Annotated in this window: 99 protein-coding genes and 4 pseudogenes (2 of these 103 only partly in view); 52 read left to right on the top strand and 51 right to left on the bottom strand. The window is 66.3% G+C overall.

What is annotated here, in order from left to right:
* The 6 genes and pseudogenes from ACPXYO_RS05745 to ACPXYO_RS05720 all read left to right on the top strand — a co-directional run.
* Positions 1-2,103, top strand: partial view of a pyruvate carboxylase gene (locus ACPXYO_RS05745; protein WP_423917544.1) — the 3' portion only. The gene continues 1,314 nt to the left of window position 1, outside the view; 2,103 of the gene's 3,417 nt are visible here — the last part of the coding sequence; the start codon falls outside the window, past its left edge; it ends in the stop codon at positions 2,101-2,103.
* Positions 2,104-2,132: 29 nt separating this feature from the next.
* Complete coding sequence (locus tag ACPXYO_RS05740) at positions 2,133-3,068, top strand: AMP-binding protein (protein ID WP_423917541.1); 936 nt, start codon at positions 2,133-2,135, stop codon at positions 3,066-3,068.
* 75 nt (positions 3,069-3,143) lie between these two features.
* Positions 3,144-3,626, top strand: coding sequence for a class I adenylate-forming enzyme family protein (locus tag ACPXYO_RS05735; protein ID WP_423917538.1), 483 nt, complete (start codon positions 3,144-3,146; stop codon positions 3,624-3,626).
* Between the two features lie 55 nt (positions 3,627-3,681).
* Positions 3,682-5,004 carry an aromatic ring-hydroxylating oxygenase subunit alpha gene (locus ACPXYO_RS05730; protein ID WP_423917535.1) on the top strand — a complete coding sequence of 441 codons (1,323 nt, stop codon included), beginning with the start codon at positions 3,682-3,684 and terminating at the stop codon, positions 5,002-5,004.
* A pseudogene (locus ACPXYO_RS05725) lies at positions 5,001-7,106 on the top strand (FAD-dependent oxidoreductase); the annotation flags it as partial. The gene ACPXYO_RS05730 and the pseudogene ACPXYO_RS05725, both read left to right, overlap by 4 nt.
* Complete coding sequence (locus tag ACPXYO_RS05720) at positions 7,092-7,235, top strand: glycine cleavage T C-terminal barrel domain-containing protein (RefSeq protein WP_423918699.1); 144 nt, start codon at positions 7,092-7,094, stop codon at positions 7,233-7,235. The pseudogene ACPXYO_RS05725 and the gene ACPXYO_RS05720, both read left to right, overlap by 15 nt.
* A gap of 164 nt (positions 7,236-7,399) precedes the next feature.
* On the opposite strand, the gene ACPXYO_RS05715 is transcribed toward ACPXYO_RS05720, so the two are convergent.
* On the bottom strand, positions 7,400-8,449 hold the full coding sequence (locus tag ACPXYO_RS05715; RefSeq protein ID WP_423917532.1) for a helix-turn-helix domain-containing protein: 1,050 nt from the start codon (positions 8,447-8,449) through the stop codon (positions 7,400-7,402).
* 289 nt (positions 8,450-8,738) lie between these two features.
* Between ACPXYO_RS05715 and ACPXYO_RS05710 the strand changes: the two genes are divergently transcribed.
* Positions 8,739-9,647, top strand: coding sequence for a LysR family transcriptional regulator (locus ACPXYO_RS05710; RefSeq protein ID WP_423917529.1), 909 nt, complete (start codon positions 8,739-8,741; stop codon positions 9,645-9,647).
* Positions 9,648-9,670: 23 nt separating this feature from the next.
* On the opposite strand, the gene ACPXYO_RS05705 is transcribed toward ACPXYO_RS05710, so the two are convergent.
* The 4 genes from ACPXYO_RS05705 to ACPXYO_RS05690 all read right to left on the bottom strand — a co-directional run bounded on the left by ACPXYO_RS05705 (position 9,671) and on the right by ACPXYO_RS05690 (position 13,273).
* Complete coding sequence (locus ACPXYO_RS05705) at positions 9,671-9,751, bottom strand: hypothetical protein (protein WP_423918697.1); 81 nt, start codon at positions 9,749-9,751, stop codon at positions 9,671-9,673.
* A gap of 8 nt (positions 9,752-9,759) precedes the next feature.
* A complete protein-coding gene (locus ACPXYO_RS05700) occupies positions 9,760-10,953 on the bottom strand; it encodes a M24 family metallopeptidase (protein WP_423917526.1) in 1,194 nt (397 codons plus the stop codon).
* A complete protein-coding gene (locus ACPXYO_RS05695; protein WP_423917524.1) occupies positions 10,950-11,861 on the bottom strand; it encodes a HalD/BesD family halogenase in 912 nt (303 codons plus the stop codon). Before ACPXYO_RS05695 ends, ACPXYO_RS05700 begins: the two co-directional genes overlap by 4 nt.
* A 203-nt stretch (positions 11,862-12,064) precedes the next feature.
* Positions 12,065-13,273 carry an acyl-CoA dehydrogenase family protein gene (locus ACPXYO_RS05690; RefSeq protein WP_423917521.1) on the bottom strand — a complete coding sequence of 403 codons (1,209 nt, stop codon included), beginning with the start codon at positions 13,271-13,273 and terminating at the stop codon, positions 12,065-12,067.
* A gap of 106 nt (positions 13,274-13,379) precedes the next feature.
* On the opposite strand from ACPXYO_RS05690, the gene ACPXYO_RS05685 reads away from it, so the two are divergent.
* The gene (locus ACPXYO_RS05685) at positions 13,380-14,684 is read left to right on the top strand and encodes an acetyl-CoA hydrolase/transferase family protein (protein ID WP_423917519.1); all 1,305 of its coding nucleotides are present in this window, start codon (positions 13,380-13,382) and stop codon (positions 14,682-14,684) included.
* Here ACPXYO_RS05685 and ACPXYO_RS05680 read toward each other — a convergent pair.
* Positions 14,681-15,568 (bottom strand): SDR family NAD(P)-dependent oxidoreductase, encoded by an 888-nt coding sequence (locus tag ACPXYO_RS05680; RefSeq protein WP_423917516.1) that lies wholly within the window; start codon positions 15,566-15,568, stop codon positions 14,681-14,683. The genes ACPXYO_RS05685 and ACPXYO_RS05680 overlap by 4 nt on opposite strands.
* A 176-nt stretch (positions 15,569-15,744) precedes the next feature.
* Here ACPXYO_RS05680 and ACPXYO_RS05675 point away from each other — a divergent pair, with 176 nt between their 5' ends.
* Positions 15,745-16,959, top strand: a complete 1,215-nt coding sequence (locus ACPXYO_RS05675; protein ID WP_423917513.1) for an amidohydrolase family protein — start codon at positions 15,745-15,747, stop codon at positions 16,957-16,959.
* 54 nt (positions 16,960-17,013) lie between these two features.
* Here ACPXYO_RS05675 and ACPXYO_RS05670 read toward each other — a convergent pair whose 3' ends face one another.
* From ACPXYO_RS05670 to ACPXYO_RS05655, 4 genes are all read right to left on the bottom strand, one after another.
* A complete protein-coding gene (locus tag ACPXYO_RS05670) occupies positions 17,014-18,189 on the bottom strand; it encodes a DUF1015 family protein (protein ID WP_423917510.1) in 1,176 nt (391 codons plus the stop codon).
* A 119-nt stretch (positions 18,190-18,308) separates the two neighbouring features.
* Positions 18,309-19,505, bottom strand: a complete 1,197-nt coding sequence (locus ACPXYO_RS05665; RefSeq protein ID WP_423917507.1) for a CaiB/BaiF CoA transferase family protein — start codon at positions 19,503-19,505, stop codon at positions 18,309-18,311.
* Positions 19,506-19,591: 86 nt separating this feature from the next.
* On the bottom strand, positions 19,592-20,812 hold the full coding sequence (locus tag ACPXYO_RS05660; protein ID WP_423917505.1) for an amidohydrolase family protein: 1,221 nt from the start codon (positions 20,810-20,812) through the stop codon (positions 19,592-19,594).
* Positions 20,813-20,858: 46 nt separating this feature from the next.
* Positions 20,859-22,433, bottom strand: coding sequence for a class I adenylate-forming enzyme family protein (locus ACPXYO_RS05655; protein WP_423917502.1), 1,575 nt, complete (start codon positions 22,431-22,433; stop codon positions 20,859-20,861).
* Positions 22,434-22,609: 176 nt separating this feature from the next.
* On the opposite strand from ACPXYO_RS05655, the gene ACPXYO_RS05650 reads away from it, so the two are divergent.
* The 8 genes from ACPXYO_RS05650 (at position 22,610) to ACPXYO_RS05615 (ending at position 32,788) form a co-directional block, all read left to right on the top strand.
* Positions 22,610-23,983, top strand: a complete 1,374-nt coding sequence (locus tag ACPXYO_RS05650; RefSeq protein ID WP_423917500.1) for a serine hydrolase domain-containing protein — start codon at positions 22,610-22,612, stop codon at positions 23,981-23,983.
* A gap of 84 nt (positions 23,984-24,067) precedes the next feature.
* On the top strand, positions 24,068-26,752 hold the full coding sequence (locus tag ACPXYO_RS05645) for a CaiB/BaiF CoA transferase family protein (protein ID WP_423917497.1): 2,685 nt from the start codon (positions 24,068-24,070) through the stop codon (positions 26,750-26,752).
* 151 nt (positions 26,753-26,903) lie between these two features.
* Complete coding sequence (locus ACPXYO_RS05640) at positions 26,904-27,494, top strand: disulfide bond formation protein DsbA (RefSeq protein WP_423917494.1); 591 nt, start codon at positions 26,904-26,906, stop codon at positions 27,492-27,494.
* A 446-nt stretch (positions 27,495-27,940) separates the two neighbouring features.
* Positions 27,941-28,702, top strand: coding sequence for an amidohydrolase family protein (locus ACPXYO_RS05635; RefSeq protein WP_423917491.1), 762 nt, complete (start codon positions 27,941-27,943; stop codon positions 28,700-28,702).
* A 62-nt stretch (positions 28,703-28,764) separates the two neighbouring features.
* Complete coding sequence (locus tag ACPXYO_RS05630) at positions 28,765-29,970, top strand: LLM class flavin-dependent oxidoreductase (protein WP_423917488.1); 1,206 nt, start codon at positions 28,765-28,767, stop codon at positions 29,968-29,970.
* A complete protein-coding gene (locus ACPXYO_RS05625) occupies positions 29,967-30,740 on the top strand; it encodes a hypothetical protein (protein ID WP_423917486.1) in 774 nt (257 codons plus the stop codon). Before ACPXYO_RS05630 ends, ACPXYO_RS05625 begins: the two co-directional genes overlap by 4 nt.
* An 11-nt stretch (positions 30,741-30,751) precedes the next feature.
* Positions 30,752-31,192, top strand: coding sequence for a VOC family protein (locus ACPXYO_RS05620; RefSeq protein ID WP_423917484.1), 441 nt, complete (start codon positions 30,752-30,754; stop codon positions 31,190-31,192).
* A gap of 45 nt (positions 31,193-31,237) precedes the next feature.
* Positions 31,238-32,788: a transposase gene (locus ACPXYO_RS05615; RefSeq protein ID WP_423917481.1), complete on the top strand. Its 1,551-nt coding sequence runs from the start codon at positions 31,238-31,240 to the stop codon at positions 32,786-32,788.
* Here the strand turns inward: ACPXYO_RS05615 and ACPXYO_RS05610 are convergent.
* The 4 genes from ACPXYO_RS05610 to ACPXYO_RS05595 form a co-directional block, all read right to left on the bottom strand.
* Complete coding sequence (locus ACPXYO_RS05610) at positions 32,781-33,773, bottom strand: hypothetical protein (protein WP_423917478.1); 993 nt, start codon at positions 33,771-33,773, stop codon at positions 32,781-32,783. The genes ACPXYO_RS05615 and ACPXYO_RS05610 overlap by 8 nt on opposite strands.
* A gap of 375 nt (positions 33,774-34,148) precedes the next feature.
* Positions 34,149-44,987, bottom strand: a complete 10,839-nt coding sequence (locus tag ACPXYO_RS05605) for a Calx-beta domain-containing protein (RefSeq protein ID WP_423917475.1) — start codon at positions 44,985-44,987, stop codon at positions 34,149-34,151.
* Between the two features lie 137 nt (positions 44,988-45,124).
* Positions 45,125-45,991 carry a hypothetical protein gene (locus tag ACPXYO_RS05600; protein ID WP_423917472.1) on the bottom strand — a complete coding sequence of 289 codons (867 nt, stop codon included), beginning with the start codon at positions 45,989-45,991 and terminating at the stop codon, positions 45,125-45,127.
* Positions 45,992-46,018: 27 nt separating this feature from the next.
* Positions 46,019-47,230 (bottom strand): sugar ABC transporter substrate-binding protein, encoded by a 1,212-nt coding sequence (locus ACPXYO_RS05595; protein ID WP_423917469.1) that lies wholly within the window; start codon positions 47,228-47,230, stop codon positions 46,019-46,021.
* Positions 47,231-47,309: 79 nt separating this feature from the next.
* Here ACPXYO_RS05595 and ACPXYO_RS05590 point away from each other — a divergent pair, with 79 nt between their 5' ends.
* Positions 47,310-47,918 carry a hypothetical protein gene (locus ACPXYO_RS05590; protein ID WP_423917467.1) on the top strand — a complete coding sequence of 203 codons (609 nt, stop codon included), beginning with the start codon at positions 47,310-47,312 and terminating at the stop codon, positions 47,916-47,918.
* Positions 47,919-48,189: 271 nt separating this feature from the next.
* Here ACPXYO_RS05590 and ACPXYO_RS05585 read toward each other — a convergent pair whose 3' ends face one another.
* The 9 genes from ACPXYO_RS05585 to ACPXYO_RS05545 are packed head-to-tail and all read right to left on the bottom strand — an operon-like array spanning position 48,190 to position 55,424.
* A complete protein-coding gene (locus tag ACPXYO_RS05585; protein WP_423917464.1) occupies positions 48,190-48,534 on the bottom strand; it encodes a hypothetical protein in 345 nt (114 codons plus the stop codon).
* Positions 48,531-49,352 (bottom strand): hypothetical protein, encoded by an 822-nt coding sequence (locus ACPXYO_RS05580; RefSeq protein WP_423917462.1) that lies wholly within the window; start codon positions 49,350-49,352, stop codon positions 48,531-48,533. Before ACPXYO_RS05580 ends, ACPXYO_RS05585 begins: the two co-directional genes overlap by 4 nt.
* Complete coding sequence (locus ACPXYO_RS05575; protein ID WP_423917459.1) at positions 49,349-50,245, bottom strand: type II secretion system F family protein; 897 nt, start codon at positions 50,243-50,245, stop codon at positions 49,349-49,351. The genes ACPXYO_RS05580 and ACPXYO_RS05575 overlap by 4 nt, the downstream gene beginning before the upstream one ends.
* Before the next feature lies 1 nt (position 50,246).
* Positions 50,247-51,524 carry a CpaF family protein gene (locus ACPXYO_RS05570; RefSeq protein WP_423917456.1) on the bottom strand — a complete coding sequence of 426 codons (1,278 nt, stop codon included), beginning with the start codon at positions 51,522-51,524 and terminating at the stop codon, positions 50,247-50,249.
* Between the two features lies 1 nt (position 51,525).
* On the bottom strand, positions 51,526-52,413 hold the full coding sequence (locus tag ACPXYO_RS05565) for a hypothetical protein (RefSeq protein WP_423917453.1): 888 nt from the start codon (positions 52,411-52,413) through the stop codon (positions 51,526-51,528).
* Positions 52,414-52,464: 51 nt separating this feature from the next.
* Positions 52,465-53,709, bottom strand: a complete 1,245-nt coding sequence (locus tag ACPXYO_RS05560) for an SAF domain-containing protein (RefSeq protein ID WP_423917450.1) — start codon at positions 53,707-53,709, stop codon at positions 52,465-52,467.
* A gap of 37 nt (positions 53,710-53,746) precedes the next feature.
* The gene (locus ACPXYO_RS05555) at positions 53,747-54,145 is read right to left on the bottom strand and encodes a hypothetical protein (RefSeq protein WP_423917448.1); all 399 of its coding nucleotides are present in this window, start codon (positions 54,143-54,145) and stop codon (positions 53,747-53,749) included.
* Between the two features lie 5 nt (positions 54,146-54,150).
* Positions 54,151-55,023 carry a hypothetical protein gene (locus ACPXYO_RS05550; RefSeq protein ID WP_423917445.1) on the bottom strand — a complete coding sequence of 291 codons (873 nt, stop codon included), beginning with the start codon at positions 55,021-55,023 and terminating at the stop codon, positions 54,151-54,153.
* Positions 55,020-55,424, bottom strand: a complete 405-nt coding sequence (locus ACPXYO_RS05545) for a hypothetical protein (RefSeq protein ID WP_423917443.1) — start codon at positions 55,422-55,424, stop codon at positions 55,020-55,022. Before ACPXYO_RS05545 ends, ACPXYO_RS05550 begins: the two co-directional genes overlap by 4 nt.
* A 256-nt stretch (positions 55,425-55,680) precedes the next feature.
* Between ACPXYO_RS05545 and ACPXYO_RS05540 the strand changes: the two genes are divergently transcribed.
* A complete protein-coding gene (locus tag ACPXYO_RS05540) occupies positions 55,681-56,163 on the top strand; it encodes a prepilin peptidase (protein ID WP_423917440.1) in 483 nt (160 codons plus the stop codon).
* A gap of 458 nt (positions 56,164-56,621) precedes the next feature.
* On the opposite strand, the gene ACPXYO_RS05535 is transcribed toward ACPXYO_RS05540, so the two are convergent.
* Entirely contained in the window at positions 56,622-57,557 is a 936-nt protein-coding gene (locus tag ACPXYO_RS05535; RefSeq protein WP_423917437.1) for a tyrosine-type recombinase/integrase, read from the bottom strand.
* 426 nt (positions 57,558-57,983) lie between these two features.
* Between ACPXYO_RS05535 and ACPXYO_RS05530 the strand changes: the two genes are divergently transcribed.
* From ACPXYO_RS05530 to ACPXYO_RS05485, 10 genes and pseudogenes are all read left to right on the top strand, one after another.
* Positions 57,984-59,021, top strand: coding sequence for a winged helix-turn-helix domain-containing protein (locus ACPXYO_RS05530; RefSeq protein WP_423917434.1), 1,038 nt, complete (start codon positions 57,984-57,986; stop codon positions 59,019-59,021).
* A gap of 89 nt (positions 59,022-59,110) precedes the next feature.
* On the top strand, positions 59,111-60,412 hold the full coding sequence (locus ACPXYO_RS05525; RefSeq protein ID WP_423917431.1) for a hypothetical protein: 1,302 nt from the start codon (positions 59,111-59,113) through the stop codon (positions 60,410-60,412).
* A 579-nt stretch (positions 60,413-60,991) separates the two neighbouring features.
* Positions 60,992-62,476, top strand: coding sequence for an IS21 family transposase (gene istA, locus ACPXYO_RS05520; RefSeq protein ID WP_423918612.1), 1,485 nt, complete (start codon positions 60,992-60,994; stop codon positions 62,474-62,476).
* Positions 62,473-63,237 (top strand): IS21-like element helper ATPase IstB, encoded by a 765-nt coding sequence (istB, locus tag ACPXYO_RS05515; RefSeq protein WP_423916039.1) that lies wholly within the window; start codon positions 62,473-62,475, stop codon positions 63,235-63,237. Before istA ends, istB begins: the two co-directional genes overlap by 4 nt.
* Before the next feature lie 444 nt (positions 63,238-63,681).
* Positions 63,682-64,494 (top strand): annotated as a pseudogene (locus ACPXYO_RS05510) (leucine-rich repeat domain-containing protein); the annotation flags it as partial.
* 58 nt (positions 64,495-64,552) lie between these two features.
* Positions 64,553-64,939: pseudogene (locus tag ACPXYO_RS05505) on the top strand (leucine-rich repeat domain-containing protein); the annotation flags it as partial.
* A gap of 64 nt (positions 64,940-65,003) precedes the next feature.
* Positions 65,004-70,781: an Ig-like domain-containing protein gene (locus ACPXYO_RS05500; protein ID WP_423917428.1), complete on the top strand. Its 5,778-nt coding sequence runs from the start codon at positions 65,004-65,006 to the stop codon at positions 70,779-70,781.
* Between the two features lie 170 nt (positions 70,782-70,951).
* On the top strand, positions 70,952-72,175 hold the full coding sequence (locus tag ACPXYO_RS05495) for an RDD family protein (RefSeq protein ID WP_423917426.1): 1,224 nt from the start codon (positions 70,952-70,954) through the stop codon (positions 72,173-72,175).
* Positions 72,175-72,447, top strand: coding sequence for a calcium-binding protein (locus ACPXYO_RS05490; RefSeq protein WP_423917423.1), 273 nt, complete (start codon positions 72,175-72,177; stop codon positions 72,445-72,447). The genes ACPXYO_RS05495 and ACPXYO_RS05490 overlap by 1 nt, the downstream gene beginning before the upstream one ends.
* Before the next feature lie 12 nt (positions 72,448-72,459).
* Positions 72,460-72,666: pseudogene (locus tag ACPXYO_RS05485) on the top strand (calcium-binding protein); the annotation flags it as partial.
* 137 nt (positions 72,667-72,803) lie between these two features.
* Here ACPXYO_RS05485 and ACPXYO_RS05480 read toward each other — a convergent pair.
* Complete coding sequence (locus tag ACPXYO_RS05480; protein ID WP_423917420.1) at positions 72,804-73,043, bottom strand: hypothetical protein; 240 nt, start codon at positions 73,041-73,043, stop codon at positions 72,804-72,806.
* A 64-nt stretch (positions 73,044-73,107) separates the two neighbouring features.
* On the opposite strand from ACPXYO_RS05480, the gene ACPXYO_RS05475 reads away from it, so the two are divergent.
* Entirely contained in the window at positions 73,108-73,401 is a 294-nt protein-coding gene (locus ACPXYO_RS05475) for a hypothetical protein (RefSeq protein ID WP_423917417.1), read from the top strand.
* A gap of 230 nt (positions 73,402-73,631) precedes the next feature.
* Here ACPXYO_RS05475 and ACPXYO_RS05470 read toward each other — a convergent pair whose 3' ends face one another.
* Positions 73,632-73,883, bottom strand: coding sequence for a tyrosine-type recombinase/integrase (locus ACPXYO_RS05470; RefSeq protein ID WP_423918694.1), 252 nt, complete (start codon positions 73,881-73,883; stop codon positions 73,632-73,634).
* 26 nt (positions 73,884-73,909) lie between these two features.
* Between ACPXYO_RS05470 and ACPXYO_RS05465 the strand changes: the two genes are divergently transcribed.
* Positions 73,910-74,056, top strand: coding sequence for a hypothetical protein (locus ACPXYO_RS05465; RefSeq protein ID WP_423917414.1), 147 nt, complete (start codon positions 73,910-73,912; stop codon positions 74,054-74,056).
* A gap of 76 nt (positions 74,057-74,132) precedes the next feature.
* Here ACPXYO_RS05465 and ACPXYO_RS05460 read toward each other — a convergent pair whose 3' ends face one another.
* Both ACPXYO_RS05460 and ACPXYO_RS05455 read right to left on the bottom strand, forming a co-directional pair.
* The gene (locus ACPXYO_RS05460; protein ID WP_423916777.1) at positions 74,133-75,194 is read right to left on the bottom strand and encodes an integrase core domain-containing protein; all 1,062 of its coding nucleotides are present in this window, start codon (positions 75,192-75,194) and stop codon (positions 74,133-74,135) included.
* Entirely contained in the window at positions 75,191-75,520 is a 330-nt protein-coding gene (locus ACPXYO_RS05455) for a helix-turn-helix domain-containing protein (protein ID WP_423916776.1), read from the bottom strand. Before ACPXYO_RS05455 ends, ACPXYO_RS05460 begins: the two co-directional genes overlap by 4 nt.
* A gap of 507 nt (positions 75,521-76,027) precedes the next feature.
* On the opposite strand from ACPXYO_RS05455, the gene ACPXYO_RS05450 reads away from it, so the two are divergent.
* Together ACPXYO_RS05450 and ACPXYO_RS05445 are read left to right on the top strand one after the other, a co-directional pair.
* Complete coding sequence (locus tag ACPXYO_RS05450) at positions 76,028-76,861, top strand: integrase core domain-containing protein (RefSeq protein WP_423917411.1); 834 nt, start codon at positions 76,028-76,030, stop codon at positions 76,859-76,861.
* A 126-nt stretch (positions 76,862-76,987) separates the two neighbouring features.
* Positions 76,988-77,830: an IS5 family transposase gene (locus ACPXYO_RS05445; protein ID WP_423917409.1), complete on the top strand. Its 843-nt coding sequence runs from the start codon at positions 76,988-76,990 to the stop codon at positions 77,828-77,830.
* Between the two features lie 328 nt (positions 77,831-78,158).
* Here the strand turns inward: ACPXYO_RS05445 and ACPXYO_RS05440 are convergent, their stop codons facing one another.
* Positions 78,159-78,461 carry a hypothetical protein gene (locus tag ACPXYO_RS05440; protein WP_423917406.1) on the bottom strand — a complete coding sequence of 101 codons (303 nt, stop codon included), beginning with the start codon at positions 78,459-78,461 and terminating at the stop codon, positions 78,159-78,161.
* 87 nt (positions 78,462-78,548) lie between these two features.
* Here ACPXYO_RS05440 and ACPXYO_RS05435 point away from each other — a divergent pair, with 87 nt between their 5' ends.
* Together ACPXYO_RS05435 and ACPXYO_RS05430 are read left to right on the top strand one after the other, a co-directional pair.
* Positions 78,549-78,944: a hypothetical protein gene (locus ACPXYO_RS05435; protein WP_423917404.1), complete on the top strand. Its 396-nt coding sequence runs from the start codon at positions 78,549-78,551 to the stop codon at positions 78,942-78,944.
* 214 nt (positions 78,945-79,158) lie between these two features.
* On the top strand, positions 79,159-80,136 hold the full coding sequence (locus ACPXYO_RS05430; RefSeq protein ID WP_423917401.1) for a nucleotidyltransferase domain-containing protein: 978 nt from the start codon (positions 79,159-79,161) through the stop codon (positions 80,134-80,136).
* Between the two features lie 24 nt (positions 80,137-80,160).
* On the opposite strand, the gene ACPXYO_RS05425 is transcribed toward ACPXYO_RS05430, so the two are convergent.
* The 3 genes from ACPXYO_RS05425 to ACPXYO_RS05415 all read right to left on the bottom strand — a co-directional run bounded on the left by ACPXYO_RS05425 (position 80,161) and on the right by ACPXYO_RS05415 (position 81,787).
* Positions 80,161-80,832 carry a tyrosine-type recombinase/integrase gene (locus ACPXYO_RS05425; RefSeq protein WP_423917398.1) on the bottom strand — a complete coding sequence of 224 codons (672 nt, stop codon included), beginning with the start codon at positions 80,830-80,832 and terminating at the stop codon, positions 80,161-80,163.
* A complete protein-coding gene (locus tag ACPXYO_RS05420; protein ID WP_423917395.1) occupies positions 80,802-81,095 on the bottom strand; it encodes a site-specific integrase in 294 nt (97 codons plus the stop codon). Before ACPXYO_RS05420 ends, ACPXYO_RS05425 begins: the two co-directional genes overlap by 31 nt.
* A 533-nt stretch (positions 81,096-81,628) precedes the next feature.
* A complete protein-coding gene (locus ACPXYO_RS05415; protein ID WP_423917392.1) occupies positions 81,629-81,787 on the bottom strand; it encodes a hypothetical protein in 159 nt (52 codons plus the stop codon).
* Between the two features lie 84 nt (positions 81,788-81,871).
* On the opposite strand from ACPXYO_RS05415, the gene ACPXYO_RS05410 reads away from it, so the two are divergent.
* Positions 81,872-82,123 carry a hypothetical protein gene (locus tag ACPXYO_RS05410; protein WP_423917390.1) on the top strand — a complete coding sequence of 84 codons (252 nt, stop codon included), beginning with the start codon at positions 81,872-81,874 and terminating at the stop codon, positions 82,121-82,123.
* Between the two features lie 150 nt (positions 82,124-82,273).
* On the opposite strand, the gene ACPXYO_RS05405 is transcribed toward ACPXYO_RS05410, so the two are convergent.
* Together ACPXYO_RS05405 and ACPXYO_RS05400 are read right to left on the bottom strand one after the other, a co-directional pair.
* Positions 82,274-83,242 (bottom strand): integrase, encoded by a 969-nt coding sequence (locus ACPXYO_RS05405; protein ID WP_423917387.1) that lies wholly within the window; start codon positions 83,240-83,242, stop codon positions 82,274-82,276.
* Positions 83,239-83,568, bottom strand: a complete 330-nt coding sequence (locus ACPXYO_RS05400; protein WP_423916776.1) for a helix-turn-helix domain-containing protein — start codon at positions 83,566-83,568, stop codon at positions 83,239-83,241. The genes ACPXYO_RS05405 and ACPXYO_RS05400 overlap by 4 nt, the downstream gene beginning before the upstream one ends.
* Positions 83,569-83,665: 97 nt before the next feature.
* On the opposite strand from ACPXYO_RS05400, the gene ACPXYO_RS05395 reads away from it, so the two are divergent.
* Positions 83,666-84,976 carry a transposase gene (locus ACPXYO_RS05395; RefSeq protein ID WP_423917385.1) on the top strand — a complete coding sequence of 437 codons (1,311 nt, stop codon included), beginning with the start codon at positions 83,666-83,668 and terminating at the stop codon, positions 84,974-84,976.
* Between the two features lie 190 nt (positions 84,977-85,166).
* Here the strand turns inward: ACPXYO_RS05395 and ACPXYO_RS05390 are convergent, their stop codons facing one another.
* The 4 genes from ACPXYO_RS05390 to ACPXYO_RS05375 form a co-directional block, all read right to left on the bottom strand.
* Positions 85,167-85,889, bottom strand: coding sequence for an enoyl-CoA hydratase/isomerase family protein (locus ACPXYO_RS05390; RefSeq protein ID WP_423917383.1), 723 nt, complete (start codon positions 85,887-85,889; stop codon positions 85,167-85,169).
* Positions 85,882-86,868: a CoA transferase gene (locus tag ACPXYO_RS05385; RefSeq protein ID WP_423917380.1), complete on the bottom strand. Its 987-nt coding sequence runs from the start codon at positions 86,866-86,868 to the stop codon at positions 85,882-85,884. Before ACPXYO_RS05385 ends, ACPXYO_RS05390 begins: the two co-directional genes overlap by 8 nt.
* Positions 86,869-86,969: 101 nt before the next feature.
* Positions 86,970-87,584, bottom strand: coding sequence for an enoyl-CoA hydratase/isomerase family protein (locus tag ACPXYO_RS05380; protein WP_423917377.1), 615 nt, complete (start codon positions 87,582-87,584; stop codon positions 86,970-86,972).
* A gap of 190 nt (positions 87,585-87,774) precedes the next feature.
* Positions 87,775-88,017, bottom strand: a complete 243-nt coding sequence (locus tag ACPXYO_RS05375) for a hypothetical protein (protein ID WP_423917374.1) — start codon at positions 88,015-88,017, stop codon at positions 87,775-87,777.
* A gap of 113 nt (positions 88,018-88,130) precedes the next feature.
* Between ACPXYO_RS05375 and ACPXYO_RS05370 the strand changes: the two genes are divergently transcribed.
* The gene (locus ACPXYO_RS05370) at positions 88,131-88,997 is read left to right on the top strand and encodes an NAD-dependent epimerase/dehydratase family protein (protein ID WP_423917371.1); all 867 of its coding nucleotides are present in this window, start codon (positions 88,131-88,133) and stop codon (positions 88,995-88,997) included.
* A 43-nt stretch (positions 88,998-89,040) separates the two neighbouring features.
* Here the strand turns inward: ACPXYO_RS05370 and ACPXYO_RS05365 are convergent, their stop codons facing one another.
* A complete protein-coding gene (locus ACPXYO_RS05365; protein WP_423917369.1) occupies positions 89,041-90,759 on the bottom strand; it encodes an N-acyl-D-amino-acid deacylase family protein in 1,719 nt (572 codons plus the stop codon).
* Positions 90,760-90,849: 90 nt separating this feature from the next.
* Positions 90,850-92,604 (bottom strand): uracil-xanthine permease family protein, encoded by a 1,755-nt coding sequence (locus ACPXYO_RS05360; RefSeq protein WP_423917366.1) that lies wholly within the window; start codon positions 92,602-92,604, stop codon positions 90,850-90,852.
* A gap of 198 nt (positions 92,605-92,802) precedes the next feature.
* Here ACPXYO_RS05360 and ACPXYO_RS05355 point away from each other — a divergent pair, with 198 nt between their 5' ends.
* The 4 genes from ACPXYO_RS05355 to ACPXYO_RS05340 all read left to right on the top strand — a co-directional run bounded on the left by ACPXYO_RS05355 (position 92,803) and on the right by ACPXYO_RS05340 (position 96,333).
* Positions 92,803-93,543: a dienelactone hydrolase family protein gene (locus ACPXYO_RS05355; protein WP_423917364.1), complete on the top strand. Its 741-nt coding sequence runs from the start codon at positions 92,803-92,805 to the stop codon at positions 93,541-93,543.
* 58 nt (positions 93,544-93,601) lie between these two features.
* Positions 93,602-94,453 carry an alpha/beta fold hydrolase gene (locus ACPXYO_RS05350; protein WP_423917361.1) on the top strand — a complete coding sequence of 284 codons (852 nt, stop codon included), beginning with the start codon at positions 93,602-93,604 and terminating at the stop codon, positions 94,451-94,453.
* A gap of 100 nt (positions 94,454-94,553) precedes the next feature.
* Complete coding sequence (locus ACPXYO_RS05345) at positions 94,554-95,525, top strand: alpha/beta hydrolase (RefSeq protein WP_423917358.1); 972 nt, start codon at positions 94,554-94,556, stop codon at positions 95,523-95,525.
* Positions 95,526-95,538: 13 nt separating this feature from the next.
* On the top strand, positions 95,539-96,333 hold the full coding sequence (locus ACPXYO_RS05340; RefSeq protein WP_423917355.1) for a VOC family protein: 795 nt from the start codon (positions 95,539-95,541) through the stop codon (positions 96,331-96,333).
* A 5-nt stretch (positions 96,334-96,338) separates the two neighbouring features.
* Here the strand turns inward: ACPXYO_RS05340 and ACPXYO_RS05335 are convergent, their stop codons facing one another.
* A complete protein-coding gene (locus ACPXYO_RS05335; RefSeq protein WP_423917352.1) occupies positions 96,339-98,744 on the bottom strand; it encodes a CaiB/BaiF CoA transferase family protein in 2,406 nt (801 codons plus the stop codon).
* A 79-nt stretch (positions 98,745-98,823) separates the two neighbouring features.
* Positions 98,824-99,033, bottom strand: a complete 210-nt coding sequence (locus ACPXYO_RS05330) for a dodecin family protein (RefSeq protein ID WP_420622820.1) — start codon at positions 99,031-99,033, stop codon at positions 98,824-98,826.
* A gap of 182 nt (positions 99,034-99,215) precedes the next feature.
* On the opposite strand from ACPXYO_RS05330, the gene ACPXYO_RS05325 reads away from it, so the two are divergent.
* The 3 genes from ACPXYO_RS05325 (at position 99,216) to ACPXYO_RS05315 (ending at position 102,173) form a co-directional block, all read left to right on the top strand.
* A complete protein-coding gene (locus tag ACPXYO_RS05325; RefSeq protein WP_423917349.1) occupies positions 99,216-99,980 on the top strand; it encodes a dodecin family protein in 765 nt (254 codons plus the stop codon).
* A gap of 126 nt (positions 99,981-100,106) precedes the next feature.
* The gene (locus ACPXYO_RS05320) at positions 100,107-100,949 is read left to right on the top strand and encodes a carboxymuconolactone decarboxylase family protein (RefSeq protein WP_423917346.1); all 843 of its coding nucleotides are present in this window, start codon (positions 100,107-100,109) and stop codon (positions 100,947-100,949) included.
* Positions 100,950-101,126: 177 nt separating this feature from the next.
* Positions 101,127-102,173 (top strand): LLM class flavin-dependent oxidoreductase, encoded by a 1,047-nt coding sequence (locus ACPXYO_RS05315; protein ID WP_423917344.1) that lies wholly within the window; start codon positions 101,127-101,129, stop codon positions 102,171-102,173.
* A gap of 94 nt (positions 102,174-102,267) precedes the next feature.
* Here ACPXYO_RS05315 and ACPXYO_RS05310 read toward each other — a convergent pair whose 3' ends face one another.
* The 5 genes from ACPXYO_RS05310 to ACPXYO_RS05290 all read right to left on the bottom strand — a co-directional run bounded on the left by ACPXYO_RS05310 (position 102,268) and on the right by ACPXYO_RS05290 (position 105,319).
* A complete protein-coding gene (locus ACPXYO_RS05310) occupies positions 102,268-103,050 on the bottom strand; it encodes an enoyl-CoA hydratase/isomerase family protein (protein WP_423917341.1) in 783 nt (260 codons plus the stop codon).
* A 126-nt stretch (positions 103,051-103,176) separates the two neighbouring features.
* Positions 103,177-103,413: a FitA-like ribbon-helix-helix domain-containing protein gene (locus tag ACPXYO_RS05305; RefSeq protein WP_423917338.1), complete on the bottom strand. Its 237-nt coding sequence runs from the start codon at positions 103,411-103,413 to the stop codon at positions 103,177-103,179.
* Positions 103,414-103,456: 43 nt separating this feature from the next.
* Positions 103,457-104,596 carry a hypothetical protein gene (locus ACPXYO_RS05300; protein WP_423917335.1) on the bottom strand — a complete coding sequence of 380 codons (1,140 nt, stop codon included), beginning with the start codon at positions 104,594-104,596 and terminating at the stop codon, positions 103,457-103,459.
* Between the two features lie 14 nt (positions 104,597-104,610).
* Positions 104,611-104,910: a hypothetical protein gene (locus ACPXYO_RS05295; protein ID WP_423917332.1), complete on the bottom strand. Its 300-nt coding sequence runs from the start codon at positions 104,908-104,910 to the stop codon at positions 104,611-104,613.
* 4 nt (positions 104,911-104,914) lie between these two features.
* Positions 104,915-105,319 carry a type II toxin-antitoxin system Phd/YefM family antitoxin gene (locus ACPXYO_RS05290; protein ID WP_423917329.1) on the bottom strand — a complete coding sequence of 135 codons (405 nt, stop codon included), beginning with the start codon at positions 105,317-105,319 and terminating at the stop codon, positions 104,915-104,917.
* Between the two features lie 159 nt (positions 105,320-105,478).
* Between ACPXYO_RS05290 and ACPXYO_RS05285 the strand changes: the two genes are divergently transcribed.
* Positions 105,479-106,498 (top strand): alpha/beta fold hydrolase, encoded by a 1,020-nt coding sequence (locus tag ACPXYO_RS05285; protein ID WP_423917327.1) that lies wholly within the window; start codon positions 105,479-105,481, stop codon positions 106,496-106,498.
* 42 nt (positions 106,499-106,540) lie between these two features.
* Here ACPXYO_RS05285 and ACPXYO_RS05280 read toward each other — a convergent pair whose 3' ends face one another.
* The 4 genes from ACPXYO_RS05280 to ACPXYO_RS05265 all read right to left on the bottom strand — a co-directional run bounded on the left by ACPXYO_RS05280 (position 106,541) and on the right by ACPXYO_RS05265 (position 111,587).
* Complete coding sequence (locus tag ACPXYO_RS05280; protein ID WP_423917324.1) at positions 106,541-108,097, bottom strand: MFS transporter; 1,557 nt, start codon at positions 108,095-108,097, stop codon at positions 106,541-106,543.
* Between the two features lie 46 nt (positions 108,098-108,143).
* Positions 108,144-108,968 (bottom strand): SDR family NAD(P)-dependent oxidoreductase, encoded by an 825-nt coding sequence (locus tag ACPXYO_RS05275; RefSeq protein ID WP_423917321.1) that lies wholly within the window; start codon positions 108,966-108,968, stop codon positions 108,144-108,146.
* Positions 108,969-109,030: 62 nt separating this feature from the next.
* Positions 109,031-110,122 (bottom strand): Zn-dependent alcohol dehydrogenase, encoded by a 1,092-nt coding sequence (locus tag ACPXYO_RS05270; protein WP_423917318.1) that lies wholly within the window; start codon positions 110,120-110,122, stop codon positions 109,031-109,033.
* Positions 110,123-110,216: 94 nt separating this feature from the next.
* Positions 110,217-111,587: an MFS transporter gene (locus ACPXYO_RS05265; RefSeq protein WP_423917315.1), complete on the bottom strand. Its 1,371-nt coding sequence runs from the start codon at positions 111,585-111,587 to the stop codon at positions 110,217-110,219.
* A gap of 64 nt (positions 111,588-111,651) precedes the next feature.
* Between ACPXYO_RS05265 and ACPXYO_RS05260 the strand changes: the two genes are divergently transcribed.
* The 6 genes from ACPXYO_RS05260 to ACPXYO_RS05235 form a co-directional block, all read left to right on the top strand.
* Positions 111,652-112,524: an XdhC family protein gene (locus ACPXYO_RS05260; RefSeq protein WP_423917312.1), complete on the top strand. Its 873-nt coding sequence runs from the start codon at positions 111,652-111,654 to the stop codon at positions 112,522-112,524.
* A gap of 46 nt (positions 112,525-112,570) precedes the next feature.
* Positions 112,571-112,852 carry a hypothetical protein gene (locus ACPXYO_RS05255; RefSeq protein ID WP_423917309.1) on the top strand — a complete coding sequence of 94 codons (282 nt, stop codon included), beginning with the start codon at positions 112,571-112,573 and terminating at the stop codon, positions 112,850-112,852.
* 26 nt (positions 112,853-112,878) lie between these two features.
* Complete coding sequence (locus ACPXYO_RS05250; protein ID WP_423917307.1) at positions 112,879-113,772, top strand: AAA family ATPase; 894 nt, start codon at positions 112,879-112,881, stop codon at positions 113,770-113,772.
* Positions 113,773-113,862: 90 nt separating this feature from the next.
* Complete coding sequence (locus ACPXYO_RS05245) at positions 113,863-114,981, top strand: vWA domain-containing protein (protein ID WP_423917304.1); 1,119 nt, start codon at positions 113,863-113,865, stop codon at positions 114,979-114,981.
* A gap of 5 nt (positions 114,982-114,986) precedes the next feature.
* Positions 114,987-115,283 (top strand): hypothetical protein, encoded by a 297-nt coding sequence (locus ACPXYO_RS05240; protein WP_423917302.1) that lies wholly within the window; start codon positions 114,987-114,989, stop codon positions 115,281-115,283.
* A 24-nt stretch (positions 115,284-115,307) separates the two neighbouring features.
* Positions 115,308-115,343, top strand: partial view of a hypothetical protein gene (locus ACPXYO_RS05235; RefSeq protein ID WP_423917299.1) — the start only. It continues 432 nt past the right edge of the window; only the first 36 of its 468 coding nucleotides appear in the window; it begins with the start codon at positions 115,308-115,310; its stop codon lies beyond the right edge, outside the window.

Below are 115,343 nucleotides of genomic sequence, written 5' to 3'. Positions count from 1 at the left end.
GGGCCAGTCACGACGACGTTTATCGATGATCGACCCGAGCTGACCGCAGCATCCGTCGGGGCCGACCGGGCCACCCGCTTGCTGCGGTACCTGGCCGATGTGACCGTTCACCAGCCGAACGGCCCTGCGCCGACCGACGTCGACCCGGCATCCAAGCTGCGGCCAGTGCAGGGCACGCCGCCCGTTGGATCGCGGCAGCGTCTCGCCGAGCTTGGACCGGCTGGCTTTGCCGCGGAGCTGCGTGCTGCGACTGCGGTTGCCGTCACCGACACCACGCTGCGCGATGCCCACCAGTCGATCCTTGCCACGCGACTGCGCACCATCGACCTCGTGGCCGGGGCACGCCAGATGGCTCACTTCATGCCGGAGCTGTTCAGCATGGAGTGCTGGGGCGGTGCCACCTTCGACGTGGCACTGCGGTTCCTGCACGAGGACCCCTGGGAGCGCCTGCGACGCATCCGGGCGGCAGTCCCCAACATCTGCACTCAGATGCTGTTGCGGGGACGCAACACGGTGGGCTATTCGCCGTATCCCGACACGGTTGCGCACGAGTTCGTGGCTGAGGCTGCCGAGTGCGGGATGGACATCTTCCGCGTCTTCGACGCGTTCAATTCCATCGACCAGATGCGACCGGCGATCGAAGCCGTGATCGCTGCTGGTGCTGTAGCCGAGGGCACGATCTGCTACTCCGGCAACCTCTCGAGCCCCGACGAAGGTCTGTACACGCTCGACTACTACCTGGGTGTCGCCTCGGGGCTCGATGACGCAGGGGTGCACATCCTGTGCATCAAGGACATGGCAGGGCTGCTGCGGCCTTCTGCTGCGGCGACGCTGGTCAGCGCGCTGCGTGAGCGCTTCGCCCAGCCCGTCCACCTGCACACCCACGACACAGCCGGCGGGCAGCTCGCGACCTACCTGGCAGCGGTACAGGCAGGGGTGGATGCCATTGACGCCGCCGCGCCGCCACTGTCGGGCATGACCTCGCAGCCGTCGATCGCCTCTGTGGTGGCGATGACCGACGACACCGAGCGGGAGACCGGCCTCGATCTTGACGCCATCGGCGACATGGAGCCCTACTGGGAGGCAGTGCGCCGCGTGTATGCGCCCTTCGAAGCCGGGCTGCCGTCGCCCACCGGAACCGTCTATCGCCACGAGATTCCAGGAGGCCAGCTGTCGAACCTGCGGGCGCAGGCTCGGGCACTCGGCATCGGGCATCGTTTCGAGGAGGTGGAACGGCTCTACGCGGCGTGCAATGAACTGCTCGGTCGCCCCATCAAGGTCACGCCGTCGTCCAAGGTCGTCGGCGACCTTGCTCTGCACCTCGTGGCCTCGGGCGTCACTCCCGACGAGCTGGCGGCTGATCCCGCTGGCGCCGACTTGCCCGACAGCGTCATCGGATTTCTGCACGGCGAACTCGGAACCCCGCCCGGCGGGTTCGCTGAGCCCTTCCGCTCTCGGGCGACCGAGGGCCGCGATTGGGCACCCAAGACCAAAGACCTCACCGACGACGACAAAGCGGGTTTGGCCACAGATCGGCGCGCCACGCTCAACCGGCTGCTCTTCCCCACACCATCGTCCGCACAAGCAGAGAACACCGAGCGCTATGGCGACCTGTCGGTGCTGCCATCACTGCTGTTCTGGTACGGGCTGGATCCTCACGCTTGGGACACTGCAGTGGTGCTCGGCCCCGGCGTGCGTCTGCTGCTTGGTCTGCGATCGATCAGCGAGCCCAACGACGAGGGCATCCGCATGGTCAGCTTCCGGGTCAACGGTCAGCCCCGCGACATCGACACGCTGGATCGCACCGTTGCAGCGGACCGTCCCACCCATGCCCGCGCCGACCCGAGCGTGCCCGGGCACGTTGCAGCACCCTTCCGGGGCTCAGTCAACGTCGCGGTGACCAAGGGCGATCAGGTTGCCGTTGGCGACACGATTGCGGTGATCGAGGCCATGAAGATGGAGTCGTCGATCTCAGCGCCGGTTGCTGGAACTGTCGTATCGATCGCAGCAGCGCCGGGCGCCCTGCTCGAGCCCGGCGATCTCATCGCCGAGATACGTCCGGCAGGGCGCTCGGGCAGCCCCGAGAGCGAACACGACGGATAGCTGGCATCGCCGCTAATTTCGACAGCACCATGCTGCAGCCGTTCACCGTTGCCGATTGCGTAGCAACGAACGCCCGGTCCTATCCGGACCGGTGCGCGATCGAAGTGCTCGACCCACGCCTGACCGGAGGCGTCGAGCCCGTCGAGACGTGGACGTACGGCCAGCTCTGGGCCCGAACCGAGGCCATCACCGATGCGCTGGGGCCAGTCGAGCTGGGGCCTCATGGGCAGATGGCTGGGCTCCTGCTTCCCAATGGCGCCGACTACGCCGCTGCGTATCTGGCATGCCAGCTCGTCGGCGCAGCTGCAGTCCCGGTCAACAGCCGACTTGCCGAACCCGAGATCCACTACGTGCTGGAGGACTCGGGCGCCTCGGTACTGATTGCCGACGAGCCGTTCATCGACATCGCGCGCCGGGTGACGGCCGATCTCGGAATCAGGCTGATCGACGCCGCCGCGATTCCCCCCTCGGCGCCAACGAGGTGGTCGCGGCCCATCGGGCCGTATGCCGACATCGATCCCAGCACGGGTCGGCTGGTGCCAAGCGTCACGCCGAGCGACACCACCACCGATGAGCGCACCGCCATGATCGCGTATACCTCAGGGACGACCGGTTTCCCGAAGGGGAGCATCAACACCAACACCGGATTCCTGATGCGCCTGATGCACTGGAGCTGGACGTTCGGGCTGACCGGCCGCGAAGTCGTGTCCACGCCAGGTCCGATGTTCCACCTCTCCTATGGTGGCCTGACGCTGGCGCAACTGGTGGCTGGCGGTCGGGTCCGGGTGATGACCGCGTTCGAGCCGCAAGCCGCTCTCGACGAGTACGCCCAGCACAGCACCTGGGCGTTCCTGGTGCCCTCCATGACCGCTGCGACGAGGTGTCCCTGCTCGACGAGGCGTTCGACATCTTCCCGAACGCCGAGATCACCGACGGCTATGGCTGGACCGAAGCCGGCTGGGTGACCTACGACATCAAGGATCGTGCCGCTCTCGTGCCCCATTGCGTGGGCGGCCCCGCGCCAGGCTCAATCGTCAAAGTTGTCGACCCTTCCCGTCGGCGTCGCCGGTGAAGTGGTCGCGATGTCGGTGGTGCCCTTCGAGGGCTATCTGGGTCGGCCCGAGGCCACCGAGGCGGCCCACACGCCTGACGGATTCGCCCGCTCGGGCGACATGGGCATCATGTCGGCCGACGGCCGGCTGGCGATCGTGGACCGCGTCAAGGACATGATCATCAGCGGCGGAGAGAACGTGTACTGCGCCGAGGTCGAGCGGGTTCTCGTCTCCCATCCGCAGGTCGCCGAGGCAGCCGTGGTCGGACTGCCGGACGAACAGTGGGGAGAGCGGGTCGCGGCAGCGGTGGTGCCACACGACGGCGAAGAGCCCGACCCGGCTGGCGTCATCGCCTTTGTGCGAGAACAGCTCGCCCACTACAAGTGCCCCCGGGAGGTGATGATCGTGTCCGAACTGCCTCGCAACGCCATGGGAAAGGTGCTCAAGCCGCGGCTGGCCGAGCAGTTCTAATGACGTCCGCGCACTGCTGTTCGGAGAGTTGGCGAGAACGGGCTAGAACTACGAAATGACGATTCCACTGGCACGGCCGAAGGCCGAATGGACACAATCGGCGTCTGAATTCTGGGCTCCGAATCGCAAGCCGGTCGAAGCCGCGTTCGCGATGCAGCCCGCGGTCTACGCCGACGAGGAGTTCTTTGCTGCTGAGCAGGAGCGGCTGTTCGGCCGGGCGTGGGTTGGGGTGGCCCTGGCTTGTGAGGTGGCGCGCCCAGGTCGGCTGCTGGTGCGTTCGGTCGGCGGACGCTCCGTTCTGCTGACCCGAACGGAAACGGGACTGCACGGCTTCTTGAACTCCTGCAGACACCGTGGCACCGAGCTCGCCGAGGCCGATTGTGACATCGCAAACACGATCCGCTGCCCCTATCACCGCTGGCACTACAGCGCGGACGGCCATCTCGTGTCCGCACCGATGTTCGACACGGTGCCGCGAGATGGCTTCGACTTGGCGGACTACGGACTGATTCGGGTGAGAGTGGATACCTGGGGTCCGCTCGTGTTCGCATGTCTCGACAACGACTCCCCGCCGTTGAGCGCGTGGCTCGGCGATCTGGGTGACCGCATGGCCGCCTACGACTTCGAGAAGTGGCGTCCCGCCGAGCTCGATGGAGCGATGTGCACCTTCGACGTGGCCACCAACTGGAAGCTCATTGTCGAGAACTTTGCCGAGTACTACCACCTGCCCTGGGTGCATCCCGAGCTGGCCAAGGTGTCGCGTGTCGCCGACCACTATCGCTACCAGGGGCCAGGCATGTACTGCGGGCAAACCACCACGCCAGTGTCGGGGGACGAGCGTGACGATTGGCTCAAACTGCCTGCAGCGGCCGGCCTCCACAACTCTGATGCCGCCAGTGGCAGATTCGTTGCGCTCTTTCCCAACGTCTTGCTGGCCGTGCTGCCGAGCCACATGTTCCTGATGACGCTGCAGCCGCTGGGCGCAGGCCGCACCCTTGAACACTGCACGTTTCTGTTCCCACCCGGTCCGATGACTGGGCCCGAGCCGCCGGCCGCGTTGCGCGAGTCGTTCGAGATCACGCGCCGCTTCTGGATCGAAGTGAACGACGAGGACATCGACATCTGCGAGCGGGCCCAGCGCGGCATCTCGTTGGGCGGTGCGCCTCCGGGACCACTGGCCCCTCGGTTCGAGGAACCGCTGAATCGCTTCCACAAGATGACGGCGGACCTGATGACGCTCCCCTGTGTGGCCGACTTGACGGTGCCTGCGGGCGACCGTCCCGGAAACGCCGACCACTTCGGCAGTGAGCCGAACCCCTTGCCGCCAGCCACAGAACTCGACGCAACGGCCTCATCGGTGCAAACTTCGTCGTCGTGACCGACCGGGTACAGGCCGTCGTGATCGGCGGCGGCGTCGTTGGCGCTTCGGTGCTCTTTCACCTGACTCGCGCCGGCTGGACCGACGTGGTGCTGCTCGAGCGTTCTGAGCTGACGGCGGGTTCCACGTGGCACGCCGCCGGCGGAATGCATCCGATCAATTCTGACCCGACTGTGGCGAAGCTGCAGAAGTACACGATCGAGCTGTACGGCGAAATCGAAGCACTCTCGGGCCAGGACTGCGGCATCCATGTGACCGGCGCGATCTCGCTGGCCGACACGCCTGAACGTCTCGACTGGCTTCGGATGACCGACGCACGCGGACGATATCTCGGCATTACCTCCGAGATGATCTCGGCGGACGAGGCCGCGGCGCTTATGCCCATCGTCGATCCGAGCCGATTCGTCGGAGCGATGTTCGATGCCGACCACGGCCATGTCGATCCGACGGGCGTGACCTACGCCTATGCCAGGGCGGCGATGGCGGCCGGGGCACAGGTCCGCCGCCATACATGGGCTCGCCGCATCGAGCGCACACCCGACGGGGCTTGGCGGATAGGGCTCTACGACACAGCCCGCGGCGACCGCGGCGACCGCGGCGGCGCATCAAACACCGCCGACTGCGACGACTGGATCGAAGCGTTGCATGTCGTAAACGCGGGTGGCCTGTGGGCTCGCGAGGTTGGGCGCATGGTGGGACTCGAGATGCCCGTGCTTGCCATGGAGCACACCTACGTGATCACCGAGCCCGTCTCCGAGATCGTCGCCCACAACGAGCGCACCGGCGAAGAGCTCATGGGCGCGATCGATTTTGGCGGTGAGATCTACACGCGCCAAGAGGGTCAGGGCCTGCTGGTCGGAACTTATGAACAGGCGGCTGTGGCTTGGCAGCGCCAGCAGACGCCGTGGGACTTCGACAAGCGCCTGCTGACGCCCGACCTCGATCGCATCGCCCCGTCGCTGGAAACCGCCTTCAAGCATTTTCCGGTGCTTGCCGATGTCGGCATCGCACGGGTCGTCAACGGGCCGTTCACCTTTGCGCCTGATGGGAATCCCCTCGTTGGTCCGATCAGGGGTCTGCCGGGCTTCTGGTCGGCTTGCGCGGTGATGGCTGGTCTCTCGCAGGGAGGCGGGGTTGGGCTCGCGCTCGCAACTGGATGACGTCCGGGGATCCCGGTTTCGACGTATGGGCCATGGACGTCGCCAGGTTCGGCGACTGGGCAACTCGCTCCTACACCGCCGCCAAGGTGCGCGAGAACTACCAACGACGCTTCAGCATCCGCTTCCCGAACGAATTCTTCGGTGAGGGTCGTCCGCTCGCGACCACCCCGATTTACGAGGACCAGCGCCAGGCCGGGGCAGTCTTCGGCGACGCCTTCGGCTTGGAGGTGCCGCTGTGGTTCGCGCCCAAGGTGGGGACCGTCGAGGACGTCACCTTCGGACGCTCCAACGCATGGCCCCATGTGAGAGCCGAAGTTCACGCCGTTCGCAACGACCTCGGGCTCATGGAGGTGTCGGGGTTCGCCAAGTTCCTCGTCGAAGGGCCCGGTGCGCGGGCGTGGCTCACGCACCTCACCGCGGGCAGGTTGCCGCGACCGGGTCGAATCGCTCTCGCACCGATGTGCAATGAGCAGGGGAATCTCACCGGCGACCTCACCATCGCCTGCCTGCCTCCAGCGATCGGGAGCACCGATGGACCTGCACAGACGGTGACAGCAGGCGTCAAGGGAACCCGTGTGGTACCGCACGCTTGGCACGCAACTGTGCGGCGTGGCCATCGCACGACCGAAATCGAGGACGCTGCTGGCCGAAGTCACTGACGCTGATGTTTCGCGCGAAGCCCTGGGCTTCGGCAGCTGGGCACGCGAGTACCGACCCACCTACGACCCCCTCGAGGCTGGTCTGGGCCGCTTCATCCGGTTCGCGAGATCCAACGACGATGGCACAGACTTCGTCGGCCGGTCAGCACTCATCGCCAAGTACGGACCTCAGGGACCTGGAGCTGGTGTCAACCCAGCGCCGCAGGGTTCGATGGCGCTGCGCACGTGGACCATCCCGGGCGTGAGGGGTCGCTCCGGCTTCGATGCCGTGGCCGATGAACCCATCTTCTGCAATGGCGACCCGGTCGGCTGGGTTACTTCAGGTGGCTATGCCCACTTCAGCGATGTATCGGTCGCCATGGGCTATGTGCCGGTCAAGTTTGTTGCTCAGGTTTCGGGGGTTTCGGTTTGAGTGTCGGGGGTTTGCTGGTGTGCGTCGAGGGGGCGGGCCCAGTCGAGGGTCTCGTGGGGCCTGACGCGGTTGTATTCGTCGATGTAGTCGGTGACGTGGTCGGCGAGGCCGATGCCGTCTGCGATGTCGTGCCGGCAGGGCCGTTCGTATTTGAGGGCTTCGAATCAGCGCTCGGTCACTCCGTTTGTGTGCGGCGACCGGTGCCGGGTTCTTACGTGCGCGAAGTGCGCTCTGGCGGCGAACCAGCGGGCGACGGCTGCTGATTTGGTGGCGGGGCCGTTGTCGGTCACGATCACGACGGGGGTGACCTCGCCGGTGTCGCCGTCGGTGCAGTCCTCGATGAGAGCGTGCCCGAGCAGCTCGCTTGCGCGGGTCTCGGCGGCATCGAACGCGGCGCACAGGTCCCCGGCGGTCCCGGTTGCGCCCACCGGGCACGCCAATACGAGCTTGGCGGCGTAGTCGGCCACGCCGCCGAGCTGGCGGGTGCCGGCGGCTTCGGTCTCGAACTCCGACAAATCGGCCTGCCATGCCCGGTTCGGTCTCGACGGGGCGTCCGCGAAGGCGGCTCTGCGGGCTCTGGCCAGCTGGCGCCGCTCGGCCTGGCAGCGGACCGGCCCCAACAGCCCCCGACGGGCCATCGCGCGTCGCACCGACGACTGGGACCCGAACTCCCAGCCCGCGTGGCGGCCCATGGCCCAGATCTTGCGATGACCCCACGCCGGCCACTCCGCGGCCAGCTTGGCGACCGCCGGCTCGATCCGGTCCACGACCGGCGCCGGCCACGGACCCTTCGGCGGGTCCCCGGCGCGGTGGGTGGCCAGCCGGTACTGACAGGTCCGTCGGGGCACGCCGATGAGAGCCGCGAACCTCGTGATGGGCATGCCCGCTTCGGCGCGGATCACATCGAGGTCCCCAACGGGGGGAGACAGTCCGCCCCCCTTCGCCACACGCGCAGCCCCCGCATGGGCCTCGCCCAGCGCTGCCTTGAGCTCCTCGTACTCCGCCTCAAGCTCGGCCTCGCGAGACGTCCGGCGCCTGCGGCCCGCAGTCAGGCCCTCACGCCCGGACTCCACCAGGATCCGTTTCCAGTTGTGCACCGACTGCTCGCTGACCCCGAACTTGCGGCCCGCCTCAGCCGCGGACTGCTCTCCGCGCAGCACACCCAGCACCACCTGGAGCTTCTGCTCCGGGGACCTTCTCGACGGTTTCGTCATCTGTTTCTCCTTGTCCAAGCATCAAACCCGAACCTGAGCAACAAACGATGACACGGGACATGGACCTATACTTCGTAGTTTCCTGTTTTCGGCAGAGGAATTGCGGCAATCTCATTCTTATGTTCACACTAATGGCGAGCCAGATATCGACACAGAACGCATGTGAACCGTGCTCCAGCACGAAAATCGCCGCTCGATACGACAAAATTCATGCGAAACAATTGTACGTTTTTGATAACGTCTATTATATCTACTCATATATCTCATCCAGGCTGGCGATCTTGTAGCTATGTCTTCACGTTTGGAAATGCACCACTACGAGACCATCGTGGCGGTTTCGGACACCGGATCAGTCACCGCGGCGGCTGGCCGACTCCATGTCAGCCAATCTGCCGTCAGCCATCGCTTGGCAGAGGCCGAACGGCGGCTCGGCGGACGCTTATTCGAACGCCGCCCGTCTCGTGGCATGCAACCGACTCCCGCTGCGCTCGCTCTGTGCCAAGCCGCCCATCGCGCGATGCCGGACTTGGGCCGCGCCGAACGGGATTTCATGCGCAGTGTCGGTGGGACGACCGCCACCGTTCGCATCGGAGTCGGCTCTTACGACTGCTACCACTGGCTGGCGCCATTCGCCGCGGCAGCGAGCGAGCGATTGGAAGGACTGCTGCTGGAACTCGTCGTCATTGGTGACGCGCCAGCACAGCGACTCGCTGACGGTACGGCTGACCTCGTACTTGCTCCTGGTCCCGCTCAGGGAACAAGTGAAACACTGCACGTGTTCACAGACGAACTCGTGCTCGTCACCCACCCGGGGCATCGCCTTGCGAGCCGTTCATGGATCGGACCCGAGGCGTTAGCCGAAGAGGACTACTTCACCTACAACCGTCAACCATCGCCGGGCTTCGAGTACGAACGCTTTCTTCGACCCTCTGGAGTTTCGCCTCGCACGATTACGGTGCTTGAGCAAACGGGTGCGATCGCCGAAATGATCGCAGCCGATTTTGGAGTATCGATTCTCAGCCGGTGGGCGATGTCGCCGTGGATGGACACAGGACGACTCACAGCCGTGCGTTGCGGCCGCTCCGGCCTCGAACTGGAGTGGTCGGCACTCATGCGTGCAGAGACCGACGACGACGCGCCGGAGCGTCAAGTCGCCAATGCCATCGTCGCGTGGCTCGGAGATCCAAAGAACAGCTGAGCCCGAGCGCGGCCAGTAGGCCGTCAGGAGAAATTGACGCACGTGTGGGCGCTCGTGCGCAACACAGACTCCTGGTCGAACCGCTGGCGATACTCCCGGGCGATCTCACCAGTCAGCTCAGCAGGGCCTCACAAACCGGCGACTTCGACAGCAACTCAGGACCTGTCGGGGTGATGAGCACCTGTTCCTCGAGCTTGACAGCCTCGTGCCAACCGACAGGGGCCACCAAGCTCTCGACGCACAGCACCATCCCGGCTTCGAGCACGCCGTCATAGCCATCGTTCCCGAAGAGCTCGCGGTTGAGCACCAGCGGGTACTCATTGCACAGACCCATGCCATGGGCAACGCACGCATTCGCCTCCGAGTGCAGCTCGCCGGGTGGCAGGTAGGCGCGCTCAGAGAGCTCTGCGAAGGTCACCCCTGGCTGCAGCAGCTCGGTATTGCGCTGCACCTGCTCGCATGCGGCGGCATACATGGTGCGCTGCTCGGGCGTGCGCTTGGCGTCGCCCGCGAGCCAAGTGCGTGACACGTCCACGGTGTATCCGGCCAGGCCCACGTGATCAGTGTCGAAAGCGACGAGGTCGCCTTCGCGGATCACCCGATCCGAGCACTCCTGGTACCACGGGTTCGTACGAGGCCCAGATGTGAGCAAACGGGTCTCGAACCACTCTCCGCCGCCAGCGATGGCGACTTGGTGCATGACCGACCAGAGCTCCTGCTCGGTGATGCCGGGCCGGCAGGCTGCTTCCATCGCCGCTATTGCCCGCTCGCACACCTCGACGGCCGAACGGATGGCTGCGATTTCCCCCGGGCACTTGACCGCACGGGCCAGACCAACGATCTCGCCGCCATCGGTCACCTCGACCCCACAGCGACCGAGGGCCCACAGGCCCAGCGGGTCCAGCCGATCCACAGCGAGCCTGGGCTGGGTGCCCCGCCGCCGGAACGGACTCGAACCGAGCAGTGAAGCGATTTCTGCGGCCCAGCGATCGGCGAATTCACCAGTACGCGGCCCGGTGATGAAGTGGTACCAACTCACCGCATTACGCACCTCACCCACGGCGGGATGCCCCTCGGAGAGGTGTTCGCACGTCTTGAACTCGAACAAAGTGACCGGACCCTCCGCGGGTACGAGTGCGTAACGGCAGGGATGGTGCAGCGAGTACACCGCCATGTTCGTCGTGCCGGTGGCGTACCTGACGTTGAGCGGGTCATAGAGCAGGAGCGCGTCGCAGTCCATGGCGACGAGGTGCTGCTGAAGCCTCGCGAGACGTTGTAGCTCGAGGCCCCCCTCGGGCTCGCTCACAAGATGAGCCCGTCGCCCGAACTGCGTGCAAACTCGGCTGCCAGCAAGTGCGCTTCAGTGACGCGGCCGTATACAGACCTGGTCCGATCTACCGGACCGATGACGCCAGGCCGGTTCGCATAGCTGAGTACTCCGACACAGCGCGTGGTCTGGCCCTCCACCTTGGTCACTCGGTGCAACGAGTACCGGCCCAAGAAGATCTGCAGGTCGCCGGCGCGCAGCCGGCGGCGGCGCACCACATCAGGTGCTTCGCCGCGCAGCACCCGGCCGAGTCCGTCGAAGTTCTCGTTGCCAGGACTGCGCAGCCCCGGGCAATACTCGAAGTCGCCACCGGAATCAGGTTCGGCCACCATGAGAGTGACGACAAACTCGTTGGTGTCGTAGTGCCAGTGGAGCTCGCCGCCCGGGGGCGTCACCGTGACAACAAGCCCCGCCAGCGGGTCGGCGTATTCGAACACCCGGACTTCGCCGACGCACGCCGCCACGAATTGCTTGACGCCTGGTGCGGCATACACGCGCGCCAGCACCACGTCGGGCGGGATCTGGTCGCGGGTGAGGTGACCGATCAGGCGTGACATCTGGATCTGGCGAGGATCGTCCGGCGCGAGACCCACTTCGAGATCGGAGCGCGCGTAGACGCTCGAGGTCTCATGACGCAGCGGTGCCTTCGGCATCAGTGAGGAGATTTCGCTGCGTGCTCGCCGTAACCCCTCGTCAGTCAAGAATCCCGGCAGCGTTGCGCACCCGTCGGTTGCCAGGGCCCGCCTCGTCGTGGCCACCATGTCCGCCCAACTCTCGTTGACTGAACCTCCGGCGTTCTGGGCGCTGCCAACCGGATATTGGCTGACGTTCACAATGTCCTCGAGGGCGTCGCCCTCGGGGTTCGCATACAGCAGAGCCGAACCCACTCTTACCCCCTCTCGAAATGTTGTGTTCGAGGTGGTCCCCGGGACAGCCCGAACGAGCTGTGGACCGAGTTGTGATCACCTTTGAAGACAGTTAACACCCGTGGGGTACATGAACTACACTCAGCGTTTACACGTTATCCGTGAGCAATATGCGTCGACCGGCGCAGCCTGTCGCCGGCCCGCTATCCGGCCAGCAGGTGTGCTCAGTCGAGCAGCGCCCTGCTGATCACGACATCTTGGATTTCGGTCGCACCGTCGACGTAGTGCGTCAGCCGCGAAGCTGCCAGGTGGCGGGGCAGCGGGTGATCCCGGCGTGCGCCGACGGCGCCCATCACCTGCATGCAGTCCGCCAGCCGTCGCTCTGCTGCGCGAGTCGCGAACTTCTTGGCATGCGCGGCCATCACGGCCGCCGGGCGGCCCTCCGCCACTGCGAACGCTGCCCGGTACGCCAGCAGGCGCGACGCTTCGAGGTCTGTGGCCACGTCGGCCAGCCGGAACCGCACCGCTTGCAGGTCGGCGATGCGACCGCCGAAGGCCTGACGTTGCCGCACGTATTCGATGGCCGTCGCCAATCCGGTGCGCATCATGCCGCAGCACATTGCCGCGACCAGGACGCGGGCGATGTCGATGCCCTCCATTGCCGCAACGAAGCCCTCGCCCACGGGCACCATCACATCGGCGTCGGACACTCGGCAATTCTCGAAGCTGATGCCGTTGGTCCCGAGGCCGTGTGCGCCGCTCAATTCGTACCCCTCGGAGCGTTCGACGCCGTCGGTACTGCCATCGATGAGAAAGGTCACAATGCCTCGATGGCCGGCTGCGGGATCGGTCTGCGCGTACACCGACAGCAGCTCCGCAGAGGTGCCGTTACTGACCCAAGCCTTCTCGCCGTCGAGAACCCATTCGTCGCCGTCACGGCGTGCCGAGGTGGTGATCTTGGCGGCGTCGCTGCCCACGCCGGGCTCGGTGAGCAGGAAAGCGCCAAGCCGTTCACCCGAAACGAGCGGCGGCAGCGCTCGGGCACGAAGCTCCGCAGGGGCTCGCCGGCTCACTGCCCCCGCCAGGTTGTTGTGACACACCAGCGAGAAGGCGATGGCAAAGTCCGCAGCGGCGATCTCCTCAAGCACGCGTGCCAGACCGATCTGGCTCATGCCGGACCCGCCGTCGGCCACGGGCACCAACAGCCCGCAGAGCTCTTCGCCGGCGGCACTCGCAAATGCCTCGGTCGCGAAGCGGCGATCTCGCTCCCACGACTCGGCCCGCGGCGCGACATAGTCGCGAGCCCACGACGCGGCACGTTCGATGACTGCTTGATCTCCCGAGCCCACCGCTGCGTCGGCGACATCTGGCGTGAGTTCGGATACCAGATCCGGTGCGGGCATGGCGTTGAGGTCGGTCGCTTGAGAGCTCATAACCGGGAATATTGCCATTGCGGGTCCCGTACAGTTCGCCCGGACGTGCAGGCGACCCGTCGGCACCTCCGGTAGCTGGACCCTCAACACGAGGAGCACCGCATCGATGAATCCCGACGGCCGCACACCTCATAACGGCAACCGTGCCGGAACCCAGGTGAGCCTCGACACCGCAGTCGAGCGCATCGGGCGCCGGGCACGCGTCTATGCAGCGCAGGGCTCAGCAACCCCATACGGCTTGCTGAGCGCGATTGACGCTGCACACGATCGCTTCGAGCAACTCGAGTTCGTGAGCGCATTCCTGCTCAGCAGGCCTGCACCGCTCGACCATCTCGGCAACCCATTCCGCTGGACCTCGCTGCAGCCCAGCGGCGCATTGCGCGATGCGCACGGCAGCCCGCACTTCGACGTCGTACCCGCCCGCTACTCAGACATCACCGGCCTCGTGGGCCCCAGCGGCGGGCTCGAAGCCGATGTCGTGGCGTGCCAGGCCAGCCCGCCCGATGCGCAGGGGCGCATGAGCCTCGGCACTGGCGTGGGTGGCCATGTCCAGCTGTTGCGATCGGCGCCGCTGGTGATCGCGCAGGTGAACCCGCAGATGCCCTACGTGCACGGGGAAGGCGAGTGCCGCCGGACCGATTTTGATGCGCTGGTCGAGATCGATGAGCCGTTGGCCGAGCTAGCGCCGGCCGTCGTCGATGGCACCGCCCGGGCCATCGCAACTCACGTCGGCCAGTACATCGGCGATGGGACCACGCTGCAGTTCGGGATCGGCTCGATTCCCGACGCCGTGCTGTCCAGCCTCGGAGACCGTCGCCACCTCGGACTCCACGGCGGCATGATCAACGACGCTTGCATCGACCTCATCACCAGCGGTGCGGTGGACAACCGCCACAAGGGGCCGTTGGGCGATGGCGTGAGCGTGGCCGCAGAAGTGATGGGCACACGCCGGCTCTACGACTGGGTCGACCGCAATCCGGCAGTGCAATTGGTGCGTGGCTCGCTGAGCCACGGCATCGAGGGCATCGCCCAGATACGCAACTTTGTGGCGCTGCAGTCCACCGTGCAGATGGCGCTCGACGGCTCGGCGAATTCCGAGGTCGTCGGCGGCCGCTATATCTCCGGACCCGGCGGCGCCCCCGACTTCGCGTTCGGCGCCTGCGTGGCAACCGGAGGCCGAGCCATCGTCGCGATGCCGTCGACGGCTGCGGGCGGGCGCATCTCGCGCATCGTTCCAACCCTCGAAGAGGGCGCCCCCACGACGCTGCCGGCGTATGTGGCGGACATCGTCGCAACCGAGTTCGGAGCGGTGGAACTGCGGGGCCGCACGCTCGCCGAGCGTGCTGAACTGCTCACCTCGATTGCACACCCCGATCACCGGGACGCGCTGAGCGACGAGCGGCGCGGCTAAAGGCGACGAACCGAAGCGGCCTTGCCGGTCGTGCCGTACGCCATGCCGGCCATGCGATGCAGATTGCGCGTGTTGTGCATCTTTCCGTGGATGCGTGGACCCGCAGCCAGCATGGCGCCGTCCACCACGAGCTGCTGACCGCTCACGAATCTGCTGTCGTCGCTGGCCAAGAAAAGCGCCGTCGATGCAATATCGCTGCCCTCGCCTCGCTCCGGCCATGGCTGCAGTTCCGCCATGACCTCGGTGGCTTGGGCCTCATTGCCGCTGTGCATCAGCGGGGTGAAGATCAGCCCCGGGCAAATTGCGTTCACCCGGATGCGGTGGGGCGCCAACTCCAGCGCCGTTGTCTGAGCCAGGCTGATGACGGCTGCTTTGGCTGCCGAATACGCCTGCGGGCCGGCCCCACCGGCAACGCCGGCAATCGATGCGGTGTTGATGATCGAGCCGCCGGTGCCCTGGGGGATCATGACCCTGGCGGCGTGCTTGGTGCCCAGCATCACGGAGCGCACCAGGATGGCGAACGTCTCGTCCCAGGCGTCGGTGTCCAGTTCGGTGATCGGGCCGAAGGCCCCGCCGATGCCGGCGTTGTTGAAGACCACGTCCAGCCGGCCGAAGGCCTCGACCGCCAGCTCGGTCATGGCAGCCACGTCGTCCTCTACCGATACGTCCGTGCGGGTGAAGCGAGCACGCTCGCCGTGGCCAGCCGCGGTCAGTTCCTCCACGAATGCGTGTCCTGCGTCGGCGTTGAGGTCGCCGATCACGACTGAGGCTCCTTCGGCCAGGAACCGCTCGACTGTGGATCGTCCCATGCCGCTCGCGCCGCCAGTGATCACCGCTGCCTTGCCAGCCAGACGACCTGTTGTATTTCCGTTGCCCTCGCTCATGTCATCGTCCTCTGCAGGGGTATTCGGTCAGGGTCAGATTGTCGCCCATGGCGCGTGTTCGTGCGCCGGTACCGCTCGGCAGACACTTCGGCGGGACGCTTCCGCTGACATCGGATGTACACCGTGCGAGAATGCTGGCGGAATCATTGGGGCGAATCGGACGCATCGGGGGAATCATGAGCACGACCATCCAGAGAGACCTGTCCGCTCACGGCGATCAGCGCCACATGCACGAGGTGCACAAGATCGCGCACGCTGGCGCTGTGGACGCCGACGGACACATTCTCGAGCCACCCGACCTGTGGGAGGAATACCTCGAGGAGCGCTACAAGGACCGGGCATTGCGCATCGAGATCGAGCCTGAGCGCGGTCTCGAAGTGCTCATGATCGACAACCAACTGAGCAAACTGGCGCGCCCTGGCATGGTCTCCACGCTGGGTGCAATGGGCGCAGCCGACTTGCCTGACATCATGTTCAACCCCGAGCGCACATATCTGGGCGAGATCCCATTCGGCGCCATGGATCCCCATCAACGGATCGAGTTGCTCGACGCTGAAGGCCTCGACATCGCGGTCCTCTTGCCGACGATGGGACTGCTATGGGAAGCCGAACTCACCGACCCTGAGCTCAGCCAGGCCTACACCCGCGCTTACAACCGATGGATCTGCGAATTCTGCCGAGATCATTCGGACCGGCTCGTTCCTATCGCGCACTTGTCGCTCACCGATCCCGTCGCTGCGGCGGCTGAGCTGCGGCGCGCTGTTGCCGACGGAGTGCGAGGAGCCTTCGTCGCACCGTTCACACACAGTTCGCGCCCGCTCGGTCATCCCGATCACGACCCGGTGTTCCAAGCAGCGCAGGATCTGGGCGTCCCGTTTGCGATTCACCCCACCTTCGAACCGCAATGGACCAAGGGCACTCGTATGGGCACCTGGGAACACGTGCGCGACCTGCGGCTCACAGCGTCTATGACCGCGTCGGACGGCGTGCGTCATCAATTCGTGTCGCTGTTCGACTACGGGGTCTTCGACCGATTCCCCGAACTCAAGGTGCTAGTGCTCGAATCGGGCGGCGGATGGCTCGGCTATTGCCTGGACCGCATCGACGCGGTCTTCGCCCACACCTACACCGGCACCCGGGTGCCGCTGGAACTGAAGCCGAGCGAGTACTTCATGCGTCAGGTGTGGATCTCCTGCGACCCCGACGAGCGCACGATTCCGGCACTCGCGAAGCGCTTCGGGCACGACCGGTTCATGTGGGCCAGCGACTTCCCCCACGCCGACCACACCCCGGAATATGTTCTCGACCTCGACGAACTCGTCGACATGTTCCCCGCCGACAGGCAGCGTGACTTCATCGGCGACAACGCTCGCCGGCTGTTCGAGCTGTAGCTGGGGCTATCGCCGTGACCGCCAGTGAGGGCGATCAGCATTGCGGAGGCGGCCTCAGCAGCGGACGAGCAGCACTCCGGAGCGGGCCTTCGGCAAGAAGTAGGTGGTCTTCGGTGGCATCACACCGCCGAAATCGGCCACCTCGAAGACCGCTCCGAGCGGTACCGGCGCCAGCAGGATCGTTACCGGCACTTGGGAACCGGCGACGGTCGTAGGGCGGTACGTCAGCCTGGGGTCGGAATCACTCGAGACGCCGAAGATCTCGCTGAGAACGAACTCGTGCACGAAAGCGGCGTCCAGCCGGGTCGCAGGGTTGCGGACCGGCGAAGCATCGTCGGATGGCCCGGTGTGACGACGGCGTGCGCGGAACCAATGGCCCGCCACGCCGACGCCGATCCACCCGGGCGCGGAGGGGCGCGCGGCGGCGACGTCGGACACCTCGGTTACCTCGCAGCGAGCCCTCATCAGATCCAGGACGCGCCGGGGCATCATGTCGAGTTCGCTCAGCTCGCGGTCGAAGCTGCCGAGGTGCAGCTCATCAGTGGGAGCGCACGCCACGAGCACGTGCGAGAAGCCGGCTTGCCTGGCGGCAGCGACACGGTGGTGCCCGTCCACGATGTACAGCGGGCCGTCGAGACCGACGCTGGCGCCCTCGCCGCCCGGGACGACAGCGGGCCACAGCGTGACCCGCGCATCGTCGGCGGTCTTGGTGTCGAGCAGCGGCTCCAGCGGAGTGGACGACCCAGCTGCAGCAAGGGTGGCCTCGATGACTGCGGCGACGACTGACAGCCGCGGCGCTGTGACAACGACGGGACTCGACATTCGGCCGACTTCGGTGAAGTGCACTGCCAAGCCGTGGACCCGGCCAGGCTGAGTGTCCTCGTGCGGGCGCAGCTCATGGGAGCCGAGGCGCACTCCCCCAAGCAACGCATGCTGAGTGTGGCCGTCTGCCTCGACGCACTGCACGTACAGGCTCGGTGCGCGGGTGGAGCCGAACGCGCCCAGCCCGATGAGTCGATCAAGTGCCTGGGTGCTGCGCGTGGCGTGCTGCAAGTGCTCGCTCGGGTGACCGAAGCTCTCCGGCGGCGATCCGGCGACATGGGCAAATGAATCGGGATTCTCAGCGAGGTGCTGCGCCTGCTCCGAAGGCGTGAGCGAGTCGTATGGCGCGGGTATCACCGTCGGCGCCCATTCGGGCGTCAGAACACGCGCGCTGACCGGCTCGATCATCCGCTCTCCTTCCCCGCCGCACCATCTCGTTCGCCCGTGTTGCGGAGCTCGGGACGCACAGCAACGCGGCGGATCGAAGTTATCTCACGGTCGGCAGTTGTTTCGACGCGCGGCGCCTGTCAGGGAATGACACCGGCCTGTTTCAACTGCTCGATTGCATCCCAGTCGTAGCCGTGCTGAAGCAGGATCAACTCGGTGTGCTGACCCAGCTCGGGCGATGGTCCGCTGGGATTCCAAGCAGTCGCGGAAAAGTCGACGGGCGTCGCGACCATCTCGGTCGTACCGCCATCAGGTGCTGGCACCTCGACCCAGCAACCGGCGGCCTGAGCCTGCGGGTCGGATCGAAACTCCAGAGTGGACTGCACCGGTGCCCACCACACATCGTTTGCATCGAAGATCTCACCCCAGGCGGCTCGCGTCCGTGTGGCCATGACCGCATCCATCTCCGCCGTGAGAGCTGCCGTGTTCTCAAAGCGGAGCACGATGTCGCCAAAGCGTGGATCGTCGCTCCACTCGGGCCGATCCATCGCGCGAACGACGTTGGGCCAGTGCCGATCGCCTTCGAGGCCCAGCATCCAGAGCCACTCGCCGTCGCCGCACCGGTAGCAGTTGATGAGCGGGTTGGGCGGATTATCGCGACCCCTGGCCACGGTCTCGGCGCCGGTCATCGCGGTGATGTTGTGATCCCAGCCCAGCATGTAGGCGCCCAGGCGCATCAGGGAGGACTCGACGAGCTGGCCCTTGCCGCTGCTGGTGCGGTGATAGAGCGCTGCGGCCACCCCGGCTGCCGCCGCCAGTCCTGTCATGTGGTCGCCCATGCCGCCACGCTGGTAAGGGAGGTCGGCACCTTCTGGGGTGAGTGAGCGGGCGATGCCAGCACGCGACCAGAACGTGCCGACGTCATACGTGTGGCGATCTCGTTCATCGCCCTGCAGCGATAGCCCCGTCACGCTCGCGTAGATCAGCTGCGGGTAACGCTCCGACAGCGGCGGGTAGTCGAGGCCCATCCGTTCGAGCCCGCCGGGCCGGATGTTCGACAAGAAGACGTCGGCGGTTGCCAGCAGTGAGTGCAGAGCGTCGAGGCCCTCCGGTTGTCGCAGGTCCAAAGCGATACTGCGCTTGCCCCGATTGTCCAGATCGAAGGGGGGGTTGCCGACACCTGGGTACAGCCATTCCAATGAACGGAACGGATCGCCGTCCGGTGTTTCAACCTTGATGACGTCGGCACCCCAATCGGCGAGTATCCCGCCGCAGGCTGGTCCGGCGACCCACACGCCCAGCTCGACGACACGGACACCTTCCATCGGCCCGGCCATCCGTCCTCCCCTAGCTCAACGAGCCAATCGCGATGCGCCAGCCAACCCGGTTATGCGGCCGGCGCAGCGGCAACGCGGCAGGGTACTCAACCCCACTGGCACAGTCGCAAAGCGGTCTGCGAGTCGATGCGCTCGGCCGGGCCGAGGGTGCGGCTGGTTGCGGCTTCGATCCACTCAGAGGGATCCGGGGGCACGGTTGGGGCATCGGAAGAAAGCGTGACCGTGATCCCGCGGCGCAGCAGGCTTGCCAGTGGCCACAACCAGCTCTGCTCGGTAGCCGAAAGCTGTTCGCGGTACTTCGCCGCGCGACGGGTCACGAAGCTGGGTTGCGTAACCACGGCGACGCCAAGCCGTGCGATGCGGTCGAGCTGCTCTGGCAGCGCAAGCGCACAGTGTTCGATGCGATCGGGCTCAATCCGATCTGGCTCAATCCGCTCAGATTCGGCGGACCGGGTCGTGTCGAGGATCGGCGGATGCGCTTCGAGGGCATCGAGAGATGCTTGCAACGTGTCGATGTCCATTGCGTGGATGGCGACGGGAAATCGGCAGGCGCGAGCAGTCGCGACCAGTTCAGCGATCGCGCTGTCGTCGTCGTGGGGCGGCATCACCTTCGCGTGACCGATACGCACCCCAACTTCATCGGTCACAGCCGACAGTCCCGGCACGGTCATGCCAAAGGTCAGGTCTTCGAGAGAGTCGAGCCGATCGGCACCCACCATCGCCGTGACGTCCACAGACGGCGCGCCCGCTGCCGCTTCAGCCAGCAGTTCCAACGCGGCGAGGTCGTTCGTGTGCGTCGCATCGGTGCATGCGCTGATGCCCGCGGTGGCCAGTTCGGTCAGTACATCTGTGACAGTTGCCACCGTCGCAGCGCGGTCTGGCCGCGGCACCGCCGCTAGCACATCGTGGCGCTCGACGAGCACATCGCCGGACGCGAGGCCGAGTGCCCGACCCGCGGCGGTGTTGACTACGGCCACATGACCGGTGATGTGATGAAGCACGGCGGGATAGCCGGCGGCGACTGAGTCCAGCTCGGCAACCGTGGGATGGCGCCGCTCATCGAGCAGCGCATCGTCGTAGCCCCAGACCCGCAGCCACGAGTGCGAGGCATCACCCGCCGACACGGCGCCGCCTTGGCGGCGCGCAGCCAACGCAGCGGCGCTGCGGCGCCGTACGGCTTGCCGCACTGTGGCCAGCAACTCTTCTATGGACGTAGCGGCACTCACGTCCACTGACCGGCGTGCTGCGGAGCACGCCAGCAGGTGCAAGTGATCGTCGCGATACCCCAGAGCCGAGGTGGTGCTCACGGACCGAGCGAGCCCGGCGCGTTCACGCCCAGCCTCAGATCGAGCCTCAGATTCCCAGCTCTGCGAGCATCGGTATGAGGTCGCGGCGCAGCAGCTTGCCGGTGGAGGTCCGCGGAAGCTCGTCCATCAGGTACACGAACTCGGGACGCTTGAACGGCGCCAGGCGCTCGCGCGCATGGGCCACGAGATCGTCGCCGGTCGTGCCGCTGCCGGGCCGCACGACCGCCGCGGCCGTGACGCGTTCGCCCCATTCCTCGCTGGGTAGACCCACCACCGCGGCTTCGAGCACCGAAGGATGGTCATATAGCACAGCCTCGACCTCATCAGGCAGCACGTTCTCGCCACCCCGGATGATCATGTCGCCTGTACGGCCGGCAAGGAACAGGTAGTCGTCGTCGTCGAGGTAGCCGAGGTCGCCCGTGTGCACCCAGCCCTCGTCGTCGATCGTCACGCGGGTCTTCTCGTCATTGCCCCAGTAGCCGTCCATCGCGCGGAACGTCTTCAGCTGCACCTCGCCGATCACGCCCGGTGCGACTGGCTCGCCGCTGTCGGCGTCGACGACGCGGACCTGTACGTCCTCCAGCACCTGCCCGACCGAGGACAGCCGGTGCAGCTTGCGCTCCTTCTCCTCGGCGGTTCCCTCGATGCGGTGATCGTCGGGATCGAGGACCGCCACCGTGGAGGTTGTCTCGGTCTGGCCGTATGCCCCCGCGAACAGAACGTTCGGCGGAAACAGATCGATGGCTCGCCGGATCACCGACGGCGGCATCGGCGCCGCGCCATAGGTGATCGCCTCGAGGCCGCCGAACGCCTCGTGAGCAAAATTGGGCGCCTCAAGCACCCGAGCGAGCATGGTGGGCACCAGGAAGGCGTGGGTCACCGAGTGCGCCTGCACGCAATCGATCCACGACGAAGCCTCGAATTGGGGCAACAGCACCACAACGCGCCCGCTGTACAGGGCGTTCAGCATCGAGGTCAGCCCCGCGATGTGGTAGAGCGGCGCGGCCACCGCCATGCGACCCATGTCCTCGCCCGTGGCGGCGTCGTTGGTGCCCATCACGTAGCCGGTGATGGCGCCGTTCGTGAGCTTCACGCCCTTGGGCATGGCCGTGGTGCCGCTGGTGTACAGCAACGCGCACAGCCCGTCGGAGTCGACATCTTCGGGAACGGGCAGCTCGAATGCCTCGTCTCGTGTGGATGCATAGGAATCGGGGTCGTCAAGCACGTAGACGTGCTCAAGGTCGGCGGGCTTGTTCTGCTCGATCAGATCGCTATAGCGAGATTCGGTGAACAGCACGCTGATGCCGCTGTCGCTCAGCAGGTGAGCCGTCTCCTCGGCGCCGGCGCGGAAGTTCATCGGCACGACGGTGGCTCCGACGAATGCGCCGCCGAAGATGGCCTCCACGCACTCCACGCTGTTGGTGGCGAAGATGCCGACACGGTCGCCGACACCGACGCCGAGCGTCGTCAACATTCCCGCGGTGCGTGACACGTTGTCGAGCAGATCCTGGTAGGTGACTTCGCGCGCAGTGCCGCCGCCGGCCACCGACGCTGAGCCGTCGCTCGACTCCGTCGAGGTGTCGATCAAGATGACCTGTTCGCCAGCAATGGTCGCTGGCATGAAGAGCAGCATTCCCAGATTCACAACAGCCCCCTGTGGCCCGCGCGGACAGAGATCACGGCAGATACTCGCAGGTGTCGTTGCGGCGCGCCAGAACGGGCGCGAGCAGCGACACAGTCGCCTACCGCTGGCGCCGATGACTCGCTCGCTCTCCGCTGGGTCCGTACGCTTCGCGCATGAAGCGACTCGCGTCCGCCCTGCTGGGTCTCGGCTTGCTTGCAGCCGCGTGCAGCAGCGCCGGTGACACCACACCGGACACGGCGAGCGACGCAACAGCGGTGGCGCCAGCCACCGAGGCAGCGGCTCCAACCACTACTGCCGCTCCGGCGACTGAGGCCGCGCCGGAGACCACCGCGGCGCCGGCACCCACTACGCAAGCCCCGGCACCGGCGGCAACGGCCGCATCGACGCCTGAAACCACCGAGGCCGCGGAGCCTGCAGCTGACCCCGTCAACCCGCTCAGTGCTGCCGTCCTGGAGTGGATGGACGAGACCGGCGCCCCCGGCGTTGTGCTCGCCGTCACCCGGGGAGGTGCTGAACCGCTCACGTTCGCCTGGGGTGTCAGCGATCTCGCCACTGACACGCCGATGACCCCCGATCACCACGTCCGCATCGGGTCAGTAACCAAGTCCGTCACCGCGGCGGTCGTCCTGCAGCTCGTCGCCGAGGGACTGGTCGAGCTCGACGCACCGGCCGCGCAGTACCTGGGCGAAGACTGGGCACCCGGATACGAGCACGCCGCGGCGGTCACCGTGCGGGACCTGCTCGGGCACACCTCAGGCTTCGTGGAGTTCGCCGTCAACACGAAGTTCTATCAACTTGCGGCGTTACGGCTGGATGTGCCGACAACGCCCGAAGAGATCCTGGAGTTCGCTGCGGCGTACGGACCAGTGGCCGATTTGGGCACGGAATACCGCTACAACACCACCGGCTACGTCGCTGCGGGCTTGCTCATCGAAGCCGTCACCGGCAACACGGCGGCCGATGAGATCCGGGACCGGGTGTTCGATCGGCTCGGCCTATCGCACACCTACCTGACACCCAGCGAGTTCCCGCCCGAGCCCACCGCGAATGGGTACGTCGGCGGCACGTTCGCCTACGTGCTGGGCCCGATCCTGGGACTGACCACTGCCAACCAGATCGAACACCAAGGCGCCATCTACGTCGACATCGGCACGATGCCCCAAGAACTCGCCCGATCCGCCGGGTGGACCGGCGGCGGCATCGAAGCGCGCATCGGCGACGTGGCGCTGCTGATCCGAGGCCTCTTCGCGGGCGACATCCTCGATGCGAGCCAAGTCGCGCTCATGACGACTGGGCATCCGGATCCCGCCAACAACTACGGCTTGGGCATCAGCACCGACGAAGTCATTGGGCTGACGGTCCACTCTCACGGCGGCGGCGTGCCGGGCTTTCGCACTATCGCTGCATACGTGCCCGCGTTCGACCTCGGCATCGCCATCAATGCCAACCTGCTCGGCATCGACGCCGACAATGACGTGGACGACCTGCTCGTCACGCTTGCCCCGATCCTGGCCACGATGGGCTGACGGGCCGCCGAGCTAGCGATTCTGGGTCATCGGTCATACTTGCCCCGTCGGGACTGGCCTTCGGGGCCGGACAAGGGGGCAGCCGTGAGCCAGTTGTTGGCCGGCATTCGAGTGCTGGAACTGGCGACGGGAATCTCGGGTCCGTACCTGGGCAAGCTCTTCGCCGACCACGGCGCCGACGTCATCAAGGTGGAGCCGCCCGGCGGCGACCCCGCTCGACGTCACGGCCCCTGGGGCGACGCTGAGTCGCTGCCGCGCGACGCAGACAGCCTGGAACGATCGCCGCTGTTCCTGCATCTCAGCACCAACAAGCGCAGCGTGGTGGCAGACCTGGGAAGCCCGTCACCCAGTGCGAACGACCTTGAGTTCGTCCGGGCGCTCGTCGCGGAGTCCGACATCGTGATCGAGTCCTTCGCGCCCGGCCACCTCAACACCCTCGGGCTGAGCTACGACACCATGTGCCGTCTGCGACCGGGCATCGTGCTGACTTCGATCACCCCGTTCGGCCAGACCGGCCCCTATGCGGAGGCCGGCTATCGAGGCAGCGACATCGTCACGTACGCGATGGGCGGCCCAATGTGGGGCACCGGCATCGACGAGCGCGAGCCGGTGAAACTGAGCGGCGACGTCACCTCGTACCAAGTCGGCAACCTGGCAGCGGTACCGACGCTGGCTGCTTTCCAGATCAGCCAGCGCAGCGGCCGGCCCGCTCATGTGGACGTGTCAGCGTTCGAGGCCCAAGCAGGCACGATCGACCGGCGCACGTCCTACCTCATCTACCAGGCGTACACCGGTACCGACGTGGCCCGCGAGCCCCGTCAGCCGCAGCGGGCGTCCCCGGTCGGCTTCTACCCCGTGTCGGACGGCTGGGCCCTCGTGTTCACGCTCCCCAACTGGACGCCCCGCATGGTGCAGACACTGGCTGCGGCCGGACTTGGGCTCGGTGATGGCGATGGCGAGGATTCGCTGGCCGATCGATTCGCGAATCCCGGGTGGGTCTTCGATCCTGACCTGCCCGACATGGTCGAGACCGCTTTGTACCCGTGGCTCTTCAGCCACACCAAGGCGAGCGTGGCTGCAGCGGCGCAGGTGCACAAGTGGGGAGTGACGCCGCTGAACGCTCCCGTCGACGTGCTCACAGACGAGCACTTTGCAGCCCGCAGTGTCTTCGTCCCGGTCGCACATCCCGTGGCCGGGACCGTGACCCAGCTGACCGCGCCATTCCGCTTGCACTCGGACTCGAATTCGTCGTCGGACGCACGGCCCGACGTGCCGACCCGGGCGCCGTTGCTCGGAGAGCACGACGCTGCGATACGTGCCCGCGTCGCTGAACGCCCCGCCAACGGTGCTCCAACAAGCTCGGACAACCCCGATGGACTGGCCCATTACGAACCACCCCGCCTCCCGCTGGACGGCATCCGGATCCTGGATCTCACGGTGGTGTGGGCGGGTCCTGGCTGCACGATGTACCTGTCGGATCTCGGCGCCGAGGTGATCCGGGTCGACAATCCGTTCGTCTTCCCGACAGCCACCAGGGGCCTGATGGCGCGCCCGCCTGCCGAAGTCGTGCGCGAACTGGGGCCGCTGTCGGGGTATCCGGACAATGACCCGGGACCGCGGCCGTGGAACCGGCAGAACATGTTCAGCTCCCACGGCCGGGGCAAGCTGAGCTGCACGCTGGATCCGCGCACTGAGCTGGGTCGCGAAACGCTGCTGCGGCTCGTGGACCACGTCGATGTGATCGTGGAGAACAACTCCCTCGGCGTGCTGGCGAAGCTGGGCCTGGACTGGGAGACGGTCCACGCGGCAAACCCACGGGTGATCATGCTGCGGATGCCGCCGATGGGACTCGATGGCCCGTCGGCCGATTGGCTGGGCTTCGGCGCCAATTTCGAGTCGATGTGCGGGCTGACCGGTCTGCGGGGCTACGCCGACGACGACCCCACGAGCCTGACGTCGGTCTTCCACATGGACCCCGCCAGCGCTGCGACGGCTGCTTTCGCTGTGCTCGGGCTACTGGGCAAGCGCGATGGTGCCGGTGCCATGGGCGCGGGCGACAGTGGCAGAACGGGTGTTGGCGAGCTGATCGAGTTCTCTCAATCGGAAAACGTAATGCAGCACATCGGCGAGTACTTCATCGACGCTGCAGCCAACGGAACCCGTCATCACCCGCTCGGCAACCGGTCCGTGGCACGTGCGCCTCAGGGTTGCTACCGCTGCGCTGTGGACCCCGCCCGCCCGGACCAGGACGACGAGTGGGCCGTCATCGCGTGCGAGAACGACGCCGACTGGCAGGCGCTCGCTGCCTTGCTGGATCGGGGCGCTGGCGAAGGAGTACCGGGTCTTGAGGCCGACGAGCGGTTCGCGACACTCGATGGCCGCATGGCGCACCACGATGAGATCGACGTTCGCATCAGCGCCTGGACCGAACAGCTCACCTCGGCCGAGGTTTTCCATCAGTGCCAGCAGGCTGAGGTGCCTGGGGGGCCGGTGCTGCGAGAGTCGCAATTGCGGGCCGATCCGCAGATGGCGGACCGCTGCTGGTTCCGCCAGAACGGCTCGGTCGAGCAGGGCTGGCACAGCTTTCCGGGGCGCCAGTGGGGCTGGGACGGCCCTGAGATGCCGTGGCGTCCGATCGGGATCCTGGGCGACGCCAACGAATACGTCTTCCGGCAGATCCTGGGCCTCGATGACGCCGAATGGCAGGCGCTGTGCGACGAGGGCCACATCACCCGGGACTACCTGCACCCCGACGGCACCCCGCTGTAACGGCCTTGCCTCTCGCCGCTTCGGTGACCCACAGAAATGTGCCGCACGCCACAGGTAGATTGCGCTGATGGCAACTGACACGGGCACGGACGCGGAGGCCACGGCCGCCGAAATCGAATTCTGGGTGGACCCCATCTGACCCTGGTGCTGGGTGACGGCCAGGTGGGTCGTTGATGAAGTCGCTTCCGAGCGCAACCTGAATGTCAAGTGGCAACCGATCAGCCTGCTGTTCAAGAACGAGCCGCCAACAGACAGCCCGTACTACGACGCAGTCGTGGGCACCCACGGGCATCTGCGGGTGATGGAGTCGATCCGCGCCGCGGAGGGCGACGATGCCGTGTTTGGCGTCTACTGGGACTTCGCGAGCCGCATCCACCACGACGACGACCGCGATTTCGACATTGCGAAGGCACTCGAAGAGCTGGGGATCGATCCCGAGCACGCCAAGGCAGCGACGGACGAGTCGTGGGACGCCGAGATCCGCTCGCGCATGGACGAGGGTTTGGCGCTTGTCGGCACTGATGTGGGCACGCCGATTATCGCCCTCGACCGCAGCGACGGCGAGCGCGTCGGGATCTTCGGCCCGGTGATCACACGGGCGCCCAAGGGCGAAGATGCTCTGAAGCTGTGGGACGGCATGATCGCCATGATGGATGTGGACGGCTTCTGGGAGCTGAAGAAGACCCGCACCGAGCGCCCTGAGTTCGGCGAGCGTCCGGTGACCGTCGCGCCGGTCGGCTGACCGGCCCCGAACAACGGCCTCTGGGGCGATGAGCGGCACCATCCTCGACGATCTCAAGATCATCGACACAGACAGCCACTGGTCCGAGCCCTATGACCTGTGGACGTCGCGCGCGCCTGCGAAGTACCGAGACCGGGTGCCGCGGATGACCACCAAGGACGGCAAGCGCCGCTGGTGGTTCGACGACTCGATCCCGATCGGCCTGCCCATCGCGTCGTCGGTTCTCGGCCCCGATGGCGAGAAGGTCACTGGCACGGTGTTCTTCGACTTCGACAACGAGATGGTGCATCGCGCCAGCTACGACGCCGAGGCGCGGGTCGAGATGCTGGACCAACTGGGCATCGAAGCGCAGATCATGTACCCGAACGTGGCCGGCTTCGGAAATCAGAACTTTCTGAAATCGCCCGACGACGCGCTGCGGATCATCTCAGTCGAGATCTACAACGATGCTCTCGCCGAGTTCCAGGAGGCCAGCGGCCAGCGGCCAGCGAGTGTTCGGCATGGCTCTGCTGCCGTGGTGGGATCTCGACGCCGCGGTGCGGGAGATAGAGCGCTGTCACTCAAACGGCCTGCGAGGCATCGTGACCTGCTCGAACCCCGAGGAGGCGGGCCTGCCCGACATGGCGATGCCGCATTGGGATCCCGTGTGGCAGGTGTGCTCGGACCTGCGGATGCCTGTGAACTTCCATATCGGCTCGTCCAAGGGCAACTTGGACTACTACGGCAAGGCGCCGTGGCCGTCGTTCGGCCCCGAACGCCGCTTGGCGGTGGGCTCGGCGAACCTGTTCATGGGCAACGCCCGGGTCGTAGGCAACATGATCTACTCCGGGGTACCCGAGCGCTTCCCGGAGCTGAAGTTCGTCTCGGTCGAAAGCGGCGTTGGCTGGCTGCCGTTTTTCTTGGAAGTGCTCGACCACCAGATGCACGAGACGGCGCCCAACGAGCTGGCCGAGCTGTCGATGCTGCCCTCGGACTACTTCCGGCGCCAGTTCTACGGCTGCTTCTGGTTCGAGCGGTCCACGGTGCGGCCAACGGTCGAGTACGTCGGCGCGCAGTCGCTGATGTTCGAGACCGACTTCCCACACCCCACGTGCCTGTATCCCCGTGACGACCACGATCTGGTCAAGGCGCTTGAGGGCATTCCCCTTGACGACGTCGAGCGGATCATGTCGCTCAACGCCGCCGAGCTCTACCGCATCGACATCTGACCCAGTCCAACGACTGGTTGCCGCCCCGACGGGGAATGACGCTGGTGGGCTAGAACTGCGCGATGAAGTTCGGGATCTTCTACGAGCTGTCGGTACCGCGGCCCTTCAGCCGAGCCAACGAGTGGTTGACGTACCACAACGCGCTCGAACAGTGCCGGCTGGCCGACGAGCTGGGCTTCGACCACGTCTGGGCGGTGGAGCACCACTTCCTTGAGGAATACTCCCACTGCCCCGCGCCCGAGGTGTTCCTGACCGCGGTCGCCGCGCAGACACATCGCATCCGGGTGGGTCACGGCGCAGTGGTATGCGTCCCTGAGATGAACAACCCGATCCGCGTTGCAGAACGCGCTGCGGCACTCGACATCATCTCGAATGGCCGCCTCGAGCTGGGCACGGCACGTTCGAGCACCTGGACCGAGCTGGGCGGTTTCTGCGCCGACCCGGACGACACCAAGAAGACGTGGGACGAGTTCGTCAGGGTGATCCCGAAGATGTGGACCGATGACGACTTCGGCTGGGAGGGCGCACGCTTCGAAATGCCGGCGCGCAACGTCATCCCCAAGCCGTTCCAGGAGCCTCACCCGCCGATGTGGGTGACCGTCACGACGCCCGGCACCGAACTGGATGCTGCCGAGCGAGGCTTGGGCTGTCTCGGCGTGAGCGCCGCACCGTACGCGGAACAGGAGCGACGAACCAAGGAGTACTACCGGCGGGTTGCCGACTGCGATCCCGTCGGCAGCTTCGTGAACGACCAGGTCCACACGCTCAACTTCCTGTACTGCCATGAGGACTACCGGCAAGCGGCTGCGCTGGGCCTCCCGATGGTGGGCGCATTCGCCATGTCCAACGCGCACCTGTACTTCACCCGCGAGGCCTATCCAACGCGGGCCTACCAGACGCTCGGCAACGCCGGGGCTGCGCTGCGCAACCGCGCCGCCCCGAACAACGCCGCTGCGGCCGACGACCCGAGCGCAGCCAAGGGCCTGCCCGAAGGCGTCGGCATCGGCGATCCCGACCACCTCGTACGGACCATCCGCAAGTGGGAGGACGTCGGCGTGACCGGCATCAACTTCCTGCTCAACGCCATGGAGATGATCCCCCAAGAGCAAGTGCTCGACAGCCTGCGACTGTTCGCGACCGAGGTCATCCCGCAGTTCCAAACCCCGGCCGAACGGGCACAGCCAGTGTTGACGCCGACCACCCTTCCCGTCGTCGGCAAATCGAATGCGGCCACCTCGTCAACGACCTCCACCGGGGCGAGCCGATGATCTCGGGAACTGCGTCGGTCGACGAGTTGGCTGCAGACGCAGCGGAAATCGAGTCGTTCGGCAGCGAACCCATCACGCTGAGCGGTGTCACCGGTCTCTCGCTGGTCGCCGAGTTGCGGCGCGGCGCCCGCGAGGAAGTCCTGCCGCCAGCACTGCACCCCATCGTGCCGCCCGTAATGTCACTGCTCGCCTGGGATGTGGGCGACTCACCATGGGGGGCGTTCAGTGCCGTATCCGTTCGGGTCGTGTGCCGCAGCGGTGCCCGCGCCCGAACGTTCTGTATCGGTGCAGCAGCTACCACGAACGACGCCGTCGCAGGCTTGCGGTCTCAACTCGGATTCCCCGCACAGCGCGCCGAAGTGGCGTTGCGGCGCCACTACGACGGAGTCGACCTGACGGTGGCCTCGAGCGGCGGAGCGGGTGACGGCGCGGCACGTCGAAACGGCGCTGAGCCGATGCTCGCGGTGAGCGCCCTCGATCCCGATCCGCTGTCGGTTGGCGACCTTCAGCACGTCGGTTCGATGAACTTGGCGCACACCCCGCTGGGGCTACGGCTCGTCCAGGTCGAGACACATCACGTGCCGTCCCGCGTCGAGCGACTCGCCGCCCGTATCGATGCATTCGATGCCGAGGCATGGGGTCAGCGGCTGCTCGATCCGTACTGGGTCGTGAGCTGTTCGGTGTCGCTTGAGGACATCGAGATTCCCGCGATCCGATTCGTCTGCGACCCCGCAAAGTCGGCCGCGGACGGCACCGAACGCGTCCAGTAGCGTCCGCAGCCATGAGCGAATCGGCCCCCGATACCCCCGACAGCACCACTGAGACCGGCTCGCAGCTGCGGGCCGTGGGCGTGACGATTGACTGCTCCGATCCGGAGCGAATTGCCGATTTCTGGCAGGTAGCGGTCGGTTTTGCTAGGCGGGTCGGCAACGGCCGTCCCTACATCACGCTGTCGGACGCGGGCGGCGGCCGGATGCTGAACCACCTGACCATCCAGCGCGTGCCCGAAGCCAAGACGGCGAAGCTGCGGGCCCATCTCGATCTGTTCACCCGCGACATGGACACCGAGGTCGCTCGCCTAGTGGCACTCGGCGCCAACGTGCTGGTGCCTGCGAGCACGCAGACAGCCGATTCCGGATCTGGCGGTCACCTCGGTTTCCGGGCCACCGTGATGGCCGACCCAGAGGGCTCCGAATTCTGCGTCGTCTCTCGCGGGACCTAGGAGGGTGGTCGGAAAGTCCGGGGGTGGGTCCTCGTGTTGGGGGGCGTGATCGCGGATGATGGTGGGGTGCGCGGTTCGGCTGATGGTCAGGGTTCGATTTTCGATGTCGGGGTGTTGGTGGGCGGCCTGCTCGACACCGAGGGGTTCTTGGTGACGTTGGGGCAGGCTCGGGGCGAGCTGTTCTGTGATGCCGATTTTGATGCGTTGTATGCGTCTGGCCGGGGTCGGCCGTCGCATCCGCCGTCGGTGGTGGCGGCGTTGTTGTTGTTGCAGTTGTTCTATGGCGTGTCGGACCGTGAGGCGCAGCGGCGTTCGCGGTTCGACATGTCGTGGAAAGCGGCTTTGGGTTTGCCGCTGGAGCATCGGGGGATTGCTCATGTGGTGCTGGTGGAGTTCCGGGCGCGTCTGGTTCGCGCCGGGATGGAGTCCTTTTTGGGGGATCGTGTCAAGATCGCTGCCAAGCGCGCCGGGGTGATCGGCCATCGCCGCACGATGGACTCGACCGGTGTGGCGGACTGCGTGCTGACCCAGGACACGATCACGCTCATCAGGTCCGGGGTCCGCAGGTGCGTCGGGGTGCTGGGCGGGATCGACGCCGATGCCGGGGCGGAGCTGGCGGGGCTGTTGTCGCGTGACGACTACGACCGGGGGGCCAAGCCGCAGATCATGTGGGCAGACCCCCAAGCACGGGCGGCTCTGGTCGCGGAGCTGTTCGGCGACGCCGAGACCGTCATCGGGTTCTGCGCCCGTTTCGGGGACCCGGGCCTGGCTGGGGCGGTCGAGCTGTTGAGGGTCGTGGCGGGCCAGGACATCGAGATCGCCGCCGACGACGACGGAGCCCAGACCCCGCGGATAGCTCAACGGGTGGCCCCGGACCGGGTCATCTCCACGGTCGATCCCGACGCTCGGCACGGGCACCGTTCGCGCACCGACCGCTACGACGGCTACAAGCTGCACGTGTCCGCGGATGTGGACTCGGACCTGGTCTGCTCAGCGGCCGCGACGCTCGCGACCACCCACGACGCCGCTGTGATCGAAGACCTCATCGACGCCGACCCGGTCCCGGTCGCCGAGATCATCGCCGACACCCACTACGGATCGGGGCCCACCCGCCAAGCGATGGCCGACCGAGGCATCCACCTCGTCGCCCCCGCCCAGCCGATCCCGACCCGCGGCGACAAGCTCACCAAAGCCGACTTCGACATCGACCTCGAAGCAGCGACGGTCACCTGCCCGCAAGGGAACACCGCACCCATCCCGCCGCCGCGGGGCGCCAAACGGCGCCAGGCGCGGTTCGCAGCAACCGATTGTGCAGCATGCGAGCTCAAGCCCCGATGCACCACACGCGACGGCGGCCGAATCGTCGAGATCAACCCCCACGAAGAACTCCTCGCCCCCGCAAGAGCGCAACGATGGACACCGGAGTTCCTCAGCCGATACCGACTGCGAACCCAAGCCGAACGCAAAATCGCTCAGATCAAGTCCCGCACCAAAAACGTCCCCTGGCGCGGCCTCGACAAGGCCAACCTGTGGCTCGACCTGCGAATCGCCGCCCTCAACCTCGACCGCGCCGGCCGCCTCGGCATCATCAGGTAAAACACCCGCCCCGACCGGCGACCCCGGCCCCCACTGGCCGACCGACGATGCGCCTGGGCATCATCAAGCAGAACACCCGCGCCCAACCCACCCCGAACCACCGACCAGACAACCGCGCACGCTCAACAAACAACACACACCACACCCCAATTGCCGACCACCCTCCTAGGCCTGCGGCGGCGGCTGCCTTCTGGATTCTGAGAGAGATCTGGTTTCGGTGCAGCCCGAACACGTTGAGATCCCCGCCAGGGCCGTTGCGGATCGGCTCGAGGTCGACCATCGTCTGAATTGACACGAAGACAACGGCACCCTCGCCTTCCGGGTCGGTCTTGGAGCGGCGAATCAGCAGCCGTCCGCTGCCGTCGGGTGCGGTCTCGATGTCGTTCCACTTGAGTGCGGCGGCCTCTGAGACACGCAGCATCGCGTCGCGCATGAGACCTGCCATGGCAATGTCTTGTACGCCTCTTCGCTCGGCAGTCTGCAGGCTCTCAGGTCTGCCGCCGCGCCCTATCCGGGGGTGTCGAGCCGTGGCCCGGATCGCGTCGAGCATCTCAGCAGTGAGCCCTCTCGCCTGCTTCTGCGCCCTGCCAGCCTTTCGTGTCGCCCCCTTGAGGGTTCTCTTCACGTCGGGATGCGCGCACGGGCTTTGCAGTTCGAGCGTTGCGTGAACGAAGGCGATCGCCGCAGCAGCGACGCGGAGCGTGGCGGGCTTGTGTCCGAGCTTCTCGACGCGGTCCGCGAGATACGCCGCGACATGCGCCGGCGCGGCGGGAAGCACCGTTACGCCCCGCAACACTCCCCAGGCGACGAACTGGCGCCATTGGCACTCATAGATTCGGATCGTGCCCTGAGAAACCTCGTAGCTGATGATCTCATTCAGATTGTCCACTTCGGCCTCGGTAAGGAGTCCGTAGCAGAAGGCGCTCGGCAGATGGGATTGCTCGATCGCCTTGCCCTTATCTGAAGGCTCTCGGACAGCTGACACGAGCCTTGGGACGATGTCGACGGTGTCGTGTATGGGGCTGTCGGTCGTGACGTCGATCTGATCCCGCGCGGACCCGTTTCGCCTAGGTCCCTCTGGCGGTTGTTTCTGCGGTGCGTTGTGGCAACTGCTCATGATGCGCTTGCGGCGGACGCGTGAAGGCCGCGATCCTGCAGCGTCGAATATGCCCTAGGTCATCTGGCGGTTCAACAGCGCGAATCCGCGGTTATATCTCAGCTTCCAGACGGATCTAGCGTTGCCGCTTCGTCAATAAAAACAAGCGAATGCGCTATTCGACTTTGACTCAACTTGCAAGATCCAAATGCCCGTTACTTGAGCGCGCTGGCCGAGGTCGGTCATTGCGACACCGCGCAGTTCCTAGTCATTGTCGATGATCGTACCCACGGCTGATAGGTCGCGCCCGTCCACGTTGGTGAGCTCCAGCAGCAGAGTCTCTCGGGCTTCAGCATCGGTGTCATCGCAGATAGTCACGCTGATCGACACTTGTGTCTCAGTCGGCTGCACGACAGCGCTGCCCGAGGGGAGCAGGAAATCGACGCCGTTGACGCAGCCGTCGGCGGTGGCACCGCCACTAGCGGAAGCACCTGTGACTTCGTACTCGACCGTGACCGCTGTCGTGCTGGTGTGATCACGCTGCACGGAGAATTGCATCGTCGAAGTTCCCTCGCGCACGCTGACATCGTTGACCCACCAGCCGGGGTCGTCGTCGGTGATGATGCCAACGGCTGTTGAATCGGAGAACTCGAGTGCGCTCGCTTGGGTGAGTTCGAGCAGGAACGATTCGTCTGCCTCATCGGCGCTGTCGTTATAGATCGGCACGGTGATGGTCGCTGTGGTCTGCCCGGCCGGGATCGGCAATGTGCCGGCGGTGTGCGCGTAGTCCTCATCGGGTCGTGCCGCTTGGTCGCCGGCGGAGCCTCTGACTGCAGTCGCGTAGCGGAGGCTGGCTGGATAGACGCCTGGCTCATGCAGCTCCACGGTGAAGGTGACGGTGCCTGCGCTCTCGGAGATCGTCTGGTCGGCGATGGTGACAATCGGTGTGTCGTCGTCGAGGATTGTGGCCCATGCCGATGCTTTGCCGAGGGTTGCGCCGACGGGGTCGTGGAGGACGACTCTGAATTGCTCGTCGAATTCGGGGGTGCTGTCGTATTGGGGGAGAGACACACAGAAGTACGTGACGGTCCCTCCCGCGGTGATCGTGTATTCGTACTGGCCGCTCAGCGATGTGTAGTCGGCGCCAGGCTCGTTGCCATGATCAACCGCCGGAGTCGCCGCATAGTCCCCGAGTGACGGAACTGCCACGGTGGACGCTCTAAAGGTGACGTCGTCCATGCTGGGCTCGCTCAGTGTCACGGTGAATCGCAGGCAGCCGTCGTTGTCGGAGCCGGTTGCGTCGGCGACGCTGAGGCTGGGCAGGGTGATGCTCTCGTCGTCGCGGATCGTCGCCGTGGCGACTCCGACGTCGATGGTGGCGCCGTTGGCGTTGCTGAGACGCAGTTCGAATGTCTCGTCGCCTTCGGTTTCGGCGTCGTCGATGATCGGCACTGTGACGAAGGTGGACGTGAATCCGGCGTCGATCTGCGCCTCCCCGCTGATTGCTGTGTAGTCGTTGGGCGCGGTGGCAGATCCGTCGACTGTCTCGAAATCAACCGTGATGACCGACGAGCTGACGCGGTTGACTGAGATCTCGAAGGTCGCCGAGCCGGCATCCTCAGTGACATCGACATCGCCGACGGTGAGCTCCGGTGTCGCGTCGTCGTCGATGATCCACGCTTCGGAGCGTGGATCATGGTGCTCAATGCAGTCAGCATAGAGATACAGGACGTTCTCGAGCCCTTGAACCCCGAGTGCGAGTCCCTCGAGATTCTCGACGGTGGAGTCGTCGATGATGTCGACTTCCACCGTCGTGGACAGGCTTCCTGCAGGGATGGTGAACTCGACGTTCACCGCTGTGTAGTCGACGCCGCTCGTTGCGTGTTCTTGGAACGCAGTCCACGTTCGGATGCTGGCGCTGGTTGTGTACGCCCTGAATCGCACGTCGTCGTCGGGAGTTCGGTTCAAGATGGCTGTGAAGACGAATGGGCCATCGCCTTCGAGGACGCCGGCGGGGCCGATCGATCCGATACACGGCAATCGCGCCACATCCCAGACGGTGACACTGATTGAATCGGTGAGCCTCGGATACGAGTACGGCTCGCCGGTCCGCCAGGCAATGCCCTTTCGGATGCCGAAGTTCGCGTTCTGCGGATTGCTGAGGTCGACGTCAAATGTTCGACGAATGCGGTCGTACAGGGCGCACGGTTCCATGTCGTCCACGAGCGTGACTTCGAATTCCTCGGCAACCGATCCGGGTGCGAACACGACGGTGCCCGATGTCGCGACATAGGGCTGATCGCAGGTGCCCGGCCAATAGGTGCCAGTGGCGTAGTCGACGCTCACTTCCACGTCACTCGCTCGATTGAGCGCCAGCCGCAGACTGATCGTGCCTGCGTCCTCGCGAAATTTCGGGTAGTCGGGCAGGGTGATGACGGGCAGCGCGTCGTCGTCGATGATGTCGCCGATGGCTTGGGCGTCGACCAGATCGGCATTCGTGACATCGCTCAGCCGGACCAGGAACTGCTCGGTGTCCTCGGTGAATTCGTCGTCGGCGAGGGTCACGGAGATCGTGTTGCTGATGGATCCGGATGGAATGGTCACGGTGCCTGAGGCAGCGAGATAGTCGTCGGGCTGCGTAGCCGAGTCGTCAAACGTGGCGTACTCCACGGTGACTTCGACATCATTGCTCGTGACGTCCAGGAGCGCGACCTCGAATTCGATGGTGCCGTCGCCTTCGGAGGCCTGGGCGCCGCTGATGCTGAGGCGCGCTCTCTCGTTGTCGAGGATGTATGCCGTGGCCGTGCTGGCGTCGGCAGCTACGACCGCGTTTGTCGGATCGCTGAGAGTGATGTGGAAGGTCTCGGTGTCCTCGGCGATGGAGTCGTCGACGACGTACACGGAGATCTCGCCAAGCTCGATGCCGGCAGGGATGGTGAGCGTGCCTGACGCTCCGTCTGCTGTGGTTGCGTAGTCGGTGCCGGCAGTCGCAGTGCCGTCGGTGGTTTGGTAAGCGACAGTGACGGGCTGACTACTTCTTCGACTGAGTGCGACTGTGAACACGGCGGGGCTGTCAGTCTCGAGCACCTCGGTGTCGGTGATCAAGATCCGTGGCTCGCTGTCGTTGTCGCGTATGACGCCGACCGCGGTGCTGTCGTCAAGTGTTGCGAACGTCGGCTCGCCGAGCTGAACCAGGAGCGTCTCGTCTGCTTCGTCGATGTCGTCATCAACGGTCGCGATGTCGACATATGCGGTGTCGTTTCCTGCGGTGAACGTCAGTGTTCCCGAGCCGGCCGTATAGTCGTCGTCCGGCGTGGCTGGATTATCGCCGACGCCGCGTGGCTCAGTCGCCCAAGGAACCGAGACGGTGCGGCCGCTAGCCGAGTTCATCGTGATGGCGAATCGCAGCGTTTCGCCTTCGGGTTCGCCGGCGTCGGCGATGGTGATCTGCGGCAGCGGGTCATTGTCGGTGATGGTGCCGACGGCGGTGCCGTCCTCGATTCGAGCGCCGTTTGGGTCGCTGAGGCGCAGCCAGAATGTCTCGGAGTGCTCGTCGAGGGTGTCGTCGCGCAGCGGCACCGAGACGGTTGCTGTGGTGCTGCGGGCTGGAACGGTGAGCGTGCCGCTGACTTCGGTGAAGTCCTGTGCGGGGATCGCTGCGGTGCCGCCGGCGGTTGGGTCGGTGACTGCTGCGTATTGGACGGTTATCGCCTGTGCGGACGCCTTGTCGAGGCTCACGACGAAGCTTGCCGAAGATCCTTCCGCTGCAGCGGCGTCCGCGACGGACATCGCCGAGAGCGCGTCGTCGTCGAGGATCGTCGCAGTCGCAGTGTCGGTGCCGATGGTGGCGGTGGTGCTGGTGTTGGTGAGCTTGAGCCGGAATGTCTCGGTCTGTTCGATGACGCTGTCGTTCACCAGCGCGATCGACACTGTCTTCTCGTTGTCGCCCGCTGTGAATGTGAGCGTGTCGGAGTCGGCGACAAAGTCATCGCCGGCAGTTGCAGTAGCGGCCTCGGTTTCGTAGTCGACGGTGATCTCGTCGGTTGCGGCGCGGCTGAGCCGGACGACGAATTCGATTGTTGCGCCGTCGCCTTCGCGTACCGGGGCGGGGTTGTCGACGAGGATCTGCGGTGTGCCGTCGTCGTCGAGGATTCGGGCGACGCCGATTGTGTCTGCGAGCGTCGCGTTGTCGGGTGCGGACAGCACCAGTTGGAAGTTCTCGACTTCCTCGGCGGTGCTGTCGTCGACGAGTGCCACCGCGACCCTGACGCTTGAGTCGCCTGCTGGGATTGTCGCCGTCTCGCCGGCCGCTTGGACCGCGGTGTAGTCATTGCCGGCTGTGGCGGTGCCGTCGGCGGTGTTGTAGGTGACGGTTACGGCGCGGCCGCTCTGTTCGCTGAGTGTCAGCGTGAAGATGGCCTCGGTGTCGTCGCCTTCGGTCACTTCGGGGTCGTCGATAGACAGCGACGGCGCGGGGTCGTCGTCGATGATCACGCCTGCGGCTTCGGGGTCTTCGAGCACCGCGCCGGCAGGGTTCGACAGCCGCAGATACAGGCGCTCGGCGGCTTCGTCCAGATTGTCTTCGACCGTGGGGATCTGCACCGAGGCGAAGTTCTGCCCGGCGAGGATGCGCACCTGACCGGATTGTGTCTCGAATGCGTTGCTGTAGTCGTCGCCGACGGTGGCTGTGTCCTGGGCGGTGCGGTAGTCGATAGTGATGTCTCGGCTGCGGGGCGTTCCCTCGAAGCTGACCGTGAAGCTCAGAACGCCGCCCTCGGAGACGAACGCGTCCGCGACGCCGACTCGGCGCTCGGTGACATCGCGGATGGTGCCCTCGCCAATCCGGTCGCCGAGCCGCAGCCCGTCGACGCTGCCGAGCACCAGATCGAGCCAGAATCGCTCGTCGCCCTCGATCGCTGTATCGCTCGAAGCCGTGACCGACACGACCTTGCGGGTCTCGCCCGCGTCGAAGCTGACAGTTCCTGATCGTGCGCCGTAGTCACCGGGAGCCGTCGCGCCTCCACTACCGGTGCCGTCGCGGGTGGTGAATCCAACAGAGGTCGGGCGGCCGCTCTTGGTTTCGAGTTCCACTACGAATTGCAGGTCGTCGCCCTCGTCGGCTGCGGCGTTCGAGACGCTCACCCCAGGTGGCTCGTCGTCGTCAACGATGCGCCCGATCGCCGTGTCGCCGTCAGGGTCTGGTTCTGCGCCGGCGAGGTTGCTGAGCACCAACGCGACAGTCTCGTCGTACTCGTCGAGCTCGTCCTCGATAGTTCGTACCGGGATGGTCACGGACAGCTCCCCGGGGGTGATCGCGGCGGTGCTTTGCCGCGGCTCGTAGTCGGCATCAGCATTCGCGGGGCGCACCGAACCGTCCGCAGTCACGTAGTCGAACGTCACTCTTTCTGTGGTGGGACCGTCGAGCCGCACCACGAAGCTGAGATGGCCGCCTTCGACCGTCTCAGTACCGGCGAGGGTCGGCAGCACCAAGCTTGCTACGTCGTCGTCGAGGATTCTGGGTTCGGCGGAGACAAGGGGCAGGTTTCGATGATCCCCATAGCCGTAGTGCCTTGACGCCAGGACAAAGCTCTCAGTTCCCTCGGCGATCTCGTCGTCGAGCAGTTCGACGTGAATGTCTACTTCTGTCTCGAACGCGGCCAGCGACACATGGTGATCCGAATTGTAGAGAAACGCTATGTAATCCTCGTCCGCGGTGGCCGTCCCACTCGGCGTGACGAGGTAGATGCGATATGGGTGGCAGAGCGGCCGTTCGAGGACGAACGACGCGGTGATGCGGCCAGAATCCTCGCGTGCTTCAATCGAATCAGTGCCGTCAGCGGCGGTGATGCTTGTGCCGGGCATCGGTTCGTTGCTGCTGAAGCTCGAGTCCACGCAGTCAACGTCCGCGTTGATCGTGCCGACTGCACTGGAATCGGCGAGCGAGACGCCCGCTGTCGGGTTGCTCAACTCGACGAAGAAGGTCTCTGGAGGCTCGGTTTCGGTGTCGTCGAGGATCGGCACGTCGATGAACTGCTCTTCGTCGCCCACGGCGAACAGCAGCGGGCCATTCCGCGGTTGGTAGTCGGCGCCCTCAGTCGCCGCGCCCCGGCCCTGCGGTCTCTCCGTCGTTCGGTAGTCGACCGAAATCGGCTGCGTCGCGGCCGAGCTGAGCAGCACCCTGAATTGCATGCTGGCGTCCTCGTCCGCGCTGGCATCGAAGACTCGCAGGTTCGGACCCGTCCCCGCGAGGATCGTGCCGATGCCGACTCCGTCGTCGACTGTCGCGTGGACAGCGTTGACGAGTCGGACGCGAAAGGTCTCGTCGGGCTCGTCTGGGGCGTTGGCGGCGGTCTGCACGGTGAACGTTGCAGTTGTCGAGCCTTCGGGAATCGTCACGGTGCTCGGCATCGAGGGGGTGACGCTTGCATAGTCCGCTCCGCCGCCTTGCGCGGTGACGTCCACGGTGTAGTAGCCGACGTGGACATCTCGTCCGCTCTCGGCGTCGAGCGACACGGTGAAGGTCATCGCATCGCCGGCTTGCGCGGAGGCATCAGAAATGCGCAAGCTCGGCTCGGGATCGTCGTCGAGGATCGTGTAGACACCTCTGACCCAATCGTCATTGCCCTTCGGGTAATGGGAGGGCATTCCAACGCCCCATCGGTATTCGACGAAGAACCGCTCGTCGTACTCGTCGAGTGCATCCCTGTTGGCGTGATAGCTGTAGATGAGTATCCGGTCGGCCTCAGATTCCGCTGCTTGCACACGCAGCGTTGCCAAGGGAAGGTCTACGGCAATGCCACGGTTCAGGTCGCTTCGGTTGAGGTCAAAGGGGAAGCGCCGGTCATAGGGCAGGACCATGTGTTCATCGGGGTCGTCACTGTGATAGACGACTCGGAAATTCAACGTGGACTGATCGCACAGCGGCCTGCTGAAGCTCAGCCAGAGATGGTGCGGCGGGCTAGTACCGATGGGGTCGGGACCTCGAGTGCCCTCCCAGATTTCTTCACCGTGGACTGTGATTGTCGGCACTTGAGGGTCGGTGCGTCCGATGCAATTCGCTCTGATGGTGCCGATGCCGACTGCGCGATCCAGGATTGCGTGCTCGGGCGTGTACAGGTCCACGCGGAGCCTCTCTTCGGGCTCCCAGACATCGTCCGCCAGCACACGAACCGTGATCGTTTCCTGCATCAGTCCTGCCGCAATTTCGATATCACCGCTCGTGGCGTCATAGTCGCACCGGCCTGTGAGCAGCGTCGGATCGGGGCAGTCGACTGTCAGCGCGCTCTGGTCGCCGGTCTCGTACTTGACGGTCACGTTCTCGCTGGTGGATGTGGGCACGCCGTTCTCGTCGACCAGCGACACCGTGAACGTCAACGTGTCGCCCTCCTGGGCGGAAGCGTCGTCGATGCGGATCCTGGGCGGGGGCCTGTCGCGGATCGTGCCGGTGCCCTCGGTGTCTCCCAGCGATGCGACAGGGCTGTTGGGATCGACGAACAGCAGAAGCGATAGTGTCTCGTCGCTCTCGTCGGTCGTGTCGGTGTAGGTGGTGACCGGCACGCTGTGATGGCTGTCGCCGCCTGGTGTGAACGTGACCGACGACGGTGGCGTTTCAGATATTGGCTCGTAATCGGCATCGGGAGTCCCGACCGCCCCGGCGGTGGCGCTGCGGTCAGCTGTCCAGTACTCGACCGTCACGTCGCGGGCGAGGTCGCTCGTGGGGAACGCAACCTGATCGAGCATGCCGTCGCCGTCGTTGTCGACGTCGAGCTGCTTTCGCAAGGAGATGAGGAATTCCAGATCGTCGCCTTCGGCAGCAGTGGGGTTGCTGATCCGCACGATCGCCGGCGGGACGTCGTTGATCACCCCGAAGCCGGTGTCGTCGTCGGTATCGGCGTTGGTCGCATCGCTCAGCACGAGTGCGACGGACTCGGGGTTCTCTGAGATCTTGTCGGGCAGCGTCTCGATCCGCGGAATGGTCAGCCGTTTCACCGAGACGGCGCCGGGGCCGCAGCGGCCGCGGTCGGTGCCTGTTGCCTCCGGCAGGCTTGCCGGCACGAACGTCAGTGTCCCGCTCACGTCATCGACGTAGTCCAGGCCCTGTTTGGCTGAACGGCTCTCGGAGCGGTACTTGACGGTCACTGTCTCGCCGACTCGCGAGTTGCACAATGTCACCGCGAAGACAATGTCGTCTCCTTCGTCGACGAATGTGTCCTCGGCGATGAGAGACGCCGAGTCCACATCGGTGATGGTGCCGGTGCCTTCCGCGTCGCCGAGCGCCCCGTACCGGATGTCGGGATCGACACTCAGCACCAGCGCGACGTCCTCGCCGCCGTCGGCGACCGCGTCGCGCAGCGTCGTCACCGCCACAGTCCGGGCCGAGAGCCCGCCGCTGGTGAACGTGATCGGCGAATGTGCGGGATCCGCCGAATCCACGGCGTCATAGTCCGCGCCGGCCACCGCGCCCCGGTCCTCGGTGGCGTAGTCCACCACGATGTCGCCGGCGAGGTCGCTCATGGGGAACGGAACCTCGTCGGGCCTGCCGTCGCCGTCGTTGTCGACGTCGAGCTGCTGATGCAACGAGATGACGAATTCCAGAGCGTCGCCTTCGGCAGCAGTGGGGTTGCTGATCCGCACGATCGCCGGCGCGACATCGGTGATGGTGCCGGTGCCTTCCGCGTCGCCGATCTTGACGTTGGCCGGTCTCCGATTGCTGAGCACAAGTGAGACGGTCTCGCCGTCATCGGCGATCGTGTCACGCAACGTCAGCACTTCCACAGTGTCGGTCAGCGCGACGTCGCTCAGTGTGAGCGTGCCCGTGAGCGGATCAGGCGGCAAGGTGTCCTCATAGTCGATGCCGGCTTGTGCTGTGCCGCCGTCGACTTCGTAGTCGACGTTGACGGTTTGGCCGATTCGAGGGTCGGTCAGCGTCACGGTGAAGGTGAGCGTCTCGCCCTCGTCCGCGTCGACATCGTTCACGCTGAGCGTCGCCGGGGCGACGTTGATGATGGTGCCTGTTGCCTCGAGTGTCGGCGGGTCGGCAGCTGCAGGGTCGCCGTCGAACATGTCGGGGTACGGCAGCGGATTTTCGAACACGAGCACGAATGTCTCGTCGAGTTCGGATCCGTCGCTGTCGTCGCACACATCCACGACCACTTGGCGCTCGGCCATCGTCGGGGTGAAGGTGAGCGAGCCGGCGGACCGAGACACATAGTCGGTGCCCGGGTCGCCGCAGGCGCTGCCGCCGGTTGCTGTGCGGGGCTGGGTGGCGAAATCCACGGTCACGTCCTCGGTGAGCCGCGCCGATCCGCCATTGACCTTCAAGCCGACATCGAAAGTCATCGTGCCATCAGTTTCTCGAGCGCTCTGCTCGGCGACGACCACGACAGCGATGTCGTCGTTGAGAATGTGCCCGGAACCGCCGTAGGTATCATTGATGCCGGAGCCGCTGCGCACAGCGGCCTCGTTCCCAATGGGAACGGTCACTTCGAGCCAGAACTGTTCCCGATGCTCGACGAGGGGATCCACACAGGTCGGCACCGTGATGGTCTTGGTTGTCTCGCCGGTCGGCGATGACGGCTGCCTGAAGGTCACGGTGCCTGATGCGGTGAACGTTCCCGAGCCGGGCGGGTCCTCCCAGCGGGGGTAGTCGGGGCCGTCGACAGCGTCAGGCAGACCGCACTCGTCGCCGAGCGTCGCCGGCGTCCCCCGTCTGCTGTCCTTCAGCTCGTAGTCGACGTCGACATCGGTGTCAGGCAGCGCTCCGTTGCCGCGCGCCACGAGGCGCAGGGTGAACTCGAGGTCGACGCCTTCTGCTGCGTAGGCGTCCTCGTCCGTGCCGATGCCGGAGTCAGCCTTGACACCCTCGATGATCACTTGGGCTTCGTCGTCGATGATTGTCCCGTCGCATGAGTCGCCATGCACGGTGACATAGGGCGGCCACGGGGCGGGCGCGGCAAGGAGAAGCGTGACCGTCTCGTCGCCCTCGGGCACGGGACTTCTCTTGTCGTCGATGGTGGTGACCTCGACAGCCAGCTCGGTCGTGCCGGGAGCGAAGATCAAGTTCGCTCCGAGTGTCGGCACCGCGGCGAAGTCGGTGCCCGGTGTCGCTGCGGTCCCCGTCGAGCCGCCCACAGCGGCGACGTCGACTTCGATCTGATCGGCTGCGGGCGCGTCTTGACTATTGCCTTGGTCGCGCAGCCGCACGGTGAAGCTCAGCACCCCGCCTGTGCCGTCCACGCCTCCCTCGGTAACCGTGGACGGCATGCCGCAGGCGACGAGGAGGTACGGCTGGGGAGTGGACTCGGTGATCTTGCCTTCCGCTGTTTCCCGTAAGGGATCGATCGAGCCCAAGCTCACACCGGTGATCTGCAGCGCCAGGTACTCGTCGCCGCCCTCATACTGGCGGTCGTCGATCGTCGGCACGACGACCCGCACCGTGCTGGTGCCGCGGAGAATGAGCACGTTGCCGGTGCTAAGTGGCACGGGGTCGTAGTCGTCGACCGGGGTCGCCTGTCGGCGCCCTGCCGTAGGGGCTACGACCGCGTAGCTGACGGTGATGTCCGAGGGGGCCACGCTGTCTGAGGCCGCGGTGAACACCAGATCCTCGCCTTCCACGACATCTGGTGTGGGAGCGAAACCGACGCCCGGTGGGACGGGGCTGCGGAGCACGATTTCTGAAGCCTGCCCGTGGAAGGTGACGATCGGGAACAGGCCCCGCAGCGGCGCCACCGCCCCGTCGGTCTCACAGGTGAACTGGACCCCCAGCACACCGACGCCTCCCGTGGTTCGTCCCGGCTCGAACTCGAGCCATTCTTCGGTCACGTACTGCTGCGGATCCCCGACTCGGTCGGGTTCTGCTGCTGGATGCGGCTCGTCCACGCACAGGTATCCCAGACCGGGACGGGTCCGCAGCATGTCCTGGACGATTGCCTCCCGGTCGCCGCTGCCCGCGTCGCCTTCCGCGCAGCAGTACGCGGCCGCGGTGGCGGCTTCCTCCGCGGCGAGGTCTGCGCTCAGCGCGACTCGGCCCCCTCGACCCGCCCACAGCACGAACAGCGTCAGCAGCACCAGCACCGGCATGAGCAGCACCAGCTCCAAGGACACAGTCCCTGTCTCGCCGCGACGGCGCCTTGGCGGCCGCAAGCCTGAACCTGCAGTTGAAGGTTCAGGCTTGCGGGGCGCGTGCGCTCGTCTTGCGGAGTCGTACCGGGAGCGGGGACGCAGACTCACATCGCACTCGCTCAGCCCGGGATCAGCGTGCGCGGCACCGACCGGGTTAGCTCTCTCGACGGATCGCTTGGGCCGAGCCGGGAGCGGCCCCGTTCGTCGAGAACTGCGAGGGATTCTCCGCATCCGATTGCGGGATTCGCCGTGTCGGGCAGGCTGAGCCGCCCGATCGACTCCGCGGCGACGCGGGTGCCTTCGGGCCACACTTGTGCGGCAGCCCAGCCCGCGTGCTGCCAGTCCGCGGCCAATGCCACGTGCACCGCGTCCTCGACCATGGTGCCAGGCGAGGCTCGGCACGGGGGCTTGTTGGTTACCGGCGAGATCGTCAGCGAGTCGCTGTAGAAGCCCTGCAGCGAGCCTGCGTTCACGCCCAGGTAGCCGAGGTCGCGCAGCACCGATTCGCGCACGAGCTCGCATGCCGCCTTCCAGTCGCCTCTACGCTCGTCGCGACGGTCGACGAGCTGGTCGTGTCGGTCTTGCTCCAGGTCTCGTTCGGTCTCAAGCTGCGGCACCGTCAGTGGGTCGCGCGGTGTCCAATTGACGATGCGGGCCTGATAGCCGCCGATCTGGACCTGGGCAGTCTCGATGGAGGTGTCGAATGGAGTGGGCTGACCGTCGTTGTCGCATTCGGGAGGAAACGCGTAGAGCGGGCCCTGCGGCGCGCCAACGACGGCGTTGGCGCCCTGGCCGTCGCGCCAGGCGACGGCCAGCATCGCCAGGTCCTCGGCGGCGTCCTGCACGCTGGACTCGGCGGCCACGCGCTGGGGGCCGGCCATGGCCACCAGCGCTGCGAACGCGGACACCGGCACCATCAGCACCACCCACAGGCTGACGGCGCCTCCGCGCTCGTCGCGGCGAGATCTCCGGCCGTGGGGTCCCATCGGGGCCTTGGTGCCTTGGGGCTCCGCCTAGAGGTTCTCCGGCAGCGACCAGTCGGCGTCCTCGACGTTGTCGAGGGTCACTGCGAGGGGCTCCACGATGATGTGTCCGGTCTGGAGGGTGCCTTGGAGCAGGAAATCGCCGCATGCCTGCCCGGCCAGCCGGGCCTGCTCGGCATGTCGGGGGACCATCGCGGCGACGACCAGCCGCTCGCGGATGAAAGCTGCCATCGTCGGGCTCATGTGGAACCCGACCGCGTACATGTCGCCGTAGAGCAGCTGGTCGGCCATGACCGCAGCCAGGGACTCGACGCCGGCGTCGGTGAAGAACACGATGTCGGCGTCGCTGTTGTCGAGCACCCACGCCTCGATCCGGTCGTACACCGACACCGGGTCGTAGCCGAAGGACTCGACGTCCTCGGGGCTGTTGGCCCAGATCACGCCGGAGTGGATCTCGCTCAGTCCGGCGACGAAGCCTCGCATCAGGTCATAGGAGCCCTGATCCGCGGCGTCGCCGGTGAGCACGCCCGCGACGCGCACCAGGATGCCGCCGTCCTCGGCCCATTGGCCCACCAGCGACCCCGCGGCCCGGCCGGCCTCGACGTCGTCGGGACCGTGAAACGCGAACCGCTTGGAGTCAGGACTGTCTCCGCCGACCGCGAACACCGGGACGCCAGCGTCCGCTGCGGCGTCGATGGCGTCGTCGAGCAGCCCGGGGTTGGCGGCGTCCACCGCGAGGCAGTCGATGTCGCCGGTGGACAGCAGCGCTTCGATGGCGGCAGACTGCGATTCGGCGTCGGCAGCGTGGGGCCCGATGACCCTGGCATTGATCTGCACACCGTGTTCCTCGGCTGCGGCCGCGGCCGCCTGCTGCCAGCCGTGCTCGAACGAGTCCGCGAAGCCACCCTCTCCAGTTGCTCGCAGCGAGATCACGAAGTTGAGCCGCTCGTCGGCCTCGAGCTTTGCAGCGATCCGTTCGGACAGCTCGAAGTTTCCCCAGGCCAACTCGGCGATGTGCGGCGGCCCTTGCGGCTCCGCGGGCTCGGGCTCGGCTGGCTCGGCGGGCTCTGTTGCCGTCGGCGCCTCGTCCGCCACGGCCGGCGCGTCGGGTTCGGCTGGCGCGGTGGTGGTCGCGGCTGTCCCGGCGTCGTTCTCGCCTGCGGATCCGTCGCCTGTGCAGGCGGCTGCCAGCGCGGCCACACCCAATACGTAAGCGAATGCCCTGAAATGCCCTTTAGTCACAGTAATTTTGCTCCAATGTAATTTGATTACGACTGAGTCTGAGTGATTTGCTGATCGGCGTGGGCGGTAGCATCGGGTGGTGCGCCGAAGCCGAGGCGCGGCCCGGAGCAGCCGCGGCGACAGCGGCGAATCGCTGGCGTTGCTGGTTGTATGGCCCGCGCTGCTCACCGCGATCCTGCTGATGCTGGTCCACGCGTTCATCGTGGCCAATGCACGCGCCGAGGCCGAGGTCGCGGCATCGGAGGGGCTGCGCTCGGCGTGGCGCGCCATCGCTGATGCCGACTTCTCGCGGGACCCCACTAACCCAGCGTTCCTCTACGTCGGCGCTGACCCTCACCCCGAGGTTCAGACCATGGTCGACGCGGCAGAGGCAGCAGTGGCGCAGGCTGCGGCGACCAAGGAGGGCTGGCGCTGGTGGACTCCCGGGGCGGCCGAGGTGCGCAGCGACTGGTGCCACCCTTACCCGGTTACTCCGCCGGTCGGGCCTCCCGGCAGCTTCCGGCCGTTCGAGGGCGACACCGGATGGCTGAGAGTGGTGGTCGCCGGTGAGGTGTACGGGCCGCTGGCTGCGCTGTGGCCGAATCGCTGGGACACCGTGTACTCCGTTGCGCAGGGCCCAGCGGTGCTGGCGGCACCCGCCGCGAGCGACCCGGGCCTCATCGTCCCTGCTGAGCTGCCGGCGTGCTGAGCGCCCCGCAGCGTCCAGAGGGCGCCGAGCTGATCTCAGATTCATGCACGGGGCTGCACCTCGCAGCGCGCTCTTGCCTTGATCTCCCCCGCCGCAAATGCGATCTCAGTCTGCGGGGTTCGGGCTCATGCTCCAGTCAGGGACGCCGGATGAGAACGGAACGATCAGGCTGAAGTCATCGTAGTCCTCGAAGTACTCGAGGGGCCTGACGAAATCGACATCGCCCGATGACGTCGTCGAATGCAGCCTCGAGATCAAGTCGCAGCGTTGCTCATAGACGCTGTAGTCCAGGACCGTGAAGATCGCAGTGTTTCCGCGGTTCATTGAAGTCGTTCACTACGTCGACCGGAATCTGGCCCAGACGAAAGTCCGTAGCTTCCGCGCCGACCGCGGCGGCGGCGATCTCGGCGTCGATGAACCGCACACCGGGCTCGACGGGAGCCCCGGCCGCGTCGTCGGCGACTCGCTGCACCACCAGCACGGTGGACGCGGCCAGCCCGGCCACGGCGCCGACGATGAGCAGCCACTCCAAGGCGATGAGCCCCTGATCGCCGCGGCGGCTCGACGCCCCTCGCAGGCTCGGTTGGGTGCGGGTCGGCGTGGCGCTCACGGTCATGGGAGATTGGTGAGGCCGCCGCCGGTGAGCGACGTGAACGGCGGGTACACGAGGATCCCGGCCAGAGCAAGGGCGATGCCGGTGGCGGGAAGCACGATGATCTGGGCCCGGCGGGAAGCTTTCTCGCGTTCTCGGGAGGTGGTCTCGCGCCACAGAGTGTCCGCCGCGACCAGCACTGCTTCTGAGATGCGGGTGCCGCGCTCGGCTGCCAGCCCCAATGAGGAGGTCACGGGCGCGAGGGAGTGGATGCCGTACCGCTCCACGATGTCGACGAGTCCCTCCCAGGCGGCTCGGCGCTCCTGCTGCGCGGCGACCAGGAACCGGTGCAGCAGACGCCAGCTGTCACGCCGCCCGGACTGCGCGGCGGCGAGCATCGCTACCGTGGGCTCCACGCCGGCGGACACCTGCTGGGCCACCAGCGCGATCCACACCCGGATGACCTGGTCGATCTCGGCTCGGGCCTTCTTGGCGGTGTCGCGCACCCCCAACATGGGAAGCAGCCAGCCGCCGGCGCCCAGCGCAACCGTCTGCAGGACCGTCCCAATCGGGCCGCTGCCTCTCAGATAGCTGATCAGCAGACCACCTGCCAGGCCGCCGACGAGGCCGCCGAAGCGCTGCACCGAGTAGGACTCGGGCGTGATGCCGGCCAGGCGCAGGTTCTGCTCCTCGCCCTCCTTGATCGTGGGAAGCAGATCGCGCAGCGTCTCCCCGGGACTCTGGGCGACGCGGCGGCGTTTCGGCGGACCCGCGATGCCGACGGCGACGAGCACCAGCCCGGCGAAAAACGACAGGCCCGCCCCTAGGACCAGCGGGCTCATATCGGATCCTTGGCCCGGCTGCGCCGGCGGGGCTCCACCAGGATGGAGTTCTCCTCGCGGACCACCGAGTGGTACACCAAGAACGCCGTCGACATCAGCAGCATGCCGGCGATGCCGACGAATACCAGCTGTCCGGTGCCTTGCTCGTAGGGCTCGAAGTAGGCGGGGTTGTTGCGGTACATGAGCACCACCACTCCGCCTGCCAGTCCGAGCAGCGCGATGGTCTGGGTCCACAGCTGAACCACGGCTTCGGACTTGGAGCGGTGCAGGTCGACGACGTCGCTGATGCGGCCGCACAAATCCAGGAGCGGATCGGCCACTGCGCCGCCTGAGCTGGCCGCCATGCGCAGCCCTGCTGCCACCTCGGGTTCCCACACAGTGCCCGATGCGGCGAGCTCGTCGAGCGCTTCCTCGAGGCTTCGCATCTCCGCTGTGGCCGCGATGCGTGCGACGATGGGCGCGATCTCCTCCGGTGCGTGCTCGGTGCTTCCCCGGATCGAGTCGGCGAGACCCGAACCGGCTCTGGCCAGCTCCGCGATCTGGCGGCTCCACAGCGACCAGGCCAGCGCCTGGCGGGTCTGGCGGCGACGCCGGGCCGGAGCCGCCATGAACGGCGGCAGCAGTGCTCCCAGCCCGCCCAGCAGCAGCACCATCCCCAGCAGGCCTGTCCCAGCCCACCCCGCGAAGCCCAGACCCGACGCTGCAACGATCTGCACCATCATCAGCGAGCTCAAGCGCCGGCCGCCGGCCGGTTTCGACCCGCGGGGCGACCTTGAGTCCGAGTCGCCGCCCCGGCCGTTGATGCGGGGGCGGGCGCGGGCCAGCGCGCCGGATCCCGCCGCGAGGGCGATCCCTGCAGCGGCGAGCACGCCGAAGACGACCGCTGACGCCATCTCAGTCGCCCTCGGGCCACTCGGAGAGGTCCAAGCCGCCCTCGACGACGCGCTCGACGACATCGGGGTTGCGGGGCTTGCCGATCAGCTCCAGCGGCCCGCCTCGTCTGCGGCGGCCGAAGATCTCGTGCATCTCGCAACGGTCCTCGTCGGATCCGACGATCTCTGCGATCGAGTTCACTCCCCTGAACCCTGTGCGGGGATCGCCGCGCAGGTGCGTAACAAGGTGGATGACCTCGGCGGTCTCCTGGATCAGCGCCGACTGGGACGCGGCCGTGTTGGAGGACAGGCAGTAGCGCACGAGCCGGCTCAGGGCCTGCCGCGGCGATGAGGCGTGGATCGTCGCCATCGAGCCGTCCGAGCCGGTGCCGCACGCCGACAGGAATGTCGCCGCCTCGGCGCCGCGCAGCTCCCCCACGATCACCCGGTCGGCGCCCGAGCGCAGGGACCGTTTGGACAGCTCCTCCATGGTGATCTCCCCGGAGCCGTCGCTGTTGGCCTCCCGGGTCTCCACCGCGAAGGTCAAGGGATGGGTCTGGTCCAAGAACAGCTCGAAGGTCTGCTCGAGGGTGCACACGATCTCGCTGGGCCCGATCTCGGCCAGCAGGGCGCGCAGCAATGTGGTCTTGCCGGCGCCGAGCGCGCCGCACACCAAGATGTTGGACGGAGCGGGCGGTCTCACTGCGGCCCGCAGGAAGTCCGCAGCCTGCTCCGACAGCGATTCGCGCTCCACGAGATCCACGAGACGGATGCTGCGGTGGCGGTGGCAGCGGATCGTCAGGAACGGTGTGCCGCACACCGCCATCGCAGCGAAGATCCGCTCCCCCGTCTTGAGTCTCAGGTCCAGAAGCGGCGCCGACTGGTCGAAGCGGCGCCCGGTCTGGCCGTGTGTGGTGGCCAGGTGCGCGATGTAGCGGACCATGTCGTCCTCGTCGGCGAACACCGGCTCGCGGACGTGCTCCTGGCGTCCGCCGGTGCAGCCCAGCACTGCGTAGTCGGGGCCGAACACGTAGATGTTCTCGACGTCGGCGCGGCGCAGGAACCGCTCCATGGGTCCTGCTCCCAGCAGTGCCGCCATCTGGGCCCACAGCCAGTCGAGATCCTCATCGGTCAGCATCCGGCCGGTGTCGTTCAGCGCAGTTGCCTCCTGGCCCCGGATCGCTGAGGCGGCTAGGTCATGGCTCGCGTCTGAGACGCTCTCGCCGTCGGTCGCGGTGCTGAGCCGCTGTTCTTGCACCTGCGGCCGCACCGCCTCCCAGATCTCTTCGCGCAGCGACATCTCACACCCGCTCTTCGCTGCGTGCCGCGTGGTCGAGCCGTGCCGCGTGCGGCGGTCTGTCATGGGTTCCGTTGACGGCCGGCTGGGGCTCGGGATGCTCAGCGAGGCGCAGATCGGTCGCAGTGCCAGCGTCGTCGTGGTCGGCGTCGGACGCGCCGACCAGGTTCAGCAAGGCCAGCAGCCGGGCCGCGATGTCGTCGAGGTGATTGGTGAACGAGCGGTCGCGGCGGCCGCCCTGCAGTCGCAGGATCCTGTCGTCGTCTATGACCGGGAGCCGCCCGGCGACGCGCATGCCCGACTCCAGGAAGATCTCGTCGTCGCCCAGCGGCGAGTCGCCCTCGACGATCAGTGCCTGCTGGCCGCTGCCGTGCCTTCGCAGCCCGGCGTCGCGGGACTGCGCCATCAGCGCTCTGGCGTCGTCGATCGTCGCCACCCGGGCGGCAACTGCCACCACCTGCGCAGCGCTCAGCAGCGGCGCCAGGTGCTCGGCAGCGGATCGAAGCGTGGACGACACGACCAGCCGGCGCTGCGCGCCGACCGCGACAAGATTCTCGACACGCTCCGCGAGCCACCGAGCCGCGTACTGCGCACCTGCGGGATGGTGAGGCCCGAACAGCGACCACAGCGACCCGTTGGCAACGTCGAGGCTGTAGCAGTGCTGTGCCAGCAGACGCAACGTGAGCGGCTCGCGGGCCACGATCAACGACGGCAGGCCCCGGTCCGCGGGCGAGTAGGCCGCGGAATCGGCGCCGCCGAAGCGCTGCGCAAGCCGGGAACCGGATGCGTCGGCGTCGACGAACAGCACCCGCTCACCCGAATTGCCGATGCGGCGGGCCACCGCCATTGCCACCGCGCCGGTGTCGAAACGCGCGCCCTCAGCGCTCAGCACCGCTAGCACGATGCCGACCCCAGAGCGAGCACAGCCAATCCGACCATCGGCCTACGCGGGCCCAGTCGCCTCGCCGAGCTGACGGCGCCACTCTTCGTCCCACACGGCGTCGAGACGCTCGGACATGTCCTCCACATCGGTGCCCGGCGGCACGGGCAGCACCATCGGAGCGGCGCCCAGAACCTCCGGCAGCGACCGCCAGTACTGCCAGTCCTCAGGCCCGACGAACATCTGCATCTGCCCGCCGGAGAAGTTCTCGAGCTCCAGCGTGCCGATCACTCTGCGGGGCCGGCCTTCGTTGTTGCCCAGCGGCGCCGCACCTGGATCGACCAGCAGCACAAGACTGCCCGCGGCGACACCAGAGGGCACCAGGCTGGCATCGAGCGACACGATCACTTCCAGCTCGCCGGGGCCCGCTGTGGGCGCTGCCGCCGCCGCAACCACCGCGACTTCCGCCGCCGCTTGGGACCACTGCGACTGCCACACTGCGTCCAGGCTCTCGCTGGTGGCGGCGATGTCGGCACGGGGGCCGAGGTCCTTGACCATCAGCGTGCCGCCCACCTCGTCGAGCAGCGCCGTCCAGTCCGCCCACTCCTGAGCGGGCAGGATCAGCCGCATCTGCGACCCGTCGAAGCTGGTCAGCGTGAAGTCCCGTATGACATTGCGCGGCCGCCCCGGATTGCCCGGCGCCGGAGCGATCCCGGGATCCACCAGCAGCACCAGTTCGCCTTCGAACACCGTCTCGGTGACCAGGCTCACGTCCAGCGGCACCTCGACCACCAGCTCGTCGCCCTCGGGCACGGTGTCGACCTGAGCGACCATGTCGTACCGGACCAGCCCGCCCAACGGCATGGGCTGCAGCGCCACCGTGCCCTCGAAGAACAACGGTGCTTCGACAGTCCAGGGGATGTGCGGCACCGACCCGGTGACCATCAACTCGGATGCGACATCTGCGGAGCTGACGGTCTCGCCGACCGCTATGTTGCGTGTCGCAACCAGCACCGGTACACGCGACTCAAACGCATCCGACGTCAGATAGAAACCCCCGACGCTGCCCACCAGCACGAACACGCCAGCGACGATAAACAGCAGTCGCTTGGTCGACTCCGGCATCTGCCGACGCGTCCGCTTGGCTTTCGCCGGCGCCGCCTCGGGTGCCCGCTCGGACTGCATGCCGAGGCCGTCAGACTCGACCGCCTCGGTCCCATCGGCCGCTTCCTGCGACTTGCGACGGCGACCGAAACGGCCGGTCCTGCCCGGCGACGCTGGTTCGGCGATGTCGTCGTCATCTGCCATCAGTCATCCCTCTCTTCGGGGGAGGCCGGGCGGCGGCTCAGCGCACTTCGCATTGGACTTGGGCCTTGCTGGGGTCCGCCGGCTGTTCGTCGGCCGCAGCGGCGTGGCTGGCCGCAGCCGCATCGAATTCGATGCCGCCGCCGGTCGCCCGGTTGAAGTTGTTGAGCACCACTTCGACGTCGGCGTCGCCGTACAGCACCGCGAGCAGGCTGCACCTCTCGCTGAAACGGCGCTCCCAGCCCGTCCACGACTCGAAGTCGCCCGCAGCCGCGGCCTTGGCACCGGTCTCGACCTCGAAGGCAGAGTGAATTGCGGCGGTCACCCGCGGATCGGGACTCGCGACCCGATCCGCAGTGTCCTTCACCTCCGCCTGCACGAGAACGACAGCCAAAGCCGCCAGCGCAGCCACCGCCGCAGTGATCAGCAGCCACTCCAAAGTGGTCAGGCCGCTGTCGCCGCGCGTGCGACGAGCACGGCACGACCGATCTGCCTCGGGCATATTGGAGTTCTCGTCTCATTCTGGAACGAACGGTTAGGGACACTGCACTGGATCCGGGTTATGACAAGGTGATGGTGACGCTGGCGGTGGGGCCGAGCCCCGCGGTGTTCCGTGCCGCGACTGTGTAAGTCACCATCTGTCCTGAACCCATGGCCGTGATCGTCCACCCCGACGAAGCGTTGGTATCCCGAGAGCCACACGTTGCGGTGGAGCCCCCCGGAACCATGCATTCGATCACATAGCCCGTAATCGGACTCCCGCCAATTGACGTAGGTGCAGCCCATGTCAGCGTCGTGCCACTGTGCGCCAGGGTTTGTGGTTGACCAGGGCGTTGCGGGCGTTGCTGTGTCGCCGCTCGCAGTCACTTGGCAATTGGGATCCGTGGTCCAAACACTGCCAGCAAATACGCCATCGGTGTAGGTGGTTGTGATCCCGGCATCGGAGTAGAGGATCTTCAGCCGATCGCACTCCCTCTTGCCATCCTGATTGATTTCGTCGTGATCCGCACCCGTCTCAAGACCCGCAGCCCTCGCCTTGTCGGCGACCTGCACACCAGCGACCTTCGCGGCCGTTTGACGGGCGCTGTTGCCGGCGATCTGCTCGCTTGTGTCGCTGACCACGCGCTGGACCAGCACCACTGCGAGCGCGGCCAGCCCCGCCACCGCGGCGACGATGAGCAGCCACTCCAGCGTGGTGAGCCCCGAATCGCCGCGGTGGCCATGGGCCTTTTGCAGGTCCTGTCGCACCGGCACTGCGATTGGCTCGGCGGCGCCCTCAACGTGGCGCGGTACGCCGGATCCAGTCTGCGTGATCACGGGACGAGGCATCCATAGGTCGACGCAACGTTGTCCCAGACGGTTTCGGTGGCCACATTGCTATGGTCTGTGATTGCGTCCTTACCCGCTTGAGCCGCGGGAATCGCATTAACCCAAAACACCTCCAGGTCAGGGACGTCTCCGTAGGTGATCGCAATGAGCGTGCAGTCACTCTTGTACTCGGCGTTCAGAGATACGGCCGACGTGTCGTCGTTGGCAGCGTTGTCGCTTGTGGCGTCTTGCGCGCGGGCCTTATCGGTCACCTGCTGGGCTGCGACCTGCGCGGCGATCTTGCGGGCGCTCGAGCCGCTGATCTGTTCGGCGGTGTCTGACACGACGCGTTGAACGAGCACTACGGCCAACGCGGCCAGCCGGCCACCGCGGCGACGATCAGCAGCCATTCGAGGGTGGTCAGGCCGCTGTCGTCCCTGCGCACCGGCGACCGTCTGCTGATCGGTCGCGTGAGTGCTCGAAGAATACGGGCGGGGGACAATTTCATTGGATTGCTCCTTGTCGATTCGTAGTCGTGCTGTTGACTCGATCATTCGCCAGCGGTGCAGCAGGGCCGGGCCGGGTCGCTGACGCAGCTGGCTTCACGTCGTAAGCTCTGCGAGGCCCCGGCCGCCGGCCCCGCCACATCACCCGGGGGAGGACAAGGTGAGTGCTGGACTTGTGGTGGCAGCGGTCGCGGTTTGGGTTGTGCTCGGGCTCTACGTGTCGATTACCGATGTACGCCATGCGGTGATCCCGCGCCGAGCGGTGTGGCCTGCGGGCGGCGCGATCACGGTGCTGCTGGGCGCTTCGGCGCTCTCTGCGGGCGAGTTCGCCCGCTTCGGTTGGGCGGTGATCGGCGCGGCGTCGCTTGCTGTGGTGCTCGAGGTCGTCTATCGGCTGCGGCCGAACTGGATGGGTTTCGGCGATGTGCGGCTCATAATTGTCAACGGTCTGCTCGCAGGCTGGTGGGGTCTCGCCTGGTCGTGGTGGGCGCTGATGGCCGGTGCGCTGGCGCAGTGGCCCGCAGCCGCTGTCTCGCTGGCTCGCCGAGGCCGTGACGCCAAGGTGCGGTGGGCACCCGGGCTCGTGGCCGGCACTGCCGCGGTGGTGGGGTTTCGGCTGTGGACTGAGGGTCCGTTGCCGTAGCAGCAATTGCACGCCGACGACACGTTGCTGCCAAGGGCCAACCTCCCCGGTTGTCACAACTAGTGGCATTGTCCCAGTGACATCGGCCCGGGACGCGGGGGGGGGGGGGGGGGGGGGGTCAACGAAGGATTGAGCCGAATTGGTGCCCCAGCTCTGCTTCGCCCTACCGTTGACTTCGGCGTGCGGAGGCCGCGCCAACGATCCGCCCTCTGAGTTGCCACGTCCGGGTAGCACTCGCGCCGACTAACGACTAAAGAGATAGCGACAGCAACTGATGCCGGACGCGCGTCCGGTTCGAACATGAAATGCACATAAGTTGAGTTATGCATCGCTTGTCCCCGGCTCGGCCTCAGCAGCCCGCCTCTGCTGCGACGCATGAGACTAGCGCACAGAGGGAGACGTTCAATCAATCGAGGGGCATCACCGGTGCGATCGGCGCAGCGTGTTGAGGGTGGCCCTCAGCCGTGTCGGCGGATCTCTCGCTGGGCGGCATCCGATTGAGTCGCGGCGTTGAGATGGCCGGCCGGCGTGCCATAGAACCTTGCGACTGCGTTGTTGCCGGCGATCTCGTTTCGGGCGTAGTGCGCGGGCATCGCCGGGCTGCGCCACCGTCCGGCGTGCATCAAGGCGGGTAGCTCGATGCCTGCCCTCACCAAGTCTCGCGCCATGCCGACACGCGGGGAGTGCCCGCTGAATCCTTCGCCCAGTCCGGCTGCTTGAGCTGCCTGCTTGATTCGCCGGGAGATTTGATTGGGGCTCAAGGCGAACACGTCGTCGCTGCCGGAGCGGGCCTCTTTGATGATGCTGAGTGCTGCCATGGCCTCAGCGGACACGAACGCCACGGCACCTCGACCCTCGGGATCTGTCTTGGAGCGCCGAATCAGCAGACGTCCGGTGCCGTCAGGCTCTGTGTGTATGTCGCCCCATTTCAGCGCGGCCGCCTCGGACACGCGCAGCATGGCGTCGCGCATGACGCTGATGAGCGCGATGTCGAAGCTGCCTCTGGCTTTGGCTTTCCCGGGACTCTCGAGTCTCCCTCCCCGACCCGGCCGCGGCCTGCACGCTGCCGTTCTGATGATGCCGAGCGCCTCTGCGGTGAGTGCGACTGCCTGCTTTTGGGCTCGGCCCGACTTGCGGGCGGCGGCCTTGAGCGTCCGCTTGACCTCGTCGCTGCTGCAGGGGTCCTCGCACCCCGCACTCCTATGCGCGAAGGCAATCGCGGCGGCGGCCACTCGTAGGGTCGCAGGCTTGTGTCCGTGCAATTCGGTGCGTTCGGCCAGATAGGCCGCCACTTGCGCCGCCTGGGCCGGAAGACACTGGACACATTTCGCCGTCGCCCAACAGCGGAAGAGATTCCACTGGGTCATGTAGTTCTTGAATGTGTTGGCGGACACCTCGTGTCGCAGGATTCCATTGAGGTTGTCAAGCTCGGACGAGGCCAGCCGCAAGGGGAGGCGGGCACCGTCCGTCTGCTGGCCGCGGATCGCTACTCCTTGAAAGCCGGACGATTCGGAGGACGTTGACGCATTGTCAGCGCCCGACCGAAGTCCGTGAGAATCGCCGTTTGGCCGACGCTCGCAAGCCGGACCCAGCTGTCCCGCCGACGGATCATCGGTCTGCGTGAACGCTCCGCTCGAGAACATCTCAGCTCGAACTGCGACCGTCGCGGGTTACCGCCGGGCCAAGTTCGGCGATCCTGCGGGCGGTCCCTGACACTGTCGACGCACCTACGGGAGCAATGCAGAATCTCGGTCGTCCACAGGCCTGTGCACCAATTGTCGCTAGTCCATGTTGTGTATAACTCAACTTATGCACCGCTTATGGACCCGAATGGCCCGCTCCGTGGCGCCGTCCTGCTCATCAGCGAGAGCACTGATCTCGACGCGGCGCTTCAGGGACTCCTCGACAACGCCCGTGAATCGATCGAGGGCCGCTCTGCATTGATCTGGCTCGCGGACGACCCAGAGTCGCACTCCGCTTTCTTCACTGCCGGGATGACCGCAGAGGAGTCCGATGAATTCCTGAACGCAGCGCAGGACCAGCGGGAGTTCTTCGATCGGCTGACCCAGGCAGACGGACCTCTGCGCATCGACGACATCCAGAGTCACCTGAATGAGCACGGGCTGTCGGACGCAGTTTCGCCGATCCCGACAGGCCAGGCCATGACGTACCTCACATCGCCGATCCGGCACTTCGGCGAAAGGCTGGGCGCCATCTGCGTGGCCAAGAGCCCGAGCGAAGTATCAGCCGATGACGAGGAGACGCTGGCCGTGTTCGCATCGCTGGCGGCGCTGGCGATCTTCGCCGGCCGCCGACATCAAGTCGATCAGACGCAGCTTCCGCGTTCTCAGATGCTCCAGTTTCTTGGGATCATGGACGAGCAGGTCGATGCCATTCGGAGGCTGCTCGATGCCCTCAAAGGGATGGTGGAAGCGCAAGGAGGTCAATCCGGAGCGGCTCACCTTGTCGGCGCCCGGCGTTCGCCAGGAGGCGGCGAGCAAAACTGGGACCTGACGATGCGCCGTCGCTTCACGCTCGGCGACCTCTCGATCGACGACGCTGCGCGGTTGGTCCGCGTCTCGGGCAGCCCCGTCGAGCTCGCGCGTATCGAGTACAACTTGCTCGCCGAGCTCGCCGCCAATGCCGGAACCGTGCTGACCCACGAGCAGCTCCTCACCGCAGTGTGGGGATCCGACTCCGCAGCCGACCCCAGCCGGCTGCGCATCGTGATCAAGGATCTCCGCCGCAAGCTCGGCGACGATGCGCGCAATCCCCGATACATCGTCACCGTCCCCCGCGTCGGCTACCGGATGCCGCATCCTGACGACACCACCTCCGTGGCGAACAGCGACCCATAGAGTGACCGGACTCGACGACAGTCGGGTACTCGTATGAGCAGAAGCGCCTCGTAGCTGAACCGGCGCGGACGCCCGATACTCGGCGAGGCGTGAGTGTGGGAATCTCGGATCTCATCGACTATCTCAGCACTGCCGAAGGAATAGTCACCGTCTTCTTCGGCACGCTGTCGTCGCTCTCGATTCTCTGGAACCCGGGCCGGCTCCTGCTGAGTTACCTCAGTGTGCTGCCTCCGAAGAAGCGGTGGTCACGGCAGCCCGGCACCGACCGAGCGAAGAGCCGCGTGCTCACCGTGCCGTTGCGTGCTCAGACCAATTGGTCTGCTGAGAGCCTCGCTCAGCTGACCCGCCTGTGGGGCCGCGTTCCCCTGAGGCGGCGCCCTTCAGGACGGTGGTTCCTCGGTCTTGGCCGTCGCATACGGGCTCGGGCGTTGGTGACACAAACCGCGCCGAAAGGGAGTTTCGTCGTTGATCAGCTGCGGTACTCCCCTGGTGCCGACCTCACGGCATTCGGCGACGCCCCCTACGGCGGCAGCTTCAAGCTCGAGATCAAGGTTCACGCCAACGAGAATCGGCGGCACCTGAGGCGGTCGATGTTGGCGGCAAGAGGGCGTCACAAAGAGCGGCGCCTCGTCGCGATTGCGACAACTCCGGACATGGCCGACAAAGGCGCACCGGTACGGTGTCTCTTGGTGAATGCCCGGTACGGGATGACCCTCGATGCGGACGCACCGGGCCGTCTCACTCTGCATAGCGCCGACACGAAATTTGACGGCAACCCAACGGCGTTCTTGCGGCACCAAGGAAAGATCGCCGGCGACGCCATGTGGCTCATCCTGCCGTTGTCCGAGTGCAGACCGCCGACTCAGTTGTGGGGTCACGTGCCGGAGCGATTCGATGTGACCGCTGCAGCGCCCCTCGCGTACCTAACGGTGGCCGACGCCCATCCGACGCACGAGGGTGAACTTCAACGGCTGGTCAAGCTCGACCGCGTGCGGACAGCGGCTTGGTGGTTGCTGCTCGGCCCGGCGCTATTTTTCGTAGCTCGCTGGCTGCGGAACGACTTAGTCGCAGACCTCAGCGACCCGACCGCAACTTCGGTGCATCTGTTCGTGCCGATTTCTCGCTGGCTCCTCGTCGGGTACTTCGTCGCCTACGCGTACTTTGCGATCTTCGCGTTAGTTGACCTGCTCTGGCAGTCGACCGTCGGATGTGTCTGGCGGCGCCAGGAGCACCAATCGCCGTGGTTCTCGCCGCGGCGTGGATTGGGCGCCATCGTGGCTGCCTTCGTCCCGCTTCGCACTGATGCTGATCGGCTTCCGAGTTGGAATGGCGGCACGCGCAGCTGCATGCAAGTGCCCCATCTCCTGTCGCGTGACAAGCAGTCAGAATGAGTTCTCCCGCGAGGTGGCAGATAGGCGCATTCGCTCACGTTGTTGCAGGGCGTCAGTCATAGGGACTGCCCCGCGGCAACTGCGCAGTGGCGACCAGTGATTCTCGGGTTCCGCCCTTCCACACCGCCCCGACGGGCGCGCGGACTCGCAGAGCGAACGCGCCTGTGTAGCCGCCGTTCACCCTCTCGCCGTCATCGACCCAAGGCCGGTAGTCCCACTCGACAATCGTGAAAGCACCTCTTCGACGGTTCCGAGGTGCTTCCAGACCTCTGACTATGTCATCGTGGGACCTCACGGGACGTCTTGGAATCACGTTCCCACGGTTCGTTCGGTCCGCTCACGCATGTCTACTGCGTGAACGATCACGCCTACGACACCGCCTGAGATGTCGGCGGCCATGAGATCCTGCCCAGTGGCGGCCATGTAGCTGCCCGCTGGCGGCCGACGGTTCTGCCCAGCGGCGGCCAACAGAACTGCCCGCGTTGAAGTCCATTTCCCGTCGGGGTGCACCGCGGCGGGGTGCTCCTCCTACTCGAATAGCCGGTCACCACAACCGTGACCATCGAGCAGGAGGAGCAAGTGAAGTCTCGCGAGGAAATCATGAACATGTTGGAAGCGTTCGACCTGACTGGGTCGTTCCGGGATGCCGGCGAGCTGGCCGGTTGTTCGCATCACACCGTCGCCGCGTATGTGGCTGAGCGCGACGAGGGTCGGCTGGGGGGTGTGGGCCCGGTGCGGCGGAAACGGATCATCGATCCGTGGCTGCCGAAGATCGAGGAGTGGGTGGAGCGCTCCTGTGGCAAGATCCGCGCCGATCGTTGCCACGCCAAGCTGAAAGCGTTGGGGTTCGAGGGTTCGGATCGCACGGTGCGCCGAGCAGTGGCGGAGGCCAAGAAGAGCTTCCGGGCGGGTCGGCGGCGGGTGTATCGGCCGTGGATCCCCGAGCCGGGCATGTGGGCGCAGTGGGACTGGGGCGCGGGCCCGGTCATCGCCGGGCGGCGGACGAATCTGTTTTGCGCGTGGCTGGCGTGGTCGAGGTTCCGGGTGGTGATCGCGACCTGGGACCGCACCCTGCCCACGGTGATCGCCTGTGTGGATCGGGCGATGCGAGCCTTTGGCGGCGCTGCGACGTATTGGCTCACCGACAACGAGCGCACGGTCACGATCGACCACGTCGCCGGGATCGCCGTGCGCCATCCGGAGATCGTTGCGGTCGGCGGCCACTACGGCGTGACGGTCGCGACGTGTGTGCCGGCGGACCCTGAATCCAAAGGCGGCAGCGAGGCGACGGTGCGGGTCGCCAAGGCCGACTTGGTGCCAACCGACGCGAACCTGCGCGGCGACTACGCCAGTTGGGCCGAGCTGGTCGAGGCCTGCGAGGCGTTCACCGCTGAGGTGAACGAGCGGGTCCATCGGGTGACCCGGCGGGCGCCGGTGGAGATGCTCACCGAGGAACGGCACCGGCTGCACGCGCTGCCCGAACGCCCATACACGGCAGCGCTCGGGGAGACCCGGAAAGTCTCTTGGAGCTCCACGGTCAGCTTCGGCGGCGTGACCTACTCGGTCCCGCACACCCTCGCCGATGAGACGGTGTGGGTGCGCGTCGACGGTGACCAGGTCGTCGTCACCCACTGCGCACCGTCAGGCCCAATCGAGGTCGCCCGCCACCAGAGTTCGACACCCGGGCATCCGATGATCGACGACGCCCACTACCCGCCACGCCCGGCTGGGCCACTGGCGCGGCGTCCGAAGCCGACGAGCGCGGCCGAGACCGAGTTCCTCGCCATCGGAGACGGCGCCCGCACCTGGCTCGTTGAAGCAGCCGCCGCGGGCACGACCCGCATGAAGGTCAAGATGGCCCAAGCCGTCACCCTTGCCCGCCTCCACGGCCAGGTCCGCGTTGATTGGGCGCTCGGCCACTCCGCGATGTTCGGCCGCTTCGCAGACGGCGACCTGGCCTCGATCCTGGCTGCTGACCCGCCCGGACAACCCCGGCGCGCCGATGACGCGCACTCGCTGCAGCCCGGCACCGCCGCTTGGGGTCGCCTCGGAGGCGACCGATGAACCCAGCGCCGATCGACGAGGTCGTCGACTTGCTCCGCGCCCTGCGCCTGCCCCACATGCGCGCCGCAGCACCGGACCTGTTGGCCACCGCCAAGGCACAACGCTGGGAACCGGCCGAAGCAATGAGGGCACTGCTGGCCGAGGAGCTCGCCGGCCGCCAAGCATCCTCAATCCGGGCCCGGCGCAAAGCGGCCGGGTTCCCCACCGGCAAGACCTTCGACATCTGGGACGGAACCGTCAGCTCGATCCCGGCGCCGACCCAGCGGGCGCTACGCACCCTGGAGTGGATCCACCGCCACGAGAACCTCGTCGTGTGCGGACCATCAGGCACAGGCAAGACGCACTTCCTTGAAGCGCTCGGCCAGGCCGCCGTCGATGCCGGCCACAAGGTGTCCTGGTTCAGTCTCGAGCACCTCGGCGCGCTCGTGCGCCGCCACAGCGCCGACGACACCGCCGCCAAGGCCATCCGGCGGATCATGCGCTCCGACGTCATCGTGATCGACGACATCGGCCTGCTCCCAGTCACCACCGAGACCGCCGAGGCGCTCTACCGGGTCGTCGACGCCGCTTACGAGAAACGCTCCATCGCCCTGTCGAGCAACCTTCACCCCGCCGGGTTCGACGAACTCATGCCCAAGACCATCGCCAACGCCACCGTCGACCGGCTGCTCCACCACGCCCACGTCGTCATGACCGCCGGCGACAGCATCCGCCTCACCCAAGCCACCGCCGGCAAGGGGGTGACGCCACTGACCAACTGACCCACGGGCAGAACACCTGGCCACCACCGGGCAGTTCTGTTGGCCACCAACGGGCAGTCCTGCTGTCCGCCACTGGGCAGATCCCACTGGCCCTTGACACTGAGACAGGACGGATCGAATGCGCAACTTGCGATGCGCGTCGGTTTGTATTGATTCTGTGGGTTGATGACACATGTATTGAATATGTATCCCACATGACAATCGGAGCCGTAATTGTAGTCTGCCGTCGTGAAGCAGCTCAGCGCAGCCCGCCGGATTCCAAGCGCCGCGCCGCACCGAGCCCTCTGGTTCGCTGGGTCGACGGCATTGCTCGCGTTAGGGCTGGTGCTGCCGCTGGTGCCCGTGGCTGCGGCTGAGCCTGCGACTCCACAGCCGGACCCGGAAATCGCCGCTGAACGCGTTCCCGCAGTGGCGACCGGCGGTTGGTGGGACGGCACCGCCGTGATGGCGACCGCAGCGGCAGCGGTCACCGACCAGGGGGCGTGCGCGGCACTGGACGGCTGGACCTTGGGGCTGCTCGGCTCCGCGACGGTGGCCAAGGCCTGCGGAGGCGCGGAGGGATCTCTGACAGGTTCCCCAAGGGGCGCGGCCTGGCAAGAGGGGTATGACGCGGAAGGTGTGTTCACCGAGGTGATGCTGGTGGGAGCGCCAGAGCTGACCGTGAATGCCTACCGCTCGCTGGGCGAGCTCGACGTCGTTTTCGGCGGCGGCGCGTTCGCTGCCGATTTCGCCGACTGCGAGCACACCCTCAGCAGCGGCTGGTCGTCATGCCATGTCGTCGTGCGCGACGTGTCGCTGCCGCCGGGCGATTTCGTCGGCGTGGGCACCGTCGGCATCGACAAGCCGCAGCGCACCGGACACACCGCGCGCAACACGCCGACCACGTCCGCTGCGCAGCGCGCCGCGCTGGTGGCGCTCTACACCGCCACCGACGGGCCGAACTGGACCCGCAACACCAACTGGAACACCACCGCACCCGTCAGGAACTGGTACGGAATCACCACCGACACCAACGGCAACATCACCAATCTGTATCTCCGCGAGAATGGACTATCGGGTCCGATTCCCGCCGAGATCGGCGACTTCGCCAGCCTCGTAGAATTGGATCTCTCCTTCAATCGCCTATCGGGCACGGTTACTTCCGAGCTGGGCAGCCTCACCAACCTCACGATGCTGTCCTTGCACAGCAATGCTCTATCTGGCTCGATCCCTACCGAACTCGGCAACCTCACCAACATCTCTCAGATGTATCTCTCCAGCAATGCTCTGTCGGGCTCGATACCCACTGAGCTGAGCAGCCTCACCAACCTCAACGATGCTGTCCTTGCACAGCAATGCTCTATCTGGCTCGATCCCCACCGAACTCGGCAATCTCACCAACCTCACGCTGCTGTCTCTCTTCAACAACGCGCTGGCGGGTTCGATCCCCACCCAATTCGGCAATCTCACCAACCTCGTCCAGCTAGACCTGAGGAACAATCAGTTGTCGGGCTCGATCCCCACCGAACTCGGCAATCTCACAAACCTCCGTACTCTCGAATTGCCGAGCAATGCTCTGTCCGGCTCGATCCCCACCGAGCTGGGCGACCTCACCAACCTTCGCTACCTGCGCCTGTCTGGAAATGAGCTGTCGGGCTCGATCCCCACCGAACTCGGCAATCTCACAAACCTCCGTACGCTCGGTTTGGCAAGCAATGCTCTGTCGGGCTCGATCCCCACCGAGCTGGGCGACCTCACCAACCTCCGTACGCTCGGTTTGGCAAGCAATGCTCTGTCGCTCGATCCCCACCGAGCTCGACCTCACCAACCTGCACACGCTCGGTTTGGCAAGCAATGCTCTGTCCGGCTCGATCCCCACCGAACTCGGCAATCTCACAAACCTCCGTACTCTCGAATTGCCGAGCAATGCTCTGTCCGGCTCGATCCCCACCGAGCTGGGCGACCTCACCAACCTTCGCTACCTGCGCCTGTCTGGAAATGAGCTTTCGGGCTTGATACCCACCCAGATCGGCAACCTCACCGACCTACGAACCTTATGGCTGCACGGCAATCAGCTGTCGGGCTCGATACCCACCCAGATCGGCAGCCTCTCCAACCTCCGCTTCCTGGAGTTGTCCGAGAATGAGTTGAGCGGCTCGATCCCGGTCGAATTCGGCGGCCTCGCCAACCTCGTTTGGCTGGACCTGTCCGAGAATGAGTTGAGCGGCTCGATCCCGGTCGAATTCGGCGGCCTCGCCGGCATCTCGCGGCTCCTTCTACGCGACAACGAGCTATCGGGGTCGATTCCTGCGGGACTCGGCAATTTGACTGGGCTGTGGGAGCTCGATCTAGGCGAGAACCGGATCTCGGGCGCGATCCCGACCCAGATCGGCGGCCTTGCCAGTTTGAGAATCCTCCTTCTGCACGACAATCAGCTCAGCGGGGCGATTCCTGCGTCGATAGGCGATCTGGCCCAGCTTCAGGTCCTCAGCTTGAGCGACAATCACCTCTCGGGGCCGATCCCTCAGGAGATCGGCAACCTCAACAGTCTCGCCAGCCTTCGCTTGGACGGAAACAGCCTGGCGGGTTGTCTGCCCGATGTTCTGTCGACGTTTCGTTTCGACCCAATCGTCGATCCCGGCATCATCTTCTGCTCGAACCTGCAAGTGTCCACGATTGGCGCCTACGTCAGCGAGAGCGACGCCGAAGCCGTGTTCACGGTGTTGCTGTCCCCGATCGACAGCACGATCACCACACGTCACGAATCGGAGGTGTCGCTGGATTTCGCGACCCGCTCAGCCCTCGCGGCATACGGCATAGCCGCATCTGAGACAGCGGAAGCAGGCAGCGACTACACAAACGTGTCAGGAACTCTGACGATCCCCGCTGGCGTCAGGCGAGCGACCATCAGCGTTCCGCTACTCGGCGACTCAATCCCCGAGATGACCGAGTACATCCGGTTGGATCTCAGCAATCCTGTCGGCACCGTGCTCGACGACGAGATTGAACTGGGCGCAATCGTCGACGATGAAGCACCGCCGGTCGAACTGCGCCCAATCGAGCCATGCGAGCGCACGTCGGTGCGCGGCTCGGTCCGTGACGTGTTCGACATCACCCAGACGGCTTATGCGGATGACACTCATGTGTTCGTGGACGTGGACGTCTCCTGCGACAGCGGAGGCGTCTCCGGGATCGGCTATCCCACGGCAGTGGCCGTCATCAGTGGACCATCGGCGAGCATCGGGCAGAGCCAGCATTGCCTTTCGACACGGGGCTTCTTGACGTTTCGCTCCGTCGCGAACACCACTGCCACGACCCAAACATCGCAAGGCTGTCGGACTCTGAGTACGCATCCGGGTGAGCACCCCAGCGACGGCCGTTCGACGCATCTGCTGCGCATCCCCGACACCGCCATCGGGCAGATGCATCAACTGTTGGCGTGGGTCGATGCTGATCGTGACGGTGTGTTCGACCGAGGCGAGCCCTTTGCAGACTTCGAGTCCGACTTCGAGACACGAGCCCCCGGCGAGGGCGGCGGTACCGAATTCGGGTTGCCGCGGCGCTTCGAGGTGTCGCTGGTGACGCCGTGGAGCGATCGCGTCAGCCGCGCAGGGCTGTACACGTCGCTGCGGCTTGCCCTGCGGACCCGCACCGATGAGGTGATCGGCCACACTCTCGGCGGTCCGGTGTACCGCAGGGATGCCGTCGTGAACACCCCGGTGGGGGTGTCGATGCTGGCAGGTCCCAGCCGCACCGCAGCAGTGATGTGCTCGGTGCCGCCCACCGACGTGGTGCCCTCCCCGGGCTACTCGGACCGCTGCGCGACCGACGCGAGGGGCCATGTCGATGTGCGGTTCAAGGTGCCGCCCGGCGCGGTCAGCGTGCTGCGCCAACAGCACGATCTGCTGCGCGTGTGGCTCGACGCCGACCAGGACGGCAACTACGACTCAGACACCGTCGACGAGAACCAGCGCATCGTCACACCCGAGCCCACCAGCACCCTCAGGATCCCCCTCGCCAAAGCCGTCAACTACGTCGCACTCGGCGACTCGTACTCAGCAGGCGAAAACGGCCGCCGCGGCTTCCCCGGGTTCGACGGCAACTACCAGAAAGACGTGAGCCCCGCGGACTACAAGTGCCGCAGATGGGACCAAGCGTATCCCAGGGTGCTCGAGCGACGCCTGCTGAGCAGCGGCGATGTCACCCTCAGGGTCGAGTTCGCCACGTTCGCTTGCGTCAGTGCCAGACCGCAAAATGTGTTCGATGCGCTGGACCCCGACGACACCAACAACGATGCGCGCAGCATCGGGACCAAAGGGCCCACCCCGGGAGCGGTTCACGAAGCCCGTCAGGCTGTGTCGCTCGACCGTGTCGACATGGACAGCGTGGACCTGGTCACCATCACCATCGGCGGCAACGACGTCAGCTTCTCCGAGATCCTCCAAGACTGCGTGACCCCCATCTATGAGAACGACGACACGACCTGCGATGAGAGCGACGTGGTGGACTGTAAGATCGCCGCCAACGAGGGCCACCTCGCGGAGTGCACCACGCCGCTGAGCTACGAGGAGGTGTTCGACACCGTCGAGGACCGCGTCGCCGCAGCTCTGACACACATCAGGGAGATCGCGCCCCAAGCGTCAATAATGCTCTTGGGCTACCCCTATCTGACGCCGGTGATGGAGCCATGCGGCGGGCTCTCACGCGACCAGATCGAAACGGTCAACACTTTGTACGAATTACTGCAGATTCACTCCGGTCAAGCCCAATTCGAACAGATGCGCCAAACATACGAGGGAGAATTGCGCCATTTGGGTGTCTCAGTTGAATGCCGAAGCCGTCTCGAAATCTACTTCGAGACCTTCTATGAGTGCGAAAGCCTGAACGCTCAAGAAGTCGCATTCGCTCTCAGCAGCGATTGGTTGGACAGTCTCCTGAGCGATGGCACTGCGCAGTTCGCTCCGGGGATCGTGAAGATCGATCCCGGGGAGGCGTTGTTCCTGCGTCAGGGCGCTGATGACCTGAACGAGGCGTTGCAGAAGGCGGCGTTGAGGGCGCGGGTGCATTTCGTGAATGTCGTAGGCGAGGTGGACTCGGTGCGACATCCGTCGGGTTTCGTGGGTCATGACCAGTGCAGCGGCGATCCGTGGCTGAACGGTTTTGTGGCCGATGACGTCGAGGACAGCGGCGTGAACGGCAAGTCGTTTCATCCGACGGTGGCGGGTCATGTGGGCTATGCGGAGATCGTGTGGGACTACGTGCGCAATGCGATCCGCGACCCCAAGATCGGATTGACCGCGGCGGGTCTGCCGGTGAACCCCGTTCCCCAGGACCAGGACGCGGCGACGGGGTCGGCTGGGTCCCGCAGCCAGCAGCGCGATGTCGAGGGTTCGGCGAGTTCTGGGCTGGCCAAGCGCAGCGGCGACGGCGACGGTTCCGCTGACGATGACGACGATGGCTCCGACAGCGACACGGACGAAGGCACAGATTTCTCGTGGGGTGTGCTGTCCGTCAAGCGCGCAGCGGCGGTATCCGGTTGCGGCGCAGCCTTCGTGGCCCCCGCAGAGACGGTGATGCTCACGGCGGGAGGCTTCGCCGCGAACTCGACGGTGTCGTTCGTGGGACGCGCGGTGTCAGGGGGCGACGCGGCGCTGAGCGACCCGACGATCACGAATGCGACGGCGGACGGGGACGGCCGCATCGAGGCGTCGTGGACCGTGCCGACCGTGTCGGCGGCAACCGTTGATGCGGTGCCGCGCGGGTACGTCTTCCAGGCATCGGGCGAAGGCGCCGACGACGAGACGCGTTATGCGTTCATGACCGGATCGATGGTGGCATACCCGGGGATCGTGCCGTGCGCGGCGGCTGACACGGCGACCATGGCGCTGGGAATCAGCGTGCAGGTCCGGGTGCTGGCTAACGACAGGGCGCCGACGGGCGGCTCGCTGGAAGCGTCGTCGGTGCGGGTGCGTTCCGCCGACGGCGGCAAGTTCAGCGTCGACACTGCGACCGGTTTGGTGACGTTCACGCCTGACGCCGGGTTCTGGGGCACCGTTGAGACTTCCTATGTCGTGTTCGACGGCTGGGGGATCGGCGTCGAAGCCGATCTCACGGTGACGGTGGCTGCGGGGTGCACTATCACTGGCACCGCGGGTGTCGAACTGATCGAGGGCACCGAAGGTGATGACGTGATCTGCGTGCCTGACCGTGGCGACTGGCGTGCGTTCCACATCATCGACGCCAAGGGCGGCGACGATGTGATCTTGGGTGGCGCCGGTGTGGAATGGATCTACGGCGGCGACGGCGACGATGTGATTCAAGGCAACGGGGGCGACGACCGAATAGTGGCCGGTGCCGGTGTGGACACGGTGCATGGCGGACCGGGCATGGACTCGGTCCACAGCATCGACACTGCTGACACGGTGATCGACGATGACTTTGAGCTGGTGGTGGCCCCGCGGGTGACCGTTGCCCAGGCCGGTCCTGAGCCGGCTGATGACTGGGTGTGGGCCGAGGAGTCGGCCACCGTCGTGATCGATGTGCTGGGCAATGATCATGACCCTAATGAGGACATCGATGCAGGGTCGCTGCGAATCTCCACAGCTCCTGCAGCCGGCACTGCGACGGTGACACAGGATGCCGATGGTCGCTCGGTCGTCAGCTTCACGGCGGCGGCGGCCGGTGGCACTGTGTCGTTGTCCTATGAGGTGTGCGACTCGCTGGCGAACTGCGCGACCGCTCACGTAACGATGATGGTCGGCACCGCCGGGTGCACGATCATCGGCACACAAGCCGACGACACGATCCGCGGCACTCCCGGCGACGACGTGATCTGCGGTCTTGGCGGCGATGACACGATCTACGGGCTTGACGGTGACGATGTGATCGTCGGCGGCCCGGGCGACGACATGCTCTATGGCGGCAACGAGACCCTCATCGGCATAGGTGACGGTGACGACCTGATCTGGGGCGGCCAGGGAGCCGACACGCTGTGGGGCGGCAACGGAGCGGACACGCTGTGGGGCGGCGACGGCGACGACACGCTCTATGGCAATCGGCGTGATGACCGCATCATGGGCGGCCTCGGCGACGACACCGCCGACGGCGGCGGCGAAGTGGATCTAATCTGGGGCGGCCCGGGCGATGACACCCTCGACGGGCACGCCGGCAACGACACCATCTGGGGCGGCCCGGGCGCGGACATGGTGCGCGGCGGCAACGGCGACGACACCATCTGGGGCGGGCTCGACGCGGACACCCTCACCGGCGGAGCAGGCGCCGACATGCTGCACGGCGGAACGGGCGACGACACACTCGACGGCAACACTCAGAACGACGGCCTGTGGGGAGGCCCCGGAACGGACACCCTTGACGGAGGCGGCCACGACGACCAGTTGATCGGCGGCGTTGGGAACGACACGCTGTGGGGCGGAGCGGGCGATGACCGCCTATATGGCGGCCCGGGCGATGACGGTCTCGACGGAGGCAACGGAACCGACCACACCGACGGCGGACCCGACACCGACACCTGTCGGCGTGCCGGGACAGCTGCTGGCTGCGAGTGAACTGCCATGGGTCTCGCCCAACCATCCGCAGCGGCCCGCACTCAGGTCCATGCCATTGATGCGAGTGTTCTGAGCGCGGTCGGGGGTCGCCGACGCCGCAAGCTCGGCGTTGCATCCCCTGCCCGGCAGTCGAGGCGGGGCTGTTCCGTGCGGGCGGGATTGTCGAGCCAGTGAGCAGCTTCGTCGTGTGTTTGGGCGACGGCCGCAGTGTTGTGCAGGCGTCTTTGGAGCGGCGTCATCGGGCCAGGTTGCTGGACTTGGTCGTGCTGAGCCCGGCGATGCTGATGATTGCGAAATCGCTTGTTTTGCGCGCGTTTGGGGTTTTCGGTCACGGACTGGCGACGGGACTGGCTGGGGGTGTCGAGCCGGGATATGAGGTTCCTCCGGTACTGGACGTGTATGGCTTGGCGGGGCTGCTGGTGTTGCTGGTGTATGAGCCGCTGATGGTTGCGCGCTGGGGTGCCACGGTGGGCAAGCAGGCGATGGGGATCAGGGTGGTGCGTTACACGGATGGGGCGCCGGTCTCGGCGGCTTCGTCGTGGCTGCGGGTGCTGTTGCCGACGCTCGCGGGCGTGTTGACGCTGGGTACGGGCTGGTTCGTGGTGATGTTCGTTCTCGCTCTTTCGATGGCGTTTCGTCGGGACGAGCGGGGTTGGCATGACAGGCTTGCGGGCACAGTCGTGGTGCGCGCCTCGGCTGCGGAGGTCGGCCGCGAGCCGCGGGGGCACAGCGGCCTCGTTGAGCGGGGCGAGACCCCGGTTGCTGCGCGGGCGGGCGTGCCGGCGCGTGTCGGGGCGGGGCTGGTCGATGTGGTCTCTGGGGTTGCGTTGGTGCTGCTGGGCGGATGGTCGGTGCTGTCGGCTATGGAGGACTACGGCCTCCATTACCTGGATCTAGGTCTGAGGACGTATCTCGACATCTTGAGTTGGAGTGCGGTGTATTGGGCGCCGCCGGTGGCGATGCTCGCGATGATTCTGGTGGTGTGCGGGCCGGTGGTTGCGCGCTGCTGGGGTGCGACGGCGGGCCAGCGCATTGCAGGCATCAGGGTGGTGCGCTTCGCGGACGACCGTCCGGTGGGGCCCGGCGGTGCGCTGCTGCGCTGGGCGGTCAGTGCTGTGCCGCTGCTGGTCGGTGTCGCAGCGCTGCTGTGGGCGTGGTGGAGCGGCACTGAAGGGATCCCCGGAGCGTGGCTCGCCGTGTTGTCGTTGAGCATGTGGGCGCTGATGCATGCCTCTGTGCTGTGGGATCCCCAGCGGCGCGGCTGGCGCGACAAGCTCGTCGGCACGTCGGTGGTTCGGCTCCCGGCCGGGCCGTCGCCGCGTGGTCTGTTTGGTCGGCGTGCTTCGGGGGAGAGCGACATGGCCCGGCGTTGGCAGGAGTTCATGCGCCGGTGATGGTGGGCACTGCGGGGTGCACGATCATCGGCACAGAAATCGGCGACACGATCCGGGGCACGCTAGGCGACGACGTGATCTGCGGCCTCGGCGGCGACGACATCCTCTGGGGCGGACCGGGGACGGACACGCTGCGCGGCGGCAACGGCGACGACACCATCTGGGGCGGGATCGATTCGGACACCCTCACCGGCGGTGCGGGCGCGGACATGCTGCACGGCGGATCGGGCGACGACACACTCGACGGCAACACCCAAAACGACGCGCTGTGAGGCGGCCCGGGCGATGACACTCTCGACGGGCAAGGCCACGACGACCAGCTCGACGGCGGCGCCGGGAACGACACCCTCCGAGGAGGCCCAGGCGACGACCGCGTCTACGGCGGCCAAGGCGACGACACCCTCGACGGAGGCAACGGAACCGACCACACAGACGGCGGACCCGACACCAACGGGTGTCGGCGTGCGCGGACAGACGCCGGCTGTGAGTAGGTGGGCTTCCCCCCAAATCGTGGAGGGTTGGTCAGTTGGTGTTGGCTAGTTCGTAGTCGGTCGGGCTGGTCATGTCGAGGGTGCTGTGGAGCCGTCGGGTGTTGTACTTATGCGGGTGATCGGGTCAAGTGGGGATGTCATGAGGCTTGCTCGTCGAGTCGGTCGAGGAGGCCGTCGAAGATCTTCTGGCGACCGATCTGGCCCTTGTCGGCGGCGTCGTCGCGTTGGCGGCGCAGCGTTGGTTTGAACTCGGTCGTGGTGACGAAGAAGTTGCAGGACTCGCAGATCGATTCGAAGTGGCAGTCCATCTCGACGGGTCGGGCGCAGCAGCCGTTGCCGAGCATGCGCCGGTGCATCTCGGCACGGAGTTTGCGCATCTCGTTGCCTTCGTCGCTGGCGGGGAGTTGGTGGGGTTGGCCATGGAGGGCCTCGACCTTGTCGGTGAAAGATCGAACCGGCGTTGCGTCCGGCCTCGGGGCGGCCCCGCCTCCTGTACGCGGCGCAGAGGTCGGACCGAGCCGCGAAGAACCGGTCGGTATCGACGTCGTCGGGACGGGTGGCGGACAACGCGGCCACTTTGCACAGGGCGTTCCACTGCAGCGCCGTGTCCTCGTCGGTGGCATCCACACGGTCGGCGGCGTTGACGAACCAAGCGTGAACCTCGACAAGGTGTTTGCGGGCGGTGAGCCCCAGACGCAGATCGGCCCGTGCCAAGAAGTCAGCGCTCGCAGCTAGGCGCCCGGTGGCCAGCAGCCACGAAACGAACGGCCGGGCCCGGCGCATCCACTCCAGCTGGGTGTCCAGCTCGACTCGGTCCCAGCCCCCGGCTCGGTCGACTCGGCTGCGAAAGGTGCGCGCCGCGCGAAGCGTGGACGCCCATGCCTGCTGGCCGGCCGCCTCCAAAGCACGACCGAACTCGTCGAGTTCGTCACGGGACCGATCATCGACGCAGAGCGCGGCGGGCATCACCACTCCCCGACCTGTTGGGCATCGATCGCCTCGGTCGCCCGGCGATACTCACCGGCGAGCCAATCGTTCGCCAAGTGCAGATAGATCCTTGTCGACTCGATCGACCGATGCCCGGCCTGGGCCTGGATCGCTTCGAGAGCCATTCCCGCCTCACGCAGCCGGGTGAAACACGTGTGCCGCAACTGGTGATGTGTTGAGGCTGATTTCGTGTCGCTGTTTGGGGTTGTTTTCAGCCGGCATGGGAGGATTCTCGATCGAGCATTGAGGAGGCCCGTTGAGTTCTCAGCCTGCCATGAAGAGGAAGCGGTTTTTGGCGCCGCAGGAGAAGTACGAGATCTGGATGCAGCTCGTGCGTGGGGAGATCACGGTCGCGGAAGCGGCCGGGCGCGCTGGGGTGGATCGTTCGACTGTCGCGAAGTGAGGTGTGTCTGACTCTTCGCGACAGATCGCCGGTTTTTTCAGGCCGCATCGGCGGGTGGGCGGTGGTGGTTGGTTGGTCATGGTAGTGGTCGGTTTCGGTGCCAGGCTCGGCGTTGCCGGTCGGCGTTGCGCATCCCTTGTTGGCGGGCGGTTCGGATGGCGTCACCGCGGCTTTCGTGTTCGTCGTTTGGGGTCACGTAGCCGATGGCTTCGTGCAGCCGGACGCTGTTGTGGCGGGCTCGGGCCCGTTCGAGCTCGGCGGCGAGCAGGGCGGGGTCGGTGATCGCGGTGAGGTGGGGGTGCTCGTGTTTGACGTGGCCCCACAGCGACTCGATCCAGGCTTGGTCGGTCGGTGTGGAGGGGCGGCCGAAGTGCTGGGCGATCGAGCACAGGGCCATGAACCGGCGGGTGTCGTTGGCGCGCATCTCGGTGCCGTTGTCCGAGATCGCCAGCAGCAGCGGGATCTCGGCTCTGTCGTCGGGGGGTTCGGCGTCGGGGTCGTCGAGGCGTGCCCGCAGCTCGTCGGTGAGCAGCCCCTCGTTGTCGAGGCCGCGCATGAACAGGACCCGAGCGGCGACCGAGTCGGGGTTGGCGGTGAGGTGGGTGCAGATCCATTTGCGGCTGACGAGGTCGACGATCGCGTACGCGTGCTTGGCTGGGCGGCAGGCCGGGAACTGGGTGCCGTCCCAGCACCACAGCTGGTTCGGGTGCCATTCGCACCAGGCCGGCCACGGCGTCTTCGCGCTGCGCGCTGGCCGCGGATCGCCTTGCAGGGCAAGGCCGTGACGGCTCAGCACCCGATCCACTGTCGAGGGCGACACCCACACTCGCTGCTCGTAGGAGCCGCGATGAGCGAGCTTGCGGTGCGAGCGGTCGATGTCGCCCCAGTCGTCGAACAGCGTCACGATCTCGGCTTGTTCCCACTCGAGGAGCCCATGGATCGGGTTCCCGCCCGGGGCGAGGTCCTCAAGACCGCCGACGGCTCGGCGCTGCCGCCAGCGCCACACCCTGCCCCGGTCCACTTCGAGGACCGCGCAGGCCCGGGCCGCACTCCAGCCCGCAGCCGCTGCGTCGCCGATCAAGCCGAGCAGCGCTGCCTTGGCGGCCCCGTCGACGCGGGCGGGGATCGGGCCGCTCATCCCCAATGCGATTTTCCCCGCAGGACCGCCAGCTCGACCGCCTGCTCGACCACCGTGGACTGGAGCCGCTCGACCTCGGCGCGCAACGCCGCCGCCTCGGTCGCCTCTGCACGGGACCGGCGCGGCCGCCCCGGCCTGGACGCCTGCAAAGCGGCGATCGCCCCGTCGCGAGCCACCGCACGCAGCCGAGAGATCACCGAACGATCCACCCCCGCCTCCGCCGCCGCGTCGGCCTGGGTGATCTGCCCGGTCAGCATCCGCAGCCACAAGTCGTACTTCTGCTCCGCTGTCAGCACCCGCTTCGCTATTCGGTCCTGCGAACTCATCGGCCGCAGCCTCCTCCTCTGAGACCGCCAACCCTGCCCGACGCTGCCTGAAAAAACTCAGAACCTGTCGCGCTAAATCAGACGCAACACAGCTGCGCGAGGTTGCCCGGCAGGGCGCGCTCGATGCGTTGGCGGTGTCGCGTCCGGGTCGCCGGGGCTCGGTGCGCGATGTGGAGCTGGAACAGGCTCGGGCCGAGGCGGAGCGTCTGCGCGCGGCGTTGGCGGAGATGGCGGTGCGGTTGACGCTGTCGGGGGGAAAAGGGCATTGGGGCTGAGCGGCCGGGTCGCTGCCGGAGTGGACGCGGCCGCCAAGGCAGCTTTGCTGGGCCTGGTCGGCCGCGCTGAGGCTGCGGGGTGGAGCACCGGTGCTGCATGCGGGGGCTTGGGGCTGTCGGTGCGGCGGGTCCAGCGGTGGCGGCGCCGTGTCGCTGATGGCTCAGGCCTCGATAACACAGCGCCGGGCCGAACCCGTCCCATGGGCTGATCCCGGGCGCCGAAGACGAGATCGTGGCAGTGTTCGACGAGTGGGGCGATGTCGACCGGTCTCATCGCAAGCTCGCCCACCGGGGGTCGTGGCTGGGCCGCTTCTGGGCCGACCCGTCCACGGTCCGGCGTGTGCTGGAACGCCGTGACCTGCGCTTTCGCGGCCCCAAGCGCGGTCCGCGCACTGCCCAGCGGCCGTGGCCGGCGTGGGTCGAGTCGGCCCCGAACCGGATCTGGACCTGCGACACGACCCACTGGCCCCGCGCGCGGGCGGCCACGACGGTGATCTGCGACGCGGTCTCCCGCAAACCGATCGCCGACATCACCTCCCAGGACGAGACCAGCATCGAGGTCCAGGCCGTGTTCAGCCGGGCGCTGCGCTGCGAGGGCCTCGAAGAGATCATCGACGAGCGCAACCCCGACGCACTGCGATGGGACCCCGACAGCGACGACATCCCGGTGCTGCTCGTGCTGTGCGACAACGGCCCCCAGACGGCCTCGGGATCGACACGGGACTTCATGGCCCTGTGCTGGCTCGCCACCCACTACCGCCGGCCCGGCACCCCCACCGACCAGGCCTGGATCGAGAGCCTGTTCGGGCGCCTCAAGACCGAGCAGCCCCACCTGGAGCTGATCTGCGACATCGACGTGCTGCGCGCCGAGCTCGAACCCCAGCGCAACCACCACAACACCGTCCGGCTTCACGCCGGCATCGGCTACGTCACCCCCGACCAGGAACACAACGGCCACGCCGACGCCGCGAGGGCAGCCCGACGCCACGGCCTCGACCGCGCACGCGAACAACGCATCGCATACCATCACAACCGACAATCACAAGAACCCGACCATGCGGGCTAAACCCACCCAAAAAAACGACACTAAGAGGCCGCGCGAATAGGCGACCATCCACCAGTCGTCGGGTTGGGCCCGCTGTGATGCGGGCTGCTGTTCCAACCGACGACATGGTGGAGGTGCCTGTTCATCATGCGCGCTCTGACAAAGGCAGTGGTGGATGTCATCTGGGCGGCAGTCGAGCCGCTTTTGCCCCGCTCGCCGGATCGTCACCCGTTGGGCTGTCATCGGCCCCGCGTGTGCGACCGATTGTGTTTGCGGGGGATCATCTGGCGGCTGGTATTGGGCTGCTCATGGCGGTCCGTGGAGATCCTGTTGGACAACGCGGTGTCCGACACGACGCTGCGGTCACGCCGCGACGAGTGGGTCGCTGCGGGCGTTTTCGACCAGATCGCAGCCGAGGCGATCGCCGCATGGGACCGCATCATGGGCCTGCGACTCGGTGATGTGTGCATCGACGGGTCCGTCCACAAGGCGCCCTGCGGCGGCCCCGGGACCGGCAAAAGCCCTGTTGACAGACGCAAATCGGGCTGGAAGTGGTCCCTCGCGGTCGACGCCGAAGGCGTGCCGGTCGCGTGGTGCGCGGACGGCGCGAACCGCAACGACATCATGCTGTTCGAGCCAACCATGGCCGAGCTCGAACGACAAGGACTGCATCACGACATCGACACCATCCACCTCGACCGCTGCTACTGGGGCGCCCGCGTCGACGCCGCCGCGGACGCGGCCGGGATCTGCGACTTGGCGCGGCCGCCCAAACGCAAACCCAGCGCCGGCCCTGCCGAGCCGGCCACCGCCCCGCTGGGGCTGCGCTGGCATGTCGAGCGCGCCAACTCATGGCTCGCCGGCTACGGGCAGCTCAGACGCAACACCGACCGCCGACCCGAGCACCGCCAAGCCCAACTCGCCCTCGCCGTCACCTTGATCATCACCCTCAAACTCATCGACCACCACGACCGCTGGCAACCCCACTGACCCACCTATCCGCTCATCCTCTTAGCCCCTCGAACGACGGGCTGGCGCTTGAATGTGCTGCAGTGCCAATTGGGAGCCGAACTGCGTGTCAAGGAAGGTGTGCCGGAGCCTCTTTCGTCAAAGCACATCAATGGGCCGCACGACGCCCAGCTCTCCAATCTCTCTCGCTTGCGGAATACCATGGTTCAAGGACTGAGACCTGCAGGAACGAAGTTGTGCAGAGCAACGTGGGTTTCTGCAGCAACAATTCCCGGCGGAGAGTCGACTCCGCTCTACTTGACATAAGATGTCTTATCGGCGAACGCCTGTTTGTATCCCGATCAGGGATCTAGGCCACCCAGCCAGCGATGCGCCGGTACAGCTCCGAACGGCAAATGCCGGCAGCGGAGGAGATCTCGGCCATCGTCATGGCCTGCTCGTAGTTCAGGCTCGACGCGCGCAGACCCGTAGCGGCCTGCAGAGCCTGGTCCAGCTCGACCTGCCCAGCGGCGACCGCGTCTCGCCGTGCCCGCAGCTCGTCGAGCGCGGCTTGCTTGTTGGCCGCGATCTCACGGAGCGTCGCTTGGTGCCGCTCCCAGTCGATGTCCACGGGAGCCGGCCCGAACGGACCCTCTGTCTCAGGCTGGGACACACCCCAACGGTAACCCTGCCACGTGTCCCGGATTGGGACGACTGTGGCCGAGTCGGCCGACGGCCACGCCGCTAAGTTCCCACGCCGATGTGGGCAACTCTCTGGTCGGTACTCAGCTCTGCCGCCATTCCTGGTCTCATGATCGCAGCCTGCAGCTCCATATGGGCTCTGTTGCCCGGGCAGCACTCCTCCTTGGACAAAGCAGGCGATCGTCTCAATGTCGCAGTCTTGGTGCTCGCAACGCTCATGGCATCGGCCATGCTCGCTGTCGGGTTTGTGGCTACCCGGTTTGCCGAGACTGATGCCCGGGTGTGCCTCTTTGAGCGGCTTGAGGATGGCGGGCTGCTCTCGTTTGCCACGGCCATATCTTGGACGACCCTGTGGGGCTGTCTCGCCGGCCTGGCGTTCGCGTTCGCTCAGAGCTTGCAGGACCCCTCCGGCCGAGCCTCCAGTCCCGGCCGCGCACTCCTCGCTGCTTCGTGAGTTCCGTCCTTGGTCGACGTCGTCTCGCAGCATCGGGCCGCGGTTGCCGATCGCGTCTTCCGCCCGGTCGTTCGGGCCGCTTGTCTGCCGGCGCCGGCGCCGGTCCACTCCCGGCGCAGCCAACGTGCGGCGTGCAAGAATTCCCACCCGCGTTAGCCCACTGCTTCGCTGTGCTGGCTTCCTGTGGCCAGAAGGCGGGCGGTAGCCTCGGCGCATGGCCGCGCCGACTCTTGCTGATGCTCGCCGTGCAGCCGACGAGATTCTCTGTGCCGGTGTCGGCACAGTTCTTCTGTTCGGCTCGCTGGCACGCGGCGAAGCGCACCAGGACAGCGACATCGACCTGATCGCCATCTACGACGACCTCGGCGACTACAGCGACCGCAATTCACGTCGGTGCGCCCTCGAAGCCCGGACGAGAGCGGCAACCGGCTGCAGCGTTGACGTGATGGTCACCGACGCTCCTGAGTGGGCGATTCGCACCCTCAAGGTGCCCTGCTCTTTGGAAGCGCGCATCGTCGACCACGCAATTGAACTGGCCGATACGCACGACCATGCCGAAATCCGCTGGAACAAGGAGATCGGATTGGCCGACAACCCGACTGCTGAGATGCAGAACAGCTTCGTCAACTTCGCTGGCGCCGTGTCGGATCTGACAGAACATCTCCGGCCGACCGACCGCGAGAACCGTGCGGCCGCCTCATCGAATCCGTCTGTCCTGTCGAGTCGCGAGGACCGTCGTTTCGGCCACGCGTGTCGCGGCACGCACTTCGTCGTCGAGACCGCCGCCAAGCTCACCTACGTCCTGACGCTGGGCACCGCTCCCCCACGCTGGCACGAGATTCTCAAGCTCCTGCAAGCTCAGCCTGCACGGGTGCGCAACGCATTCATCGACCGAGGCCCCGACATCGACTTCGTCGAATTCGACAAATGGCACCAAGGAGCCCTTTATCACAACGTCCGTCCGGTGAAGCACTTCAACGACACTTACCTTCGCCGCTACGTCGCCTACGCCAACCGGATTGCTGCGTTCGCCGGCGAACAGTCCCGCGGGCGCGGCTTCGACGACGAAGTGCTCCAGCAATTTGAGGCCGACCTGCAAGAGAACGTGGACGCCCTCAACCGACCGCTGCGGATTCAGCCCGATCCCCCCGGCCGAACACCACGCAGCCGCAGCCGAGGAAACGACCTGTAGGCACGAGCAGCGCAGGGAGCGGTCTCAGGGGGCGTGCTCGTCGAGCACCGCCGCCACAGTCTCCGGAGAGGGATGCACGTACCGCTCAAGAGTGCGCAGCGACGAGTGTCGGCTGATGGCGCGCAGGATAGTGACGTCGACCCCTGATTCCGCGAGGTGAGTCAGCCGACTGTGCCGCAGCTGGTGCAGGGTGCGGCCGCCGGAGGCCTGCTTGAAGATCTCCGCTGCGCGGTTGTACGACAGCCGGTTGTAGCGAGTGAGCGGGCACAGGTCCCGTGTCGGCACGTCTTCGGGGTACCGCTGGCACCGGTACGAGACGAAAAGTGGTCCGGCCTCGCGGCGCAGGTGGTGCCAGCGCAGCAGGGCCGGCAGGACTCGTGCGGTGGCGGTGGACCACTGGATCGTCTCTGCGTCGCCGCCCTTGCCGATCACCGTGGCGCGCTTCTTCGCCAAGTCCAGGTCCTCGATGTTGAGGCCGAGGATCTCGCTCGCTCTTGCTCCGGAGTCGTAGAGCATCCTCCACAGCACCTGGTCGCGGGTGTGGTGGCGCCGGTCGCTCCACAGCTTCTGCAGCTCGTCGAGCGGGATCGCGCGGGCCTGGGTTTCGGCCTGGCGGCTGCGGGTCTGGCGGCGACGTCGGATGCCCGCCGCCGGCGATGCCTCGATCAGCCCGATCTCGGCTGCCCAGGAGAACATCGCCGAAAAATCGCCGCCAGATGTCGATTCACGGTCGCCGGCGCCCGCTCGGCGTAGCAGGTGCGAAGGTGCCGCTCGATCGTGGCCCGCCCGATGCTGCCGATCGAGCGGTGCCCGACGTCGTCGACCAGCGCCTCGAGCGACGCCCGGTAGGCCCGTTGGGTGTTGGCCGAGAGGTCCACCGCGCCCACAAAATCGTCCACCAGGCCGAAAAGAGTGACCTCAGAGGGCCGCTGAGGGCCGAGTTCGATGACCTCCCCCACCACAGGACCCCCCGTTAGTCGCAGATAACGTGCAGAACCACGATAGGCCGCGTTCCCGCCGCTGCTGGGGTTCCGGGCTGGCTGGCCAGCCGCAACCGGAGATAACCGGGCACTATCCGTCGCAAGGAGATGAGGCAGCGTGGAAGGTGCTCGGTGAACACCATCGCCCATTCGAGCCGCAAGAGCATCACCGGGGCTACGTCTTGGAGACTCCACCCAGCTGGCGAGCAGAGGCGGTGGGTTCCATTCTCGGCGGAGGCGTCACTAGCGACATGCGTCAGCTCCGACGCTCGTCGGGCATCGAGAACCGAACGAAACGCCAAATGCCGATCATGCTGGCGCGACAAGCCTCTGGAGGCAACGGAGAGACTGATCATGCGATGCCCAAAGGGAACTTCTAGGGAACTAATGCACAAAACTGCCAGTGGCCAGCATCTATTCGTTCCCCTTAGCGCGGCCAACACGTGTACTTCCGCAAGAAATGCGCTTCCATCGCTGACACCTAGCTCGTAGGCGGCGGAGATATCAGCGCTTCACGTGGCGTTGCGGTGGTGTCCGTAGAAGCGTGCGACGGCGCCTCGGTCGGCGCTCTCGTTGCGGGTGTAGTGCGCCGGCATCGTCGGCGACCGCCATCTCCCCGCGGTCATCAAACTGGGCAACTCGATGCCCGCTCGAGCCAGATCCTGTGCCATTCCCACTCGCGGGGAATGTCCGCTGAAGCCCTCTCCTAGGAGGGTGGTCGGAAAGTCCGGGGGTGGGTCCTCGTGTTGGGGGGCGTGATCGCGGATGATGGTGGGGTGCGCGGTTCGGCTGATGGTCAGGGTTCGATTTTCGATGTCGGGGTGTTGGTGGGCGGCCTGCTCGACACCGAGGGGTTCTTGGTGACGTTGGGGCAGGCTCGGGGCGAGCTGTTCTGTGATGCCGATTTTGATGCGTTGTATGCGTCTGGCCGGGGTCGGCCGTCGCATCCGCCGTCGGTGGTGGCGGCGTTGTTGTTGTTGCAGTTGTTCTATGTGAGGTGTGTCTGACTCTTCGCGACAGATCGCCGGTTTTTTCAGGCCGCATCGGCGGGTGGGCGGTGGTGGTTGGTTGGTCATGGTAGTGGTCGGTTTCGGTGCCAGGCTCGGCGTTGCCGGTCGGCGTTGCGCATCCCTTGTTGGCGGGCGGTTCGGATGGCGTCACCGCGGCTTTCGTGTTCGTCGTTTGGGGTCACGTAGCCGATGGCTTCGTGCAGCCGGACGCTGTTGTGGCGGGCTCGGGCCCGTTCGAGCTCGGCGGCGAGCAGGGCGGGGTCGGTGATCGCGGTGAGGTGGGGGTGCTCGTGTTTGACGTGGCGACTCGATCCAGGCTTGGTCGGTCGGTGTGGAGGGGCGGCCGAAGTGCTGGGCGATCGAGCACAGGGCCATGAACCGGCGGGTGTCGTTGGCGCGCATCTCGGTGCCGTTGTCCGAGATCGCCAGCAGCAGCGGGATCTCGGCTCTGTCGTCGGGGGGTTCGGCGTCGGGGTCGTCGAGGCGTGCCCGCAGCTCGTCGGTGAGCAGCCCCTCGTTGTCGAGGCCGCGCATGAACAGGACCCGAGCGGCGACCGAGTCGGGGTTGGCGGTGAGGTGGGTGCAGATCCATTTGCGGCTGACGAGGTCGACGATCGCGTACGCGTGCTTGGCTGGGCGGCAGGCCGGGAACTGGGTGCCGTCCCAGCACCACAGCTGGTTCGGGTGCCATTCGCACCAGGCCGGCCACGGCGTCTTCGCGCTGCGCGCTGGCCGCGGATCGCCTTGCAGGGCAAGGCCGTGACGGCTCAGCACCCGATCCACTGTCGAGGGCGACACCCACACTCGCTGCTCGTAGGAGCCGCGATGAGCGAGCTTGCGGTGCGAGCGGTCGATGTCGCCCCAGTCGTCGAACAGCGTCACGATCTCGGCTTGTTCCCACTCGAGGAGCCCATGGATCGGGTTCCCGCCCGGGGCGAGGTCCTCAAGACCGCCGACGGCTCGGCGCTGCCGCCAGCGCCACACCCTGCCCCGGTCCACTTCGAGGACCGCGCAGGCCCGGGCCGCACTCCAGCCCGCAGCCGCTGCGTCGCCGATCAAGCCGAGCAGCGCTGCCTTGGCGGCCCCGTCGACGCGGGCGGGGATCGGGCCGCTCATCCCCAATGCGATTTTCCCCGCAGGACCGCCAGCTCGACCGCCTGCTCGACCACCGTGGACTGGAGCCGCTCGACCTCGGCGCGCAACGCCGCCGCCTCGGTCGCCTCTGCACGGGACCGGCGCGGCCGCCCCGGCCTGGACGCCTGCAAAGCGGCGATCGCCCCGTCGCGAGCCACCGCACGCAGCCGAGAGATCACCGAACGATCCACCCCCGCCTCCGCCGCCGCGTCGGCCTGGGTGATCTGCCCGGTCAGCATCCGCAGCCACAAGTCGTACTTCTGCTCCGCTGTCAGCACCCGCTTCGCTATTCGGTCCTGCGAACTCATCGGCCGCAGCCTCCTCCTCTGAGACCGCCAACCCTGCCCGACGCTGCCTGAAAAAACTCAGAACCTGTCGCGCTAAATCAGACGCAACACATATGGCGTGTCGGACCGTGAGGCGCAGCGGCGTTCGCGGTTCGACATGTCGTGGAAAGCGGCTTTGGGTTTGCCGCTGGAGCATCGGGGGATTGCTCATGTGGTGCTGGTGGAGTTCCGGGCGCGTCTGGTTCGCGCCGGGATGGAGTCCTTTTTGGGGGATCGTGTCAAGATCGCTGCCAAGCGCGCCGGGGTGATCGGCCATCGCCGCACGATGGACTCGACCGGTGTGGCGGACTGCGTGCTGACCCAGGACACGATCACGCTCATCAGGTCCGGGGTCCGCAGGTGCGTCGGGGTGCTGGGCGGGATCGACGCCGATGCCGGGGCGGAGCTGGCGGGGCTGTTGTCGCGTGACGACTACGACCGGGGGGCCAAGCCGCAGATCATGTGGGCAGACCCCCAAGCACGGGCGGCTCTGGTCGCGGAGCTGTTCGGCGACGCCGAGACCGTCATCGGGTTCTGCGCCCGTTTCGGGGACCCGGGCCTGGCTGGGGCGGTCGAGCTGTTGAGGGTCGTGGCGGGCCAGGACATCGAGATCGCCGCCGACGACGACGGAGCCCAGACCCCGCGGATAGCTCAACGGGTGGCCCCGGACCGGGTCATCTCCACGGTCGATCCCGACGCTCGGCACGGGCACCGTTCGCGCACCGACCGCTACGACGGCTACAAGCTGCACGTGTCCGCGGATGTGGACTCGGACCTGGTCTGCTCAGCGGCCGCGACGCTCGCGACCACCCACGACGCCGCTGTGATCGAAGACCTCATCGACGCCGACCCGGTCCCGGTCGCCGAGATCATCGCCGACACCCACTACGGATCGGGGCCCACCCGCCAAGCGATGGCCGACCGAGGCATCCACCTCGTCGCCCCCGCCCAGCCGATCCCGACCCGCGGCGACAAGCTCACCAAAGCCGACTTCGACATCGACCTCGAAGCAGCGACGGTCACCTGCCCGCAAGGGAACACCGCACCCATCCCGCCGCCGCGGGGCGCCAAACGGCGCCAGGCGCGGTTCGCAGCAACCGATTGTGCAGCATGCGAGCTCAAGCCCCGATGCACCACACGCGACGGCGGCCGAATCGTCGAGATCAACCCCCACGAAGAACTCCTCGCCCCCGCAAGAGCGCAACGATGGACACCGGAGTTCCTCAGCCGATACCGACTGCGAACCCAAGCCGAACGCAAAATCGCTCAGATCAAGTCCCGCACCAAAAACGTCCCCTGGCGCGGCCTCGACAAGGCCAACCTGTGGCTCGACCTGCGAATCGCCGCCCTCAACCTCGACCGCGCCGGCCGCCTCGGCATCATCAGGTAAAACACCCGCCCCGACCGGCGACCCCGGCCCCCACTGGCCGACCGACGATGCGCCTGGGCATCATCAAGCAGAACACCCGCGCCCAACCCACCCCGAACCACCGACCAGACAACCGCGCACGCTCAACAAACAACACACACCACACCCCAATTGCCGACCACCCTCCTAGCGCTTCGCGTCGCAGCAGAGTTCAGTCGATTGAATCGGCGGCAACGAGCCTGGCTGAGCGGCGCTCGACGGCCAAGCCCTCACCCAACGGGAGGTCGTTCGCGGCGCGCAGGCAGCGGCGCAGTGCCCGCGCCACCGGTCGTTCGATACCGGCGAGCTGACCGGCCAGCTCCGCTGTGCGGCTGTCCAGATCATCGGTTGGGACGACTTCGCACACGATGCCGAGGCGGTGTGCTTCGGCTGCGTCGACCGTGCGGCCGCTGAGCACCAGCGGCAGCGCGGCTGCCGGCCCGATCGCCGCAGTGAGGCTCTGAGTGCCGCCTGCTGCGGGGAGCATGCCGAGCTTCACCTCTGGCAAGCCCATCACTGCGTCGGCGCTGGCAATGCGCAGGTCGCACAGCAGCGACATCTCCAGGCCGGATCCCAGTGCGTAGCCGTGCAGCGAGCACAGCGTGGGTACCGGGAGGTTGACCAGCGGCAGCCACGGGTCGCGGTCCCAGCGGATGCGCCGAGCGTCGAAGATGGAGTCGGCGGTGCCGAATTCCGACAGGTCGGCGCCGGCGCTGAAGTGCTTGCCCTCGGCGGCGAGCACCACGCAGCGCACATCGGGCACATCGCGCACCGCCGTGATCGCCTCGATCAGCCCATCTCGCATCTCGAGGTCGTAGATGTTGAGCGGCGGATGACACAGCGTGATCGTGGCCACGCCGTCGCGGCCGAACACCAGCCGGACCCGCTCAGCCATGACTGGCGCCCTTGCCGTGGGTACACGCAGCCCGGGCGGCGAGGGGTGCGACAGCATCTGCCAGCGATACCCCCTGATGGGGTGACGCGATGCCGGCCAACTGGTCCAGAGCCACACTGGACGCCCGCAGTCCCGCAAGGGGATCGGGATAGGAGTACGCAGGGGGCCTCGGGCCGTCATCCAGCCAACCGAGACCCGACGCGGCATGCACGCCGGTGCCGTACGCGATCCAGTCGCCTTCGGGCGAATCCGATTCGAACGCAGTGATCGCCAAGGTGCGCAGGCTTGGATGAGCTGCACCGAGCTGTGCGGGCAGCAGGTCCAGATTGGCCAGAGCTCGCGGCGAGAGCGACGTGACCAGCAGGTCGGCTGTCGCCAGCATCTCGTCGAGGCAGCGGCGGGCGGCGGGAAGCCGCAGGTCGTGGTCGACGACCGACTTGTGCGCATTCAGCTCGGCGTGCATCGGCGAGCCCGCCAAGCCGTCTGGGCGGGCTGTGGAAGTGACCTTGTGGACTTCAGCACCGGCACGCCCGAGCAGCTCCGTGCACAGCGGGCCGGCCCACATCGAGGTCAGGTCGACGATGTGGGCGCCGTCGATTTCGATCGAGCGCGTCGGTCCGTCGCCGCTTGGGCCCGTTTCCGGTCGGGCGGTTACGGGCGCGGGGGCTTGCCGGCGGTACGGCGTGACCGGCAGGCGCCATTCCTGCGCGGCGGCTGCCACGACTTCGGGGTCAGCCTCGTGGCGATGCACGTCCGCGAAGCGCTCCCAGGTCTCGACGTCGTCTGGCCCGAGGTCCACGCACAGTGCACCGGTGCCCCACTGCAGGGGCTCGCTGGGCACGTCGGCCGTTCCGAGCCTGCGGGGCATGTCAATCCAGGTCGCCCCGTCTCCGACCAGCGTGCGGCCGAGCCGACAGTCGATCTCAGCGGACAGCTCAGCTCCGTAGGCGAACAGGCCCGGCGGCAGCCAATCGCTCATCGCCCTGCACCGAGTCTGATGCTTCGCATGGCTAACGCCCTGCACCGAGTCTGATGCTTCGCATGGCTAACGCCCTGCACCGAGTCTGATGCTTCGCATGGCTAACGCCCTGCGAAGTCTGGGGGGCGCTTGTCGAAGAACGCGGCGAGCCCTTCGGCGCGGTCCTCGGTGGCCGCGAGTTGGTGGTTCAGGTCGCCTTCGAGGCGGAGGCCGTCAGCAAGGGGCATCTCGGCGCCCCGATGGACGGCTTCCTTGGCGAATTCCAGCGCGAGAGGTCCTGCGCCTGCCAAGTCGTCGAGCCAACGCTCGACGGCACTGTCGAGATCTTCTTCGACCGCATGGGTGAGCCCCCACGCCAGCGCGGTCGGACTGTCGACGGCGGCGCCCAAGAGCAACATTGCACTGGCGCGCGACGCTCCCACGGCGCGAGGCAAGCGCTGCGTGCCGCCCCACGCTGGCAGCCCGCCATCAAGCGCAGTACGCATCGAAAAGTGCGCAGTGGGGTCGCACAGGCGCACATCACAGGCCAGAGCGATCTCTAGGCCCGCACCGGAGCACTCGCCGCTGACGGCACAGATCACTGGGCTCCGCACAGCGGCCAGCGCGGATGCCGGATCGGGCTGCAGCTCAAGTGGATCGAAGCTGATGCCCGAGCAGAAGTCGGTGCCGGGCTCATTTCGCAGGATGAGTACCGCCGGCTCTCGCGCCTCACGCACCGACGCGCAAAGCTCAACCAGCGCTCGGGCTGCGGCGCGATCCAGTTCGCCGCCGCTCAGGATGTGCTCGATGCGTTTCAGGGTGCCACCACCCCCTTGGGTGGCCGGCGCAGGTTGTCCGAGTCGGACGCCTCAGTCGGCCCCGTGCCCGCTGATCCGCCTCAGTCGGCCCCGTGCCCGCTGATCGGCCTCAGTCGGCCGACTTGGTCTTCTTCGGCTCCTGCAGTGCCATGTCCTTGCCGTCGCACAGCAAGGTCACCGCGCCCGGCTTGGTGACAAGCACTTCGATGCCGGAATCGGGGTCCTGGTAGCGCTTGCCTACCTTCAGGCCTTCGCCACCTGCGGACGTGGAAATGTTGGCGTCACCGCCCTTGGTGACGATGACCTGCACACCACCGTCGAACTCCAGACGCTCTCCAGCCTTGGTCGCCACAGCATCCCCCTGGTCTCATCGTGTCAATGCGAAAGGTGGTCGGTACGAAGCTACACGTCGCGCACCGGCATTACCTCACAGCGACCGCCTGCAATGCAAGACACAATGACCCCGTGACCGCACGCCAAACAGCGCTTGTCGTGGGCGTTTACCGGGGCTTCGGCAGTCCCGACGAGGTCTTCCCGCTCGGCATGCCAGTGCCACTGCCGCACGGAGCGTCATTAGTCGGCGACGGCGAGGAGTTCCGCAAGCTGCGGATGATCCGGGTCACCGAAGAGGCTGTCTTCGAGCAGCATCCGAAGGCCATCCACCTGCGTTACCCCCGGCTGTACGGTCCCCGTCAGCCGCTGCCTCGTGAATGGCCGCTGGTGCGACGAGCCCTCGACCGGCGCGCCCATCTGGTGGTGGCCGACGGCGGTCTGACGGTCAAGAGCCAAGGATGGGTCGGCAACGCTGCGCACGCCACGCTGCTGGCCTGCGATGCGCCCCCTGCGGCCCTCGGCGGCATCTACAACGTGGCTGACTCGTCTGCGCTCACGATCGCTCAGATCGCCGAGATCGTCGCCGACGAGCTCGGCCACAGCTGGGAGCTGGTTTCGCTGCCGTACGACCTCGCAGTGCCCGCACGACCGCTCGTGGGCAGCTGGTCCACCACCCACCGGGTGCTCGACATCGGGCCGACCGTGCGGGATCTCGGCTATCAGGACGTGCTGGCGCCCACCGAGGCGTGGCGCGCCGCTGCTCGCTGGCTGGCCGATCACCCGCTCGAACGCGGCGGCGCACTCGAGCAACGGCTGGGCGACCCCTTCGACTACGAGGCTGAAGACCGGCTCGTGGCAGCGTGGAAGGACGTTCGGCAGGACCTCGGTGCGGCCGTTGCCGGCATCGAGTGGATCCGCGAGCCCAACTACGGCAGTGCGTACGTCGGCAACCGCCCCAACCCCGGTGTCACCCACAAGCGCGGCAGCCTGAATTCTTGAATTTCGCCAGTACCCCGCCGACTTCGGCGAGCAGCTGAACCGTTCAGCGCGCCAGCGGTCCCCTCAGCAGGCGGCCCGGCACGGCACCGGTCAACTTGCCATGCTCGGTGATGACCTCGCCGTTGACGATCGTGGCGGCGAAGCCCGTGGCGGTTTGGCGCAGCCGGGCAGCACCCGCGGGCAGGTCGTGTACGAGCTCGGGCAGGTCTGGCGAGATGGTGTCAGGGTCGAACACATTGACATCGGCAGCCATGCCCGGAGTGAGCACCCCCCGGTCGGCGAAGCCCCACGCCACGGCGGGGACCTGGGTGATGCGATGCACTGCCTCGGCCATTGTGAACTCCTGGCGGTCGCGCACCCAGTGCCCCAGAAGGTGGGTCTGCAGCGACGAATCCATGATCTGGGTGACATGCGCACCACTGTCGGAGAACGTGGGGATCGCGCGCGGGTGCTTCATCAGTTTCAGCACCAGATCCTGGTCTTGGTTCGCTGCGGCCTGGATGAAGAACAGCTCGAGGTCGCTGTCGAGCGCGACGTCCACGAAGGCCTCCATCGGGTCGACTCGGCGCTCTGCGGCAATCTCGGCCATCGACCGGAACGGCGGGAGCGGCTGAGTCAGGGGGTATACGTGCTCCCACTGGGGCTTGCGAGCCTCTGCACCGATGGCGCGCCCGTAGTCGCCATGGGTCGCCTCAGCTACCAACCTTGCCCGCGTCGCAGGATCCTCCAGCGCGACGCGCTGTTCAGCGAGCGGCGCCTTGCGGAAGTCTCGCCACGCCGGCAGTGCGTCGAACGGCAGGCGGCTGCGGAACGACAGCAGCACCCCGAACTGCCGGGTGAGGACCTGGGCCCATGAGGCGCCTCCGGCGGCATTCAGCCGATCGACCAGATCCATCACTGGCTTCCAGTGATGCTCAGCGCTGGACAGCGCCAGCATTCCGAAGGTGATCGGCACTCCGGTGCGCGCCCCCAGCTCGACCACCTTGGCGATATAGGCCTCCCGGCGCTGAGCGTCGCGGGTTCGAAGGTCGGGATGGTTGGCGAGCTCGAAGATGCCCGCGCCCATCGCACCCATCTCGCTGACGAGCGCGTCGATCTCGGACCACTCCGCCAGCCGGGAGGCAATCGGACGGTTGTCGGAGGTCTCGTGGTTGTACGAGAGCGATGTGGTGAAACCGACCGCGCCGGCATGCAGCGAGTCGCGCAGCTGCCCGACCATGAGTGCCAGCTCTTCGGCGTTGGCGCCGCGCTCGAATGCCGCTTCGCCCATCGCCCATGTGCGCAGCGCCGAGTGGCCCAAGTAGCCCGCGTAGTTGATGCCCTTGGGCGTCGCGTCGACGAAATCGAGGTACTCGGGGAAGGTCTCCCAAGTCCAGTCGATGCCTGCGGCCATCGCCTCGGCAGAGATGTCCTCGGCTCGTTCGAGGTTGCGCACCACCAGGTGACGGGCGTCGCTGCGAGCAGGTGCCAGCGTGAAGCCGCAGTTGCCCATCACAACGGTGGTCACGCCGTGGAAGCACGAGCTCTCGCCCATCGGATCCCAGGCAATCTGCGCATCCATGTGGGTGTGCACGTCAACGAATCCCGGCGTGACGACATGGCCCTCTGCGTCGATGATCCGGTCGGCCCGCCGGCCGGCCAGTGCACCGGGCGACTCGGAAATCTCGGCAACGACGCCATCGGAGATGCGCACGTCGGCACGGCGTGGCTCGGCACCCGTGCCGTCCACCACCGTGCCGCCTCGAATCAGCAGATCCTTCATGGTCGTCCCCTCCGTCGGGGCCTCATCCGGCAACCGCACGTGCTGTCAGCACAGATGCGTGCGCGCTGTGGTCAGGTGGCCAGCTCCGTGTTAGCGCGACCCCTTGACCTGCACAGTAACGACATCGAGGCCGTAGTACTTCTGATGCTGCACCGACGATGTGTAGTGGCGGAGCAGGCGCAGCGTCATCGTGCTTGCGTCGACGGAACCCGCGGCGCCCTCGGCTTCCTCGCCCAGGTACGCGAGCCGGTCCTCGAGGTTCTCTTCGTCGAAGACGGCCATGAACTCAAGTTCCACCACGGTTCTTGTGGGACGCGCCGCAACGATCAGTCGGGGCACGACGTCGCCAGAGCTGGACTCGTCCAAGTCGAGCAGGCTCATCAGTGTCTCCTCACCAACAGAGCGCAGCCGATGCGTCGACGGGCCGTTCCAGCCGAGTCGGGCAGCGATCGACGCGAGGTACTCGTCGAGCTCGCGAAGGCAGTCAATGCTCAGCGCGACCTCAAGACGCCTGCGGTCCCGCCCCCCGAAGAGATTGGTGAGCCACACCATCACAATCGCCAAGAGCGCGCCGACCGTGACCCCGTTGTTGGCCAGCGGTCCCCACACGCCGCCGAGCAGATCGGCGATGAGCGTGCCCTGATCGACGCCGGCACCGACAGCGAAAGATACGCCCAATATGACTGCATCCCGGCCGTCGAGTCCCCCTTGGCTCGCCGTTCGGATGCCGCCGACGAACAGCAGCCCCACAATGCTCAAGAGGTACGCCCCTGCGACCGGGCCCGGGACGGCGAGCAGAACAGCCGTCAGTTTCGGGAGCAGGGCCAGCGCCACCAAGGCTGCACCGATGTAGTACCCGACACGTCGTGCCGCGACCCCGGTGAAATTGGTGAGTGCCGTGCTGTAGGTCCCCCAGCTGCACAGGGGTGGCGACCCGACCGCTCCGGCCAGCACCAAGCCGGCACCGGTGACGTTGATCGAGCCCTGCACGCGACGGAAGTCGGTGACGCGTGGAGTGCGGTAGGACTGCTGCTGCACGAGCACGTTGTCGCCGATGTTCTTGATGCCGTCGACAAGCGCCACGAGCGCGAACACCGGCAGCAGCGACCAAAAGCTCGCGCCGAAATTCGGCTCGAAGCTGGGGAACCCTGAGCCCGGAAGGCCCACCCACGGCGCATCGACGATCACCTGGGGGTCGTACATCCCGAACATCAGGGCAACTGCGCAACCCGCTCCGATCGTCATGAGCGGCGCCATGATCCTCCATACCCCGCGTGATGCCAGAGTCAGCACCGTCGCAGCGACCAGCGTCACCAGGCCGACGATCACACCGCCGGCTGCCGCTGTGCCTTCGGGTACGTCCGAGATTCCGTTGAACGACGCGGGCAGCAGCGTGACGGCGATCAGCATCAGCACGGTGCCCGAGACCAGCGGCGTGATGATCTTGCGCAGCTTTGGCAGCCACAGCGACAGCGAGAGATATGAGATCGCTGCAGCCGCAGTCAGGCTCGACAGCATGGTCGGCCCGCCTTCGGCGAGTGCGAGCACCGATATGGCCACATAGGACGGTGATGCGCTCACCATGAACGACATCCCGGAGCCGAATCTTCCGACACGGCTCGCTTGCAGAGCAGTGAGGATTCCGCTGACCAGCAGCGCGGCGAACACCGTCCACGACACATAACTGGCGTCCTGGTCGCTGGCATGCGCGGCGAACGATGCCAACAGAACGGTCGGCCCCATGATCAGGAGCACGCCCTGCAGGCCGACGCTCATGCTCACCCGTGCCGGACACGCATCGTCCGGTTCGTAGTGGACGGCGCCTTCCGATGTGTCAGCAGCCATCGGCGCCGCAGCTTAGTTGCGGGCTGTTCGGGCGCTCGCGGGCGGCACGCCAAGGCTGCGACGGGCCGCGCCATGTGCTCGAGCTCGTGGAGACGCGCCTCCGACTAGCGTCAAAGCGCCGGATGACGCGCACGCAGGACCGCATCGGGGACTGCAGCTTCGACCGCACTGGCAGTTACGGCATCGAGGGAGGCAACGATGTTCGAAGAACATGTGGCAATCGACACGGGCGATGGCGTGATGAGCACTTTCGTCGTGCGTCCCGAGCTCACCGAGCTCCGGCCGGGACCGTTCCCCACGGTGCTGTTCTTGATGGACGCTCCCGGCAAGCGCGATGAGCTGCTGGACATGGCGCGGCGCATCGCAACGGTCGGGTACTACGTGATGCTGCCGAACCTGTACTACCGCGAGACCCCGGGCTTTACCGTGCTGCGCGACGATCCCGCGAGCGTCGAATTCATGTTCGGGATGATGTCGAGACTGTCCAACGCCATGGTCGCCCGTGACGCCGAGGCGATGCTGACCCACGCCGAATCCGACAGCTCGGCCAGCACCGACCAAGTCGGCACGACCGGCTACTGCATGACCGGCCCGATGGCGCTGTGGATCGCAGCCGAGTTCCCCGAAACGATCACAGCGGCCATCTCGGTGCACGGTGTGCGATTGGCTGTCGACGCAGACGACTCGCCGCACCGTCGCTCCGCGGACATCAAGGGCGAAGTGCTGGTGCTGGCCGCCGAGTTCGACGACTACGTCGACCGCGCCCACTATGACCGGCTGTGCGCTTCGTTCGTCGAGGCGGGCACCAACGCGAATTGCCACTGGCTCGAAGGCGTTCATCATGGATTCGTCTTCCCGCAGCGCTTCGCATACGACAAGTACGCGGCTGAGCGCCACTGGGAACTCCTGCACGACCTCTTCGCCCGCCAGCTCAGTTGACGCCGGTGGCGGGCGCGGCCGTATTTTCGGCCCAGGGCAGCTTCGAGATAGCTCCGAGATGATCCGTCTGACGGGTTCCGACGGGGAGCATGCGGTGCTCCACGACATGGGCGGCAGCGGGGCACCGCTGCTGCTGACACACGGCAACAGTCTCAACGCCGGCATGTGGGCCACAGTGGTGCCGCACCTGCAGGATGGCTTCCGCTGCTGGGGACTCGACTTCCGTGGCCACGGCGCAGCGCGGCCCCAGCACGACGACATGTCCGTCGAGCGCAGCCGCTTCGTCGACGAGGTGCTGGCCGCCGCAGGACCGCTCGGCGGCGAGCCGCTGCTCGCAGCCGGTCACTCGCTGGGGGGGTCCAGCTTGCTGCTCGCCGAGCTGGCTCAACCGGGTTCCTACACGGGACTGTGGTTGTATGAGCCGCTGCTGGCTCCGCCCGGCTCGCCCCGGCCAGAGGCCGATCACCCGCTCGTGCAAGCCTCTCGGAGGCGACGCATCCACTTCGAGAGCCTCGACGAGGCGTACGAGCGATTCGTGTCCAAACCGCCCTTCTCGGGCTGCGAGCCCGAGGCGGTGCGCGCCTACTTGGAGTTGGGCACGTACCCGACGGATGACGGTGCCGTCCGACTCTCCTGCTCGGGGGACACTGAGGCGCGCATTTACGTGACCGGCCTTTCGATCGAGTACACCCGACTCGGCACTATCAGATGTCCTGCCGTCGTGGCTCGGGGTGGCAGCGGGGCCATGCGCAACGACATCCCGCCCAAGCTCGCACAGCCGATCGCCGAAGCCCTCGGCGACGGTCGACTCGAGGTCTTCTCGGAATTCGGTCACTTTGGCCCGATGCAAGACGGCGCGGCGATCGCGCGGTCCATCCGCTCCCACCTCGAGCCGCTGGTCGCTGCATAGGAGCCGCTCGCAGGGGCGTCCGCGACACTGTTCGCCCGCGACGACGGCTAGCTGAGGCATTGCCCAGCAGCCTGCTGCGTCACAGTCATATGCTCCCGCCGTGACTCTTGAAGCAGAAGCATCCCTTGTCATTGCCCAGCTCAACGCCTTGGACCGACCGACGTTTCAGGATGTTGGCCCCGATCGTGCCCGCAAGGGCTTCGAGGAGTTGCCCCCCGGTGGCCTGGAGGTCGACGTCGCGAGCACTGAGGACCGAACGATCCCCGGGCCTGATGGCAACGACATTGCGGTTCGCATCTACCGACCCGGCGACGGTGCTTTGACAGCTGACCACAGTGGCGTGCTCGGCTGCCTCGTGTACTTCCACGGCGGCGGCTGGGTCGTCGGCAGCATCGAGACCCATGACCTGACGTGCCGCTCCCTCACGATGCTGGCTGGCGTTGTCACGGTGTCGGTGGACTACCGCCTCGCTCCCGAGCACCCATTTCCCGCGGGTCCGAACGACTGCTGCGCTACCACGCAATGGGTGATCAACAACGCCGCTGAGCTAGGCGTCGACTCGCGGCGCGTCGCCATCGGCGGCGACAGCGCAGGGGGCAACCTGGCGGCCGCGGTGGCGCTGATGTGCCGCGACGCAGCTGCGAACGATGACGCTTGCGGACAGCCTGCACTGCAGGTGCTCATCTACCCGGTCACCGATTACGACCGCGACACCCATTCGATGATCGCCAACGCCGAGGGCTACCTGCTGACCCGCGCCACGATGGAGTGGTTCGATGATCTCTACTGCCCGCCGTCGGAACGAAAGAACCCCTACGCGGCCCCGCTCGCGGTCGACGACCCGTCTGGGGCGGCGCCCGCACTCGTCATCGTGGCCGGCCATGACCCGCTGCGTGACGAGGGCGTCGACTACGCGAAAAAGCTCGCCGAATCCCAAGTGCCCACGACGCTCATCGAGTATCCCGGCCAGTTCCACGGCTTCTTCGGCATGACCCGCTTCCTGGATCAGGCCATCGAAGCCCAAGAGCTCACAGCCCACGCGTTGCGCCGCGCTCTTGCGCCAGCCAAGTAGGAGGACAACCGATATGCCGTTGCGAGACAGCCACCAACCAGGAACGCCGTCGTGGGTCGACCTGGCAACGACGGACGTCGAGGGCGCTCTCGACTTCTACGCAGCCGTGCTCGGCTGGGAGTACGAGCGCGACCCAACCGGCGAGATCAACTACGTCATGGCAGTCGTCAACGGGCGCCCTGCCGCTGGCGTGTTCGACATGCCCCCCGAGATGCTCGATGAAGGCGTGCCTCCCTGCTGGAACGTCTATATCACTGTGGCCGACGCCGACGAGTTCGCCGCACGCGTCGCCGCGGCTGGCGGGGCGGTCATGCGACCACCAGTGGACGTGCCCGAACCAGGGCCCAACGCCGCGGGCCGCATGGTGATCGCTGCCGACCCGACCGGCGCAGTGTTCTGCACGTGGGCGCCGATCGCCGCCATCGGGGCCGGCGTCGTGAATGCTCCCGGCGCCTTCACGTGGGCAGAAGTCGCCACGCATGACAACGACACCGCTTCGGCCTTCTACGGTGAACTGTTCGGCTGGGATGCCGGAACGATGGAAGGCGTGCCCGAGGGACCCACGGTCTTCACGCTCGACGGAGCGCCGGTCGCGAGCACGTCGATGGCGCCGCCGCCCGGGGTGCCACCGCATTGGCGGGTGAGCTTCGGCGTGTCGGACGTTGACGCCGTGTGTGCCGAGGCCACTGCGCGCGGCGGCAATGTGATCGTGCCGCCGTTCGACTGGGGCCCGGGCCGCATGGCAACGTTGGTTGATCCTGCGGGCGCCGCCTTCGACCTCGTCACCCTGACCGACTGGCCCGCCTAGCGGGTCTAGCGCAGGGCGCCGGTCTTCCTGAGGTGGGCGATCTCGGCGTTGCTGAGGCCCAGCACCTCGGTGAGCACCTCGTGGGTGTGCTGACCCAGCGTGGGAGCGGGCGCTTGCACGCCGTTGGTGCCGTCGGCCAGCAGCCACGGGATGCCGACGTGGCTCATCTGGCCGACGACGGGATGATCGAGGCGCTCGATCAGGCCGCGGGCCGCCAGGTGAGGGTTCTCTTCCAGCGATCGCACGCTGAGTGACGGGAACGCCGGCACCCCGACGGTCTGCAACAGCTCAGTGACGTCCCACTGGTCTCGGTCTCGAGTCCACGCGCCGATGACCTTGTCGAGCTCGGGCTCGTTGGCTTTGCGGTCTGCAGCGGTATGGAAGCGCTCGTCGGCAGGATCTATGCCGGTGAGGGCCGCCAGCGCCGCCCACTCGTCTTCGTCGACGCAGCAAATGGCGACCCAGTCATCGTTGCCAGCGCACCGGTACAGGTTGTGCGGCGACCAGAGCGGATCCGAGTTGCCCATCGGCGCCGGCTGGGTGCCGCGTAGCACCCATTCCATCCAACCCTCAGCCGTGCATGCAGTCGTTGCCTCCCACATGGAGGTGTCGATGAACTGGCCCTCGCCCGTCCGGCGCCGCGCCACTAGCGCGGCCACGAGCGCGTACGCCGTGGCGATGCCGGCCGCCGGGTCGCCGAGCGACACCCCCAGTTCCTCGGCGCCGCCGCCGGGATAGCCGGTCATCGACGCCAGGCCCGACAGCGGCCCCGTGGTCGGTCCGTAGCCCATGTACGACTTGTAGGGCCCGTGGTGGCCGTAACCGCTGATGGCACCCACGATGACGTCGGGACGCTCAGCAGCCAGTGCCTCGTAGCAGAGCCCCCACTCATCCATGACGCCGGTGGCGTAATTCGAGACCACCACGTCGCACTCCAGCGCCAGCCGCTTTGCCAGCGCCCGGCCCTCGGCGGTGCCCATGTCGATCGTGATGCTCTTCTTTCCCTGGCCGTACTGGTTGAAGTAGCCGTTGGTGTCGAGCGTGGGTTCGTGGTGCGCCGATTGCGTCGGCAGGCGGCGTCCCAAGTCGGGCCGGGCCGCCGATTCGATCTTGATCACCGTTGCGCCTAGATGCGCAAGGTGCAGTGTGCAATATGGACCTGCCCAGACCCAGCTGAAATCTGCGACAGTCACGCCGTCGAGCGGGCGATCGGTCTTGGCCGCAACGCCCGGAGGCGTCGCTGCCGCGCCGCGCTCGGCCTCGAAGCCGGCACCGTCGTGCTCACCGAGGGCAGGCGCCGGACGGCGGATCGACCACCACGGCTTGGTCAGCCGTGACGGTGCGCCCGGGACGGTGATGCTGCCCAGTCCGGGCTGGTCGTAGGTCACGAGGAAGTCGCGGGCGGCCAGATGCGGGTCGGCGGCCATCTGCGCAACCGTGTTCACGGGCGCGAATGCCAGCCGTTCTCGCTGCCCCCGGTGGAACAGCTCCGTCACCGATTGGGTGGCGATCCACTCGCCTAGCCACATGCGCAGCAGGTCTTCATTCTCGAAGCGGCTCTCGACAGTGTCGAAGATGGCCATGTCGGCCCACTCCGGCCGGCCCATGAAGTCCTTCAGCCGCTCCCACTGGTCGGCTTCGACGCACACGACGAAGATGTGCCCGTCGGTGGCCGGAAACATCCCCCACGGATTCAGGATGCGAGCGCCCAGTCGGCTGGGGTTCTCGCCCATGTAGGACCAGCTGATGAACGCTGCCTCCAGCATCCCGATGACGTAGGACATCTGGGCGAAGTCGATGTGCTCGCCGTGTCCCGTGCGTTGTGCTCGGTCGACGGCGGCGAGCGCAACACAGGCCGCGGCGAACCCGGATTGGAACGCCGCCTGGTGGCCGTGGGGCTTCAGCGGAGGCAGCTCGGCATTGTGCACGCAGCCGGGAGTGAGCCAGCCCCATCCGCCACCGTGAATGACCTGCAATTCCTCGGCTCGCCAATGCGCATACGGCCCCGTCTGGCCGAACGGCGTCACCGAGATCGTCACGAGCGACGGATGCTGTGCACGCAGCGATTCCGCCGACAGGCCGAGCTCTGCTGCGGTGCGCGGGGCCAAGTCGTGGATGAACACGTCTGCACCTGCGAGCAACTCGTGCAGCGCAGTGCGGTCTTCGGGGTGCGCAAGGTCCGCAACGACGCTGCGCTTGTTGGTGTTGATGGCGGCGAACAGCCCGCCCATGCCGCTCGCGTTGCTGTTGCCTGGCGGGAACGGCCCGCGATGGCGTGCCCGGTCGCCCTGGGGCGGTTCGACCTTGATGACATCGGCACCCAGGTCGGCGAGCAGCTTGGCGGTCCAGGGGGCAGCCACCATCTGTCCCATCTCGACGACACGGATGCCGTCGAGCCCGCGCGCGGTCATCGAGATGTCAGGTGCGCGCTGAGGTCGCGCGCTCCTCCCGAGTTTCGTCGGAAACTCGACATATGCAGGACGCAGTGACTCAAGGCGACTCGTGCTTGAACGACAGCCGGACCTTGGTGCGGAATGCCGAGATCGCGCCGCCCTCGATCACGACGTCCTGCTCGACCACCTCGGCAACCCGGAGATCTCGCAGGGTCTTGGAGGCCTCGGTGATCGCGTTCTGCGTTGCCTTCTCCCACGACTCGTCGCTCGTGCCGATCAACTCGATCACGTTGTAGACGCTGCTCATCGGTTTCTCCTTGGTGCTGCGACTCGAGCCAGGTCAATCTGTCTCGACCTTATGCCAAGCCGTCGACTCGGCACCAGCCGCGCTTTTTGTCGCATGAACGCGGCGTGCCCTACAGTCTGCCCCACCGAAGCGCATCGCTCTCCGCCCCTGGGGACGAGCCCTGAAGCGAACGGGTCCGAACCTTGAACGAAGCACCCCAACGCAACCGCAACTCGGTCGAGAAGGTCATAACGCTGATCGCGGCGAGTCGGATCTCTTGGGAGGACGCAGCGCGACGGGGCGTGGCCGAAGCCACCAAGACCATCCGCGATCTGTCTGTGGCGCATGTCGAAGAGCGCGATGTGATGATTGTGGAAGGCGAGATCGCGCTCTACCGCATCAAGCTTCGCCTCGCGTTCCAGGTCGACCGGATGCGGCCCGGCTTGACACCCGGCGCACCCGATTTCGAGGTGACGCGGTGGCTCATTGTTGCCAATCAGACACTCGGCACCGGCGAGGTTGTCGCCGAGATCGACCGGCTGAACTCTCATGGACCGTGCGAATTCCACCTGCTCGTGCCGATGACCCACTCGAAGAGCTACGCCCGGGCCCGGCGGCTCTCGATGCTGGCGGCCGATCCAGTGACCGGCATCCCATCTGAGCACGTCCCCGCCGCCGACTACTTGGGACCCGACACGCTGGGAATGGAGCAGGCGCAGAAGCGGCTCGATGCCCAGCTTGCCAAGATCGCCGCAGCGTCGTACGCCGCATCGGGCGAGCTCGGCGATCCCGATCCGCTTCGGGCGATCCAAGCAGTGCTGTCGCGTTCCAGTTTCGACGGCATCATCCTGTCGACCTTGCCTGCGGGTGCTTCGCGGCTGGTAGGAGCCGACCTGCCGTCGCGGGTACGCCGTTTGACGAGGCTGCCTGTCACCTACCTGCCTGGCAGGGAACCCGGCGAGCTGTAGCCCCAGATAACTGATGCAGCGCCGACAGCCGGCTGGGGTGCGTCGCCGCAGCGTGGCATGAACTGTGCGTTCGCGACGAAGATGGCGGCCGCTGACACACAGTCGATCCAGCGCAGGGAGATGAAGATGGCGACGACTGATGGAACTTCAAGATCACGCACGCACGCCGAACGGCGGGCAGCTGCGCTCGAGGTGTTCGAGCGGTTCACCAACGGCGAGTTCGACGCGGAACGTGCGCAGCGTGCGATGGCCCGGCAGCTTGGCGCGTTGGGCACGTTCGCGTTCGACGTGGTCATGGGAGACGTGTGGTCGCGGCCGCAACTGTCACGCCGGGACCGCAGCCTCATCGTGATCACCGTGCTCGCCACCATCGGTTCGAGCGAGGAGCTGTCGCTGCACACCGAAGTCGGACTGAACCACGGCCTGACTCGCACCGAGATCGAGGAGATCCTGATCCAGGTCGCTGCGTACGCGGGCTTTCCGATGGCGATGGCGGCATCGAGGGTGGTGGACGAGCGGTTCCGCACCCTCGACGGGGTCGACAGGCTGCCTGAACGGTCGCCGGGACCCGAGCTCGACGACGACGAGCGGGAACGTCGTGCGGTCGAAGTGCGACAGACGCTCACTGCCGGTCGAGCGTCGAGCGACCCCGCCACTGACATGGCGCGCCTCGTCGAGCACTTGGGCGAGGTGGGGCGCATCGCCTATCACTGGGCGTTCGGAGATCTGTGGGCTCGCGACGAGCTGTCTCGGCGGGATCGCAGCATTGTCGTCATCTCGATCTTGACCGTGCTGAGTCGTACCGACGAGCTGGCGTTCCACGTTCCGGCTGGACTGAATCACGGCCTGTCTCGTACCGAGATCGAGGAGATCATGGTGCAGATGACCATCTACGGCGGCATTCCTCGTGCGGTCGAGGGCACCCAGGCCATGAAGAAGGCCTTCGACAAGATCGATGCCCGCGGCTGACCGCCGCGGCGAGATCGACGCGCGCTGCTAGCGCTGCACGAGATCGACGCCCGCCAGATGAACTCCACTCTCGACACGATCAGCTGGACCGACTACGAAATAGCCAACACCGATTGATCAACTCTCCATGATTTGGGGGGGAAACCAGTACCAGTGGATCTGGGCTAAGGAGCAAAGATGAAGTTCAGTTTCGTAACACTGCCCGACTACCCGCTACAGGAGTCTTTGGGGCACATCAAATTGGCTGACGAACTCGGCTTCTACGGGTGCTACGCAGCCGATGAGACTTGGCACAAGGATCTCTACGTGCTGTTCGCAGCCGCGGCGTCCATGACCGAGCAAATCCGTCTGGGACCGAGCCTGGCCCCGATCGCCTTGCGTGAGCCGACCCAGGTTGCCCAGGCGGTCGCCACGCTCGACGAGTTGACCGGCGGCCGTGCCGAGTGCGTCATCTCCATTGGGAACTTCAGCCTGCTCGCCCAGTACGGGATGGACTGGACGGGCATCAAGACGCTGTCTCGGGTCACCGAGGCACACGAGGTGATGCGCACCTTCCTCGACACCGGAGCGCTGACCTTCGAAGGAGAGTTCTACAACTACGACGGGCTGTTCACCTTCGCCCGCCCGGTGCAGAAGCAACTTCCCCTGCTGATCGGTGCCTTGCGCGGTCCGAAGTCCTTCGAGGCGGCAGGCGAGCTCTCCGACGGCACCCACGCTTTCGCCCAATACTCCAAAGAGGCGTGCGACTACATGGTGGAGCACCTGAGAATCGGCGCGGAGCGGGCTGGACGCAACTGGCGGGACCTGGACATTGCGGTCTGGAACGTGTTCGCCATCGGGCCCGACTCGGAGAAGGCCAAGGCCGCGGCCCAAACCATCGGGGCGTTCTACATCCCGGCCATGGCGGTGGAACAGATGGAGCGGCACGGCGTCTCCCAGGCCGACGTGCAGCCCATCCTCGACGCCTTCGGAGATGGAGACGTCCAGGGAGCGATCGACGCCATGACACCCGACATCGCCGAGAGGCTCTCGGTGGCGGGCACCCCCGAGGAGGTGGTCGACAAGATCAAGTCGGACATCGAGCCGAGCGGCGTCAACCACTTCATCGCCTGCATCACGGACTCGTTCCTGCTAAACGCGTTCACTGGACGAGACATCGAGGTCCCCGACGTCCCGGGCCAACTGCAGCTCATCCACGACCAGGTGATGCCGGCCTTCGACTGAGTGAGATCGAATCGCTTCCTGCGACTGGGCGCCACCGGTTGCCGCCCGGTCCCGGATCCGATGCTCGCGGCTGTCCTGACCGGCGAGATCGCGTTCAGAAGGAGCCGAAACGGGCCTGGGCGTCCTCGCTGCGGATGGAATGTGCTGACGCGTCGCCATCGAACTCCGACAGATCGCCCAGTCGTGTGAGCTGGGCGTAGCCGCGGAGCTGGTGCTTGGCCATCTGTATTGACAGTGCCGGCAAATCCAGCAGGCGCGCCACCCATCGCTCGACCGCTGCATCCAACGTCGTTTCGTCATCGCACACCTCGTGCGCCAAGCCCCACTCGGTCGCTTGGCGGCCGTCGATGCGCTCGCTGGTCATGACGAATTGACGGGCACGTGACATGCCGATCTCGGCGATCAGCCGGGGCGTTGCACCCCACGGCAGCGGTACTCCCAGCTCGACCTCCGGCACATACCAGAGCGCGTCTGCCGCAGTGATCCGAAAATCACAACTGGTGGCGAAGCAGCACCCGCCGCCGATCGCATGGCCGTGTACCCGCGCGATCGTGACCGCCTCGCAGTCCTCGATGGCACGGGCCGCCCTGCGGCCAAGCTGGTTGACGTAGCGAGCCTCACGGTCATTCGCAGCGGCCAGCGGCTGCTCCTTGCGATCCGCGCCCGCACAGAACGACTTGCCTCGACCCGCGAGCACCACCACCCGGTACTGGGTTTGCCCGTTGAGCGCAGTGAACAGGTCCCCGACCTCGCGGATCATCAGCTGGTTGTGTGCATTTCGCGACTCAGGCCGATTCAGCCAGACCCGCAGCGTCTCCCCATCAGGCAACAGCTCGATGGTTTCCAATTCCGGCAGCTCAAATGTCAACAAGCTCATGTCGCCCATCCTTGCCGGTCCTCTATTCTGCTGTGCGGCCTCGGACGTCACCCGGTCGGTTCGGGCCGCGGCGGGACTCGGAACTCACTTTGCGGGCTGCAATTCGAAGTGACGTGCGCTCAGCGACTACGCACGATCAGCATCGCGTGCCGCAAGGATCTCCGAGGTTGAGACCGACGCGCCGCTGGCCTCCTTGCGACGTCGAACCTCCTCGACCAACGACTTCACCGACGGCGTCATGGCAAGACGCTCTAGTTCCTGCCGCAGGTAGTCGTCCAATGACTGCGAACGGTCGGCAGCGTTCTCTGCCAATCGGTCTCGGACATTCTCCGAAACGTCATAGACGGTGATCTCTACGGCCATCGCACCACCATGCCGGGAATTTCGGGCGACCGCTCCGACGCGGCTACTGCTCGGCGGCCAGATCGCCTACCCCGGCATCTTCGGCTGATTCAGCATCATCAGCGGTCAGCTCGGATATCTCAGTCTCTTCGGGAGCCGGGAGGACGATGTCGCGGACCCGCTCCACTTGGGCAACGACATCTTCGAGGACATCGGCGTACTCGACACCGGTCAGCAGACGCAGCGGTATCCACAGGTGGCCGCCAGCGGTCCATTCGTACTCGACATCGCTCTGTCCTCTAAGGGTGTCAATCTCCTCTTGTCGGCTGTGCCAGAGGCGCAGCCACATCGGCGTGATACCCGATCGAGCCCACTGGTCGTAGCTGGCGTACAGCGCGAACGCCTGACTCAGTCGGTTGCCGTCCTCCGAGCGGAACTGGAAAAATCGCAGATACCCGTCATATTGGGGTGTCGCCTTCATGCCCTTCACGCTCATCCAGCCATCGCAAACGCCGTGCGCCCACACGACATCGTCAACAATCCGGTTGTAGTCGAGCATCCGCCGCGGGAGCGCTTGGTTGAAGTCTTCAGCGTGCAGCGGTGTAAACGCGGCCGCGCCTTGGGCTTGTGTCAAGCCCTGCAACTGCTGAACATCGTGGGCCCTCGAGGGGTCTGCTTCCTTTAGGTGATCGAGCAGCGCGCTCCAGCTCACCAAAGCGACACGCTTCTGGGTGTCGATGACGTCGGCAACCTTGATCTTGCCGACCTTGCCATCCGGTCCAAGCTTCGCCTCTGACCCGTTCTCGAACTGCGCCCTGATCTTCCCCCACAGCAGTGGGTGGCGGGGCTCCGGGGCGACGAAGAGCAGCATCGTCGGCCCTTCCGAGGACAGGTACTTGACGTAGCCGCTGGCCTGGCCATCCAGCAGTGGGGCCCAAAACTTCGATTCGATGATGAGCCGCATACGGCCGTCGCTGTCGTACGCGACGAGATCTAGGCGCGCCGTTTCGGATGGAGCCACCTGAGTCGCGGCGTTCTGGACCGGTGCCAACGCATGCGTGCTGTCGTTGACGAACTCGATCAAGGCGTCCAGGCACGCCTCCGATTCGTTGAGAATGAAGGCGAGTGCGTCGGTCGCGGCATCCTCGACAACGCGTGTCAGCTTCGGCACTAGATGGGCCAGCAGTAAGTGATCGTCCGACATCAGGGGGTCTCCATTCAGTTGGTCCAGTTGCGCGCGGGCGATGTTGGGTAGTCGTCGTGCCGGCCGGTGTCGCCCGGCTGGATGACGAAGTCTCGCCTGTCGCGGTACAGGCGGGCCCGGTTGATGACGTAGTTGTCCTCGCCCGCGTGCGGGTCGATCTCGCGGTAGTCGGTCATCAACCAGTACTTGTACTCGCCGACGAACAGGTACGTGTTCGACATCCGGAAGAAGCGGCCTGCGACGCCCTCACCGGCATGGAACCGCGCGCAAATCGCTGCAAGCAGGTCTCGCTGATGGTCCTTTTCGCTCAACATGTACTCATGCGGCCACGTGTCTCGGTACGTCACGGCCTCGCGCCACGGAGCGCTCTCGATGAGTCTTGTCAGTTGCAATTCCACGACGGCAAGCATCGCGCCACGGTGTGACAAGTTCGCCGGTGCGCCCCGAACTCGCCGCCGATGTTTCGGCCTCGATGATCTCGTGCAGCGGGATCAGCTGGCCTTCGGCGGCTTCCTGCCGCGACAACCTCAACGACGCTTCGAGTTCGTCGTCTTGGAGAATGTCCAGCGTCTCTTCGAGCGATTCCAATTCGTCTGGACTCATGAGCACGAACGTCGGTCGACCATGACGGGTTACGACGATGCGCTCGTGCTGATCCTCAACCCGGTCCGCCAGCTCCGACAAGCGGGCCTTTGCCTCGGAGAACGGCATCACCTCGGTCATGGGCACCAAGGCTTCGTGTGAATTCTGACCATGAGTTCTGGCGACTGTCTTCACCTGTTCACTTGTCACGATACGAAGCAAACAATTGGCAGCGCTCTCGTCACCGTCGTTTTGAGTGCAGCCACGCAAGAACTTGCAGCGGCAGGCCAGACTGTCGCCATGAGCGATGGCAATGGCACGACGACTCCTGATCTGTCTGGGGTGAAGCACCACGATGTGGATGCACTGGGCACCCGGATCCATGTGGCTGAGGTGGGCGAGGGGCCGATGGTGCTGTTCGTCCACGGCTTCCCCGAGTCGTGGTACTCGTGGCGTCATCAGCTCCCAGCGGTGGCCGCGGCCGGGTATCGCGCCGTCGCAATAGACGTGCGGGGCTATGGCCGTTCGTTCGCGCCAGCTGCGGTCGACGACTATCGCATGGTGCGTCACGTTGCCGACAACGTGGGTGTCGTGCGGGCGCTGGGCACCGAATCCGCCGTCATCGTGGGGCACGATTGGGGGGCGCCGATCGCTTGGAGCTCGGCACTGTGGCGGCCCGACATATTCACGGCCATGGCGCTGGTGAGCGTGCCCTACAACGCCCGCGGCGATTTCAAGCCCAGCGCGGCGTTCCGCCTGATGGGCGGCGACGAGGAGTTCTACATCGAGTACTTCCAAGAGCCCGGCCGTGCCGAGGCCGAAATGGAGGTCGACCTGCCCCATTGGCTGCTCGGCATGTACTACGCCGCCTCAGGTGATGGCGTGCGGGCACGAATGGCGTCCAACGACCCTTCAGGTGGACGGTTCACGGTGGCCCTCGGCGGCAAGCTCTCGGACAACTTCATCTGGCCCGAGCCGGGCACGTGGCCGTACTGGATGTCCGAGGCCGACTTCGACTTCTACGCCTCGGAATTCACACGCACCGGCATGTCGGGCGGCCTGAACCGCTATCGAAATGTGGATCGCGACTGGGAGGACCTAGCTGCTTTCGACAGCGCACCCATCACCCAGCCCTCCCTGTTCGTCGGCGGTGAGTTCGACGGTCCGACGGTCTGGGGCGCGGGCGCCATCGCCAAGTTCGGCGAGACGCTGCCCAACCTGCACAAGTCGGTGATCCTCGACGGCATCGGCCACTGGGTGCAGCAAGAAGCCGCCGACGAGCTCAACGCGGAGCTGCTCGATTTCCTCGCTGCGCTGTAACTCGCTACTGGACCACCGCTCGATCGGCGAGCGTCGGAATCCTTAGGCCAGTCGGGCGGCGCGACGGGTGGCGAACAGCGGTGCGAGAAATCCGAACGCGGCCACGATTGCGCCGAAGACGAAGGTGGCTCGCAGGCGTTCGAGCGAGGGATCGTCGCCGGCGAACGCGAGCATCGACTGAATGCCGGTGATGATGCCGATCCACATGACCGTCTGGTTCATGCCATTCGCTATGCCCAAGTCCTTGTCGTCTACCGAATCCGCCACGAGCACCTGGTAGGCGGGCGAGCCGAACCCTGCCGAGACACCTGACAGCACCAGTCCCACCATCACGAGGGTGAGCCCCCAACCGGCCGGATCGGAACCCATGGCGAAGGCCGCCATCGAACCGATCATGGCCGTGGTCCCAAAGATCATCGGGGCACGCGCACCGATCTTGGTGACCAGCGTTCCGCCAAGCGGCGATGCCACGGCAAATGCTCCAGGCCGCGGAACCATCAGCAAAGCCGCGACGCCCACCGAGTACCCGTAGCCGTCTTGCAGCAGGAAGGTCGGCACGATGATGAAGGCGCCCATGTAGGCGAACTGGTTGCACGCCGCCGACAGCAACGGCAGCGAAAAGCTGGCGCGTCGAAACAGCCGCAGGTCGAGCAAGGGAGCTTTCGCGCGCCGCTCCCACAGCACGAACAGCACCAAGCAGGCCAGCGAGCCCGCCAGCATCAACGTGAACGTCCGGTCCGAGAGCAACGGCGTCCCAGACCGTGTCAGCGACGGCACCAGCGTGATCGCCCACAGTGCAAGCAACGTGCAGCCAGCGAGCAGCAGCGCTCCGAGAACGTCGATCGGCACGCGCACTCCACGCGGGATCGGCTTCACCACGATCGCCGCCAGCGCTGTGCCGAGCAGTCCGATGAACCCGAACATCAAGAAGATGCCGCGCCATCCGAAGACATTCAGCAATGGCCCGCCCACAACCACGCCGATTGTCGGCGCGCCAGTCATTGCGAACTGGAACCACCCCACCGCACGGGCTCGCTCTGCTGGACCGAACGCATGCATCAGCAGCGCCATGCCTGACGGCATGAGCATGCCGCCGCACAACCCGAAGACGACTCGCACGGCGATGAAGCTGCCGATGCCAGCCACCCAGTAGTTGGCGATCATCATCGCTGTCATGCCGACCATGCCGATCATGAACATCCGGCGATGGCCGTAGCGGTCGCCGAGCTTGCCGCCCGCTGGCGTGGACACCGCCATCGCGAGCATCAGACCGGTCATTACCCAGCCGGCCGTCGGCACGCTCGTGTCCAGGTCTTGCGCGATCGTCCCCAGCGCAGCACTCACCAAGGTCATCAACGAACCGAAACCGAGCACGGCGAAGCCGATGACGGTCAACAGCACCCAGCGATAGCGCGGCGATACGGGTAGGCCCTCGGGCTGCGCAGCTGATGCCGGAGTGATCGGCGGCGCGGGCGGTGCCACAGACGGCGGCAGGGGGCGCCCCCCTGCGTCGGGCACCTGCGGTACGACCGTGAACACCGACGGTCGGGCCGACGGCACCCCCGTGGGGGCGCGCGAAATCGGTCCTGCGGGTTTCATCGGGGCATGAGCTGTGAGTAAGTGCGGTGTCGCCGAGCCGGGCTGCTCAACGGGTGAGGTGGCCGTCGTCGAGCATCGCATCGGCTTGGTAGCGAGCGATCTTGCCCATATCCGGGTGGGTCAGCACCCAGAAGCGGTCAGTCCGGATGGCGTCGAGCAGCATGGGTCCGACTTCGGCCGGATCCATGCCTTCGGCCAAGAAGCCTTTGAGCATGTCCCAGAACTTCTCGCCCTGCTCGGTACGCACGTGGTGGGAGGCATCTTCGGGGTCGCGGTTGCGCTGGCTGTAGACGATGTTGGTGTTGATCGGACCCGGGCACAGCACTGACGCCCGGACGGGCGAATTCCGCAGGCGCAGATCTCGCTCGAGCGTGGCCATCAGTGCCACGACACCGTGCTTGGCCACGTTGTAGGCACCCAGCGAAGCGCCTGCATACAGACCGGCCACCGATGCGGTCGAGTTGATATGGCCCTCGCCGGCTGCCTCGATGATCGGCAGGAATACATGGGCGCCGTAGATCGGGCCCCACAAGTCGATGTCGAGGGTCCAGCGCCAGTCCTCCAGCGACATGTCCCCCACCGGGCCGGGTATGCCTACGCCCGCGTTGTTGCACAAGACGTTTGCCGTCCCGAATTGCGTGACCGTTGCGTCCGCAAGCGCCTCGATGTCGGCCAGCTTCGACACATCGGTGGGCACGGCGATGGCTTCCGCACCGGTCGCGCGCAGGTCGGCAGCCGCATCGTTCAGCGGAGCATCCTCGATGTCAGCCAGCACCACCTTCATGCCAGCGGCCGCGAACGTGTCCGCCATGGCTCGACCCATCCCGCTCGCCGCGCCGGTGACAACGGCGACTCTGCCTTCGACCTCCATAGCTCCTCGCTCACTTCTCCGTTGATGTGTGTTGCTGTGAATGCGTCTCGAGACGCGCGTCGCTAGTCGAAGTCGATGACGGTGCGGGTGCCGACGCGCTGGCGCATCTGCTCGTAGCCCGCGTTGATGTCGGCAAGCGGCATGTGCGACGAGATCATCTCGTCGAGCATCAGCCGCCCATCGAGGTACATGTCGATATACCGAGGCATGTCCACCCGGAAGGCGTTCGAGCCCATCATCGAGCCCTGCAGCCGCTTCTCGAGCATGAACACTTCGTAGCCGGCGATCTCGATCTTCTCGCCGAAGGGCATCATGCCGACAATGACGGTCGTTCCGCCCTGGCGGGATGACGACCACGCCTGCTCACAGGTCTGCTTCAGCCCGATGCACTCGAAGGCGTAGTCCACGCCGCCGCCAGTCAGCTCCTTGATGGCCTCGACAGCGTCGACCTCGGCGCCGTTGACCGTGTCGGTGGCGCCCACCTGGCGTGCTGTCTCGAGCTTGGCGTTCTCGACATCGACCGAGATGACCCGACCGGCACCGGCGATCCGTGCGCCCTGCACCGCGGACAGACCGATGCCGCCGGCGCCGTACACGGCAACCGTGGAACCGGGCTCGATGCGAGCCGTCTTGAACACCGCACCGAGACCGGTGGTGACGCCGCAGCCGATGAGCGAGGCACGGTCGAGCGGCATGTCGTCGCGAATCTTCACCACGGCGTTCTGGTGAACCAGCATCTCCTCGGCAAACCCGCCGAGCCGGGCGAATTGCCCAACTTCGGTGCCGTCGGGCCTAGACAGCCGCGGGGCGGCACCCTGGGCGCGGGCCACCGCAGCGTGGTTCTGGCAGATATTTGGCCGACCCGTGAGGCAGCGCTCGCAATGCCCGCAGAAGATCGACAGGCAGGTGATGACGTGATCGCCCGGCTTCACATACGAGACGTTGTTGCCGACCGCGGCGACAACACCGGCGCTCTCGTGACCCATCACCGCGGGCAGCTGGTACGGCCAGTGTGCGTCCATGAAGTGCAGATCGCTGTGGCACAGCCCCGCGTGGCGGACTTCGATCACGACCTCGTCGGGACCGGGTGCGTCCACCGAGACGTCCTCGATCTGCAAGTCCCCCGGGATCTCATTGAGCACTGCTGCCTTCATCGTCAGTTCCTCTCTCGCCGCCTACAGGCGGCTAGACCTCGCCGCAGCGTAGCGAACCGGCCACGGGACGCTATGCCCGCCCGGGAGCCAATGCTCAGCGGCCTGGGCGGGTGCGGCGCACGACCTCGGGGCAGTACGTCAGCCACAACGTCAGCGCGACAAACCCCAGCGACGCCATCGAGATGACCGCTGTACGGGGGCCGAACCGCTGGGCTACCTCGCCAAGAACATAAGTGCCGACCGGCAACGCTCCGATGGCCATGCTCAGCAAGCCCATTGCCCGGCCTCGCATCTCTTCGGAGACCGTCGTGAGCACGAGCGTGGATTGGGTTGCCGCGAATAGCCCGCTGCCGCAGCTCGCGAGGTACAGGGTGACTACAGCGAAGGGCACATTCGGCGAGAGGGCCCACACAATGAGCATTGCCATGGTGATGAAGACACCGCCGACGTAGAGGATGCCCCAGCGCCGGCTGCTGGCGACCGAGGTGATGAACGAGCTGGTGATCATGCCGAAGCCGGTCATCGATCCGATCAGCCCGATTTGCGACGCCGTCGCCTCGACTTCCTTGCCGATGAGCTGTACCGCCGGGAAGTAGGCGAACATGAAGAAGTTGGCCATCACGGTGACGCCCAAGATGCTCAGCAGGCCCCGGTTCGTTCGTGCCAGTCGCAAACCCGCTCGCAGCTCCGCTGCGACCGACGGCTGCGGTGCAGTTTCTGTCGAAGCTGACTGCGAGCCTGACTGATCGGGCGGCACCACCTCGAAGACTCGGTCGGCCAGGGCATGGGTCCACTTCGGCTCACGAGACTCGGCCGTCGCTGCAGGAGGCATGGACCGAGGCACACGCGGCACCCACATCAGCAAGATCAGACCGAGGCCCAGCAGTGCCCCGACGCCCAGGAACGCTTCGCCGACGCCTGCTCGGTCGGCCACGATTCCGCCAAGCAGCTGACCGGCCGCCAGGCCCGATGCCAGGGCCATGGTCTCCCAAGCCATCGCACCACCGAGCCGGTGCGGACCGACGACGTCCAGGATCAGCGCTCGGCGGCTGGTCATGTCGACGACCCAGCCGATGCCCGCGAACAGCAGGAATGGGTACAGCAGCCAGATGCTGAGCTGCCCCGCCCGCTCGCCAAGCCCGATGAGGACCACGATCGGCACCAGCAGCGCCGTCTGCAGGCGCACGGTGGTGCGGCGGTCGAATCGATCGGAGATCACACCGCCCACAGCTCCGCCGAGCAGCAACGGCGCCCACATGACGGCACCGGTGAGCTGCACCATGCGCGGCGAATCGGTGACGACGTTGACGTGGTAGCCGGCCAGGAAGGCGATTGCCCAGCGTCCCCAGTGCCAGCACAAGCCGCTCAGCCACAACGGTGTGAATCCCCGGGCCGAGAATGGGCTCTTGCCGCTGCTGACTGCATCGGGTTGCGGCACCGAAACGTCAGCCCCGCCCCCGCGCATCAGCGCGGCATCCTAGGGCGACGAACTCTTCGACGGCTGCCGCAGCGCCAAGTACGTTTGCGCCGTGTACGGCATCGCGCTCAGCGTGGCTGCTTGCCTGCGCGGCGGCACCCGGGTCGACGTGGCGTGGAATCTGGATCCCGGCCGGACTTCGCGATTCGACCCAGCGGACGCTGTTGCGATCACACCGGGCGGAGGACGGCTTGGCTCACTCCTCGACGGCGCCATCGACAGCCGTCTCATCGAGATCGCTGCGGCCAAGCCGACCAGCGGCCGGGTCGTCGAGATCGAACTGAACGCCATCGAGAGCCACACCGTCGGCGTGGCGCCGGGCACCACGATCCGCATCCTGGTTGCACCGGCCTCCACGCTCCCGGGCGAACTCTGGGATCAACTGCTCGAACGACGACCCACCTGCCTGGTGGCCGAACTCGACTGCGACACCGTTGTCGAGACGAAAGTCCTGCAAACCGACGCCAGCGGCAGTGCTGTCGAGTTCGGGTCCGATTCGGTCACGACAGCGTGGAGCCCGCGGCCCACCTTCGTGGTGATGGGCTCCGGTCCAATGGCGGAAGCCCTGGCTGCCGCTGGCGAACTGGTGAGCTGGAACGTCGAGCACATCGGTGGGCCCGATGCAGCCGTCGGCATGGCCGCAACCCTCTCGAGTATCGATGGCCTTGTCGTGACGGGGCACGACATCGAAGGGACCGGGCGCGTGCTGTTGGCCGCGATGAACTCCCAAGCCGGCTACCTCGGCTCGGTGGGTCCGCAGTCGATCCAAGCGGCGAGGCTCGACTGGCTCGCCTACCGAGGCGTCACCGACACCACCCGGATTTGCGCGCCGGCCGGCATTGACATCGGCGCTCGAACACCGAGCGAAGTCGCTGTGTCGGTCCTCGCCGAGATGATCGCCGTGCGGAATCCGCCGCCGTCCTGACGGGCTCGAAGATCGAGTTCTGCCACCCGCGGCTACCATCGACGCAGTGACGTCGACGGATCCGATCCTGACGAATACAGACCCGAACGCCGAGCCGCTGCCTGTCCCCGAAGACATGTGGCAGGGCGCGGACGACGTCGGTCTGGATGCTGACTGCAGTCCCACCAAGGTGTGCCGCAACGCGCGTGACTTCACATTCGACGGCATCGCTGAAGACGACGAAGACCTCGCCACGTCATGGCGGAAGCTGCTCGAGCGCGAGGGCAAGTCATCGCCTGACGGCACCACAGTGCGCGATCTGGTCCTCGGTCCGAAATCAGGAGACTGAGGCCGGCGACATCCCGGCCTCCAACGGTGAGCGACCAGCCCCGCAACGAGGCGCCGGCAAGCGTTGCCGACCTGCAGGCACAGCTTCGCTCGTCTGGCTACCTCGCGAGCCGCGGCCTGGCCACGGCAACCCTGATCGGGCTGCGGCTAGGTCGACCCATCCTGCTTGAGGGCGAGGTCGGCGTCGGCAAGACCGAAATGGCCAAGTGCCTCGCCCACATCGGCGGGCGGCAGCTCATCCGGCTCCAGTGCTACGAGGGCATCGACACCCACCAGGCCCTGTACGAGTGGGACTACGCACGTCAGATGCTCCACGTCCGGGCGCTGTCGGAGGGCGAGCTCTCAGATGCCTCGACCGTCAGCGGCCTCTATAGCCCTGAGTTCCTGATCGAACGCCCACTCCTCGCGGCGATCCGGGCCGGAAGCAAAGCCGTGCTCTTGATTGACGAAATCGACCGTGCAGATGACGAATTCGAGGCGTTCCTCTTGGAGCTGCTGTCAGACTTCCAGATCACGATTCCCGAGGTCGGCACGATCGCCGCCGACGACCGACCGGCCGTGGTGCTGACATCGAATCGCACACGGGAATTGCACGACGCCCTGAAGCGAAGGTGCCTGTATCACTGGATCGGCTATCCCACCTTCGAAGAAGAAATCGAGATCGTGCGCCTGCGTGCGCCTGATGCGGTCGAGGCGCTCGTGCGCAAAGTTGTCGCGGCGGTCCAGCGACTGCGGGACATGGACTTGGTCAAGCTTCCCGGCGTCGCGGAGACACTGGACTGGGTGGACGCGCTCGGCGTGCTGGGTACCTCCGAACTCGACGCGGCGTCGGCAGCCGACACGCTCGGCGCGGTCATCAAGGATCGCGACGACCTCGAACTTGTCGAAGCCGAGCTCGACCGTGTTGTGGCCGATGCTTGACATCGGTGTCGTTGCCGATGCCTGACATCGATGCCATGGCCGATGCCTGAGACGGGTCCCGGGGCCGCACACGAGGCTGGCTCACCGTCAATGGAGATCGTGGCGCGGCTCGTCGGTTTCGGCCACGCGCTGAGAGACGAGGGCCTGCCGGTCGGCTCCGATGACGTCGTCATGTTCTGCTCAGGGGTCGCCGAGCTCACACCCAGCGACCTCACCGACGTCTATTGGAGCGGCCGAGCGACCCTCGTGCATCGCCGCGAGCACCTGCCGGTCTTTGACGAGGTATTCCGCCGCTATTTCATGGGTCTGCGGTCGCCCCGCTCCCCCGAACCCGAACCGCACGAACCGGTGACGCAAGGACTGAGCGGCACGCTGCAGGTTCCTGACAGCGAACCTGGCGAGCAGGCCGGCGATGACCGACCGATGGTGCTCGGACTGCAGGCATCGGGGGTCGAGATCCAGCGTGACAAACGATTCGCCGAGTGCACGCCCGACGAATTGGCAATGCTGCGGCGGATCATGACCCGGATCCGGCTGCAGCCGCCTCGACGCCGTACACGACGGCGGCAGCCGGACCCGTCGGGCTCGCGGCTCGACATCCGGCGCATGGCCCGCGAAGCCATGCGGATCAGCCACACCGCACCCGATCTGCGCCACCTGTCTCGATCACTGCGACCCCGGCCCCTCGTGCTCATCTGTGACGTCTCGGGGTCGATGGCCGACTACTCGCGCAACCTGTTGCAGTTCGCGTACTCGATGCGCCGGGCAGCCCAGAAAGTCGAGGTCTTCTGTTTCGGCACCCGGCTGACGCGCATCACGCCGGCGCTGGACCGACGGAACCCGGACGATGCGATGAAGCTCGCTGCCGCCCGTGTGCTCGACTGGGACGGCGGCACGCAGATCGGCAAGTCGCTGGACACCTTCGTCCGCAAGTGGGGTCGCAAAGGCCTCAGCCGGGGCGCCACCGTCGTTGTCTGCTCCGACGGGCTTGACCGCGGAGACCCAGCCGTGCTCGCCGACGCAATGGAACGCCTCAGTCGGCTCTGCCACCGGATCATCTGGATGAACCCGCTCGTCGGCGACGACATCGATGTCCCACCGAGCACGCTCGCCATGTTGGTCGCGGGCCCGTTCATCGACACCCTCGTATCCGGACACGACCTGGCCAGCCTCGAGTCCTTCGCCGCCAAGCTGCCTCACATCGGCTGATCGGTATGAACAAGTGGAGCGTCTCCATCCAGGCAGAGGGCGACCGGCCCGTCGAACTCAGCGAGGTTGTGGCGCTTGCCGACGCGGTCGCGCCGCTCGGCGGCATCGCATCGGGCGTCGGCGCGATGGCGTACGGCGCTCAGATCGTGATCGAGGCCGAAAACGCCGACATCGCCGTCGAAACGGCAATGGAGGCCTTCGCCGATGCAGTCGAGACAGCGAGGCTCCCAGCCTGGCCGATGACCCGAGCAGAAGTCATCGGCCCCGAAGACTCCGACGACGAGTTCGGGTTCCCCGAATGATCCGGCCCAGATGATCCGCCCCAGATGATCCGACTGGGCTCGCTCGCCGGTTACCCCTTC

The organism is Candidatus Poriferisodalis sp. (genome assembly GCF_965237655.1).
Lineage (GTDB): Bacteria > Actinomycetota > Acidimicrobiia > Acidimicrobiales > Poriferisodalaceae > Poriferisodalis.
The sequence above is the reverse complement of the archived record's forward strand: the minus strand, read 5'-3'. Positions and strand labels throughout refer to the sequence as shown.

Excerpts from the sequence above, each read along its gene's own strand:
- ACPXYO_RS05650 (WP_423917500.1), top strand. The coding sequence starts at position 22,610 with ATGAAGCGACTCGCGTCCGCCCTGCTGGGTCTCGGCTTGCTTGCAGCC.
- ACPXYO_RS05680 (WP_423917516.1), bottom strand. The coding sequence starts at position 15,568 with ATGAGCGAGGGCAACGGAAATACAACAGGTCGTCTGGCTGGCAAGGCA.
- ACPXYO_RS05390 (WP_423917383.1), bottom strand. The coding sequence starts at position 85,889 with ATGGCTGAGCGGGTCCGGCTGGTGTTCGGCCGCGACGGCGTGGCCACG.
- ACPXYO_RS05530 (WP_423917434.1), top strand. The coding sequence starts at position 57,984 with ATGGACCCGAATGGCCCGCTCCGTGGCGCCGTCCTGCTCATCAGCGAG.
- ACPXYO_RS05385 (WP_423917380.1), bottom strand. The coding sequence starts at position 86,868 with ATGAGCGATTGGCTGCCGCCGGGCCTGTTCGCCTACGGAGCTGAGCTG.
- ACPXYO_RS05365 (WP_423917369.1), bottom strand. The coding sequence starts at position 90,759 with ATGAAGGATCTGCTGATTCGAGGCGGCACGGTGGTGGACGGCACGGGT.
- ACPXYO_RS05320 (WP_423917346.1), top strand. The coding sequence starts at position 100,107 with ATGGCGACGACTGATGGAACTTCAAGATCACGCACGCACGCCGAACGG.
- ACPXYO_RS05270 (WP_423917318.1), bottom strand. The coding sequence starts at position 110,122 with ATGAAGGCAGCAGTGCTCAATGAGATCCCGGGGGACTTGCAGATCGAG.
- ACPXYO_RS05630 (WP_423917488.1), top strand. The coding sequence starts at position 28,765 with ATGAAGTTCGGGATCTTCTACGAGCTGTCGGTACCGCGGCCCTTCAGC.
- ACPXYO_RS05675 (WP_423917513.1), top strand. The coding sequence starts at position 15,745 with ATGAGCACGACCATCCAGAGAGACCTGTCCGCTCACGGCGATCAGCGC.
- ACPXYO_RS05310 (WP_423917341.1), bottom strand. The coding sequence starts at position 103,050 with ATGAGCTTGTTGACATTTGAGCTGCCGGAATTGGAAACCATCGAGCTG.
- ACPXYO_RS05490 (WP_423917423.1), top strand. The coding sequence starts at position 72,175 with ATGGTGGGCACTGCGGGGTGCACGATCATCGGCACAGAAATCGGCGAC.
- ACPXYO_RS05265 (WP_423917315.1), bottom strand. The coding sequence starts at position 111,587 with ATGCGCGGGGGCGGGGCTGACGTTTCGGTGCCGCAACCCGATGCAGTC.
- ACPXYO_RS05635 (WP_423917491.1), top strand. The coding sequence starts at position 27,941 with ATGCTCTCGCCGAGTTCCAGGAGGCCAGCGGCCAGCGGCCAGCGAGTG.
- ACPXYO_RS05340 (WP_423917355.1), top strand. The coding sequence starts at position 95,539 with ATGCCGTTGCGAGACAGCCACCAACCAGGAACGCCGTCGTGGGTCGAC.
- ACPXYO_RS05585 (WP_423917464.1), bottom strand. The coding sequence starts at position 48,534 with ATGACCGTGAGCGCCACGCCGACCCGCACCCAACCGAGCCTGCGAGGG.
- ACPXYO_RS05430 (WP_423917401.1), top strand. The coding sequence starts at position 79,159 with ATGGCCGCGCCGACTCTTGCTGATGCTCGCCGTGCAGCCGACGAGATT.
- ACPXYO_RS05575 (WP_423917459.1), bottom strand. The coding sequence starts at position 50,245 with ATGGCGTCAGCGGTCGTCTTCGGCGTGCTCGCCGCTGCAGGGATCGCC.
- ACPXYO_RS05275 (WP_423917321.1), bottom strand. The coding sequence starts at position 108,968 with ATGGAGGTCGAAGGCAGAGTCGCCGTTGTCACCGGCGCGGCGAGCGGG.
- ACPXYO_RS05500 (WP_423917428.1), top strand. The coding sequence starts at position 65,004 with ATGCTCTGTCGCTCGATCCCCACCGAGCTCGACCTCACCAACCTGCAC.
- ACPXYO_RS05690 (WP_423917521.1), bottom strand. The coding sequence starts at position 13,273 with ATGAGCTCTCAAGCGACCGACCTCAACGCCATGCCCGCACCGGATCTG.
- ACPXYO_RS05740 (WP_423917541.1), top strand. The coding sequence starts at position 2,133 with ATGCTGCAGCCGTTCACCGTTGCCGATTGCGTAGCAACGAACGCCCGG.
- ACPXYO_RS05295 (WP_423917332.1), bottom strand. The coding sequence starts at position 104,910 with ATGTTGAGCGAAAAGGACCATCAGCGAGACCTGCTTGCAGCGATTTGC.
- ACPXYO_RS05570 (WP_423917456.1), bottom strand. The coding sequence starts at position 51,524 with ATGTCGCTGCGCGAAGAGATCTGGGAGGCGGTGCGGCCGCAGGTGCAA.
- ACPXYO_RS05425 (WP_423917398.1), bottom strand. The coding sequence starts at position 80,832 with ATGTTCTCCTGGGCAGCCGAGATCGGGCTGATCGAGGCATCGCCGGCG.
- ACPXYO_RS05480 (WP_423917420.1), bottom strand. The coding sequence starts at position 73,043 with ATGCGCAAACTCCGTGCCGAGATGCACCGGCGCATGCTCGGCAACGGC.
- ACPXYO_RS05405 (WP_423917387.1), bottom strand. The coding sequence starts at position 83,242 with ATGAGCGGCCCGATCCCCGCCCGCGTCGACGGGGCCGCCAAGGCAGCG.
- ACPXYO_RS05330 (WP_420622820.1), bottom strand. The coding sequence starts at position 99,033 with ATGAGCAGCGTCTACAACGTGATCGAGTTGATCGGCACGAGCGACGAG.
- ACPXYO_RS05435 (WP_423917404.1), top strand. The coding sequence starts at position 78,549 with ATGTGGGCAACTCTCTGGTCGGTACTCAGCTCTGCCGCCATTCCTGGT.
- ACPXYO_RS05625 (WP_423917486.1), top strand. The coding sequence starts at position 29,967 with ATGATCTCGGGAACTGCGTCGGTCGACGAGTTGGCTGCAGACGCAGCG.
- ACPXYO_RS05300 (WP_423917335.1), bottom strand. The coding sequence starts at position 104,596 with ATGTCGGACGATCACTTACTGCTGGCCCATCTAGTGCCGAAGCTGACA.
- ACPXYO_RS05415 (WP_423917392.1), bottom strand. The coding sequence starts at position 81,787 with ATGGCACAGGATCTGGCTCGAGCGGGCATCGAGTTGCCCAGTTTGATG.
- ACPXYO_RS05545 (WP_423917443.1), bottom strand. The coding sequence starts at position 55,424 with ATGGCTGCTGATCGTCGCCGCGGTGGCCGGCTGGCCGCGTTGGCCGTA.
- ACPXYO_RS05335 (WP_423917352.1), bottom strand. The coding sequence starts at position 98,744 with ATGACCGCGCGCGGGCTCGACGGCATCCGTGTCGTCGAGATGGGACAG.
- ACPXYO_RS05655 (WP_423917502.1), bottom strand. The coding sequence starts at position 22,433 with ATGCCAGCGACCATTGCTGGCGAACAGGTCATCTTGATCGACACCTCG.
- ACPXYO_RS05560 (WP_423917450.1), bottom strand. The coding sequence starts at position 53,709 with ATGGCAGATGACGACGACATCGCCGAACCAGCGTCGCCGGGCAGGACC.
- ACPXYO_RS05600 (WP_423917472.1), bottom strand. The coding sequence starts at position 45,991 with ATGGGACCCCACGGCCGGAGATCTCGCCGCGACGAGCGCGGAGGCGCC.
- ACPXYO_RS05730 (WP_423917535.1), top strand. The coding sequence starts at position 3,682 with ATGACGATTCCACTGGCACGGCCGAAGGCCGAATGGACACAATCGGCG.
- ACPXYO_RS05685 (WP_423917519.1), top strand. The coding sequence starts at position 13,380 with ATGAATCCCGACGGCCGCACACCTCATAACGGCAACCGTGCCGGAACC.
- ACPXYO_RS05445 (WP_423917409.1), top strand. The coding sequence starts at position 76,988 with ATGCGCGCTCTGACAAAGGCAGTGGTGGATGTCATCTGGGCGGCAGTC.
- ACPXYO_RS05290 (WP_423917329.1), bottom strand. The coding sequence starts at position 105,319 with ATGACCGAGGTGATGCCGTTCTCCGAGGCAAAGGCCCGCTTGTCGGAG.
- istB (WP_423916039.1), top strand. The coding sequence starts at position 62,473 with ATGAACCCAGCGCCGATCGACGAGGTCGTCGACTTGCTCCGCGCCCTG.
- ACPXYO_RS05670 (WP_423917510.1), bottom strand. The coding sequence starts at position 18,189 with ATGATCGAGCCGGTCAGCGCGCGTGTTCTGACGCCCGAATGGGCGCCG.
- ACPXYO_RS05315 (WP_423917344.1), top strand. The coding sequence starts at position 101,127 with ATGAAGTTCAGTTTCGTAACACTGCCCGACTACCCGCTACAGGAGTCT.
- ACPXYO_RS05580 (WP_423917462.1), bottom strand. The coding sequence starts at position 49,352 with ATGAGCCCGCTGGTCCTAGGGGCGGGCCTGTCGTTTTTCGCCGGGCTG.
- ACPXYO_RS05715 (WP_423917532.1), bottom strand. The coding sequence starts at position 8,449 with ATGACGAAACCGTCGAGAAGGTCCCCGGAGCAGAAGCTCCAGGTGGTG.
- ACPXYO_RS05710 (WP_423917529.1), top strand. The coding sequence starts at position 8,739 with ATGTCTTCACGTTTGGAAATGCACCACTACGAGACCATCGTGGCGGTT.
- ACPXYO_RS05360 (WP_423917366.1), bottom strand. The coding sequence starts at position 92,604 with ATGGCTGCTGACACATCGGAAGGCGCCGTCCACTACGAACCGGACGAT.
- ACPXYO_RS05455 (WP_423916776.1), bottom strand. The coding sequence starts at position 75,520 with ATGAGTTCGCAGGACCGAATAGCGAAGCGGGTGCTGACAGCGGAGCAG.
- ACPXYO_RS05350 (WP_423917361.1), top strand. The coding sequence starts at position 93,602 with ATGATCCGTCTGACGGGTTCCGACGGGGAGCATGCGGTGCTCCACGAC.
- ACPXYO_RS05240 (WP_423917302.1), top strand. The coding sequence starts at position 114,987 with ATGAACAAGTGGAGCGTCTCCATCCAGGCAGAGGGCGACCGGCCCGTC.
- ACPXYO_RS05355 (WP_423917364.1), top strand. The coding sequence starts at position 92,803 with ATGTTCGAAGAACATGTGGCAATCGACACGGGCGATGGCGTGATGAGC.
- ACPXYO_RS05620 (WP_423917484.1), top strand. The coding sequence starts at position 30,752 with ATGAGCGAATCGGCCCCCGATACCCCCGACAGCACCACTGAGACCGGC.
- ACPXYO_RS05280 (WP_423917324.1), bottom strand. The coding sequence starts at position 108,097 with ATGAAACCCGCAGGACCGATTTCGCGCGCCCCCACGGGGGTGCCGTCG.
- ACPXYO_RS05665 (WP_423917507.1), bottom strand. The coding sequence starts at position 19,505 with ATGGCCGGGCCGATGGAAGGTGTCCGTGTCGTCGAGCTGGGCGTGTGG.
- ACPXYO_RS05460 (WP_423916777.1), bottom strand. The coding sequence starts at position 75,194 with ATGAGCGGCCCGATCCCCGCCCGCGTCGACGGGGCCGCCAAGGCAGCG.
- ACPXYO_RS05305 (WP_423917338.1), bottom strand. The coding sequence starts at position 103,413 with ATGGCCGTAGAGATCACCGTCTATGACGTTTCGGAGAATGTCCGAGAC.
- ACPXYO_RS05285 (WP_423917327.1), top strand. The coding sequence starts at position 105,479 with ATGAGCGATGGCAATGGCACGACGACTCCTGATCTGTCTGGGGTGAAG.
- ACPXYO_RS05245 (WP_423917304.1), top strand. The coding sequence starts at position 113,863 with ATGGAGATCGTGGCGCGGCTCGTCGGTTTCGGCCACGCGCTGAGAGAC.
- ACPXYO_RS05400 (WP_423916776.1), bottom strand. The coding sequence starts at position 83,568 with ATGAGTTCGCAGGACCGAATAGCGAAGCGGGTGCTGACAGCGGAGCAG.